Genomic DNA, 115,343 nt, shown 5'->3' with positions numbered 1-115,343 from the left:
GCGGCGGATCTTGCCGAGCTCGTCCATCAGCCCGCCCTTGGTGTGAAGCCGACCCGCGGTGTCGACCAGCACGATCTCGGTGCCGGTCTGCTTCGCGTACGCGATGGTCTGGAAGGCGACGGATGCCGGATCCTGACCCTCCTGCTGCGGCCGGACGATCGCAGCCCCGCCGCGCTCGGCCCACGTCGCGAGCTGGTCGACGGCGGCAGCGCGGAAGGTGTCGGCGGCGCCGACGACCACCGAGCGGCCGTAGCGCTGCAGGAACTTCGCGAACTTGCCGATCGTCGTCGTCTTGCCCACGCCGTTGACCCCGACCACCAGCACGACGGCCGGGCGCTCCGTGAGCCGGAGCGTCGTGTCGAACTTCGCGAAGTGCTCCTCGAGCGTCTCCTTCAGCATCCGCTGCAGGTCCCGCGGGTCGGTCGTGCGGTAGCGCTCGACCTTCTCGCGCAGCTCATCCACGATCCGCTCGGTGATGTCGGGGCCGAAGTCCGCGGTCAGCAGCGCCGTCTCGAGGTCTTCCCACGTGCTGTCGTCGATGGTGGGCTTGACGAACATGCCGCGCAGCGCGCGACCGAGCGACCAGGAGCTCTCTGCCATACCCCCAGCCTAGGGTCAGGACGCGACGCGCTCGGCGATGCGCTGCCCCACCACGGCGGACACGCCGTCCTGCCGCATCGACACCCCGTAGAGGGCGTCGGCGATCTCCATCGTGCGCTTCTGATGCGTGATCACGATGAGCTGGCTGGACTCCCGCAGCTGCTCGAAGACGCCCAGGAGGCGACCCAGATTCGCGTCGTCGAGCGCCGCCTCAACCTCGTCGAGGATGTAGAACGGACTCGGGCGCGCCTTGAAGATCGCCGTCAGCAGCGCGACGGCGGCGAGCGACCTCTCGCCGCCCGACAGCAGCGAGAGGCGTTCGATCTTCTTGCCCACTGGCCTCACCGCGACCTCGATGCCGGTGGTGAGCGGCGAGTCGGGGTCGGTGAGGCTGATCGATCCCGTGCCACCGGGGAACAGGATGGGGAACACCTCGCCGAACGCGGTCCTCGTGTCTTCGAACGCGGCGAGGAAGATGGCCTGCATCCGCTCGTCGAGCTCCTCGATGATCGTCAGCAGGTCCTTGCGCGTCTGCGTCAGGTCGGCCAGCTGCTCGGTCATGAACTTGTGGCGCTGCTCGAGCGCCTCGAACTCCTCCAGCGCCAGCGGGTTCACCCGGCCCAGCTGGCTGAGCTTCCGCTCCGCGTCCTGCAGGCGTCGTCGCTGCTGCGCACGGTCGAACGGGGTGGATGCCGCACCGTCGTCGTCGCGCAGCGTCTCGGTCGCATCCGCCACGGGATCCAGCGGAACCGGCTGATCCGGGCCATATTCCGAAATCAGAATGTCCTCGTCGAGGCCGAGCTCGGACTGCACCCGCTCGAGGATGCCGGTGACGTGCAGCCTCTTCTCGTGGATCTGCAGCTCCAGGCTGTGCACGCTCTCGGTGAGCCCCGCGAGGCGCTCGCGCACCGACGCCTCCTGGCCGCGCAGCGTCGCGAGCTCCGTCGTGACGGCGGCGCGTTCGGCTTCGGCCGCGGAGAGCTCCGCGCGCGCCTGCGCGAGCGACCGGTCGACCGAGTCGATGACGGCCGGAAGCTGCCCCGCCACGCCTGCGGCGATCTCGCGCTGCGCGCGGCGGACGACCGCGCGGCGTGCGGCCTCGGCCGCCGCCTCGCGCTCCCGCTCGCGCTGACGCTCGAGCGCGATCACGCGCGCCTCGCCGGCCCGGATGCGCTCCCGCAGCGTCTCGACGTCGAGCCGCGCGCGCATCTCGCCGTCCCGCGCCTCTTCGAGCGCCGCGAGCATGCCCTCGCGCGCCGAGGCGTCGAGGATCGGGCGCGGGGCCTCCAGTGCCGCGGTGAGCTGCTCCTCCGCCGAGCGCGCGGCGCCCTCGGCCTCGTCTACGGCTGCTGCAGCCTGCGCGAGTCCGGCGGCCAGGCGCTCGCATTCGGCGACGGCGGCTTCATGACGCACCGTGGCCCGGTTGACCTGCTCGGCGTGGGCGGCGAGGGCCGCATCGTGCTCGCGCAGCGTCGCCAGCGCCGTCTTGGTGCGCTGCCGCGCCGACTCCAGCTCGCGCGTCGCGTCCGCCAGCGCCTCCCGCAGCGAGTCGGCGACGACGGCGATCTCGTCGCGGCGGTCGGCTGCGGCATCCCGCTCAGCAGCAAGCTCCAGGCGCGATCGAGACGCGCCCGCGCCCGCGCGCAGCGAGTGCTCGGTGTACACCTCGCCACGACGGGTGACGAGCGTGATCGGCCCGCCGAGCTCTGCGGCGGCCAGCGCCGGACCGGCCGCACGCGCGGTCGGAAGGTCGTCGGCGACCACGACGTACGCGAGCAGCCCGAGCACGCCGTCGGGCGCCGTGACCACCTCGCGCGCCGGCACCACGCCGTCCTGCGGCGGGAACGCCGGACGCGTCGTCCCGGCCGAGGCGATCACGATGTCGACCATCCCGGCCTCGGAGTCGCGCGCGTCGTCCGCGACGGCGAACGCGCTGTCGCGGTCGTCGACGAGCACGCCCTCCGCGACGGGACCCAAGACGGCCGCGATGGCCGCCTCGAACCCCGGCTTGACCTGCACCGCGTCTCCGACGAGCCCACGGACGCCTTCGCGCCCCTGGGCGATCAGCGCGGACGCGCCGTTCTTGACGTCGAGGGCGCGGCTGAGCGCCATGGTCTGAGCCGTCAGGGCGTCTCGCTCGCGTTCGGCGGCGTGCAGACGGTCGCGGAGGGCCGCGACCGCCGCCTCCGCGTCGGCCGCCTCCCGCTGCGCGCGCTCGTAGGCGGCGGCCTGGTCGGCGGACGAGGATTCCGGCACGAGATCGGGGTCGACGCCGTCGAGGATCTCCTCGGCCTCCGCGCGGCGTGTCAGTGCCGCATCCAGCGCCCGCTGCTGACGCTCGACGGCGCCGCGGACGGCCGCGAGAGCGGATGCCGCGGCCTCGGCGGTGCCGCGGAGCGCCGTGATGCGCATGTCGTGCTCCGACACGAGGGCGCTCTGCTCCGCGATGTCGACGTCGAGCGCGTCCAGCTCGGCGCGGGCGCGCACGACCTCGCGTGCCGCCTCGGCGGCGGCATCCTGGGCCGCTCCCAGCCCGTCGGACACGTCGTCGATCTCGGCGCGCGCCTCGTCGATCATCGCCTGCGACACGGTCGTCAGCTCGATGCGCTCCTCGTCCTCGGCGTCACCCAGCAGGGCGAGCCGCTGGCCGGCCAGGGCGTACAGGCTCCGCAGCCGCTCCTGGACGCGCTCGAGGCCGTGCGCGACGTGGCGGGCGCGGTCGACGCTCTCCGAGCGCTGATCGTTCTCGAGCTGCTCGATGCGCACCCGGGCGTTGTCGAGGCGCTCCTGCAGCACCATGCGCTCCCCATGACGCTCCTGCTCGCTCCGGGCGTGCGAGGCCAGCTCGTCGCGCAGGCCCGCGATCTCGTCGGCGAACAGCCGCGCCTTGGCGTCCCGCACGACCGCAGCGATCGTCGCGGCCTCGCGGGCGATCTCCGCCTGGCGGCCCAGCGGCTTGAGCTGGCGCCGCAGCTCACCGGCCAGGTCGCTCAGTCTCGTGAGGTTGGCCTCCATCGCGTCGAGCTTGCGCAGGGTCTTCTCCTTGCGCCGGCGGTGCTTGAGGATGCCCGCCGCCTCCTCGATGAATCCGCGGCGGTCCTCGGGCGTGGCCTGCAGGACGCTGTCGAGCCGGCCCTGGCCGACGATCACGTGCATCTCGCGGCCGAGCCCGGAGTCGCTCAGCAGCTCCTGAACGTCCAGGAGCCGGCAGGACTCGCCGTTGATCGCGTACTCGCTCGTGCCGTTGCGGAACAGCGTGCGGCTGATCGTCACCTCGGAGTAGTCGATCGGCAGCGCCCCGTCGCTGTTGTCGATCGTGAGCTGCACCTCGGCGCGGCCCAGCGGCCCACGGGTCGCGGTGCCGGCGAAGATGACGTCCTCCATCTTGCCGCCGCGGAGGGTCTTCGCCCCCTGCTCGCCCATGACCCAGGCGAGGGCGTCGACGACGTTCGACTTGCCGGATCCGTTCGGTCCCACGATGCAGGTGACGCCCGGCTCGAGGGCGAAGGTCGTCGGCTGGGCGAACGACTTGAACCCTTTGAGCGTCACGCTCTTCAGGTGCATGGACCGCCCCCCACCCCGCCTCGATTACCCGCCTACGCTACCCGAGCCGGCCGCGTGAGCCCGGCAGGCGAGCGGAGCGCCGGGCGGATGCGCGACACGCCATGGGATCACCGAATCTGCGAAAACGCTTGACGCGGGTCTCCCGCACCCTGTAACGTCACTCACCGCGTCTGAAGTCGAGAAAGGAGGTCACCGATGATGCACATGAACACCACAGGAATCACCGCCGGATTCGGCGGTGCGATTCGTCTGCGCGCGTCGGGGACCCTCTCCTTCGGCGCGGTGCTGAGCGGCCGCTTCCCCGCCGCCATCTGATCCCCGCAGGGGACGAGTCTGCCCGCTTCCGGGCGACACCCGTCTGCTGCGCCGCATCCGCCCTGCGGTGGTGAGCGCGCTCCCCCTGCATCGTCCCGTCGTGCTGCGGCACGGCATCTCCGCCTCCGGCGCCCGCCGGAGGCATCCCTTCCAGATCGGAAAGAGAACCATCATGAACACCCTTATCGCGCCGCAGCGCCCCTCGGGCCGGCCCGATACGCTGCGGCTCCCGAGCCGCGACACCCGCATCTCGCTCCTGGACCGTCTCGCCCTGCACGCGGGCGTGCGTCTCCTGCTGTGGAGCACCCGCACACCGCGGCTCACCGACGATCGCCGCCGCCACGCCGAGGCGTACCGGCGGCAGGAGGACGCGGCGCTCCGAGAGCGCCTCTACTTCCGCGAGGCCTCCCTCGCGCCACGGCCGTGACGGCCACCGGGTCCGCCGCCCGCACCCGGGCGGCGGACCCCACTCCACAGACGACCGCACCCACCACGCAAGGACGCAACGAAATGGCCACCATCACCGGGCTGGAGCTCCGGCCGCTGCTCGTACCCGAGTCCGTCGACTCCCCCGACGCCGCCGACTTCGTCGAGATGGTCCGGGTCCGCAACGAGATCTACCGCGAGATCTCGGGCCACGACGACCACCGCATCTCCGCGGAGGAGCTCCTCCCCCACTACCGGCCCACGCCGTACGAGACCCGCCTGGCATGGATCGTCGTCGATGACGGCGCCGTGATCGGCCGCATCGGCATCGACCTTCCCCACGAGGACGGCTCGCATTCGGCGTTCTGGCTCATCGAGCTGCTCCACGCGACGTGGGGCCGCGGGATCGGCTCCGCCGCCTACGAGCTCGTCGAGCGCACGGCGCGGGAGCACGGACGCACCGTGCTGCAGTCGTGGGCCGAGCACCCTGCCGCACCGGGGCCGCAGCTCGCGCCGCCCACCGGGTTCGGCGCGATCCCCGAGGATCACATCGCGCGATTCTTCGTCCGCCACGGCTACGCGCTGGAGCAGGTGGAGCGCAACAGCGCGTTCGATCTCACCGGCTCGTTCGACGAGGTCGAGCGGCTGCTCGGCGAAGCGCAGGCCGCGTCACAGGACTATCGGGTGGTGCAGTGGTTCGCCCCGACGCCGCCGGAGTTCGCCGACGGCTACGCGTGGATGAAGTCGCGGATGTCCACCGACGCGCCCGCGGCGGCGCTCGAGTTCGACGAGGAGAAGTGGGATGCCGCCCGCATCGCCGAGCACGACGCCAAGTACACCGGGTCGGGGCGCACCATCCAGGTCACGGCAGCGCAGCACATCGCCACCGGCGAGCTGTGCGCCTTCAACGAGCTCGTCATCGGAAAGGACCGCACCGAGGCGTCTCACCAGGAGGACACCCTCGTCCTCAAGGAGCACCGCGGTCACCGGCTCGGCACGCTCGTCAAGTGCGCGGGGCTCCTGTCGTGGCGCGACGTCGCCCCGGAGTCCCGCCGCGTCATCACCTACAACGCAGAGGAGAACAGGCCCATGCTGGACATCAACGAGGCGATCGGCTTCGCGCCGATCGCGTACGTCGGAGCGTGGAAGAAGGTGCTCGATGACTGACCTGGCCGATACCGCCGTGCTGACCGTGCAGCCGATCCCCGTGCCGGAGTCGACGGAGTCCGCAGACGCACGGGTGTTCCTGGAGATGGTGCGCATCGCCAACGCGGTGTGCCTGAACGACGCCGGTCACGACTACCTGCGCGAGGAGCCCGGGGAGATGCTCGGGTTCTGGCAGGACCAGTCGGACTGGACGCAGCTGGGCTACGCCGCGCTGCGCGATGGCGACGTCATCGGCGCCGTGAAGCTGATGATCTCGAACGAGCCCGACGTGAGTGCGCTCGAGTTCGATCTCATGGTGGCCCCGCCGCACCGCGGAGCCGGTGCCGAGGAGCTGCTGCTGGCCGAGGTCGAGCGCGAGGCGCGCGAGCGCGGTCTGGCGACGATCCAGACGTGGACCCTCCACCGCCCCGGCGCAGTCGGGCCGCGGCTCGAGCCGTCGACCGGCTGGGGGTCGATCCCCGCCGACGACCCGCAGACCCGGTTCGCCGTCGACAGCGGCTTCACGCTGGAGCAGGTGGAGCGCAACAGCGTGTTCGACCTGACCGGCGACTTCACGCTCGTCGAGCGGATGCTCGGCGACGCGCTGGCCGCCGCCGGTGACGACTACCGCTCGATCCAGTGGACGTCGCCGACGCCCGCCGAGTACGTCGACGGCTTCGCCTACGCCCTCTCGCGCATGTCGACCGACGTGCCCGCGGGCGGTCTGGTGATGGACGAGCAGCACTGGGACGCCGCCCGTGTCGAGCGTCGCGACGCCCGGCTGAAGGCGCAGGGACTCACCGTCTCGGTCGCCGCCGTGCTGCATGTGCCGAGCGGGCGGATCGCCGCGTACAACGAGCTCGCCATCGGCGACGACCGCAGCGGTGCCACGCAGCAGTACGGCACGCTCGTCGTCAAAGAGCATCGCGGACACCGCCTCGGCACGATCGTGAAGTGCGCGAACCTGCTGCGCTGGCGCGAGCTCGTGCCGGAGTCACCGCGGGTCTCGACGTTCAACGCCGAGGAGAACCGCCACATGCTCGACATCAACGAGACCATCGGCTTCGTGCCGGCCTCGTATGCCGGCGCGTGGAAGAAGGTGCTCCCGCTGTGATCAGCCGGCCGCGCGACGAGGGGCCTTCTGGCAGTGCGCGCAGAAGTGGCTCGACCGGTTGGTGAACGAGACCCGGACGATCGGACGGCCGCATCGGGGGCACGGCTCCCCGGTGCGGCCGTACGCGTTGAGCGAGTGGGCGAAGTATCCGGCTTGACCGTTCACGTTGACGTACTGCGCATCGAAGCTGGTGCCGCCCTCGGCCAGCGCCTTGTCCAGCACGTGCCGCACCTCGCCGAGCAGGCGGTTCACCGCCCGCGTCGACAGGTCCCGAGCAGGGGTCTCGGGGTGGATGCGGGCCGCCCACAGGGACTCGTCCGCGTAGATGTTGCCCACGCCGCTCACGACCGTCTGATCGAGCAGCACGCGCTTGATGGCGGAGTCCTTGCGCGCGAGGACGCGGCGGAACCCGGCGTCCGAGAATGCGGGATCCAGCGGGTCGCGCGCGATGTGGGCGACCTGCGAAGGGACGGATGCCTCGGACCAGCCGTCTCCGCCCGGCGCACCGTCCGGCGTGGCGACGAGCTCGTCGATCGCCAGCGAACCGAAGGTCCGCTGGTCGGCGAACACCACCGCGAGCTCTCCGTGCGCCGGGTGCACGAGATCGAGGCGGACGCGCTCGTGACGCTCGATCGCACTGCCCGGCGGACGGAGCAGCATCTGCCCGCTCATGCCCAGATGCCCCACGACCGCCTCCGTCGCCGCGCGGCCGTCGGCCGCCGTGAGGGGCAGCCACAGGAACTTGCCGCGTCGGGCGGCGGCGGCCAGGACCCTTCCGGTCAGGCGCGCCTCGAAGTCGGCGCCGTCGCCCGGATGCCGCGTCAGGGCGCGCTCGTCGAGCACGGTGACCCCGAGAACCAGGGCGCCCGTGACGGCGGGTGCGAGGCCGGCGCGGACGACCTCGACCTCGGGCAGCTCAGGCACGGCCGCTGAGATCGCGCCACGCGCTGAGCGCCGCGGCCATCTCAGCGTGTTTCTTGCTGGTGCCGAGGCCCTCCGCCGTCAGGTCGCCGATGACGACGGTGGCGGTGAACCGGCGGTCGTGGTCGGGGCCGGTGGAGGTGACCGCGTATGCGGGGGGCTGCATCCCGCCGCGGGCGGCGAGCTCTTGGAGCGCCGTCTTCGGGTCCATGGCGGCGCCGTACCGCTCCGGATCGGCGAGCAACGGCTCGACCAGTCGCAGCACGAGGCCGGTGGCCGCATCCGAGCCGGCGGACAGGTAGGCGGCGCCGAAGATCGCCTCCATCGTGTCGGCGAGGATCGAATCCTTGTCGCGGCCGCCGGTGAGCACCTCGCCGCGTCCGAGGAGCAGATGCTCCCCCAAGCCGATCCCGCGCGCGATCTCGGCCAGCGCCACCGTCGACACGACGCTCGCGCGACGCTTGGCCAGCGCGCCTTCTTCGAGCTCGGGATGCCCCGTGAACAGTCGCACGGTCACGGCGAGCCCGAGCACGGAGTCGCCGAGGAACTCCAGCCGCTCGTTGTGCGGCACCTGTCCGTTCTCGTAGGCCCACGAACGGTGCGTCAGCGCCAGCGACAGAAGCTCGGGGTCGATGTCGACTCCGAGCTTCTGCGTGAGATCTGCGAGCGCGAGGCGCTCGGCAGTGACGTCGGTCACGTCAGTGCGCGACGATCAGACGTCGGCGACCTTGCGGCCCTTGTACTCGAGGAACAGCTCCGTGCCCTGCGAGTCGGTGACGACCTTCGCCTGGTGGGGACGGCTGTAGACGACCTTGCCGTTCTCGACCGTCTTGACGAGGGCGGGCGCCTCGGCCTTCCACTGCGCGCGACGCGAGCGCGTGTTCGATCGGGAGACCTTCCGCTTCGGGGGGTTGCCTGCCATGGCTTGCTCTCTTCTGTGTTCTCGATGTCGATCAGCCGCGGGCGCGCGGTGATTCGTCGTCGTTGGTCATGGTGAAGTCCTGGAGCGCGGCCCATCGTGGATCGACAGGCTCGCTCTGCTGCGATCCGGCGCTTTCGGCCAGCCGCTCGCCCGTGACCGGATCGAGGCCGGGGCAATCCGGCTGACACACCGGCTGAAACGGAAGCGACAGGACGACCGCTTCCCTGACCAGAGTTTCAAGATCCACGTGGTCGTCTTGAACCTCGAAGTCAGCTTCTTCCTCCCCAGGATACGCGAAAAGCTCCTGAAACTCGACTTCGAGGGCCTCGGCGATGTCGGTGAGGCACCGGCTGCACACTCCGGTGTACTCGGTGTCGATGTCTCCGGAGGCGAGGATGCCCTCGTGGACGGACTCGAGCCGCACATCGATGGCGACCTGCTCGCCCTGGGCGACGGACACCAGCCCCTCGCCCCATCTGTCGGGCGCGGGCACCTCGAAGGAGTGCTCGCGCATCTCGCCGGGGCGGTGGGTGATGTCGCGGACAGGGAGGACGAAGGGACCCGTCACATGCTTCTTGGCCACGTCTCCAGCCTAGCCGCGGTGCGCGCGCGTGGCCGTGTGACCGTGTCAGATGTCGCGCGCGCCGGTGTCGAGGAACCTGGCGACAGCGCCGGGCACGAAGGGCGAGACGTCGCCGCCGAGCGAGGCGACCTGGCGCACCAGTGAGCTGGACACGAGCGCGTGTGCGGGGTCGGGGAGCAGGAACACCGTCTCGATCTGCGCGAGGTGCCTGTTCACGATCGCCATCGGGGTCTCGTACGCCACGTCGACCTGCGATCGGATGCCCTTGACCAGGACGCCGGCACCGACATCCGTCGCATAGTCGACCAGAAGCCCCATGCTCCAGGAGGCCACCACGACGTCGCCGTCGATGTCGCTCTCGGCGATGGACTGCTCCAGGAGCGCCTGGCGCTGCGCGATGGGGAGCATCGCCTCCTTGCCGGGGTTGTGCACCACGAGCACGTGCAGCTGGTCGTACAGCATGGCCGCGCGCCGGATGACGTCGAGATGACCGAGGGTCGGCGGATCGAACGATCCCGGGACGACGGCGATCCGGCTGCTCATGCCGACCAGCCTACTGGGAGGCCGACCAGCCCCCGGACGCGCTAGTTCTTCGCCAGAGCCGCGCGCTCGGCCATGCCGACGTTGCGCTCGAGAGCGGCCGCGAGTCCCGCGTGTTCGAGCAGCGCCGGGTCTTCGGCGATCACGTGCTCGGCCGCGACGCGCGCCTCGGCGATGATGTCGGCGTCCTTGACCACGCGCAGCAGGCGCAGCGACGACCGCGCGCCGGACTGCGCATCGCCGAGGACGTCCCCCTCTCCGCGCAGCTCCAGGTCGACCTCCGCCAGGGCGAAGCCGTCCAGCGTCGACGCGACCGCATCGACGCGCTCCCGCGCCGGCGTGCCGAGCGGCGTCTCGGTCACCAGCAGGCACAGACCAGGAACTCCCCCACGGCCGACACGTCCGCGCAACTGGTGGAGCTGCGAGACGCCGAACCTGTCGGCCTCGAGGATCGCCATCGTCGAGGCGTTCGGCACGTCGACGCCGACCTCGACCACGGTGGTCGCCACGAGCACGTCGACGTCGCCGCGTGCGAACGCCTGCATGACGGCGTCCTTCTCGTCGGACGGCATCCGGCCGTGGAGGATCTCGACCCGGATGCTCTCGAACGACGGATGCCGCGACAGCAGGTCGCCCACCTGGACGACGCCCCATCGCGTGCGGCTCGCCTCGCCGGCGGTGTCGCCGGGGGGCTCGTCCGCGGTGTCGTCCTTGGTCAGGGCCTCCGCGTCGATCGCCGCGCAGACGACGAAGGCCTGGTGGCCCTTCCGCACCTCTTCGGCGATGCGCTCGAAGACGCGGGCGAACCAGCCGGGATGCTCGGCGAGCGGGGCCGTGAAGGTCTCGATGCGCGCTCGGCCCACGGGCATGGTGCGGATCGTGGAGACGTCCAGGTCGCCGAAGACCGTCATGGCGACGGTGCGGGGAATCGGCGTGGCGGTCAGGACCAGCGCGTGCGGGGACGAGCCCTTGGCGCGGAGCGACTCGCGCTGCTCGACGCCGAAGCGGTGCTGCTCGTCGACCACGACCAGGCCGAGGTCGGCGAACGTCGTGCTCTCGCTGAGCAGGGCATGCGTGCCGACGACGATGCGGGCCTGCCCGGACGCCGCGCGCAGCGCCGCCTTGCGGCGCTCCGCCGCGGCAAGCTGGCCGGTCAGCAGCGTGGGCATGAGCTCGGGGGCCAGCTGCGGGCCGAGCATGCGCGCGATCGACCGCACGTGCTGCGCCGCCAGCACCTCGGTCGGGGCGATCAGCGCGGACTGGCCGCCGCTCTGCGCGACCTGCAGCATCGCGCGCAGCGCGACGAGCGTCTTGCCCGAGCCGACCTCGCCCTGCACCAGGCGATTCATCGGCCAGTCGCCCTGGAGGTCGCGCGCGATGTCGTCGCCGACGCTCACCTGATCGGGGGTGCGCGGGAACGGCAGCGCGGCGTCGAAGCGCTCGAGCAGCTCGCCGGGCGGGCGCTTGGTCGCCGACAGCGCCCGCACGAACTGCCGCTGCTGCAGCAGGGCGACCTGCAGCACGAACGCCTCCTGCATGCGAAGCGTCGCGCGCGCGGGTTCGATCTCGCCGAACGACGTCGGGCGGTGGATGCGCTCGATGGCGGTGCGCGCGTCGAGCAGGCCGTGGCGGGCCCGCAGGGCGTCGGGCAGGGGCTCGGGCACATCGCCGAGGCCGTCCAGCACGAGGTCGACGATCTTCTGCAGCTGCCAGCTGGCCACCGTGCTCGTGGCCGGATAGATCGGGATCGGGAGATTCGCGTTCGCCTCGGCGGTGAGGCGGGCCTGCGCCTCGTCTTCGAACAGCTCGTAGTCGGGATGCGCGAGCTGCTTGGCACCCCGGTACTCGCCGACCTTGCCGGCGAAGATGCCGCGGCGCCCCGGCCGCAGGTCCTTCACCCGCCAGGCCTGGTTGAAGAACGTCAGGGACAGGTCGCCGTTGCCGTCGCTGATGAGCACCTCGAGCAGGGTGCCGTTGCGGTTCTTCATGCGACGCTCGTTGACCCGCTTGACCTCGGCGACGATGGTCACGGGCTCGCCGACGGGCAGCGACGAGATCTGCGTCAGCTCGCCGCGGCGTGCGTAGCGGCGCGGATAGTGAACGAGCAGGTCGCCGACGGTCGACATGCCGAACGCGCGCTCGAGCGCCGCCGCGGTCTTGCCGCCGATGGCCCCGCCCAGGCGCGAGTCGAGCGCGAAGGAGGTCACCTCACGAGTCTAGATTCGGCGGCGGCCCGGTGTCGGCTCGGCCACAGCCGGAAAACGTAAGGTTGCGGGATGCTCCGACGACTCCTCTCCCGCGTCTACTGGGCCTGCAGTCGGTGGACGCTCTCGACCGAGCCGGCACCGGGCCGCCCCACCGTCCTGCTGGGTGTTCCGCACACGTCCAACTGGGACTTCGTCCTCATGCTCGGCATCGCCTGGCGGCTGGGGATGCCGGTCCGCTGGCTCGGCAAGGCGAGCCTCTTCCGCGGGTGGAGGGGACCGCTGATGCGCCGCCTCGGCGGCATCCCCGTCGACCGATCGGACCCGTCGCGGGTCGTCGCCGATGTCGTGGCGCAGATGCAGGCGGGCGAGCCCTTCGGCCTCGTCGTCACTCCCGAGGGCACCCGTGGCCCGGGCTCCTACTGGAAGTCCGGCTTCTACCGGATCGCCCGGGAGGCCCGGCTCCCGGTCACCCTCGGATACGTCGACCGCACCACGATGACGACGGGTCTCGGCCCGACCATCGCGCTCACCGGCGACGTGCGGGCCGACATGGACGTCATCCGCGCGTTCTACGCCGACAAGGCCGGGCTGCGCCCCGAGCTGCGCACCGAGCCGCGCCTCCGGGAGGAGGATTCCACCGGAGATATCGTGAGGGGATGACGCGCATCATCGCCGGCCGTGCAGGCTCGCTCGTGATCGATGTACCCGACGCGGGCACCCGGCCGACGAGCGATCGCGTGCGCGAATCCCTCTTCGGCGCCCTGGAATCGGCCGACGCGCTCCGGGGTGCCGCCGTGCTCGACCTCTACGCCGGCTCCGGCGCGCTGGGACTCGAGGCGGTGAGCCGGGGCGCGGCATCCGCCGACCTGGTCGAGAAGTCCGCGCGCGCGGCGTCGGTCGCGCAGCGCAACGCCGGTCGCGTCGCGAAGGCGGTGGGGACCGATGCCGCGATCCGCGTGCACCGCAGCTCCGCCGACGCGTTCCTGAGATCCTCCCCGCGGGCGTTCGACCTGGTGTTCCTGGACCCGCCGTACGACGTCGGAGAGACAGAGCTGGCGTCGACGCTCTCGCTGCTGCTGCCCCGCGTGTCGCCGGGCGCGGAGATCGTCATCGAGCGCGCCGCGCGCTCACCCGAGCCGACGTTGCCCCCAGGGCTCATCGCGACCCGCTCGAAGCGGTACGGCGACACCGCCCTGTGGTGGGCGACCACGCCCGGCTGAGTCAGCCGGTGCGCTCGTCCCAGTCGCGGTAGGGATCCCAGCCCGATCGTCCCTCGTACGCGAGACCGTCCACGAGAACCCCCGCCTCACCCCTCGGCTGCACCGTGCCGACGCGCCGGAACCCATGCGGCAGGTGCCGTTCGCCGGGGAACGTCGCCAGCAGCGCGTGGTCCTCGCCGCCCGAGAGCGCGTCGGCGGCGTCGGGCCCGAGCAGCGTCGACTCGAGCGCGATCGTGACACCGGATGCCGTGGCCATGCGCGAGGCGTCGAGGACGAGTCCGTCCGACACGTCCATCATCGCCGTCGCGCCCGCATCGGCGGCTTCGGGGCCGAACGGGATCGGCGGCGACGGGCGCAGCTGCGCGGCGAGGTCGGCGCGCTCGGCGGGGCTGAGCACGCTCTCGTCGACCGGGACCGGCGCCCCCGCCGCATCCGTGAACCGCTGGAACAGGACGCGGAGGCCGCGTGCTGCGCGGCCGGGATCACCGGCCACCGCCACCACGTCGCCCGGACGGGCGCCCGAGCGGCGCACCGGCTCACGTCCGGCCAGGGCGCCGAGCGCAGTGACGGCGATGGTGAGCGTGTCCGAGACGGTCAGATCGCCGCCTTCGACGCGACACCCGGGGGCCAGCTCCCGGCACGCCGCGCGCAGGCCATCGGCCAGATCGGTCACGAACGACAGACGCGTGCCCTCCGGCATCGCGAGCGCCACGAGGAGAGCCGTGGGCGTGGCGCCCATGGCCGCGATGTCGGCGAGGTTGACGGCGGCGGCCTTGAAGCCGAGGTCGTATCCGCTCGACCACGCCAGCCGGAAGTCCGGACCGTGCACCAGCGTGTCGACCGATGCGACGACGCGGCCGTCGGCGGCGGCGAGCACCGCGGCGTCGTCGCCCGGACCGACGATCGCGTCGGACGCCCCGAGGCGCTCGAGGATCCGGGCGAGGATCTGCCCCTCGCTCAGCTCGCCCACCGTCGGATCACTGCGCTCGTCGCCCACACGACCACGCTACCGTCGCGACCGCCGATCGCCGGGTACCCGCCGGCGGGGCAGAGTCGTCCCGCCGGTTAGCCTGGAGGGGTGCGTCTGCTCTCCCCCGTCCTCGCCGCTGGATTCGCCGCGGCGGCCGTGATCGGCCTGACCGGCTGCTCGACGACGGTCGATCTGCAGCCCGCGGAGCAGGCGAACGATGCCGCATGCGCCGAGGTGAGCGTGCGCCTGCCCGGCACGGTCGACGGCCAGCCCCGGCGGTGGACCGACGCCCAGGCGACCGGCGCGTGGGGTGAGCCGTCGGCGGTGCTGCTGCGGTGCGGCGTCGAGGAGCCCGGGCCGACGGAGGCGCGGTGCATCACGCTCGGCGGCGTCGACTGGATCGTCGACGAGTCGCAGGCGCCTCGCTACCTGGTCACCACCTACGGCCGGACCCCGGCGGTCGAGGTGTTCATCGACAACGAGTCGGTGTCCCCGAACGAGGCGCTGACACAGCTCGCCGAGACGGCGGTGCTGGGCGGCACGACCGTTCAGCGCGAGTGCACCCTCACCGAGGAGCTGATTCCGGACGCCACGTCCGGCGGGTGAGCCGGCCGCCGGCTACGCCCCGGCGCGCTCGAGCGCGGTGTCGATGAGTTCGGCGATGAGCTCCGGATACGACATGCCCGATGCGATCCAGCACTTCGGGAACATCGAGATCGGTGTGAAGCCCGGCATCGTGTTGAGCTCGTTGACGTACAGGCCGTCCTCCGCCAGGAAGAAGTCGACGCGCGCGAGGCCCTTGCCGTCGACCGCTTCGAAGGCACGGACGCCGAGCTCCTGGATCCGCGCGATCTCATCGGCGGAGAGGTCCGCGGGACACACCACGTCTGCGCCGTCTCCGCCGAGGTACTTGCCCTCGAAGTCGTAGAACTCGCGGGTGGTGAGCACGATCTCTCCGGGAAGCGAGGCGCGCGCAGCCGCGCCGTCACGGCCCTCCAGGATCGCGACCTCGACCTCGCGCCCGACGATGGCGGCCTCGATGAGCACCTTGTCGTCCTCGGCGAACGCCAGGGCCAGCGCCGCGTCCAGCTCGGACGCGTCATGCACCTTCGAGACGCCGACGCTCGATCCCGCGCGCGCGGGCTTGACGAACGTGGGCTCGCCCAGAGCCGCGGCATCCGACCGCACTCCCTCCGGGTCGCGCTCCCACCGCGCGCGGCTGATCGTCACCGACGGCGAGACCGGCACCCCCGCCGCCGCGAGCACGATCTTCATGAAGTGCTTGTCCATGCACAGCGCGGAGTCCAAGACGCCGCCGCCGGCGTACGGGATGCCGAGGGTGTCGAAGAAGCCCTGCACCGTGCCGTCCTCGCCATGGAGGCCGTGGAGGATCGGGAGGACCACGTCGACGTCGCCGAGCTCGTCCACCGCTCCGTCCGCGCGGCGCACGCGCAGCACGCGGTCGCCGCCGCCTTCCGGCCACACCACGCGCGTGCCGTTGTCGGCGACCTCGGGAAGACGGTCGGCGTCCAGGGCGAACTTGTCGGGGTCGTCGTCCTCGAGGACGAACACCCCGTCACGGGTGATCCCGATCGGGATCACCCGGTAGCGGTCACGATCGATCGCCCGCAGCACCCCGCCCGCCGTTGCGGAACTGATCGAGTGCTCGCTGGATCGACCGCCAAAGAGCACCGCCACCGCCGGCTTGTCCATTCGTCGTCCTCTCGCCCTGGGGGGTGTCGTCGTCGGTCGTCAGGTGCGGCGCGATGTCGCGGGGGTTCATGGTGCCGTCCAGCACCATCTTGACCTGCTCGACGATGGGCATCTGCACACCCACCTCGCGCGCCAGCTGAAGGATGGGGGCGACGGATGCCAGCCCCTCCGCGGTCTGATTCATCTGCTTGACGACGTCGTCGAAGCGGTAGCCCTGTCCGAGCAGGCGCCCGGCGGTGTTGTTGCGGCTGAGCGGAGACTGGCACGTCGCGATGAGGTCGCCGAGGCCCGCGAGGCCCTGCAGCGTCTCCGCCTGGGCGCCGAAGGCGACCGCGAAGTCGGTCATCTCGACCAGCCCGCGCGTGATGATGGACGCCTTGGTGTTCTCGCCGTACCCCACGCCGTCGACGATGCCGATCGCCACGGCGATGAGGTTCTTCAGCACGCCGCCGAACTCGGTCCCGATGACGTCGGTGTTCACGAACGTCCGGAAGTACCGGTTGCGCGCGAGACGCGCCACCGCCTCGGCCGTCTCCTGGCTCGTCGAGGAGATGACGGCCGCCGTGGGCTGCTCGCGGGCGATCTCGAGCGCGAGGTTGGGCCCGGAGGCCACCGCGATGCGCGCGGGGTCGCAGTGCAGCTCCTGCTCGATCACCTGGCTCATCCGCAGGCCCGTGCGACGCTCGACGCCCTTCATGAGCGACACGATGGGCGCGTCGGACTGCGTGATCAGCGGTCGCACGGCCTTGAGGTTCTGGCGCACCGCCTGGCTGGGGATCGAGAGGTAGACCTGGTCGGCGCCCTCGAGCGCCTCCGACAGGTGGTGCGTGGCCTGCATCGACCGGGGCAGGTTGATCCCCGGGAGGTACTCGCTGTTGCGCTTGGCCTCCTGGATCTCGCTCGCCAGCTCCGGACGGCGGGCCCACATGGTGACGTGCGCGCCGCCGTCGGCCAGGATCTTGCCGAACGTCGTGCCCCAGCTTCCCGCGCCCACCACGGCGACGCGCGGGCGGGCGGCGTCGTGCCTACGACTCAAGGCGACCGGTCTCCTTCTGCCCGTGATCGGCCGGATTCCATCGCTCGGCCGGTGCGGGCTCGCCGCGCAGCTGCGAGAGCAGCCCCGCGATGTCGGCCATGACGACGTCGGTCGCCTCGACGAGCGCGCTCTGCGACGACGCTCGCCCGGCGTACGCCGACAGGTCGACGGGATCGCCCACGATCACGCGCACGCGCCGGCGGAGCGGCCAGAGCTTCAGCTTGCCGTACCGGGGCATCACCTGCTGGGCTCCCCATTGCGCCATCGGGATGACGGGGATGCCCCCGCCCAGTGCCAGGCGCACCGCACCCGTCTTCCCCCGCATGGGCCACAGATCGGGGTCGCGGGTGAGCGAGCCCTCGGGGTAGACGATGACGCCCCGCCCGTTGCGGGCCAGCGTCTCGGAGGCTGCGAGCGTCGCCCGTGCGGCGGTGGCGGACGTGGTGCGGGCGACGGGGATCATCCCGGTCGCACGCAGGATCCACCCCAGCACCGGCACGCGGAAGAGGCTCTCCTTCGCCATGAACCGCGGCGCGCGTCCCATCCGCCATACCGCGAGGGCGACGACGAGCGGGTCGATCTCACTCACGTGGTTCGGCGCGACCACGTACGCGCCGTCTCGCGGCAGCTTCTCGGAGCCCTCGACCTCGACCTTGAACACCAGGCTCACGAGCGGCACGACGATGGCGGCCAGGGGCCAGAAGATGCTGGGTCGCGTCTTCTCCGCGGACGCGCGCGGACGATGGGTCGCCACGGACTATCCGATGACGTCGAAGTCGGCGCCCAGCATGTCGAGCTTGGCGAAGAACTTCTCGTAGCCGCGGCGGATGATGCCGACGTTGCGGACGATCGACTCGCCCTCGGCCGCGAGGGCGGCGATGACGTAGCTGTAGCCGCCCCGCAGGTCGGGAACGACGACGTCGGCGCCGTGCAGCGGAGTCGGACCGTTGATGACGGCCGCCTGCTCGAGGGCGCGACGCGGGACGCGTCGGCCTTGCGAGTCCAGACCGCTCGCGTGCACGACGATGTCGGCGCCCATCTGGTTCAGCGCGTCGGTGAAGCCGAGCCGGTTCTCGTAGACGGTCTCGTGCACGATCGAGGTGCCCTCGGCCTGCGTCAGAGCCACGATGAGCGGCTGCTGCCAGTCGGTCATGAAGCCCGGGTGGACGTCCGTCTCGACCATGACGGCCTTGAGCGCACCGCCGCGGCGGAACTGGATGCCGTCCTCGCGCACGTCGAACCAGCCGCCGGCCTTGCGGAAGACGTTGAGGAACGTCAGCATCTCCTGCTGCCGCGCACCGCCGACGAAGATGTCGCCGTCCGTCGCCAGCGCCGCGCAGGCCCACGAGGCTGCCTCGTTGCGGTCGAAGATCGCGCGGTGGTCGTAGCCGCGCAGCGAGTCGACGCCCTCGATGAAGATGACGCGGTTCGGCTCGTACGAGATGATGGCGCCCATCTTCTGCAGCACGGCGATGAGATCCATGATCTCGGGCTCGATGGCGGCGTTCCGCAGCTCGGTGACGCCCTTCGCGCGGACGGCCGTGAGCAGCACCTGCTCGGTCGCCCCGACGCTGGGATACGGCAGCTCGATGTTCGCGCCGTGGAGCCCGTCGGGTGCCGTGATCCGGATGCCCTCGTAGCTCTTGTCGACGACGGCGCCGAACGCGCGCAGCGCGTCCATGTGGAAGTTGATCGGCCGGTCGCCGATGCGGCACCCGCCGAGGTCGGGGATGAGGGCCTCGCCGAGCAGGTGCAGCAGCGGGCCGCAGAACAGGATCGGGATGCGGGATGCCCCGGCGTGCGCGTCGATCTCCTCGAAGTGGGCAGCGACCGCACCGCTGGGGTCGAGGTGGATCGTCCCCTCCTCCTCGCCGTCCCACACGCGGACGCCGTGGACCTCCAGGAGCGATCGGACCACCTGGACGTCGCTGATGTCGGGCACGTCGCGCAGGATGCTCGTGGTGTCGCCCAGGAGGGCGGCGACCATCGCCTTGGTGACGAGGTTCTTGGCGCCCTTGACCTCGACGCGGCCCGTGAGCGGGCGTCCGCCCCGGATCGCGAGGACCTCACCCGTCACTTCCTGCTCCCCCGTCTTCGCGGCTGCGCTCTCGCCTGCGGCGACATTCAGAAGCGGCTTCATCCGATGATCCTCACTTGGTTGCTCGAGGGTGTCTGCGGCGGTCGGGCGCCCTGGTGGGGCATCCGACCCGGCTTACGGAACGGGAAGCGTCCGCGGCCGCCACGCCTCTCGGCGAGCCTCGAACTGCGAGATCGCGTCTTCGTTGCGCAGTGTGAGCCCGATGTCGTCGAGCCCTTCGAGAAGCCGCCACCTAGTGTAATCATCGATCTCGAAAGGGACCTCCAGCGTGCCGATCGACGCGGTGCGCGCTTCGAGGTCGACCGTCATGCTGACGCCCGGGTCCGCCTCGATGGCAGCCCACGCGGCCTCGAGGTCCGCCTCGGAGATCACGCCCGCGACCAGGCCCTGCTTGCCGGCGTTGCCGCGGAAGATGTCGGCGAACCGAGGGCTCAGCACGACCTTGAAGCCGAAGTCCCGCAGCGCCCACACCGCGTGCTCACGGCTGGAGCCGGTGCCGAAGTCGGGGCCGGCCACGAGGATGCTGGCGCCGGCGTACGCCGGCCGGTTGAGCACGAACTCGGGGTCCTGGCGCCAGCTGGCGAACAGGGCGTCCTCGAAGCCGGTCTTGGTGACCCGCTTGAGGTAGACGGCGGGGATGATCTGGTCCGTGTCGACCGCGGAGCGGCGCAGCGGCGCCGCGATCCCGGTGTGCGTCGTGAACTTCTCCATGTCAGGCCTCCGTGCTTTTGGCGCCGGCCGCGACGGGCGCGGGAAGATCGCTCGGGCTCGCGAGGCGCCCCAGGACCGCGGTCGCCGCGGCCACCAGCGGCGAGACGAGGTGCGTCCGCCCGCCCTTGCCCTGGCGGCCCTCGAAGTTGCGGTTGCTCGTGGACGCGCAGCGCTCCCCCGGCGCGAGCTGATCGGGATTCATGCCCAGGCACATCGAGCACCCGGCGAAGCGCCATTCCGCCCCGAAGTCCTCGAAGACCTTGTCGAGTCCTTCGGCCTCCGCCTCCAGGCGGACGCGCGCGGACCCCGGCACCACCATGACGCGGACCCCGTTGGCCTTCTTGCGGCCCTCGATGATCGACGCGAACGCGCGGAGGTCCTCGATGCGGCTGTTCGTGCAGGAGCCCATGAAGACGGCGTCGACCGGCACCTGCTTCAGCGGCGTGCCCGGCGTCAGATCCATGTACTCCAGCGCGCGCTCCGCGGCGGCGCGCTCGTTCGGGTCGGCGAAGTCGTCGGGCGAGGGCACCGCGTCGCTCAGCGACACGCCCTGCCCGGGGTTCGTGCCCCATGTGACGAACGGCTCGAGCTCGTTCGCGTCGAGGAAGACCTCGGCGTCGTAGACGGCGCCCTCATCGCTGGGGAGCGTGCGCCAGTAGGCGACGGCGTCGTCCCAGTCCTCGCCCTTCGGGGCGTGTGCACGGCCCTCCAGGTAGGCGAACGTCGTCTCGTCGGGGGCGACCATGCCGGCCCGCGCACCCGCCTCGATCGACATGTTGCAGATCGTCATGCGGCCTTCCATCGACAGCGACCGGATGGCGCTGCCGCGGAACTCCAGCACGTAGCCCTGCCCGCCGTTGGTGCCGATCTTGGCGATGACGGCGAGGATGATGTCCTTCGCCGTGACGCCGGGCTTCAGCTCGCCCTCGACCGTGATCGCCATCGTCTTGAACGGCTTCAGGGGCAGCGTCTGCGTTGCCAGCACGTGCTCGACCTCGCTCGTGCCGATGCCGAAGGCCATCGCACCGAAGGCGCCGTGCGTGGAGGTGTGCGAGTCGCCGCAGACCACGGTGATGCCCGGCATGGTGAGGCCGAGCTGGGGACCGACGACGTGGACGATGCCCTGCTCCTTGTCGCCCAGCGAGTGCAGGCGCACCCCGAACTCGGCGGCGTTGCGGCGGAGCGTCTCGATCTGGGTGCGGCTGGTCAGGTCGGCGATCGGCTTGTCGATGTCGAGCGTCGGGGTGTTGTGGTCCTCGGTCGCGATCGTGAGGTCGAGCCGGCGCACGGGCCGGCCCTCGGCTCGCAGTCCGTCGAAGGCCTGCGGGCTGGTCACCTCGTGGACGAGGTGCAGGTCGATGTAGATCAGATCCGGTTGACCGTCATCGCCTCGGACGACGACGTGGTCGTCCCAGACCTTCTCGGCCAGCGTGCGAGGACGCTCGGGGATGTCGGCGATACGGGACGCATCGGTCATGCTCATTGCTCTGTCGTTCTCCTCTGGGGACTGTGCCCGCATGGGGTGGGGCCCGCGACGAACTCCGCGACGAGGGAGGCCTGGGAACTAGGACTCGTCGCGGCCGCTAAGGAGAAGGCGAGCGATCCGCACGTGCCCAGGGTACCACCGCCGCGCCGCCGACCCGCTCGGCGGCGTCACGGGAGTCGTCATGGGGCGGGCGGCACGGCGGGGACCGCACCCTCGTGGATCCAGACGTCGACGGCGTCGCCGTGCTTCATGAAGCGCACCACCGTGCCGGTGGGGAAGCGGTCCACCCACTCCTCATTCCACTCCACGGGGACGTCGTAGATCTCGGCGATCGGCTCGGCGGGCGCGGGGGCGCACCCGATCGCGAGCAGCTCGTCGCTGGCGGGCTCGAAGATCAGCAGACAGGTGCTGCCGAACGTGCTCTGCGCCGACCAGACCTCCAGCCCCAGGACCGGCTGGAACGCGCGCAGCGTCGACTTCATGACCAGCTGGCGGCGCGCATAGTCCGCCAGGCGCAGCACCTGTTCGCTCGGTGCGGCATCCGTCCGCTGCAGCGTCGCGTCCGGACGCGGCGCCGTCCACCACATCCAGCCCAGGACCGCGAGGACGGCCGCGAGCGTCATCGCCGCGCCCGCCGCGAGGGCACCGCCGCGGGTCCGGCGCCACCAGGCGCGCGCACCGGGGCCGCGCAGGTCGCCGGATGGCGGGGACGGGGGCTCGGCGCCGCGGGTGAGCGGCTCCGGCTCGTGTCCGGCCGAGGTCGCCGCCGCGTGCAGCTGCTCGAGCTCGGCCAGACGCGCCAGAGCCGCGGGGTCGGAGTCGATGTCGGCGTCGACGCCGTAGGCGCGCGTCCTCAGGGCGGACAGCTCCGCCTCGAGTGCCCCCTCACGGGGGATCCCCCCGCTGCCCATGGACGCAGTATCGCACCGCGTCCACGGGCGGGCAACGGGGTCGGCGGGAGGTCAGCCGTGGTTGTCGCTCGCGCGGGGAGCCGGGGCATCTTCGACCGCACGCCGCCGCTCGCGCGCCGAGGCCACCAGGCTCGCCACGGTCGCGACGGCCATCGACAGCACGATCACGGCCAGCGACATCCAGGTCGAGATCTCGGGAGCCCACTCGATGTGCTCGCCGTTGTTGATGAACGGCAGCTCGTTGACGTGCATGGCGTGGAAGACGAGCTTGAGGCCGATGAAGGCGAGGATGAAGGCGATGCCGTAGTGGAGGTAGCGCAGCCGGTCCAGGAGGTCCCCGAGGAGGAAGTACAGCTGCCGCAGGCCCATGAGGGCGAAGATGTTCGCGGTGAAGACGATGAACGCGCTCTGCGTGATGCCGAAGATCGCCGGGATCGAGTCGATCGCGAACAGCAGGTCGGTCACGCCGATCGCCGCGAAGACGATGATCATCGGCGTCCACATCTTCTTGCCGTCGACGACGGTGCGGATCTTCGCCCCGTCGTAGTGGTCGCTGATGTCGATGGTGCGGCGCAGCATGCGGACGACGAACGCCTCCTGCTTGACCTCGTCGTCGTGGGCGCCGCCGGGGAACGCCTGACGCCAGGCGGTCCAGACGAGGAACGCGCCGAAGATGTAGAACACCCAGCTGAACTGCTCGATGACGGCGGCCCCCACGAGGATGAAGATCCCGCGGAGGACGAGGGCGATGATGATGCCGACCATCAGGACTTCCTGCTGGTAGCGGCGCGGCACCGCGAACTGGCTCATGATGAGCACGAAGACGAAGAGGTTGTCGATCGAGAGGCTGTACTCGGTCAGCCATCCGGCGACGAACTGCCCGGCGTACTCGGGCCCGGCGATGACCCACATGACGCCCGCGAAGAGGAGGGCGAGGGTCACGTAGAAGATCACCCACAGCGTCGACTCCCGGGTCGACGGGATGTGCGGCCGCTTCAGGATGAGCAGGAGGTCCGCCAGGAGGATGAGCGAGAGGATCACGAGGGATCCGATCTCGAACCACAGGGGGAGAACGAGGTCCATTCAGGGCCTTTCCGAACGGGAGGGGAAGAAGACGAGGGGTCGGTCGACGCCGAAAGTCTCTCCCCCGCCGGCCGCCTGGCCCGCGGTGCACACCCGGGGTCGCACTGTCGGGACCCGTGATGACGGATGCGCGATGACGGGATACTCCCTCTCGCTCGCCCAAGGATACAGCCTGACGAGGGGCTCTCCCCCGCGGGCGAGACGATCCGACCGGTGCGGACACTGACACGGTGAGAGACAATGCGGAGGATGGGGATGGAAGGCGAGATTCCGGCCGGCGACGCCGAGCTCGTGGCGCTGGCCGCGGGTGGGAGCGAGCGCGCATTCCGCGCGCTGTACCGCGCCTATGTGCGTCCGGTGTACTGGCTCGCACACGGTCTGGTCGGCAACCCCGCCGATGCCGAGGAGGTCACGCAGGAGACGTTCCTCGTCGCCTGGCGGAAACTGCCGGGCTTCGACCTCGCGGGCGAGTCGCTGCTGCCGTGGCTCGCGACCATCTGCCGATTCCAATCCGCCAACCGCGTCCGACGGCAGCGGCGCGACCGCGAGCACACCGCGGCGCCCGCTGACGAGAGCCTGCCGGCGACGGTGGACGTCGAGCAGCAGGTGATCGACGAGCGGCTCGCCGAGGCGATCCTGAAGGAGGTCGCCGGCCTCGGCGAGCTCGACCGCGCGATCTTCCGGCTCTGCGCCACGGAGGGTTACGCGTATCAGGCTGCCGCCGACGAGCTCGGGGTCGCGCACGGTGTGGTCCGCAATCGTCTCTCCCGCATCCGCACCCGACTGCGGACTGTCGTGAAGGAGAGCACATGAGCACCCAGCACCCGGCCGCCGGCACCCCGGCGCCCCTCCCCGAACTGAGCGACGAGCGCATCGACGAGATCGAGGACGCGCTCTTCTCCGACATCGCCCGCGAGCGATCCCAGCGCTCGGCGCGCGGTCGCCGCCGGAGCCGGCTGTGGGTGGCGGGCGGCGCCGCGGCCGCGGTCATCGTCGTCGCGGCGGTGATCGCGCCGTCGGTGGGTCAGCTCGTGGGCGGAGTCGGCGGCGCCTCGGACCAGTCCGCCGTCGCTCCGCTCGCCCCCGCCGACTCCGACGGCGGCGGCGCGGGATTCGACGACCCCGCGGAGGAGTCGCGCGGGCCGGAAGGGCTCACCACTGCGCCGGGCGCCTCCGACGATGCCTCCGGCGTCGCGCAGTCCGAGCGCGACATCATCACCACGGCGACGGCCACCGTCGAGGTCGACGATGCCGATGCCGCCGCGCGGTCCATCGGCAATTCGGCGGTCGCCCACGGCGGCTACGTCGAGTCGATGAGCGTGGGCCGTGACGGCAGCGTCCAGCCCCTCGAACCCATGGAAGGCGGGGTCGTCTACGACAGCTCGTATCCGTACCCTTATCCGGTGCCGACCGACGGGGCGTGGATCACCGTCCGGGTGCCCGCCGACGAGCTGGCGAGCGTCATCGGCGAGCTGGACGATGTCGGCGAGGTGACCGCGTCGAGCGTCGATCGCCAGGACGTCACGGAGCAGACGGTCGACCTGCAGGCGCGAATCGACGCGGCGCAGGCCTCCGTCGATCGCCTCACCGACCTCATGGCGCAGGCGGAGACGGTCGCCGACCTCCTCACCGCGGAGTCCGCCCTTTCGGAGCGCCAGGCGCAGCTGGAGTCGTACCAGCAGCAGCTCGAGATGCTGGACGACCAGGTCGCCATGTCCACGCTGTCGGTGACGGTGGTGCCCGAGGTCGACATCGTCGCCGCAGACCCCGCCGGCTTCGGCGACGGGCTCGCGGCCGGGTGGAACGGGCTCGTCGCGACGCTGAACGGCATCGTCGTGGCCATCGGGTTCCTGATCCCGTGGCTGGCCGTCGCCGCGTTCGCGGCGCTCCTCGTCTGGGGCATCGTGCACCTGGTCCGCGGCCGGCGGAGGCAGTCGCGCACCGCCGACGGGTCGACCCCGACGCCGGCATCCGCGGCGGAGGCGCACGAGGATCGCCCGCAGTGACACGCCCGCGTCAGCCCGGCTGAGGCGATGATGAGAAGAGCCCCCGGTCCGCATGGACCGGGGGCTCTTCGCCGTGGTGACCCCAGCGGGATTCGAACCCGCGTTACCGCCGTGAGAGGGCGGCGTACTAGGCCGCTATACGATGGGGCCGTACAGCGTGCCGCAGCTGAACTGCGACGGTGTTGCCCGACTGGTGACCCCAGCGGGATTCGAACCCGCGTTACCGCCGTGAGAGGGCGGCGTACTAGGCCGCTATACGATGGGGCCGTTCAGGCAACCGTTCGATTATGCCACGGCGCGCATTCCCTCTCCAAATCGGTGCCGCCGGCGGCCCCGCCCTCGGGTCGCGCTTGCTCCGGTGGGCGGGTGGCGGTTGACTCGACGCATGCGAGTCACCAAGTTCGAGCACGCGACCGTCACCCTCGTGGACGCCGGACGGACGCTCATCATCGACCCCGGATCCTTCACCGCGCCCCTGGGCGAGCTCGAACCCGTCGTGGCGGTCGTCCTCACCCACGAGCACCCCGACCACTGGACGCCGGACCACCTGGACCGGATCCTGGCGACCTCGCCCGGCGTCCCGATCTACGGCCCCGAGGGGGTGGCGAGGGCCGCCGCGGGGTACGACATCACGATCGTGCACCCCGGTGACGTCGTGGAGGCCGACCCGTTCCGCCTCGAGTTCTTCGGCGGCAGGCACGCGGTGATCCACGAGACGATCCCCGTGGTCGACAACGTCGGCGTGCTCGTGAACGACCAGTTCTACTACCCCGGCGACTCCTACGCCGTCCCCGATGGCCGCGACGTGAAGCTTCTCGCCTCCCCCGTGGGCGCGCCGTGGCTCAAGATCGGCGAGGCCATGGACTTCGTGCTCGCGGTGGCCCCGCGGCGGGTGTTCGGCACGCACGACATGACGCTGTCCGTGGCCGGACGCGACATGGGAAGGTCCCGGCTGCGGTGGGCGGCCGAGCAGGGCGGCGGCGAGCTCGTCGTGCTCGACCCCGGTCAGAGCACCGACATCTGACGCTCCCCGGACGCGGACGACGGATGCCGCAGCGGCTTCGACCCGCGGCATCCGTCGTCACGTCTTCCCGGCCTCGGGCCGGAGCGGTTCTCTACTGGGCGTCGAGGTCGGTCTCCAGGAGTGCGACGAGCGCGTCGAGAGCCTCGTCGGCGCCGTCCCCCTCGGCCTTGAGCGTCACGACCGTCCCCTGCGATGCACCCAGGCCCATGAGCGACAGGATGCTGCCCGCGTTCAGGTCGGGGCCGCCGTCGACGGCGATCGTGACGGGGACGGACTGCGCCTGCACCGCCTGCACGAAGAGCTTCGCGGGGCGCGCGTGCAGCCCCGAGCTGCTGGCGATGGTGGCCTGACGTTCTGCCATGGTTCTCTCCTGTCTGCGTCGGACCTCGACCGGCCGACTTTCCGATTCTGTCTGAGGAGGCCTCAGGCCGCCACGGGTACGGCCGTGTCGGGCGCCTCGGCCTCTTCGAGCTCCTTGCGGCCCACCCACCTCTTGAGGGCGACGACGATGAGGGCGGTCACCACGGTTCCGGCGGCGATCGCCACCAGGAAGCCCCAGATGGGATTGATCGCGAACAGCACGAACACGCCGCCGTGCGGGGCGAGCGACTGCACCGCGAACGCCATGCTCAGCGCGCCGGTCACCGCGCCGCCCACCATGGAGGCGGGGATGACGCGCAGCGGATCCGCGGCGGCGAAGGGGATGGCGCCCTCGCTGATGAACGCCGCGCCGAGGAGCCACGCCGCCTTGCCGTTCTCCCGCTCGACGGGCGGGAACAGGTTGCGTGCGAGGACGGTCGAGGCGAGCGCCATCGCGAGCGGCGGCACCATCCCCGCGGCCATCACGGCGGCCATGATGTAGTACGGCGTCGGGTTCTCGGGCGACCCGGCGGCGAGCCCCGCCACAGCGAAGGCGTACGCGACCTTGTTGATCGGACCGCCGAGGTCGAAGCACATCATGAGTCCGAGGATGACGCCCACGACCACGATGCCCGCCGTGCCGGCGAGATCGGTCAGCCAGACGTTCAGCCACTCCATCAGCGTCGCGATGGGGCGTCCCAGGAACAGGATCATCAGCCCGGATGCCACGATCGAGGCGAGGAGCGGGATGATGACGACCGGCATGAGCCCGCGGAGCCAGCGGGGCACGCGCCACGATCCGATCCACCATGCCGTGACTCCGGCGAGCAGTCCGCCCACGATGCCGCCGATGAAGCCGGCGTTCATGAGCACGGCGACCGCGCCGGCGACGAAGCCGGGCGCGATGCCCGGGCGGTCGGCGATCGCGAAGGCGATGTAGCCCGCGAGCGCCGACACGAGGAAGCCCATCGAGGTGCTTCCGATCATGAAGAACACCGAGCCGAGGTACTGGCCGAGCGGTCCGTAGTTCGAGGTGATCTCCTCGGTCGGCAGATCCCACAGCGAGTTCTGCACGATGACGTTCGCGGCGTTGTCGGTGACGTTGTAGCCGCCCAGGAGGAAGCCCAGCGCGATGAGCAGGCCGCCGCCGGCGACGAAGGGGATCATGTAGCTGACGCCGGTGAGGAGGATGCGCTGGATGCGGGCGCCCCACGACATCGTCTCGGCAGGAGCGGCCGTCGCCGCGGCCGCCTCGCCGCCCACGCGCGTCGCCGTGGGGTCCTTGGCCGCGGCCACCGCCTCGGCGATGAGCCGGCCGGGCTGCTCGATGCCCCGCTTGACGCCCGCGCGGACGACGGGCTTGCCCGCGAAGCGCTGCGGCTCGCGCACGTCCACGTCCGTGGCGAAGATCACCGCGTCGGCGTCGCGGATGACATCGCCGGGCAGCGCCTGGTAGCCGCTGGAGCCCTGCGGCTCGACGACGAGATCGACGCCCGCCTTCTTGCCCGCCGCGGTCAGCGCGTCGGCGGCCATGAAGGTGTGCGCGATGCCGGTGGCGCACGCCGTCACGGCGACGATCCGTGCGGGACGGCCGTCGATGTCGGACCCCGCGGCGGGCGCCGGGGCCGGGGCGGCTGCCGCCGGGGCGGTCGCCGCGACGGGCGCGGCCGCCGGTGCGGCGCCGCCCTCGCCGATCGCCGCCTGCACGATCGCGACGACCTCCTCGTCGGTCTTCGCGGCCCGCAGACCCGAGGTGAAGTCCTCCTGCATGAGGCTGCGCGCGAGCTTGGAGAGCACCGCGAGGTGCGCCTCCGCGGCGTCCGCGGGCGCGGCGATCAGGAAGACGAGGTCTGCGGCGCCGTCCGGGGCGCCGAAGTCCACGCCCGGCTTCAGCCGCGCGAAGGCGAGCGACGGCGTCGTGACGGCGGCGCTCTTCGCGTGCGGGATGGCGATGCCGCCCGGAAGGCCGGTCTCGTCCTTCTGCTCGCGCGCCCAGGCGTCGTCGAACAGCGCCTCGGCGTCGGTCGCGCGACCCTGCGCGACCACGCGCGCGGCGAGCGAGCGGATGACGGCGGACTTGTCGGCCCCCAGAGGGGCGTCCAGGCTCACCAGGCCTGTCGTGATGGTGTCGGACACGGTGACCTCCTGCGGTCGGGTGTGGTGGTGGTTCAGGTGAGGCGGGTGACGGGCACGTCGCCGGGGGGAAGGTCTGCGGGGCTGGGCGCCTGGGTGCCGGGGAGGGATGCCGCGGCGGCGCCGTAGCGGACAGCCAGGCGCAGGCACTCGTCGGGATGGGCGCCGCGGCTGTGGGCGAGGACGAAGCCTGCCAGCGAGCTGTCGCCGGCGCCGACCGTGCTCACCACCCGGATGGGCGGCGGGGTCGCCGCCCACGCGCCGTCGGAGCGGACGAGTACGGCGCCGCGCGAGCCGAGCGTGACCAGTGCGGCTCCGACACGGGACGGGACGAGCGATCGTGCGACCTCGACGACGGCACGGACGTCGGCGGCTGCCGGCGCGATGCCCGCGAGCTCGGCCAGTTCGTCGTCGTTGGGCTTGATGAGGTCGGGCGCTCCGGCGGCGACCACGGCGGCGAGGGCCGCGCCGGAGGTGTCGACCGCGATGAGCGGCGCTGCGTCGCCGTGCGCATTGCGGACGGCGCGGATCAGCCGGACGTAGAAGTCGTCCGGCGCCCCCGGCGGGAGCGAGCCCGCCAGGACCAGCCAGCGCGCGCCGGCGGACACGGCGACGACCTCGTCCACGACGGCGGCCGCATCGGCGGCCGACAGCTCGGCGCCGGGCAGGTTGAGCTTGGTGGTGACCCCGGCCGGGTCGGTGATGGCGATGTTGGCCCGCACGCGTCCGGTGATCGGCACCCGGCGCGCGTCCACGCCCGCTCCGGCCAGCGCGGCCTCGAACGGGTCGCCGGGCGCCAGCGGCAGCACAGCGCGGCATTCCTCCCCCGCAGCGGTGACGACGCGGGCCACGTTGATCCCCTTGCCGCCGGCGTCCTCCCGCGCCGAGAGGGCGCTCTGCACGTCGCCGATCTGCAGGGGCGCCGGGAGGGTGACCGTGCGATCGAGCGAAGGGTTGGCGGTGAGCGTGACGATCATGTGAGCCAGACCTCCACTTCGGCCTCCGCGAGCGCGGCGGCGAGTTCGGCGTCGGGTGCGGCATCCGTCACCAGCACGTCGACGTCCGACAGCGGCGCGAATCCGACGAGGAGCTCCGCGCCCAGCTTGTCGGCGTCGGCGACGACCACGACGCGCTGCGCCGCCCGCACGATCGCCCGCTTCACGGCGGCCTCGTCCGGGTCCGGCGTGCTCAGGCCGAAGCCGGCGGACACGCCGTTGGTGCCGATGAAGGCGACGTCCGGGCGGAGGAACCCGATCGCACCCACCGTGTCGGCGCCGACGGCGGCGGCGGTGAGCCCGCGGACGCGACCGCCGATGAGCGACAGCGATGACCCCGGAACAGCCGCGAGGGCGTGCCCGAGGGCGAGGGAGTGCGTGACCACCTCGATGCGGGCGCCGGACAGGCGCGGTGCCAGCGCCGCCGCGACGGCGCCCGTCGTCGTGCCGGCGTCGAGGAAGACCGAGCCGCTGAAGTCGGGGCCGAGGGCGTCCAGTGCGCGACGGGCGATGGCGGCCTTGGCGCTGCCATGGCGCTGCTCGCGCTCGGCGAGGGAGGGCTCACGGGTGCTGGCGCGCTCGCGACCGACTGCTCCCCCGTGCACGCGGCGGAGGGCCCCCGTGGACTCGAGGTGATCGAGGTCGCGGCGGATCGTCTCGGTCGTGACGTCGAAGCGCTCGGCGAGGTCGACGACACTGACACGCCCCTGCGCGGCCAGCAGCAGTTCGATCTGCTCGTGGCGCTCCGTCGCGTACATGTCGTGCAACCCTCCAGTGGGAATTCCCACACGATACAACACATTCCCACATGAACACAACCGGATATTCTCGACGGGTGCCCGACAAGCCCGCCGCAGAGGTCCGCATCGATGAGCACCTGATCCGGCAGCTGCTGGCCGCCCAGGCCACCGGCGCCGTCCCCGATGCCCCTGACCTGCCGCTGGTCAAGGTCGCCGAGGGCTGGGACAGCGAGGTCTGGCGCCTGGGCGAGCGCTACGCGGTGCGGCTCCCCCGGCGGGCGCTCGCCGCCCCGCTCGTGCTCCACGAGCAGCTCGTGCTGCCGGACATGGCGGAGCGCCTCACCCTCGTCGGGGTGCGCGTGCCCGCGCCGGTCGTCGCCGGCACCCCGGCGGCGGGGTTCCCGTGGGCGTGGTCGGTCGTGCCGTGGATCGACGGCGATCGCGGCATCGACGTGCCCCGCCGTGCCCGTCACGGCTGGGCGGAGCCGCTCGCGGCGGCGCTCCGCGCGCTCCACATCGAGGCTCCCGAGGGTCACCCAGTGAACCCCGTCCGCGGTCAGGCGCTCGCGACCCGGGCCCCGGCGTTCCGCGATCGGCTCGGGGCACTGCGCGACGCCGAGGCGATCGATCCCGCCACCGCGGAGCTGCTGGAGGACGCGTGGCACGCGGGGCTCTCGGCGGCCGCGTGGAGCCGTGCACCGGTGTGGATCCACGGCGACCTGCACCCGGGCAACCTCGTGTCGCACGACGGCGGACTGGCGGGGATCATCGACTTCGGCGATGTGACGGCGGGCGATCCGGCCTACGACCTCGCCGTGGCGTGGCTCGCCTTCGACGCCGGCGGTCGCGCACGCTTCCGCGCGGCCACCGGCGGCCGCTACGACGCCGCCACCTGGCGCCGCGCGAGGGCGTGGGCCGCCGCGGTCGTGCTCATGCTCCTGCTGCACAGCGACGACGATCCCGACTACCGCGCACTGGGGACGGATGCCGCGGCCGAGGTCATCGCCGACGACGGCGCCTGATCAGCCGGCGGGAGTGCTGCCGCGGGCGAGCCGCTTCAGAGGTCCCGGCTGCTGATCACGTCGCTGGCCGCGATCTTGAGGACACCTCCCTCGTCCTGGAAGCGGTAGGCGGTCACCTCCTCCACGACCCGGCCGTCGCGGAAGGTGTAGGTGAGGGTCGCCTGTCCGCTGTCGGGCCCCGAGGCGCTGACATCCGTGACCGTGAGATCGGCGACCTGGGACCAGAAGGCCTCGTATCCGTCGCGTCCGCCTGCGTGGTTCTCCTGATAGTCGGCGGTCATCAGCGGCCAGGCGCTCTCGCGGTCCTCCGGCATCAGGGCGTAGTACCCCGCGATGGTGTCGACGACCCGCTGCTCGGGGGTCACCGGGGCCGGCGTGGGCTCGGGCTGTTCCTCCGGCGGCGGCGCGGTCGACTGCGGCGTCGATGCCGCGGGCGACTCGGTCTCCGGCTCGGAGGTCGGAGCAGGATCGGCGTCGGCCGTCTCCGACGTGGCCGGATCCGCGACGCCCGGGTCGCCCTGCACCGACGCGAAGAGGAAAGCGGCGCCGAGGCCCACGGCGACCAGCAGCGCCAGGACGCCTGCGATGACACCCGCGCGGCGCCGGGTGGTCCCAGGTGCCGTCGCCCGGTCGCCCTCCGCGGGCACCGTCGGATGCTCGGAGACCGCGGCGGATGCGCCGGCGGCCGCGGGTGCGAGACGCTCCGTCTCGGCGGCGTGCACGTCGCGCGCAGTGGCCTCATCGATGGGAACGGTCGCGCCTGTGGGCAGTCGCTCCGTCGGCGGCGTGGCCGGGCCCGGATCCGCCGGCGCCACGGTCTCCGCCTCCGGCGCCACGGTCTCCACCACCGGCAGCTCGGTCTCCGCCTCCGGCACGGGCTGGCCGACGGTGGGGGCGTCGAAGCCCAGGGCGACGAGTCCTGCCGCGGCACCGCGCTCGCCGGCGCCCTCCTCGCCCCCGATGTCAGCGAGCGCGTCGGCGACGGACTCCATCGACGGCCGGCGCTTGGGCTGCGCCGCGAGCATCTTGCGCAACAGCGGCGCCAACGGCCCCGCGCGCCGCGGCGCCGGATAGCCGCCGCGGGCGACCCGGTGCAGGAGCGCGATGGAGTTCCGGTCGGTGCCGAAGGGCGGCTCACCCTCTACGACGGCGTAGAGCGTCGACCCGAGCGAGAACACATCGGAGGCGAAATTGGTGGGCAGCCCGCGCGCGACCTCCGGCGCGAGGTAGGCGGGGGTGCCGTGGATCATGCCCGTCGCGGTGATGGTCGCATCGCCCAGGGCATGCGAGATCCCGAAATCGCTGATCATCGCGGACCCGTCCGCCGTGATGAGGATGTTGCCGGGCTTCACATCACGGTGGACGATCTTGAGCCGGTGGGCTGCCGCCAGTGCAGACGCGACCTGCGCGCCGATCCGTGCCGTCTCATCGGGCGGGAACGCGCCCCGTTCACGAAGCAGCTCGGAGAGCGGAGTCGATTCGAGGAGCTGCATGACGATGCAGGGCTGGTCGTCGTGCTCCACGACGTCGTACACCGTCACGGCGTGCGGGTGGTGCAGCCCGGCCGTGATCTGCGCCTCGCGCATGGCGCGGTCGGTGGCGATCTGACGCTCCTCATCGGTCAGCTCGGGCTGCGTGCGCAGCATCTTCAGCGCGACCGGCCGCCGCAGGCGGGTGTCCCAGGCCTGCCACACGATGCCCATGCCGCCCGCGCCCAGCATCTTGACCAGCCGGTAGCGCTCGGCGACGAGGGCGGAAGGTGTGCTCATGCGTCTGCCGTCCGTCGAACCACGTCAGAAGGCTACGCGCGCTCCCGCCGTGCCCGAGGGGGTTGCGCCGGCCCCCGCGGTGTGGAAGCGGCCCCCCCTCAGCGCCCCGCTGCGGTGAACAGCTCGCCTCCGGTCTGGTCGAGCAGCGCGCGCGCTGCGGCGCGCCCGGACTCGACCAGCCGATCGAACTGGTGGAACTCCAGGAAGCCGACTCCCATGGAGTGGGGTGTGATGACCCACGCGCCCTGGCGCTGGGCCTGTGCCGCGTCTCCCCCGCTGATCATGAAGGTGCGCATCATCGTCTCGCCCAGGGGCGGGATGCGCACCGGCCGGGGCGGCTCTCCCGGCTCCGACGGCGGCCTGCGACTGCTCGCCGAGATGTTGACCGCGACGACGGGCCCCTCGGCCCGCTCGACCATGGTGTCCACGGGCAGGTTGTCCAGCACGCTGCCGTCCACCAGGAGCCGGCCGTCACTGACGATCGGCGTGAACACGACCGGCAGTCGCGACGTCGCCCTGACCGCTTCGACGAGGGGACCGCTGCGGTGCACCACGGCGGTGCGGGCGAGGAGGTCCGTGCTGACGCAGCGGAATCCGCGCGGGAGCTCCTCGATCCGCCAGTCGCCGTACGATCGCACGAGCGATCGCTGCACGCGCCCGCCTCGTACCAGTGAGGTCCGTGGCAAACCGTAGTCGCTGAACAGGTCGTTGCGGACCAGTTCCCGGTACGCCACGTCGGCGACCTCGCCGGCGTCGACGCCGGTCGCGTACGACGCCGCGATCACCGCTCCCATGCTGGTGCCGGCGATGCGGTCGATCCGGATGCCCGCCGCCTCGAGCTCGAGCAGGACGCCGATGTGGCTGAGCGCCCGCGCTCCCCCGCCGCCGCACACGATCGCCAGCGACCTGCCCGCGAGGCGGTCGACGAGCCCGCGGAGCCCGGTGGGCAGGCCGGTCGCGGTGAGGTCGTCGCGCGTCAGCTCGCTGAATCGCCACGGGTCAACGGCATCGAGCCACGCACGCCGGGCGTCCCGCGCGAGCCCTGAGCGCGACGCAGCGACCAGCACGAGCTCCGGCCGGTTCGCCGCGCTGCGCGGCACGTCCTCCGGCGCGTCCTCCGCCACCGCCACCAGCACGGCCGCGTCCGCCTCGCGCAGACACCTGTCGACCCATTCACCGTCCGCGGCCGCCGCGACGAGGAGCACCAGCTCGTTGGTCCGCTCCGCGCGGTCGATCTCCTCCGGCACGTGCGGGCCGCGCAGCGTCTCGACGCGCAGGTGGGCGGACAGGCCGTGGCGGAGGAGCTCGGCGATGTCTTCCACCGGGGCACCTCGGCCTGCGCCGACCACGGCGACGAGACCGGGGCGGGAGGCGCGGCGACCGGTGGGCGGGCTGGCGTCCGTCAGCTGCCGGGCGAGCGCCGCGACGAGGGCCGACAGCGCGGCCGGATCGTTGCCGATCGCCTCGTCGAGCACCGCACGCGGCACCTCCAGCACGCGGCACTCGCGCCGGGCCCGGATCGACGCGGAGCGGACGCCTCCCGTCAGCAGCGCCAGCTCCCCGACGACGGCGCCCGGTCCCAGCTCGCGGACCACCTGGTCGCCGATGACGACCTCGGCGCGGCCGGCGAGCAGGACGAACATCGACGATGCCGGGTCGCCCTGCTGAAGCATCCATTCGCCCGCCGGAATCGTTCGCTGCGGAGCGGTCCGCTCGATCCGGTCGCGCACCGCGGCCGGCAGCCGCGCGAAGAGGGATTCCTCGACCGGCGGCACTGCGCGCCGCATGAGCACTCCGGTGTCGGCGGCCGGCTCATGAAGCCGTGAGCCCTCGATCGCCTCGGTCGAGGGGTCCTCCGCCGCGGCGCGCACGCGCCCCAGGAACAGGGTGATCACCGCGCCGAGCGCGAACGAGGCGATGCACAGCCGCCATCCGTCTCGCAGGTCGTCCACGATGGTCAGCGCGGTGGGCGCGCCGATGATCACGACGAGGAGGGCGACGCCGATCGTGCCGCCGATCTGGCGCGCGCTGGAGATGACCGCGGACGCCGTCGCATAGCGCCCGCCGGGCTGCGTCACCAGGGTGGCCGCCGCGAGCAGCGGCAGCGTAGCGCCGACGCCGATCCCGCTGATGACCTGACCGGGCAGCCACTGCGCCCAGAAATCCGGTGTGACGTCGACGACGGTGAGATACCAGACGTACCCGAGGGCCCAGACGACGAACCCCGCGGCGATGACCCACCGATAGCCGAGCCGCGCGGCCACCGGCTCGAGGGCCGCGGCGGTGACCGCGGCGACGACGGCGCCGGGCACGAGCGCGAGGCCTGCTTCCAGGATCGAGTACTGCCACACGTACTGCAGCCAGAGCACGTTGTTGAGCAGATACGCGAAGAAGCCCACACCGGCGACGAGCGTGACGATGTTCGCCACGAGGAACGGCCGGTTGCGCATCATCGCGAGATCCAGCACGGGCACCGGATGCCTCATCGAACTGAGCACGAACGCGCCGAGCAGCACGACCGCGCCGACGACGGTCGCCCACAGCGCGATGCTGGACGCGCCCCACTCCGATCCCTTGATGATCGCGAGGGTGATGAGCCCCAGAGAACCCGCCAGAAGCACGGCGCCGAGCAGATCGGGCGTGCGCCGGCGGCCCGGTGCCCGGCTGTTGACGAGGAGGCCCCGCCCGAGCCACCACGCCAGCACGCCGAGCGGCAGGTTGATCCAGAACGCCCAGCGCCAGCCGCCGGCTTCGACGAGGATGCCGCCGATGGGAGGGCCGAGACCCGCGGCGACGGCGGCGGCGGCCGCCCACAGCCCCACCGCCCGCGCGCGCCTCCCCGCCGGCGCGCCCTCGATCACCACGGCCAGCGACGCGGGCACGAGCATCGCGGCGCCGAGCGCCTGCAGCACGCGCGCGGCGACCAGCAGGCCTACGTTCGGCGCGACGGCGCACACCAGCGACGCCAGCGTGAAGAGACCGACCCCCACGAGGTACAGGCGCCGGCGGCCGACCACATCGCTGAGGCGGCCGAAGACGATCATGAAGGAGGCGAAGACGATGTTGTACGCGTTGAGCACCCACGAGATCGTGCCGATCGATGCGTCGGGGAAGTCCTCGCGCATGCTCGGGAATGCGATGTTCACGATCGTCGCATCGAGGAACGCCAGGAGCGCCCCGAAGGATGCCACGAGCAGCACCGTGCGACCCGGGATACGGCTCGGTCGCGTCGCCGCGCGCGGCGTCGCGCGCGGCAGATCGGGGCCGGTCCCCACGCGAGACTCGGTCGCCATGCCGCAAGGATGCGGGAGCTGCCGTGACGAAACCTCAGTGATCTCACGGATCTTTTCCGCCGCGGCGCAGGCGAGGCTGAGAGGACCCGATGTGTGAGGAGCCGCGCCATGCCGTCTCACCCGATCCGGGCCGCGCGCCGGCTCGTCGCCGTCGTCGCCGCGCTCCTGCTCGCGACACTGCTCGTCCCCGCCGCGCCGGCGTCCGGTGCGTCGCTGCCCAAGCCCACGTCGATGACCGCGGTGGCACGCACCGATCCGGCGATCGCGGCGCAGCTGACGGGCGTGCCGGGCGCCTCGCTCCCCGCGGTGCTGGCCGCTGCCGGGACGCCGTTCGTGGTCGAGGTCTCACTGTGGGACGGGACCGAACCGGCGGCGTATCCGACCGCGACGACGGTGTCGCTCACCGCCCCCGGTCCCGGTCAGCTCAGCGTCGCGCAGGCCACCATCCCGGCGGGCGCCTCGCACGTGTCCATCACCACGTCGTACTCCGCCGCCACCGCCGCGATCCAGATCACGGCCAGCGCCCCCTACAAGAGGGCGGTCCTCGAGGCGACCACCGCCTCGTTCCCCGTGGACCTCACGCTCACCCTGCTCGACGGTCAGTCCCCCGCGCTGAAGAGCGGTGACGCCGGGGCGGACGGGAGCGGATGCACGACGGTGGACGCGTCGCGACCGATGTGCGGCATCCTGTCGCTGCCCAACGGCGCGGCCGGCAGCGTCGCGCTCTCGCTCGGTCTCTGCCCGGCCGACGCGGCATGCCGGCCCGGCGGCCTGGTGACGCAGTTCCTCGCCGACATGGAGGGGCTCTACACCCGCACGAGCCCGGCCCAGATGACCATCGTGTGCGACAAGACGCTGTGCGGGCAGGGCGGCGTGCCCCAGTACCGCGCGCAGTGGTCGCAGACGGCCACGGGCGCACTCGAGACGACCGCGACATGCCCCGCCAAGGGCGTCATCGGCGACGAGCAGGAGTACTGCACCGACACCGCGGCGAGCGCCCGCGACAACGCCGGCGATCTCCGCCTCGTGGTGCTGTTCCTGCGGGATGTGCGCGGCACCATCAAGTAGGCGCCGCCCTCAGCCCACCACCCCGAGCGAGTCCAGCACCCGCCGGGCATCCGCGCGGAGCCTCTCGTCCGCCGTGGCCTCGGCGAGGGCGAGGCGCAGCAGCGCCGGCTCGTATCCGCCGTACGTCCCGGTGTTGAGCAGCAGACCCTCCCGGGCCGCCGCCGCGGCCGGTCCTACGAGCCCCAGACCCACGAGGATCTGCGCCCGTACCCGATGCAGGCGGGCGAGCGTGTCCGGCGCCTTCCCCGCCGCGGTGGCGATGGTCCGGTCCACGAGGTCGAGAGCCTCGGCGGGTCGTCCATCGGCTGCCAGCGCCTCCGCGTACGCGGCATCCAGCAGCGCCACCTCCGTGGCCAGGTCCAGACCCGAGAGCACGGCCCGCGCGCGGTCGAACGACCCCCACGCCCGTGCGCGATCTCCGGAGCCGGCCTGCGCGCGCGCCTGCTCGCGCAGCGCGAGACCGACCAGCTCCTCGTCGTCGACACGACGCGCGAGGTAAAGTGCATCGGCGAGCGCGGCGAGCGCCTGCCGGTGACGCCCCTGCGCGACCAGCACGTCCGCCCGGTTGTACAGCGCGGTCGCCTCGTCGGCGTCGTCGCCGAGCCGGTGGAAGCCGGCTGCCGCGCGGGCGAAGGCGTCGATCGCTTCGTTCCAGTCGCCGGCGTTGTACGCGTCGATCGCGAGGTTGTTGAGAGTGAGCGTCTGTCCGCTGAGGTCGCCGAGGCGCATGTAGAGGTCCAGAGCGAGCTGCCCGTACGGGCGGTCCTCGTGAAGCGCCGAGGCTCCATACGACAGGTGGAGGGCGTTGCACGCGTTGGCGAGCACCTCCTCGTCGTGCGAGGCCTCCGCCCACTCGACCGCGCGCCGGCCCCAGCGCACCGCCTGCGCGTCTCGATGCTGCAGGTGGAGGCAGAAGCCGTACCACGTGGCGATGCGGGAGCGGACGGCGTCCGCCGCCCGTCCGTCGACCCCGTCCAGCACGCGCATAGCGCGGGTGAGCTGCGCCAGCGCGGCGCGGTATCTCCCGAGGCGCAGCGTGATGCGCGCCTCCTTGTGCAGCAGGTCGGCCGTGGCGACGGGGTCATCGCGCAGATCGCGCCGCGCGCGTCGCAGCGCGGTGAGGGCACCGGCGGAGTCGCCCGACATGTCGAGGCACTCGCCCAGGGCGACCGCGGCCGCGGAGCGCTCCGCGGGCGGCTCGGGCAGCTGCGCCGCCGCCTCCAGCGCGCGGGCGTAGAACGCCGCGGCCTGGGCGAAGGCGTACTTCGCGCGGGCCTCCTCGCCGGCGCGCAGCGAGTACGACCAGGCTCGGTCGAAGAGTCCGGCCTCATGGAAGTGGAGGCTGAGCAGGTCGGCGCCGGCCGCGGTCCCCGCGGAGGCCTCGAGCGTCACCGCGACGCGCTCGTGCATCCGCCTGCGCAGGCGGAAGGGCAGCCCGGCGTAGGCGACGTCGCGAACCATCGCGTGCCGGAACTCGAGCTCGCCGCCCTCCGACACCCGCACGAACTCGCGAAGGCGGTCGGCGAGGGCATCCGCGGTCACCGGCTCGGCGTGCACCTGCGCCAGCGTGGCCGCATCGAACCGCGCGCCGAGCACCGCCGCGAGCCGCAGCAGCGTGCGGTCGCCGGGCGGGAGCCGGTCGATGTCGACCAGCAGCAGCGCCTCGACGGTTACGGGCAGGTCGCCGGTCACATCGCCGACGTGGACGCTGGCGGCGAGCGAGGTGAGGAACAGCGGGTTGCCCGCGGCACGGTCGGTCATGGCCGCGAGGGTGTGGCGGCTGGGGAGGGCGCCGTCCACCGCCGACTCGAGCAGCTCGAGGGCCGCCTCCGGTGCCACTCCGCCCAGCTCGATCCGGCGATCGTCGTCTTCGCCGATCAGCGGGACGTGCCCGGAGGGGATCTCGCGTCGCGTCACGATGACGCACCAGGGGTGTCGCGGCGCCTCTTCCTCCAGGCGGAGGAAGAGCGCAGCGGATGCTTCGTCCATCAGGTGCGCGTCCTCCACGACGAGCACGGCCGGCTGGTCGAGGATCGCGGTGAGGAACTCGGTGGTGACCTGCTCGATGCGGCCACGACGGAACCGTTCCTCCAGCTCGTGGACCTCGCGTGTGACAGGCAGATCCAGATCGAGCGTCGCGCCGAGCAGGGGAAGCCATGGCACCAAGTGAGGCGCCTCGCGGCCCACGGTGCGTGTCAGCATCGCCGCCAGGTCGTCGGGGAGGATGTGCGCCCCGGCGCCGAGCACCTGGCGCAGCAGCATCCCGGCCGCCGCGTACGCGGTCTCGGTGTCGTACGTGCTCGGGGCCACGGCCAGCACGCGGGCGGAGCTCGTCGCGACGGCCTCGGCGACCAGACGCGACTTGCCGATCCCGGGCTCGCCCACGACGTCGACGACCGATCCCCGGCCGTCGGACGCCGACGACACCGCGGCGGTCAAGGCCGCGAGCTCGGCGTCGCGACCGACGAACGGCGTCAGCGCCTGCGGCTGCGCGCTGCGGACTTCGCCGACCACCGCGGCGTGCACCGGTGCGCGCCTCCCCTTCACCGTGAAGGGCGCCAGCGGCTCGGCCTCGAACTCCCGGCTCGATTCGCCGATGACCCGTGCGGTCGCGACCACCTGGCCGGGACCGCCGCGGCCGAGCAGGCGCGCGGCCAGGTTCACGGCGTCGCCCTTGACCGAGTAGGTGCGACGCCACGACGGACCCAGATCTCCGGCGAACACGTGGCCCGAGCTGACTCCGACCCGGATGCTCAGCGTGCCCCGGAAGTCGGCGATCGCGCGGGCGGTGCGCAGCATCCGGTCGCCGTCGCGGCCGGCGCTGCGGGGCGCCCCCGCGGTGAGCATGACCTTGCCGCCGTCCACGGCGATGTCCGACTCGAAGAACGTGGCCCCGTGGTCGAGGCACGCCCGCTGGACGGCGACGATCGCCTCGTGGATCGCGTCGGTCGCGTCCACGGCGCCGCGGGCGCGCAGCAGCGCGTCGGTGCCCGAGAACTGCACGAACCCGACGGTGACGGGCCGGTGCTCGGGTTCTGCCGCTCCGGCGCGCAGGTGCGCACGGATGCCCGGGGGCAGCGTGCCGGCGACGTCCGGCGTGCCGGCGATCTCGGCGTCGAGGCCGGCGGACGCGGCCGGCGCCGCCTCCGGTCGTGGCGGCGAGCGCAGCAGCCGCCCGATCCCCTCGGACCCGTCGACCGCCACCCCCGCACCGAGCAGGCCTTCCGGCACCGCGGCGGCCGCGGCGGCGCTGAGCAGGATCCTCCCCGCCCCGCAGGCCTGTTCCACCTTCGCCAGGTGGCTCACCTCCGGGCCGGCGGCGATCAGCTCGCGGTGACTGGCCGGGTCGCCCACGAGGAAGAAGTCGAAGCCGCCGGCGCCGGGGGCGCCGGAGTCGGAGTCGGAGCGGTGGATGCCGATCGACATGCGAAGCGGCGCCGATCCCGACCGCTGCGCCTCGTCGGCGCGCGCGAGGTCGCGCAGGGCCGTCCGCATCCGGTGCGCGGCGCGTGCGGCGCGGACGGTGTGCGCCTCGCCGCGGAGCAGCAGCAGCACGGCGTCACCGCCCCACTTGATGAGGTCGGCGCCCTCTTCCGACGCCGGTGCCAGCAGCGCGGCGAAGGTGCGATCAAGGGTGTCGCTGATGAGCTCGGCGCCGATGCGGCCCCGCCGTGCGAGCCGCTCGGTCAGCCGGGTGAAGCCCGAGATGTCCGCGAACAGCATCGTGCCCGGCAGCCTGCGGTGACGCTGGTCGGGGCGAGATCAGCCACTCGGCGACAAGGCGCGATGCATATGGCAACGCGGGATCACGCGACACGGCGCCCTCCGCCTCCTAGACTCACCGCAAGCGTGTCAGAGATTCGCTGTGGGGGCGATGGGGGGCGGTGCATGCGCTCGGCGACCGGCAGGACCGCGACGGGGCGGGAGACCGCCGCCGTGTTCCTCGGTCGCGAGCCCGAGATCACCCGTCTGATCGCCGCCCGCCGCGGAGCGACCGGACGCGTCGTCCTGGTGTTCGGCGAGGGCGGCATCGGCAAGACGTCGCTGATCCGCGCGGCGATGGCGCGGATGCCTGGCACCCACACCGTGCTGTGGGCCTCCGCCGATGCGATGGACCGGCGTCGCGTCCTCGGGCTGCTGCTCGATGCCTTCACGCCGATGCTGACCGACGGCGACCGGCGCCTCGCCGCGCGCCACAACGAGCACGCGATCGGAGAGAGGCTGCTGTCGCTCATCGACATCGCCGCGGCGAATCCGGCCGTGATCGTGCTCGAGGACCTGCAGTGGGCGGATGCCGCCTCGCTCCGTCTCCTCGCGCGGCTGGCGCGGACGCTGGGGCAGCTGCCGCTGCTGATCATCGGCTCGATGCGCACGCAGGCCCGCCACGAGACCTCGCCCGAGCTCGACCACCTCTTGCACATCCTCAGCGAACGGGACCTGCTCGTGCCGGTCGAGCTCGGCCCCCTCACCCCCGAGACGTGCACGGCGATCACCGAGCGGCTGACCGGCGGGCGGATCGGCAGCCTCCTCGAGCGCCATGTCGAGACGGCCGGCGGCAACCCGCTGTTCCTGACCGAGATGATCAGGGCGCTCCTGCGCGACGGCGCGGTGACCGTCGACGACCGGGGCGAGGCGGGAACCGACGCGCCGGTGGGCCCATCACCGTCGCTCGCGACGGTGATGATGCGCCACCTCGGCCATCTGAGCACGCCGACGCGTGAGCTGCTGACCTCCGCCGCGCTGCTGGGCACCCGGTTCTCCGTCACGCAGCTGCGCGTGGTCGTCGGCCGCCCGATGAGCGCGCTGGTGCCGTTGCTGCGAGAGGCGTTCGCCGCCGGTTTCCTGGAGGAGGTGGGCGCAGACCTGCTCGGCTTCCGGCACCAGCTCATCCAGGAGGTGCTGCTGCACGACCTGCCCGCCCCGGTGCGTGCGGAGCTCCGCCGCGAGTTCGCGATCCGACTGGATTCCGCGCACGTCGCGCCGGCCACCGTCGCCGCCCATCTCCTGCAGGCGACGACATCGCCGGAGGATCTGTCGTGGATGCTGCGCCTCGCCGAGGGCGCGGCGGTGAGCGCGCCCGGCACCGCCGCCGAGCTGTGGGGCAGGGTCGTCGAGGAGACCGCGCCGGGTGACCCGCTGAGCGTGCGCGCCATCGCCGGCCTCGCCCGGGCGGAGCTGAGCGCCGGCCACGCCGCGCAGGCGAGCGCACTCGCCGAGAGCGCCCTGCGGCACGACGTCCCCTCCGGCGTGCTGGCGGGCCTGTCGGCGACGTACACGCACGCCCTGATGCAGGAGCACCGCAACGCCGAAGCGCGGGATGAGGCGGAGAGGTACGCCGCGTCGGAGGTGCTGGAGCCGGCCGACCGCGCGGCGCACCTCGCCTTCGCCGGATGGCCGCGCTTCATGCTGGGCGACCTCGACGGGGCGACGCGCCTGGCCCGGGAGGGCGCCGCGATGGCGGCCGCGGTCGGCAACGCGGGCGCCGAGGCCCTCGCTCTCGCGCTGGGCGGGCAGATCGCCGACGTGCGCGGAGACCTCGACGAGGCCACCGCCCTGCTCACGCGGGCCACGGCGGTCGCCGACAGGCATCTGACCTTCGCATCCATCGAGGCGTTCCCGCACGCCCTGCTGGCGCTCGCGCTGACCGACGCCGGGCGCACCTCCGACGTGCTCGAGCTGCTGCAGCGGAGCGTCCGGGCGGCCGAGGAGTTCGGGTATCGCACCGGTGTCCTCGCCGCGCACGCGTTCGGGGCACAGGTGCTCGCGCAGGTCGGGAGTCTGTCGGACACCTGGGCCGAGCTCGAGGCGCACGGCTCGATGGTGGGGTCGATGGATGTGCGCATGAGCGGCCCCATCCTGGGACTGCGGGCGTGCGTGGCGGCCCGCCGGAGCGGACCCGACGCGGCCGGGGAATGGGCGGGGCTTCTCGATCCGGTACCCGATCGGGCCCGGTGGGCGGGACGCGGTCGGAGCTGGATCTGGTCCGGCCTGAGCCAGCGTGCGCACGCCGGCCGCGACGCCGGCCGAGCCTTCGGCGTGCTGCGGGAGGGCTGGCGCGAGCTGCGCGACGGCGACATGCAGATGGACTGCGCGGAGCTGGGTCTGGAACTCGTCCACGTCGCGCGCGTGGTCGCGGACGCCGACGGCCCGCAGCGCACGCCTGCGCTCGCACAGGCTCAGGAGGTGCTCGACGTGCTGACCGCGCTCGCCGACCGCAATCCCGGGGTCGACCACCTTCGCGCGACCGCTCTGGCCGTGCGCGGGCGGGCGACGGGATCGCCGGATCTGCTCGTCGAGGCGTCGCGGATGCTGGCGGGCACGCCCCGGCGAATGCAGCATGCGCGCACGAGCGAGCTGGCGGCGCGCGTGCTCCCCCACCGGGCCGACGAGCGCCGCGTGCTGGCGGAGGCGGCGTTGCAGTCGTACGGCGAAGCCGGAGCCGATCATGAGATCACGCGGGCCAGGACGGCATTCCGTCGTGCGGGGATTCCCGTGCGCACGCCGCGCCGGCCGCGACCGACGTCCGGGTGGGAGGCTCTCACACGCACGGAGGAGCGCGTCTCGGGACTCGTGGCCACCGGCGCCACCAACCCCGAGATCGCCGAGTCGCTCAGCGTGTCGCGGCGCACGGTCGAGACCCACGTGTCGAACGTCCTGAGCAAGCTCGGTCTCCGATCGCGCACCGAGCTGGCCCTCCTCGTCGCACGGCGCTCCGACGATGCCCGGTAGGTGCCGTCCGCGGTGGTCGCGAACCGGATGTCTTGCCCCGCCGTCGCGGCGGGCGTACCGTGAGCGCGGAGTGACGTCCGCCTGCTCACTGGGGAGGGAGACGGGCATGGGCGCGGTATCGCGGCGCGATTTCCTGCGGATCACGGGTGGGGCAGGCCTGGGCCTGTTCTTCGTCGGGACGGTCGGCGAGGTGCCGTTCCGCATACCCGTCGCGGCGGCCGCCATCCCGGGCGGCACTCTAAATCCCCACGCGGTGACGAAGTACGCCACCGCACTGCTGATCCCGCCGGTGATGCCGCGCACGGGGACGATCAGCCGGCGCGGCGGGAAGCCCATCGACGTGTACGAGATCTCGGTGCGGCAGTTCGAGCAGCAGATCCTTCCGGCCGGCATGCCGGCGACGACGGTGTGGGGTTACGGACCGGTCGACGGCCGGGGGCGCGACCCGCTCCTCATCCACAACGCCCCGTCGCTGACGATCGAGGCACGCGTCGACAGGCCGGCGCGCATCACCTGGATCAACGATCTCGTCCGCGCGGACGGGACGTACCTTCCGCATCTCCTGCCCGTCGACCCGACGCTGCACTGGGCGAATCCGCCGGGCGGCGTCGACGGCCGCGATTCCCGGCCGATGCACCAGGCCACCCCCGGCCCATACACCGGCCCCGTGCCCATCGTCACCCACGTCCACGGCGCGATCGACGTCGGCGACGAGAGCGACGGGTACGCCGAGGCCTGGTATCTGCCCGACGCTGGGGACATCCCCGAGGGCTACGCGACGACGGGCACCTGGTACGACTTCTTCGCGAGCAAGGCCGCCGCGCGGTTCGACACGCACTGGGAACCGGGATCGGCGACGTCCCAGTATCCGAACACGGGCAGAGCGGCCACGACGTGGTACCACGACCATGCGCTCGGGATGACCCGGCTGAACGTCTACGCGGGGCCGGCGGGATTCTTCCTCCTCCGCGGCGGGCCGGGTGGCGACGACGCCGTGACCGATGCCCGAACGGGCGCCCGAGCCGAGCTTCCGGGACCCGCGCCCCGCGAGGGCGACAAGTTCCCGCCGAACAAGCCGTACCGCGAGATCCCGCTTGCGATCCAGGACAGGGCCTTCGACTCCGACGGCTCGCTGTTCTACCCCGACACCCGGGCGTTCTTCGACGGGGTGGCCGGGCCGTACCTGCCGGACTCCGACATCTCGCCCATCTGGAACCCGGAGTTCTTCGGCAACGCGATCATCGTCAACGGGAACACGTGGCCGTTCCTGGAGGTCGAACAGTGCCGCTACCGCTTCCGGGTGCTCAACGGGTGCCAGTCGCGATTCCTCGTGCTCGACTTCAGCGGGATCCCAGGCGTCGAGGTGTGGGCGATCGGCAACGACGGCGGACTTCTCGCCGCCCCCGTCGACCTGACGTCGACGAACGGCGGTCGCCTGCTGATGAGTCCCGCGGAGCGCGCCGACCTGATCGTCGACTTCTCGAACACTCCCGAGGGCGCGCACGTGCTGGCCAACGTGGGGCCGGACGAGCCCTTCTCCGGCGGGGAGGCGCCGGACGCGTTCGACGTGGCCGATCCCGAGACGACGGGTCAGATCATGCAGTTCCGCGTCGGGCCGGTCCGCTCGCCGGATCACTCCACTGCGCCCCGGTGGCTCCAGCTGCCGTCGCTGCCCCCGCCGCCCACAGCGACGGTCACCCGGCGGCTGGCGCTCATCGAGCGCATGTCGGAGTTCTTCCCCGACGCGCCGGCGGAGGCCCTGCTCGGCACGGTGGCGGGTGACCCGGCTACGGGTCCTGCCGGGTACACCTCGCACGCCTGGGCGGATGAGATCACCGAGAACCCCGACGTCGGAGACGTGGAGATCTGGGAGCTGTACAACGCCACGGGCGACGCGCATCCGGTGCACGTGCACGAAGTCGCCTTCGAGGTCGTGGACCGCCAGGCGATCATCGTGGACGAGGAAGCCGGGACCGTCCAGCTGGTGCCCGGGACCACCAGGGCCGCCGAGCCCTGGGAGAGCGGCGTCAAGGACACCGTCATCTCGTATCCCGGTGAGGTCACCCGGTTGCGGATCACGTTCGACACGCCCGGGCAGTACGTGTGGCATTGCCACATCGTCGAGCACGAGGACAACGAGATGATGCGGCCCTACCGGATCGGGCCTGTGCAGCCGGGGCAACCGATGCCGCACCACTAGGCGGCGAAACACGAAACCCCCGGTCATCCGGGGGTTTCTTCACTGCTGGGGTACCTGGACTCGAACCAAGAACAACTGAAAGTCGTCTGGGGCTCGACTCCCCCATCCTGCTGTCGCAGAATACCGCGGATTTCCGCGGTTCTCATGCATCCAGTGTACCGGCCGGCACGGGAGCAGGCGGGCTCAATCTGAGTCTCGCGCGGAGTTTCTGGTCCCGTTTCTGGCCCCCGAGAAGGCGTCGCGCCCCGGACGCCGATGGGAGTGGGCTCCGGATGCCAGTTGGGGGCCAGACCCGATTAGCGGGGCTTCCGTAAGGAGATCAGTGCGGGACCTCGCCTCCACTCCTCCACGACTCGCGACACTCTTGGCCGCAGAGGCGGCCACCTACCCACTGAGCGTCACCCCCCCAATGAGGCGCGGGCTCCACAGGGCCGCTCGCTCCCAGGCGCGATTGAGGCCAACTGGCCGGTGCCTGGCCGTCGAACGCAAGACGCCTGCCACAATTTGGCTCCACGAGCAGCCACCGGCCCGGGCGTAGTTTGTGGCTGCGGCCGCGCAAACGCGCCCCACCGCTCCGAGGATCGGGGAAAGCCGGCCCGCGTGCGCCCAGCCCCCGGTCGTGAATGCCCGGCTCCCTGAGGAGCTAGTCGGCCGCGCTCACGTGGCCCTCGAAAGCTTCAGGCACGGTCGACTGGAAGAACAGCCGCATCGGCTTCTCCATGTCGGCCGACGGGTCGATGAGCCACTGCAGCTGCACGCCATCCCACGCGGCGATGAGCAGCCGAGCCAGCGTGTGCGGGTCGCGAGAACGGTCGATTCGACCGGCGCCCTGGTCGTACGCGAAGGCGGCCCCAAGCTCAGCAGCCTTGCGCTGGTAACGCAGTGTGAACCAGTCGTGCGCCGGGTGATCGGGCGCCGAGGACTCTGCAGCCAGGATTGCGAACAGTCGAAGCAACTCCGGCCGCTCGACGCTGCTGCGCACACGTTCGAGGGTTGCGGACACGATGCCGCGATCGGCGCACGCGGCATCGAAGTCGAACTCCTCATCCCCAGACGTCGTCCTGTCCGAACGTTCCAACACCGCTTCAAGGAGCTCGTACTTGCTGCCGAAGTGATGCACGATGCTCGTCAGGCTGACGTCGAGTTGCCGCGCGATGTCGCGAAGCGAGCCGCCGTGGTAGCCGTTCGTGGCGAACACCGTCGTCGCCGCGTCCAGGATGTCGCTCGAGCGCTGGGCTGATTTCGCATACGGCCCACGGACCCCGCTGTTCTTGGTTGCGCTCATCTTCGTGACACTACCCATCTCCGGCCCCTCTCGTCATCTGCAAGCGGGGAACCTGCCAACTGGTTTGAAAATGTAGCATCTGTTCCGGATTCGGTGTATGGTTTCGAATCACCAAGGGCGGCTTGCATACGAGCTTCGCCATGTTCACAAGGAGGTAAACATGACCACGCGCGCGTCCCGCGTTCGACGGATCGCCATCGCGACTGGCACATTCGTCGCAGCATCCGCGCTTCTCGCCGGCTGCACCGGCGGCGGTTCCACTGGCGGTTCCGAGGACATCAGGCTAGACGTCATGATGGGCGCTCAGGATTTGAGCGACGAACAGAAGGCCGCCTTCGAAGCAGACAACCCCGGCATCAAGGTAAACATCATCGCCTGGGACCCGACACGCCTGAACACCATGCTCGCCTCCGGCAACCCGCCGGACGTGGCGTTCAACAACGCGGTCGGCAGCGCGAACTTCAACGCGCGCGGCCTCGCGACCGACCTGACCCCGTACCTCGAGAAGAGCGACGTGATCACGGAGGACGACCTGCAGCCGGTCAACGACGCCTTCCGCTGGGATGGAAAGCGCAGCGGCGCCGGACCGATCTACGGCATCGTGAAGGACTGGAGCCAGGACAACGCGCTGTGGTACAACACGGCACTGTTCGACAAGGCCGGAGTCCCCTACCTCAGCGACACCGAGGCCATCAGCTATGACGAGCTGCTGGAAATCTCCAAGAAGCTGTCCGTCATCAACGGCGGCACCACCGAGGTCTACGGTCTCGGCATGGAATGGGCATGGACCCTCTACGGGCCGCTCGCGGCGATGGTGGAGCAGCAGGGCGGGAGCCTGTTCAACGACGACCTGACGGAAATCGATTTCACGACCCCCGAAGCGCAGAAGGCGCTGCAGTGGTTCGTCGACTACGGCCAGTCAGGCGTCGGCCCCACCTCGCTGAACCCGCTTCCCGACGGTTCGGACTACTCCACCTTCGCCGCGGGGCGGATGGCGATCAGCCAGGACGGCTACTGGTTCGGCGGCAACTTCGCCGCCGATGACGCGATGAAGACAGTCCGTTTTGCACCGGCTCCCACGATGGGTGACACTCCCATCGCGATGAGCTTCGGTGGTGCGGGGCTCTGGATCCCGGAGCAGTCGGATGCGAAGGACGCTGCCTGGAAGTTCATGGAGTACTTCCTGGGCGGGGAGCCCGCTGAGCAGCGCGCGTCCAGCGGATGGGGCATTCCCTCACTGAAGTCGCTCGCCGACAAGCTGCCGCAGGAGCAGGAGTACCAGAAGCAGGCGTACGAGGTCGTTCAGAACCAGCTGCAGTACACCGCGCCGCTGCCCGACTCGCCGTACATCTCGGCCCAGCTCCTGCAGGACACGATCGACAAGTACCTGCAGCAGGCCATCAAGGGAGACCTGACCGTCGAGGAAGCAGGAGCTCAGTTGACCGATGAGCTGAACGAGTCCCTGGCGCAGGGCGTGGACCAGCTCGGCTGACCGAGCCCGCAAAGGAGAAGTACTGATGGCTCGCAAGTGGACTCGGTATCCCAAACGGACGTTCTACGCGTTTGTGGCACCGTGGGCGTTGGGATTCTTGCTGCTCACAGCAGCGCCCATGGTGTATGGGTTCGTCGTGAGCCTGACCAACTTCGATGGTGTCTCACCTCGCTACAAGTGGGTGGGGTTGGACAACTACATCGAACTGTTCCAAGACCCCGACGTGTGGGCGGCACTCGTGAGGACGCTGGTATTCACTGCCATCGTCGTGCCGCTCACCGTCGGCGGGTCGCTCGGGCTCGCCGTCATCATCAACCGGCGGCTCAGGGCTGTGGGGCTGTGGCGGACCATCTTCTTCCTGCCCTCCGTGGTCCCGGTCGTCGCCATGGCGATCATGTGGAAGTTGGTGTTCAATAAGGACGCCGGGATCCTCAACGCGATGCTCGGTCTGGTCGGCATCCCGCCGGTCGGCTGGCTCGTTGACCCGATGGTCTTCTACTCCCTCATCATCCTGATGCTGTGGGGCCTCGGCGGAGGCATGATTATCATGCTCGCCGCACTCCAAGGTGTGCCGCAGGAGCTCGAAGAGGCGGCCATCGTCGACGGCGCCGGACGTTGGACCGTCTTCCGGCACGTCACGATTCCGATGATCTCGCCGATCCTCTTCTTCCAGCTCGTCACCGGGGTCATCGTGGCCCTGCAGGTCTTCGTGCAGCCGCTGCTGCTGACCAACTCGGCCGGCATCTCGCAGGCCGGCGGCGTGCCGGACAGCACCACCCTCTACATGGTGCAGGTCTACCAGGAGTTCTTCCTCAGCGGCCGGTTCGGCTACGGCTCCGCGATGCTGTGGGTCTTCTTCCTCATCATCCTCGGCCTCACCCTCGTCCTGCTGCGCTCCAGCAGGTCCTGGGTCTACTACGAAGTCGACGCCGACGCCGAACGTGAAGGAGCCGTCCGATGACGCTCACCGAAAACTCGGTCACCGAGTTCCCCACGCTGACACCCCCGTCCCCTCGCGAGCGGAGGAAGGCCAACAGGTCCTCATCGGGCAAGCGCCCCGGGGCGTGGACCTACATCATCATCCTCGCGCTCACCGCGTTCTTCATCGGCCCGTTCCTGTGGCTCGTGCTCGCCGCGCTGAAGACGCCGGCGGAGTGGGCGTCGCTGCCGATCCAGATCCTCCCGGAACAGCCGCAGTGGAACAACTTCGTCGACGCGCTGACCGATATGAACTTCATCGGATACGCCGGAAACTCGCTGTTCCTCGCGACGACGTACTCGGTCCTCATCACCCTGTCCAGCGCCGCCGTGGGCTTCGGGTTCGCCCGGCTCCGCGCCCCCGGAAAGAACTTCCTCTTCCTCATCGTGCTGGCCACGATGATGATTCCGCAGATCCTCACGCTGCTTCCGACGTACATCATGTTCGCCCGCATCGGGCTGCTGAACACGTACTGGCCCTGGGTGCTGTGGGGGCTGGCCGCGTCCCCCTACATGGTGTTCCTGTTCCGTCAGTACTTCTCCTCGCTGCCCAAAGAGTTGGAGGACGCCGCGATCATCGACGGCGCGGGTTGGTTCCGGATCTTCGCGACGATCTTCCTGCCCTTGTCGCGACCGATCCTAATCACGTCTTTCCTGCTGTCCTTCACCTGGACCTGGGGTGACTACATCGCTCCGGCGCTGCTCCTGGATCTGGACCGCACGACGTTGGCCGTGGCGATCACCGCCTTCTACCTGGACCCCAACGGCAACGCCATCCCCACTGTTCAAGCGGCCGCGGCAGTGATGTACATCATCCCGGTGCTGCTCATCTTCTTCTTCGCCCAGCGGTACTTCGTGCAATCGAACGTCTCATCCGGAATCAAGGGGTGACGCTGCGCCCGCAGCCCGAGCCCTGTGCGGTGGTCAAGCACACAAGCATGGCTCCGGGCGAACCCGGTGGCACCACGTTCGCTCCTGTGCGGAGCACTGCACTCCTTCATGCGCGGATCGTGCCGCGCCAACACAACTACAGCCGGGCTCACTACTTCTCCCAGGAGAAGCAGTGAGCCCGGCGGCCACGTACAACTCACCGAACGTCAGACGTCAAAGAGAGGACGCATCAATGTACGAGGGCTTCGTCCAGTCCGGGTACCTCACCTTCCCACCCGGCTTCATCCTGGGAGCGGCGACGGCGGCCTACCAGATCGAGGGCGGAGCGCGCGAGGGCGGCCGCGGCCCGTCCATCTGGGACACATTCAGCCACACGCCCGGAAAGACCGAGGGCGGTGCCACCGGTGACGTCGCTGCCGACCACTTCCACCGCACCGACACCGACCTCGAATTGATGTCCGAGCTGAACCTCGGCGCCTACCGGTTCTCCATCTCGTGGCCGCGAGTCATGCCCTCCGGAGAGAGCCACATCAATCACGACGGTCTCTCGTTCTACTCACAGCTCGTCGACGGCCTCCTCGCACGCGGCATCGAGCCCATCGTCACCCTCAACCATTGGGACCTTCCGCAGGCTCTCGAGGACAAGTACGGGGGTTGGCGGGGACGCGAGACGGCGTACGCCTTTGAAAGGTACGCAGAGATCGTCGGCGCCGCTCTCGGGGACCGCGTCGCCATCTGGTCGACCCACAATGAGCCCTGGAACAACTCGTTCTCGGGATACGGCAGTGGAGCGTTCGCCCCCGGCGGGACGAGCCACGCCGACGCGCTGATCGCTGCTCATCACCTCAACCTCTCCCACGGGCTGGCGGTGCAAGCCCTGCGTCGCACGGTTACCCGGCCCGATGCACGAATTTCCGTCGCGCTGAACATCTTCCGAGTCGAGGCCGACTCCCCCGCCGACGCCGACGCCGAGGCCGCGCGACGTTTCGACGCCGTCGCGAACCGGGTGTTCACCGGCCCGATGCTGCGCGGCGCGTACCCCGCAGACCTCCTCGAGGACACCCGGGCCTTCACTGACTGGAGCTTCGTCCAGCCCGGAGACTTGGAAATCTGTCACCAACCGCTGGATCTGCTCGGGGTGAACTACTACGAAGTGATGCACGTGCGGCACGATTCGAGGTTCACACCCGAGGACGAGAAGGCCGGGGGCACCGCCTTCCCCGGGTCGGAGCGCATCGAGTTCGTTCGCCGCGACGACCTCGAGCGGACCGGCATGGACTGGGGCATCGAACCGCGTGGACTCGAAGACCATCTCGTCGCACTCTCCGCGGAGTTCCCTGACCTGCCCATCATGGTCATGGAGAACGGTGCGGCGTTCCCCGACGAGGTGCTCACCTCGGAGGCGGGCTCCTTCGTCATCGATCGAGCGCGTGCGCAGTACATCGCCACTCACGTCGAGGCCACGCACCGCGCGCACACCCGCGGGGCAAACATCGCCGGCTACCTCGTGTGGTCGCTGCTGGACAACTTCGAATGGGCAGCCGGATACGGGCCGCGATTCGGGATCATCCACGTGGACTACGACACGCTCGCACGCACGCCCAAGCTCAGCTCACGGTGGTTCGCTGAACTGTGCGCGTCGAAGGTGATCCCCCGGCTCGTGCTACCCGGAGTCGGCACGACCTCCGATGACGCTCCCTATGTCGCCGCCACGTCATCGACAGGCGTGTCGTGACCTCCGCTGCAGATGCGTACGGAGCGCGTGCGGTGAGCTCCGACGGCGTGCCTTACCGTGACCTGAACGGAAACGGCGTCATGGACCCGTACGAGGACCCGCGCCGCACTCCCCACGAACGTGTCGAAGACCTGCTGGGTCGCCTCTCGGTCGAGGAGAAGGTCGGCCTGCTCTTCCAGACCGTCATCGAAGCGGGACCCGACGGAACGCTCCTGGAGACACCGGGCAGAATCAGCAAATCGCCGACGAGCGTGGTGGTCGGTCAGAAGTTCATCAATCACTTCAACGTGCACAAGCTGGAATCCGCGCGCGATGCGGCAGCCTGGAACAACGCGTTGCAGGCTCTCGCCGAGCAGACGCCGCACGGGATCCCGGTGACCATCTCCACCGACCCGCGTCATTCGTTCACCGAGAACAGCGGTGTCGCGTTCTCCGCGGGCCCGTTCTCCCAGTGGCCTGACGCGCTCGGGCTCGCCGCGATCGACGACCCCCGCGTCATCGAGGACTTCGCCCGACGCGCCGGCGAGGAGTATCGCGCCGTGGGGATCCGTGCCGCTCTTCACCCACAGATCGACCTGGCAACCGAGCCGCGATGGGCCAGGCAGCTGCAGACGTTCGGCGCCGACTCTGAACGCGTCGCCGACTACACCCGGGCATACCTGGCCGGCTTCCAGGGAGACCAGCTCGGCGCCGACAGCGTGGCATGCGTCACGAAGCACTTCCCGGGCGGCGGGCCGCAGAAGGACGGGGAAGACGCGCACTTTCCGTACGGGCGCGAACAGGTGTACGCCGAGGGCGCGTTCGACAACCATCTGCGGCCCTTCCTGGCAGCCATCGAAGCAGGCACGGCCGGCATCATGCCCTACTACGGCATGCCGGTCGGACTCGAACTCGACGGAAAGCCGGTCGAAGAAGTCGGCTTCGGATACAACCGTCAGATCCTCACCGACCTGCTCCGCCACAAGCTCGGTTACGACGGCGTCATCCTCACAGACTGGGAGCTCGTCAACGACAACATCGTCGGCGACCAGGTGCTGCCGGCTCGCGCCTGGGGAGTCGAGCACCTCGACGCCAGCGGACGGATGCTCAAAATCCTCGACGCCGGTGCCGACCAGTTCGGCGGAGAGGAATGCACCGACGTGCTGCTCACCCTGATTCGCGACGGCCTCGTGGACCTCTCCCGGATCGATGATTCGGTGCGTCGCGTGCTCCTCGTGAAATACCAGCTCGGCCTGTTCGACAACCCCTACGTGGACCCCGATCACGCGGAGGCCGTTGTCGGCTCAGCAGCGAACCGACAAGCCGGCCTGGAGGCACAATCCCGTTCGGTGACGATTCTCGAGAACCGCGACTCGCTGCTGCCGCTGCGCGGCACCCCGCGCATCTACGTCGAAAGCATCGCGCCAGAAGTTGTCGCCGCTCATGCGACGGTCGTCGACGACCCGGCACAGTCCGACCTCGCGATCATCCGCATCCAAGCCCCCTACCAGCCACGAGACGACCTGTTCCTGGAAGACTACTTCCACCAAGGAAGCCTGGAATTCCCACCAGGTCTCGTATACCGCCTTCGGAATATTGCGGCCCTCACGCGCCTTCATGTGGACGTCGTACTGGATAGGGCCGCCATCCTGACCCCGCTCGTCGAGTGTGTCACCGGCCTATCCGTGACCTTCGGTGTCAGCGACGAAGCCCTGATGCGCGCCCTCACCGGCGGGACACCGCCACAGGGTCTGCTTCCGGTCGAGATCCCCCGATCGACCGCGGCGATCGAGAACGCACACGAAAGCCTGCCGGGAACTGCGGACCCGCTCTACCGCCTCGGCTACGGACTGTCCATCGAGCCCGCGCCGTGATCGCTGGCACCCATCGAACTGTTCGACTGAGCGCCAAGGGACGTTGCAGCTCGGGAATTGACACGCGTCAAAATGAGTGCTTCCCTTGGTGAAGACACACCGACCCGGGCCTCGTCGCCGGGTCGGGACCCGAATGCCCGACGACGGGCCTACGACAAAAGGCAGTCCCATGAGACGCAAAGACGCGGCCAACATTCCCCCGAACAGCACGCCGCTCGAGGAAGTCTCCCAGCTGACGCTGCGCGCCGAGGAGACCGAAGACCCCACCACTTCGGAGCTGCGCATCCCGAAGGTGAAGTTCGGCTTCACGTTCGCGTACGGGCTGGCCTACTTCGGCTTCTTCCTCTGCCTGTTCATGCCGGCGCTGTTCAGCCTGCCGTACAAGATCCAGCTGATCGACCCGGCCAGCAAGGAGACTGCGCTGGGACTGGTGGTCGGCATCAGCGCCATCGTGCTGCTCCCGGTCGGCCCCATCTTCGGCGTTCTCAGCGACCGCAGCAAACTCCCCTGGGGCCGCCGGCGCCCGTTCCTGCTGCTCGGACTCGGCGTGTTCGCGTTGAGCGCTCTGATCATCGCTCTCGCTCCCACCGTGCCGGTGGTCCTGCTCGGGTACATCGTTGCGCAGCTGGCTGGTGGCCTGGTGGGCGCCTCCATGAACCCCGCGCTGGCCGAGCACGTCCCGCCGGCTCAGCGCGGCAAGCTGGGCGCGCTCAGCGGAGTGATGGCCTCCTTCGCGGGGGTGTGCGCCAGCCTCATCGGCAGCTTCCTGACCGGCAACCTCCTGCTCCTCTTCTTCCTCCCCGTCGGCGTGTTCGCCATCGGCGTGCTGGTATGGCTCTTCGTCATCCCCGATGGCCCCGCCCCCGACCGATTCCAGGCGGTGACCGTCGGCGCCGCACTGCGCTCCCTGCTGTTCAACCCGCGCAAGCACCCCGACTTCACCTGGGTGTGGCTCGGCAAGCTGTGCATCGGCGTCGGAACCGCGTTTTTCAGCACCTACCAGCTCTACTTCCTTCTGGACCGTCTGGGGTTCACCGCTGAGGAAGCCGGTCAGAAGCTCGCAGCCGTCGGCGGATTCGCGCTGCTGGCGACCATCGGATTCACCGTCCTCGGCGGCTTCCTCTCCGACAAGCTCCGCCGCCGCAAGCTCTTCATCTACATCGCCGCGTCGATGATCGGCGGTGGCATGGTCGTCGCCGCGTTCGCGCCAGACCTCACGGTATACATCATCGGCGCGGTCCTGCTGTCGGCCGGATCGGGCGCGTTCAACTCGGTGGACCTCGCTCTGGCGTCCGATGTGCTCCCCGATAAGGAAGCGGGCGGCAAGTGGATGTCGATCTACCAGATCTCCGGCACCATCGCCACCGCCATTGGCCCGGTCATCGCGCCGCTCCTGCTGGCGATCGGCGGCGGAGGCAACTACACCGCCATGTTCCTCGCCGGCGGACTGTTCGCCGCCGGTGCCGCCTTCACCGCCTCCCGCGTGCGAGGCGTTCGCTGACCCGGACGCGGCGGGCGACCCCCCGAACGTCCGCCGCGTCCGAACCACCTGACTCCCACCCCGGAATCCCGCACCCTCCCGAATGGACATCACGTTGAGCGCACCGACCACCGCTTGGAACGGCCCCTATCTGACCGTTGACGGACGCCCGTTCGTGGTGGTCGGCGCCGAGGTGCACAACTCCAGCTCCAGCACCACCCGCGCAATCGCGACGTCGTTCGATGCAGTCCAGCAGCTGGGTGCCAACACGGTGCTGGCTCCGGTCGCATGGGACCTGTTCGAACCCGCAGAGGGCAGTTTCGACACGCATCTCCTCGACGCCATGATCGAGGGCGCACGCTCCCGAGGGTTGAAGCTCATTCCGCTGTGGTTCGGTTCGTGGAAGAACGCCGCGTCCACCTACGTGCCCGGCTGGGTGAAGCAGAACCCGGAGCGCTTCACCCGCTCCCTCCTCGCCGACGGCCGCCGCATCGAACATCTGACGCCGTTCGGCGAGGAGGCTCGTGCGGCGGACGCACTCGCGTTTGCGGCGATGATGCGACGCATCGCGGAGGTCGACACGACCGGCACTGTCATCGCTGTGCAGGTCGAGAACGAGATCGGGCTCCTGGGCGACTCCCGCGACCGCAGCGTTATTGCCGAAGAGCTGTTCGAAGCGCAGGTACCCGCGGACGTCATCGACGCGATCGCGCGCGATCCCCAGTCGCCACTTCATCAGGAGTGGGCCGAGGCGGGCAACCGCACCGAAGGCACGTGGGCTGAACTGTTCCCCGTGGGCGACCGGCTCGATGAGGCGTTCATGGCGGCCGGGTTCGCTCGCTACACGCAGGCCGTGGCGGCCGCCGGCCGCGCGGAGCTGGACCTGCCTCTGTTCGTCAACGCGTGGCTCGACCGTGACAGCGTGCTCGATGGCCCCGTCGCCCTCGCCGGCGGGAAGCGCCCCGGACAGTACCCCAGCGGTGGACCTGTTCTGCCGGTCGCCGCAATCTGGGAAGCCCTCGCCCCGGACATCGACTTCCTCGCTCCGGACATGTATGTCGACGACGCGGCACCGGTGTTTGCCGGCTACAAAGCGCGCCGGGGTCGCCTGTTCGTCCCCGAACTGCGTGCCGACCTTCCCGGAATCCCGCAAATGTTCGAAGCCATTGGCACCCACGGCGCGCTGGGCGTCTCACCGTTCGGTGTCGACGCGTACACGGTGGACGATGCGGAGACGGCGCCGCTCGCGGACGCCTTCCGGCTCCTGCGTGCTGCCGCTGCCGTGATTGCGGACAACCCGTCCGCCCGCATGCACGCAATCACCCTCAACGAACAGAACCCGCGCGCGCAGATCCTGGTCGGCGATGTGACGGTCAACATTCACACGACCGACGAGTGGGGGTACGTCACCCCGACCTACCCCGGATACGCCATCGTCATCGAAGACGGTGCGGACGCGGCCTACCTGATCGGCCGCGGATTCTGGATCACCTTGGCGGGCGACGAGGGAAAGACCGCCGCGTTCCTGTCCGCCACGGCAATCGAGCTCGACGGAGACGAGCTGGTGCCCGCCCTTCGCCTCAACGGCGACGAGACCGCGTCGGGCACCCTCATCCCCTTCCCCTTCCCGAACACGGGGCTGATCCCGGGTCGGGCTGTCCCCACCCGCATTCCTGAGACCGGCATCGTCCGAATCTCCGTGTACGCAGTCTGACCCACTGGCGCTGCGCACCCCAGACCTCTCCCACCCGAACGGACCGCGAATGAACGACGACTATCGGCCCTATCTCGACGCCACCCAGCCCGTGGGTGTGCGAGTGCGGGATCTGCTTGACCGCATGACCCTCGAGGAGAAGGCAGCGCAAACAGCATCGCCCTTCGGAACCGCGGTCGACGCACACGACCCGCCGGCGCTCGGCTGGGGCACGGCAACGGCCGCCATCGCCGCGCTCAACCTCCCGCCGCGTGAAGCGGCGGAACGTGTCAACGAGCTGCAGCGCAAGCACATCGAGGACACGCGCCTCGGCATTCCGGTGCTCCTCGCTGAGGAGGCGCTGCTGGGATTCAAGGTGCAGGGTGCCACGACCTTCCCGGACGCCATCGCCCAGGCCGCGACATGGGACCCCGAGCTGGTAACCGAGATGGCAGCGGAGATCGGCGCCCAGATGACCGCGCTAGGAGCGCGCATGGCGCTCTCGCCGCTCGCAGATGTGGCACGCGATCCTCGCTGGGGACGGGTCGGCGAGACATACGGCGAGGACCCCTATCTTGTCGGTGCGACGGCGTCGGCCTTCGTCCGCGGCCTGCAGAACGCCGTGCCGGACAGCCCGGTCATCGCGGCGCTGAAACACTTCGTGGCCTACGGCGCGAGCGACGGCGGACGCAACACCGAACCCGCGCAGGTCGGGGACCGTCTGCTCAGGGAGTTCTACGGACTGCCGTTTGAGATGACCATCCGCGACGGCGGCGCCGACGGCATCATGCCGTCCTACAACGACTTGGACGGCATCCCCGTCACGGGCTCCCCCGAGCTCCTCGACGACCTGCTCCGCCAGGAATACGGGTTCGACGGGCTTGTCATCTCCGACCTCGACGCCATCGGTCAACTCCACACCAAGCACGGCGTGAGCGCCTCATTCGTGGCGGCGTTCGCAGATGCGATCCGTGCAGGCGTCGACATCGACCTGGACAACCGGGTCTCCACCGACCGTGTCGTCGAAGCTGTGCAGACCGGACTGCTCAGCGAGGCGGAGCTCGACCGCGCGGTGGCCGCCATCCTCCGGGCGAAGTTCGGTCTGGGTCTGTTCGAGCGGCCGTACGTCGACGTCGAGGCCGTGCCCGAGACGCTCGACTCCCCCGCGGCCCGATCCCTGGCCCGGCGCGTCGCCGAAGAGTCCATCGTTCTGCTCAAGAACGATCCTGTCGATGGTGCACCGCTGCTGCCGCTGTCGTCCGCGCCGGGCACCGTCGCCGTCATCGGCCCGAACGCGCACCGCCCTCTCGGTCAGCTGGGGCACTACGCCTACCAGGTGCTCGACAGCATGACCAAGCGGTTCGCACTGGCTGCGAACCCGCAAGCCCGGTTGGAGGATGTCGAGGAGCTCCGCGGCAAGACGGGTGCAGACGATGCGACCCTCCTCGTGGAAACGGTGCCGCTGGTGACGTTCCTCGACGGCATCCGCGACCGCCTCGGAAGCGATGCCAGCGTGCTCTACGAAGCCGGCTGCCCAGTCGAACGGATCGACCGGGCCGGCATCCCCGCCGCGGTCGAAGCCGCGCGCCAGTCTGACATCGCCGTCCTCGTGGTCGGCGACCAGGCCGGCATCAACGGCTTCGGCACCGTCGGAGAGGGCCTTGACAGCGCCACCTGCGAACTGCCCGGAGTACAGCGCGAGCTCATCGAAGCGGTCCTCGACACCGGCACGCCCACGATCGTCGTGCTCAGCCATGCACGCCCCTACGTGCTGGGATGGCTCGCCGACCGCGCACCGGCGATCGTCACCGCATGGTTGGGCGGCGAGGAGGCAGGGGCGGCAACAGCTGCGGTGCTGTTCGGCGATGTCAACCCTGCCGGGCGACTGCCCATCGCGATGCTCGAGAACGTCGGTGCCGCGCCCGTTCCGTACTGGCGGACTCTGCAGACCTCTGACAACTACGTCGACGGCTCCACGCGGGCTGTGTTCCCGTTCGGGCACGGCCTCAGCTACACCCAGTTCGAGTACAGCGACCTGCAGCTGCAGGCATCGGAGGTGGACACCGACGGCATCATCCGCTGCACTTTCACGGTCACGAACACCGGGGAACGGAGCGGCGACGAGGTCATGCAGATCTATGGTCGAGACCTTATCGGGCGTACCGTGCGTCGCGCCCGTGTGCTCCTCGGCTTCAAGCGGCTCACCCTTGAGGCCGGCGAGCAGCGACAGGTACTTGTGGAGATTCCCGCGGAGATGTTCGCGCTCTGGGATCGCCGCGATGGCTGGGTCGTCGAGCCTGGCGCGGTCCGCGTGTTCATCGGCGGATCGTCGGCCGTGACCCCGCTGCGCGGTCGGGTCGAGCTCGTCGGCGGGCTGCACCGCTGCGCGCGATCCCGTGCCCTGTGGAGCTCCGTCACACCCGGGGGTCTGATGCCCGCGCTCGCAGGCGACAGCCGGAGCAGCGACGCAGCGGTCGCAGTCGCACCACTCACGGCAGAAAGCACGATCGGCGACTGGCTGGAGCATCCGCGTGGCCGCACGGTTCTGTCGCAGGCGCTCGGCGGCGCTGACGAGGATGTTCTCGCCCAGGCGGTCGGGCTGACGCTGGAGCAGTTGGTGATGTACAGCCAGGGCGCCCTGCCGCCGGAGCTGCCTGCCACGCTCCTAGCCCAGGTGAGCGAGGTCTGACCGAAGAGGCCGGATGGGGGTCGAGCAACCGCGGTTGCTCGACCCCCATCCATTCGCTTCCCGCGGCGGTTCTCACCGCTCGGTGCTGCCGCCTTCGACGATCGACACGAGCGATCGTAGGGACTCGAAGGCATCGGCCGGCATCGCCTCAGGCCCGTGCAGCAGCGCGCGCACGATCTCGTGCGCGCTGAAGCGCACGTCGATGTCGACGGTGGTCAGTGATGGTTCGCTCACGCCCGAGGCGATGGTGTTGTCCACACCGATGACGCCGATCTCAGCAGGCACGTTGCGTCCTGCTCGTCGCGCGGCCGCGATGACCGCCAGTGCGGCGTCGTCGTTGTAGGCCGCGATGCCGCAGTCGGTGTCAGGCAGGAGCTGCGCAGCGGAGGCGATGCTCCCCCGCTCGAGCGTGAGGCGCAGTGTCGGCATCGTCGGGATGCCGGCTTCGCGGGCGGCATCCAAGGCGCCTTGTTCGCGGGCAAGAGCGAAAGGCTGTTCGCGCGTTTCCTCGGGTACGGCCGCAGCGATCGCGGGATAGCCGCGCTGTATGAGGTGCCGGGCCTGGATGGCGCCGATCTCGTGGTCGATCGCGCGTTGCAGTTCTCGCGACTGATCGACAACCATGACCCCGAGTTCCCCCAGCCGGGTGTGCTGTTCGGGCGTCAACGGGGCAACGCTCCACAGACCGGCCGGGCGCAACGCGAGCACCGCTTCATCGATCTGCGCGTCACCAGAAGACAGTCGAATGAGGTTCGTCTTGCCGACCGTGGCGAGTTCCTCCGTGACACGGTCGATGAGTTCACGCAGCCGTGGCCCGAGCGAGATGTTGGGCAGAAGCGTGATCACCACGTCGCTGGTCCCTCGTGCGAGAGCACGCCCCGCAAGCGATGGCCGGTACCCCAGCTCTCGGGCGACCCTCTGCACGTGGTCGACCATGTCGGGCTTGAATCGGTGGCCGTGGCCATTGAGGATCTGACTCACCGTGGAGCGCGAAACCCCTGCTCGTGCGGCGACGTCGGCGCTGTTTGTCATCGTCGGGTTCCTCCTGTCGCCGACCCCAGTCTAGGGCGGCCAGCCGACATATTGTTGCGCGTCAATGGTCGCTGGTCTACCTGCGCCGCACCTGAACGCTACGCCGCGGCCATGCCGACGGCTCGCGCCAACAGCTGTGCAGCCCGGTCCCGTGTCGCATCATCACCGTCCGTCAACCATGCCTCGGTGATTCCGTCCAGACCGGCCAAGATGGTCACCGCCCAACCGTCGGCATCAAACGCCGGGCTTCCCGCCCACGGCTCCAGCAGTGCACGGATCAGAGCGAGGTCCTGCGTCCGTTGCGCGCGGATGAGTTCGAGGAGATCCGGGTCGGTGCGGGCGTGGACGATCAGCTCGCTCAGGACCGCGAAGTGTTCACGGTTCGCGCCGACGCGGATGAGTTGCGCCTCAAAGCCGCGGCGCAGCGAATCTGTCAGCGTCTCGGCATCCGCGCTCAGCCCTTGCGTCATAGCCAGTGCGCTCGCACTCTCGCGCTGAAGCAGCGCACGCAGGAGGGCGGCCCGTGAATCGAAGCAGTAGTGGAACAGTCCTTGCGGGACACCGGCGTCCTCGGTGATTGCTCGCGTGGTACCGGCAGTGATACCGCGCTTGCTCATCACCCGCACCGCCGCGTCCAGCAGCTGCTCTCGTCGCTCCGCGAGTGACATTCGGGTTCCAGACGCCTGCTTTTGGTCATCCGACTTGGTCATACGCCCAAGTATGGCCTACCGTGGTCCTGGTCATGCCGAGCAGGGAGATGGGAGTCCAGAAGACCAGGTGGATGATCTTGGCGGGAGCGATCGTTTTGGAGGTGGCCGCCACGCTTTCACTACGCGCTGCGATCGACAACCCGTGGTGGGCCTTGCTCACCGTCGCGGGCTACGCCGGCGCCTTCGTCTGTCTCGCGTCCCTGTTGCGCATGGGGGCGTCCATCGGTGCCGTGTATGGCATCTGGGCCTCCGCCGGCGTCGCTCTCACCGCGGTTCTCGGGGCACTGGTTTTCAACGAGCCCTTCACCTTCCTCATCGCCGTCGGAATCGCCATCGTCATCGCCGGCGTGGTGCTGGTGGAGACAGGACACCGTCCGGGCGAGAGCTCGACGAGCGCGGAGGTGGGCACGCGATGACCTGGCTTCTTCTGGCGGCCGCCATCCTCCTCGAGGTTGCGGCAACGCTCTCGCTGCGAACATCCGAGGGACTTAAGCGGAAGCGCTGGATCGCCCCCGTCGCGATCTTCTATATCGCGGCGTTTGCTCTCTTGACCGTTGCGCTTGCGCAGGGCATGCCGGTGGGCATCGCGTACGGCATCTGGGCAGCGTGCGGCGTCGCGCTCACCGCGATCGGGGCTCGCGCGTTCTTCAAGGAGCCGCTCACGCGCCGGATGGCGTCGGGTATCGGACTGATCGCTGTGGGCGTGCTGGTTATCGAACTGGGAGTGTCCAGTCACTGATCTCTGCAACTTTTGACACGCGTTAATTCCTGTGTTTCCATGGAATTACGGCGGTCTTGGTCCGCCGGCTGGAAACCGACGAGGACGATGATGACCCTGATGCGCCCCGCGCTGCCCGTGACAACTGACGAGACGTTGTCTGAATGGCGGGTTCGCTCAGAGGACGGCACTGAGGTCAGCGTTCGGCTGCCGGATGACGCCATGCTGCGCGCCGGACGGAACCGAAATGCCCCGGGCGGCGCGGAGACCGGATGGTTCGTCGGCGGTAACTACGAGTACCGAACGACGTGGGTGGCTCCCGAACTGGACGGCGAGGTAGTGCTCGTCTTCGAGGGCGTGCAAGGTGACGCCACCGTGACCGTGAACGGCCACGACGTGGGATCGGTGCGCAGCGGCTACGTCGAAGCTGAGCTGACGGTCACCGACGCGGTCGTTCCGGGTGAGGCGAACGACATCCACGTTCTCATCCAGCACCGGGATCAGCCCTCCGACAGGTGGTACCCCGGATCCGGACTGTATCGCCGCGTTCGAGCCGTCGTCCGTCCGCGAGCGCACTTTGGCCACGACGCCGTACGGGTGCGTACGACCCGCCTGGACGGGGCGCGCGCGCAGGTGAGCGTGGATGTGCGACTCAGCGGCGACGTGCCGACGACCGCGATCATCGAGGCGCAGTTGAGCTCAGCGGGCGCCGTGGTCGCTCGGAGCACGTTGGACCGAGCCAGCGGAACGATCGAGCTCGACGTGGAGGATCCTCGACCATGGAGCGCCGAGGACCCGTTCCGGTACGAGCTCACGGTGACCGCTACCGCAGCCGGCGAAGTGCTTGATCATTGGGGCGCGCCTGTAGGGCTTCGCTCGGTGACCGTGGACGCCCGACAGGGACTGCGCGTCAATGGACGACGCGTCCTTCTAGCGGGGGCGTGCATTCATCACGACAACGGCCTGCTCGGCGCGGCCACGCATCGTGCGGCAGAGTTCCGGCGCATCCGACTTCTCAAGGACGCCGGCTTCAACGCGATCCGCAGCGCGCACAACCCGCTCTCGCGGGATCTGCTGGACGCGTGCGACGAACTCGGGATGTATGTTCTGGATGAACTGGCCGACTACTGGTTCGTCCGCAAGACGCAGTTCGACCACTCCGACCGGTTCCGCGACACCTGGCGGGCAGACGCCCACGCTCTCATCGCCAAAGACCGCAACTATGCGTGCGTGATCATGTACGCCTCCGGCAACGAGATTCCCGAGACCGCCACTGCGGCTGGCGTGGAGCTCTCGCGCGAGATCACCGAGTACTTCCACGCGGCCGACCCCACCCGGCCGGTGACCCTCGCCATCAACCTGTTTCTCAACGCGATGGTCGCGATGAATGCGTCACCCTACGCGGTAGACGGCGACGGGTCGGAGCCCGCCATGGCCGGCAGCACCGAAGCGAACGTCATGATCAACCACATCGGCCGCATGATGAGCATCGTCTCCCGTCTCCCCCGAGCCGACCGCGCCTCCCGCGACGCCTTCGCAACAGTCGACGTCGCCGGGTACAACTACGGCCTCGCCCGATACAAGGGCGACGTGCGTCGCTACCCCCACCGCGTGATCCTGGGCTCTGAGACTCTTCCCGGGGACGTGGCGAAGGCGTGGCGCCTGGTTCAGGACATTCCCGCCGTCATCGGAGACTTCGTGTGGGCGGGATGGGAGTACCTCGGCGAAGCCGGCGTTGCCGTCTGGGTGCCGGGCAAGAAGGCCGGCCTCGCCAAGCCCTACCCGTACGTCGTCGCCGGCCCCGGAATGTTCGATCTCACCGGCCGGCCCGACGCCTCGCTGCGGCTGGCTCAGGCGGCGTGGGGTGTCCTGGATGAGCCCGCCATCACCGTCCGCCCCCTCGACCGAGCAGGGCGACCGTACGTTCGATCCGCCTGGCGCACCACGGATGCCGTGGAGAGTTGGGCGTGGCGAGGCAGCGACGGAAAACGCGCCGAGGTCACGGTGTACAGCGCGGCCGACGAGATCGAGCTCGTGCTGAACGGGCGCTCCGTCGGTCGCCGCCGGTGCGGGGAGGAGGCGGGATACCAGGCGACGTTCACCGTCCCATGGACGCCGGGAGTCGTCCGGGCGATCGCCTACCGCGCAGGCCAGGAGATCGCCCGCAGCGAACTGCACTCCGCGGCCGATGAGCTGCAGGTGCAATTGAAGCCGGAGTCCGACGTCCTGCTCGCCGACGGTGACGATCTTGCGTTCGTACACCTCGAGCTCGCCGATATGGACGGCGTCGTGGAGATGCTTGACGACGACTTCGTTGAGGTCGAGGTCACTGGGCCCGCGGAGCTGATCGGCTTCGGCACCGCCTCCCCTGCCCCGGAGGAGTCCTTCCTCTCCTCGCGCACGCGCACGTATCGCGGACGCGCCCTGGCCATCCTGCGTTCGACGTGTGAGGCAGGGATTGTGCGTGTCATCGCGCGCTCCCGCCGCCACGGTGACGCCATCGCCGACATCCTTGCCGTTCCGGCCGACGAACCTGCCGTCGAAGCCTCCGCGCCGGAGGCTTCACAGTGACGACCCACTCGGGAGACACCATGACCGAACCGACCATCGACCTCGCTCTGGACGACAAGCTCGCCCTGCTGTCCGGGGAGACCTTCTGGGACACGCACCCGGTGCCGGATGCTGGCATCCGCTCGCTCTCGCTGGCAGACGGACCATACGGCTTGCGCCATCAGTCCGGACACCACGACAACCTGGCCATCTTCGCCAGCGATCCGGCCACCTGTTTCCCCCCCGGGGTCGCCATCGGGGCCAGCTGGGATTCCCGGCTCGCCGCGCGACTGGGGACCGCTATCGGACGTGAGGCGGTCGCACAGGGTGTCGATATCGTGCTGGGGCCCGGCGTGAACATCAAGCGCAGCCCGCTGTGCGGGCGAAACTTCGAGTACTACTCCGAGGACCCGCTCATCTCGGGTGTTCTCGGCGCGGCGTTCGCCGCGGCGTTGCAGTCCGAGGGCCCGTCGGTGTCGGTGAAGCACTTCGCCGCCAACAACCAGGAGACGAACCGGCAGACGATCAGCTCTGAGGTCGACGAGCGCACGCTGCGGGAGATCTACCTGCCTGCGTTCGAGCGAGTGGTTCGCCAGGCACGGCCCGGCACTGTCATGGCGTCTTACAACAAGATCAACGGGGTGCACGCGTGGGCGAACCGGTGGCTGCTGACGCAGGTGCTCCGTGAAGAGTGGGGCTTCGAGGGCGTTGTGATGTCGGATTGGAGCTCGGTTACCGACCCGGTGGCTGCTGTACGAGCCGGCCTCGACCTGGAGATGCCGGCCGAGCCCGGCCGCGTTGCCCAGCTGCGTGCGGCGGTGGAGGAAGATGTGCTGGAGAACAGCGTCGTCGACGCCGCCGCCTCGCGCCTGGTCGCCCTGGCCACCGCTGCCCAGCCGGGCGCTGTCCAGGTCGACCCGGACGAGCACCACGCGCTCGCGCAACAGGTTGCCGAAGCATGCCCGGTTCTGCTGCGCAACGAGCATCAGGTGCTGCCGCTGCCGAAGGGTGTGGATGTCGCAGTCATCGGGCTGCTCGCGACCGAACCGCGCTACCAGGGCGGGGGAAGCGCCCATGTCAACGCGACTCGGGTGGATGAACCGCTGGCGGAGCTTCGGGCTCTCGTCGAGGCGGGCGGGGCAACTGTCACGTACTCCGCCGGTTATCGCCTCGACGGCGGCGACGCCGCGGCTCTCGCCGATGAGGCCGTGGAGGTCGCGCGCCGCGCCGACGTCGCGGTGGTGTTCGCGGGCCTCGGTGAGGAGCAGGAATCCGAGGGCTTCGACCGGGAGACCCTCGACCTGCCCGCAGATCAGATCGAGCTGATCCGACGCGTCGCCGCGGCAGCCCAGCGCACTGTCGTCGTCCTCTCGCACGGCGGAGTCGTGAGCCTCGAAGACTGGCACGACGATGTCGACGCGATCCTCGACGCCTTCGTGCTCGGGCAGGGTGGCGGCCGCGCCATCGCTCGACTGCTCACTGGAGGAGCGACCCCTTCGGGCCGGCTGGCGGAGACGATTCCGCTGCGGCTGGAGGATCACCCGTCATGGCTGAACTTCCCCGGTGAGCAGGGCCACGTCCGCTACGGCGAGGGTGTCCTCGTCGGCTACCGGTACTTCTCAACCGCCGGCACCCCCGTGCGTTACCCCTTCGGGTACGGACTGTCTTACACGTCCTTCGACACCCAGCTGACGGGCGTGGAAGTCTCCGGAGATGATTCCGCCGTCGCGACGGTCACGGTCCGCAACACCGGGCAGCGCACCGGCTCTCACGTGGTCCAGCTGTACGTCTCGACGAACCTCGGCGACGTGCGGCGACCTGTGCGCGAGCTTCGAGCCTTCGACAAGGTCTCGCTTGCTCCCGGGGAGTCTGCGGAGGTGCAGTTCGAGCTCGACCGCCGTGCCTTCGCGTACTGGGACGTCGAGCAGACTGGTTGGACCGTCAAGCCCGGCCGGTACCTCGTGCAGCTCGCGGAGGACGCGGCGACCGTCGTCGCAGAGGCTGCCATCGAGTTGGTCGGCGACCGCATCGCTGCGGCCGTCACCCTCGACAGCCCCATCGCGCTGTGGCTGGATCACCCCGACATCGGCGAGACCACGAACCAGACCCTCGGGTTCGCATCGGCGGAGGTCAGCGCTGAGCAAATGGCTCAGGTGCGATCCATGACGATGCGCCAGTTCGTGCGCATCTCGGGACTGCCGATCCCCCTCGACGCGCTTGAAGCCGTCGCCGCCCAGACCCACTAACCCCTACAGACGGGAGCAGTTGTGCACCTTGAAGGAAAAGTCTTCGCCGTCACCGGCGCCGGCAACGGCATGGGGCGCGAAGTCGCTCTCGAACTCGTTCGCAGAGGCGCCAAGGTCGCCGCGATCGACCTGAGCGAAGAAACGCTCGCCCGCACTGTCGCCCTGGCGATCGACCCGCAGAGGGTCAGCGCGCACCGCGCCGATGTCACGGATGCCGAAGGCGTGGCGGCGCTTCCCGCCACCATCGTCGAAACCCATGGGCAGGTCGACGGGCTGATCAACATCGCCGGCATCATCCATCGGTTCGTCCCCTCCGCTGAGCTCACGAGGCAAGAGCAAGAGCGGGTGTTCGCGGTCAATTACTGGGGAACGGTGAACATGTGCCAGGCATTCGCGCCAGTGCTGCTCGCACGTCCCGAAGCGTCCATCACGAACATGTCCAGCCTGTCAGCGCTCGTGGCCTTCGCAGGGCAGACCGTCTACGGGGCCAGCAAGGGCGCCGTGAAGCAGTACACCGAGGGCCTGTATCAGGAGCTGCAGGGATCCGCCGTCCAGGTAAGCGCCATCTACCCCGGCAACATCTCCACCGAGATCAGTAAGAACTCCGGTGTCGCCATGATCGACAGCGGCGGCCGCAAGGTGCGCTCCACGACACCCCGCGACGCCGGCATCGCGATCGTCTCGGGCATCGAGAGCGGACGCTTCCGTATCCTCGTCGGCAGCGACGCGAAGCTCCTCGACCGCCTCGTGCGGACAGCGCCGCGCTGGACCACCAAGCTCATCGCCCGCCAGATGGCCTCAGTCCTGCAGCCCGCCGTAGTAGAAGGAGCCTCGAAATGACCTCGTTCCCGGAAGGGTTCCTCTGGGGCGCGGCGACCGCCGCACACCAGGTAGAAGGCAACAATCTCAACAACGACTGGTGGCGGCTCGAGCAACTCGCCTCCGACTACGGGGTGCAGCCCAGCGGCGACGCTCTCGACAGCTACCACCGCTACCGCGAAGACATGCAGCTGCTTGCTGACCGCGGCTTCACCGCATACCGCTTCAGCCTCGAGTGGTCCCGCATCGAACCGGTCCCCGGAAAGTTCTCCCGGGCCGAACTCGCGCACTACCGGCGCATGATCGACACCGCACATGAGCTCGGCCTCGAACCGGTGGTCACCCTGCACCACTTCACTCACCCGCTGTGGTTCGACGACCGGGGCGCGTGGCTCGGCGAAGGTGCAGTCGACGCCTTCGTCCGGTACGTCGAGCAGGCATGCACGATCCTGGGCGACGTGCGGTGGATCATCACCATCAACGAGCCGAATGTGCTCGCCATCACCCATGGCGGCCAGCGGCAGGTAGCGATGGGCAACACGTATCCCCAGAACGCGTTGCCGGACCAGGAGATCGGCGACGCCCTGATCGCCGCGCACCGAGCCGCCGCACCCGTCGTGCGTCAGCTCACGGGTGCCCGCGTCGGGTGGACGATCGCCAACCAGGCGCTGACGGCAACGGCCGGCAACGAGGCGAAGTACGCCGAGGTGCAGTACCTCATCGAAGACATATACCTCGAGGTGTCACGCGACGATGACTTCGTGGGGGTGCAGTCCTACACCAGCCAGCCTGTCGATGCGGACGGCATCGTCCCGCACCCGCCCGCCGAGGACAACACCCTCATGGGTTGGGCCTACCGACCTGACGCGCTCGGGATCGCCATCCGCCACACTCATGATGTGCTCGGTTCCGATGTTCCGATCCTCGTCACCGAGAACGGCATCGCCACCGATGACGACGAACGGCGGATCGCCTACACGACCGTTGCGCTCAGCGACCTGGCTGCTGCCATCGCGGATGGTGCGGATGTCCGCGGTTACCTGCACTGGAGCCTGCTCGACAACTTCGAGTGGGGCCACTGGGGCCCAACCTTCGGGTTGGTCGCCGTCGACCGCGACACGTTCGAACGCCGCCCCAAGCCGAGTCTGGACTGGCTGGGCGGCGTAGCACGTCAAAACGCGATCTGACCGCATCGCTGACCAAGACACCACCGCCGCCCTCACAGAGACGAAATCCTCCATGTCCCTAATGACACGCTTCATGCGGTCATGCTCGCGCCGGCCAAGTCGATGCGAAGGTCTCAACTGGACCTGCTGCCCGTGCCGCGCGGTGCGATCCTCTTTCTCGGGGACAGCATCACAGAGGCCGGAGAATGGCAGGAATGGTTCCCGGGCCGTCGCGTCATCAACCGGCGTCGGCGGCGAGACCGTCGGCGAGGTCCGCGCCCGGCTGGACCTTGTGCTAAACCACCCAGCCGCGATATTCCTGCTCGTCGGGACTAACGACTTCAGCGGGTACGGGCCATCCCGGAGAGTCGCCGATGTGGCCGCCCAGCTCGCCGACCTCGTCACCGACATCCGGCGCCGCTGCCCCGACGCACCCCTGTTCGTAAACAGTGTGATGCCCCGCGACCGATGGTTCTCGGGACGGGTAATCCAACTCAACGCTGCGCTCTCCGCGATCGTCGAGCAGGCAGGCGGGGACTATGTAGATGTCTGGCCGAAGCTAGCCAACAGCCGCGGCCGCCTCGCCGACCGATACACGAAAGACCACATCCACCTCACCGGAGAGGGATACGAGGCTTGGGTGGACACCCTTCGGCCGCACGTGAACTCCGTGAGACTCGACCCGCAGACATGATCGCCGGTAGCGAGAGACCTTCGAACGCTACCGCAAGCCCGGCCGCGACTGGCCTCGGTCAAACTTGCTCGCCAGAACGGGATCTGACCGTGGGGCAGCACACAACGAAAGGAGTCTGCATGAAATCTGTTGTCGTGACCGGCCCGGACACGGTAGAGGTGCGAGAGGTCGATGTCCCCGAGACGGGGCCCAGCGACGTGCTCGTTCGTGTCAAGGCGTGCGGCGTCTGCGGAACGGACCTGTTCTATCGCAACATCGGGGGGGCTGCCCCACGTTGCCGGACAGATGCGGCTCGGACACGAGCCCGCTGGCGAAGTTGCAAGAATCGGTGCGGAGGTTACGGCGTCGCCGTCGGCGACCATGTCGTCATCAACCCGATGGCCGCGGCGGATGGCATCATCGGCAACGGAGGCGCTCAGGGGGCGCTGAGCGAGTTCCTGCTGCTGCGAGACGCGACCGCCGGGGTCCAGTTCCGGCCCATTCCCACCGCTATTCCGTGGGAGGTCGCTGCGCTCAACGAGCCGAGGCGGTCGCCCTCCATGGCGTGAATCGTTCGGGGCCGGTCGAGGGTTCGAAGGTCGTCGTGTTCGGTGCGGGGCCCATTGGGCTGGGAGCCGTCATCGGCTTCAAGGCACGAGGCGCCGCGCACGTGGTTGCCGTGGATGTCGTCGCCAACCGACTGGAGAAGGCGAAGAAGGTCGGCGCCGACGCCGTGATCGACTCCTCATCGACGGATGTCGTGTCTCAGCTGAAGGAGCTCCACGGTGTCGTACCCGGCCAGTTCGGGTTGGACGACCGACCCGACAGCGACGTCTACCTGGACGCGACCGGCGCCAAGCCGGTGATCGAGACGATCATGCGTGCTCTGAAGAACCGTGCCATCGTGACGGTGGTAGGCGTCCACAGGCAGCCGGTGCAGCTCGACTTCCAGACCCTTCTGGCCGCTGAGCCGGACATCCGGCTGGCGATGGGATACCCGACGGAGATCTTCGAGTCACGGACGCGATCATCGCGCACTGGCAGAAGTACCAGCACATCATCAGCGATGTCGTCCCGTTCGACCAAGTGCTGCACGGTCTCGACCTCGCGGGAACCCCCGGCACCACGGACAAGGTCGTCGTGACCTTCACTCGGTGAAACCGTGACTTTCTCTCGATGAAACTGGGCGTCCGCGTCGCCGTTATCCGACGCGGACGCGGACGCCCGGTTTCGGGAACCTGGTCAATCTCACATCGACGCGATCCTGGCCGGTTCGCCGGGGGTCACACCTCCGGGGCCGAAGCTGTCCACGGCGACCCAGTACGCGTGTCCCGCATTCAGCGTGGAGAGCGTCAGCTGCGTTGCTCCGAGCACCTGCCACGAGTGGTAAAGACGGTCCGGTGAGAGCCCGTAGCGCACGTTGTAACCGTCTGCACCAGCGCTGGCCGTCCATGACACGGAGGCGTCGAGCGGGCCGGTGCGTACGGCAGTCGGCGCCGCCGGTTCTGGCGCGGGCACGTCGTGGTGGCCGAAGACGCGCACGCCGCTCAGCGCGAACGGTGCGCCCCACGGCATGGATAGCCCTGAGACGCGGATGTAGCGCAGCGTCGCCGGGTTGGGGAGCACCACGAGCCGGTGCGGACGGTCGGACCCATCGATCCGGCCGTCGTGAAGCACCTCCCACCGGGAACCGTCGAGCGAGCCCTCCAGTGTGTAGAGGGCGGGGTGATCCTGAGGGTGGACAGCCCGGAAAGCCACGGGCTGCTCGTCGGGCCCACGACGGCGTCGCTTGGGCTTGTGCCGCGCGAGCTGGTGATCTGCGACGTTGACCTGAACGGCGTGCACCTCACGAGGGTGGTCGAGGTCGAGAGTGACTGTCTGGCCCGCGCCGGCGTCAGCGGCCACCCAGCACGTGCGGATGTCCTCGTCAACGGTTAGCTCCGGGCCATGCCCCGCAGCCGACGAGGACGCGGAGGTGCGCGCCCGATAGGACTGCAGCATCCAGCCGGTGCTTGTTCCCGTCCAAGGGTCTATCGGGCCGTCCGGCACTCGGGTGGGGTAATCACCGAACGTCTGGTTGCAGAACAGGACACCGTCGTCATCGAAGCCTGCCGGGAAGATTCCGAGCCGGCGTTCGAAGCGGTGGTTGATGGAGATGCGCATGGTGGCCGCGTGCCACCAATTGCCGTGCTTGTCTTGGAAACTGCTGCCATGCCCAGCGCCTGTGATGAATCCGCCGGGCTTTGACGAGAACGGGCTGTGCGGCGAGGCGGTGAACGGGCCAAGCGGGGATGGCGCGGTGTAGTAGCCATCGGCGTAGACGTTGTACTCCGTTCCCGGACCGGCGTACTGCAGGTAATACGTGTCGTCGTGCCGGGTCATCCACGCGCCCTCGAGGTAGGGCGAGGCGCTGTGGGTACCGAAGACTCGGGCGCTGAAGCGCTCGCCCAGGGTGCGCGGGGGCGCCATGACGTTGTCCTCGCCGTTACGCTCCCAGCCGTGGGCCTCGGGCTGCCCGGAGAGCACGTCAGTGGGGTGGCCGAGCGGGCTCAGCGAGTGCGGATCCACTTCGACGGCGCGTAGCGGCTCGGTGTTGGAGCAGCCCCAGTACAGATAGGTGCGGGAGTCGTCGTCCTGGAAGACATTCGGGTCCCACCAGGCGAACGCACTCTTTCCGATCTCCTCGAATCCCTCAGTCAACGGATCGCGGGAGCGGAAGATGGGGCTGCCAGGCTTCCGACGTGATGCCGTCACGAGCAGGGCTCCGTCGACCTCCCGCACGTCCGGTGCGTAGTCACCGGCGGGCAGGTCAGGAGCAGCCTCGAAGATCCAGTCCTTCAGGTCGCTGGAGTGCCAGAAGCCGCCACTCATCGACGCGAACATGTAGAACCGGTCGCGGAAGCGCACCACCGACGGGTCGGCCGCCTCTCGGAAGACGGCGCGCATGGGGCCACCGGCGAAGTCCTGGTAGCGATACGCGAGGTCGAGGGGATTGCAGAAGACTCCACCTGTTGTGTTGTCAGTCACAGGTTTGCCAGTGCCTCTTGGAGGTCGCTCTCGAGTTCAGGCGTGCTGTGCGGGATAGCCGGCAGCATCATCGCGAGTGTGAAGTGCGCTGCCTCGGGGCCGGAGGCGTCGATGGGGAACGGAAGATGCTTCTTGAAAACTCGGGTGAGCACCCGCCATGCGGCGCGGTCCTCTGCGAGCATCTGCAGCGGGGTGTCGAACGAGTACTCGCCTTTGCGCTGAACGGCAACCGGGTAGGTCCAGGTGTGAGTGCCGGCCTCCACCTCCGCCCGCGCCGCCTCGGGGTGGGCCGGGAGCAGAACTTCCGCGGTCGAGCCGACCGGGATGTCGACCGTCACCGCGGCTTCGCCGTCGGCGATGCTCCACTCGATGTCGACTCGCCCCAGCGCGGTGTCGTGCACCAGGTGCGCGGACGACAACCCGCCGCCGGGACGCGGCGCGATCCGCATCCGTCGGTATCCCGGCTCGAGGGCCTCCAAGCCGCCGATGACGCGATGCATCCACTCGGCGATTGAGCCGAGAGCGTAGTGATTGAGCGAGGTCATCCCGGTGGAATTGAGTGATCCGTCCGGGCGGACCGCGTCCCAACGTTCCCAGATCGTGGTGGCCCCCTGGGTCACGGGGTACAGGAAAGACGGGCATTCCTGCTCGGTGAGCAGAAGGTAGGCGGTGTCGAGATGACCGGTCTGCGACAGGGCGTGGGCCACAAGCGGGGTCCCGACGAACCCGGTCGAGACCGTGTAACCGCTCTTCGCGACCAGGTGAGCCAGTCGGGCGCCCGCATGGTCGCGCTGATCCGGGTCGAGCAGGTCGAAGCAGATGGCCAGACTGTGGGCCGTGACGGAATCGCTGACCACGCGGCCCGATGGCGCCACGTATTCGGCGCGGAACGCGTCCCGCACTCGCTGAGCGAGCTCGGCGTATCGCGCAGACTCGTCTCTGAGGCCAAGCGCTTGGGCAGCATCAGACATCTGCCGAACGGTCCTGACGAAGCAGGCCGTGGCGACGAGGTGCCGGTCGGTCTTGCCGCCGCTGGCGTCGTCTGCGGGAGCGTCGGGGTCGAGCCAGTCGCCGAACTGGAATCCCGATCCCCACAGCCCGGTCGAATCGAGGAGGCCCTCGACTTGGTCGACGAACGCGGTCATCGCCGGCCAGCTCTGGCGAAGGATCTCGATGTCGCCGTACTCCCAGTACAAGGTCCACGGCAGGCCGACGATCACGTCACTCCACAGCGCGGTGGGCGCGGAGGGGGTGCCGGAGATGTCTGGGACGTACCACGGCACGTACCCCTTCTCCCGCTGTTCGGCGGCGACATCCTTCAGCCAGGAGCCGAGCATTGCGCGCACGTCGTAGAGGAACGCTGCGGTGGGGGCGAACGCGTGCAGGTCGCCGGTCCAGCCCAGACGCTCATCACGCTGGGGGCAGTCAGTGGGAACGCCGACGAAGTTTCCGCGCATCGACCAAACGACGTTCTCGTGAAGCCGTGACAGAAGTGGGTCGGATGTCTCGAGCCAGCCGGTGCGCACCATGTCACTGTGGACAACGATGGCGGTGAGGTCGGCGGCATCGAGTTCGCCCGGCCAACCTTCGACGTCGACGTAGCGGAAGCCGTGGAAGGTGAAGGACGGCTCCCACGTTTCGGTCTCGCCGCCGCGAAGCGTGTAGCTGTCGGTGGCACGCGCCGTCCGCAGGGTTTCGTACTCGGGTTCGCCATCAGCGGTGAGCAGCTCTGCATGCCGCAAGGTGATGATCTGCCCGGAGGGACCGGTGACTCGCAGTCGTACCCAGCCGGTGATCACTTGGCCGAAGTCGACCACTGTCCGGCCCGCGGGAGATGTAGTGATCGCCGCGACGGGCAGTTCCTGGGTGCGGCGGATCGACGGTGGTCCGTCTGTTGTGAGGACGGATAGGTCGATGTCGTGGGTGATGGCGGGGCGCCATGCGGAGGCGTCGAAGCTGGGTGTGAGCCAGCCTGCCGGCTCTTGACGTGCGTCGTAGTTTTCGCCGTCGTAGATGCTGGCGGCGCGGACGGCGCCCTCCCCTACCCGGAACGTTTCGTCGGTGCCGATGGTCTCGGTCCGATCGTCGTACTCGAGGGTGAGTTGGAGGTAGAGAGCAGGCCGATCGCTGTAGTGGTGTCGTTTGTGCTCGAAGCCGATGCGGCCAGCGGCCCAGCCTTCCGCGACCACCGAGCCCAAGACGTTCTCCCCGACCACGAGGTCCTTCGTCACGTCGTAACCGGTCACGCCGATGCGGTGGCGGTACGAGGTCCAGCCCGGCGCGAGTACGTCGTCGCCGACGCGCCGCTCGTTCACGTAGGCCTCGACGATTCCGAGAGCCGTGACATGAAGCGTCGCCGATCGCAGCCCCGGCTCCACGATGAAGGACCGTCGGAAGTAGGCTGCCGGATCCCCTTCGGATGAGGAATTCTCGGCAGCGATGAATCGCGCTGAGAATGAGGCTGGGGATGCGGTCATGTCGGAGGCCCTTCCATCGCGCCTCGGCGAAGAATCGCCGTACCGTCGGTCATTGACCATTCCAGGCAATCACAGTCATTGACGCGCGTCAACTCGTTGTGTTCGTTCGAGTCTGCAGCCTTTGTGAGGACCGCTCGTGGTCGGGTTTCACGAAGGGTAGGCCCGCGCTGCACGCGTGCAGCGCCGGCCTACCCGAAGTGGAGTCTCAGTTGACCTTTACGGCCAGGGGCTTCGATTCGGTCGATCCGTTCGCGTTCGTGAACGTCACAGTGAGGGTGTGCGTCCCTCGTGCGACACCGCTCAGCGTGACCGAGGCCGTCTGCGCGTTGGGCGTGTTCGCGGTAAGCGGCCCTTCACCCACCTTGGTCCCGTCGAGGAAGAACGCGTAGGACGTCGCGTTGGTCCCCCACCACATGTTTGCGGTAGCGGTGAAGTTCCCGTCGTTGTCCCAGTTGTCGGTGCTCACGACCGGCTTGCCGGGCGCCGCATCCTTCACCTTCACCGTGGTCGTGGTCGACTGGGTGACGCCCTTCGAGTTGATGAGCTCCGCGCGGTACGTGTACGTCCCGTTCGGCTTGCCGGCAAAGTTCGTCTCGGCCGACTGCGAAGTTACGTCTACTGCGTCCAGCTGCTGCGCGGCGATCAGGACGTCATTCTCGTAGAGGCGGTAATAGCTCCCCGGCGTGCCGTGCCACAGGTTCATCTTGACCGCGTAGTTGCCGTCCTGAAGGCCGTGGCTCCACCCGCTCGTGTTCGACAGCTCGGCCCTGCCCGGTGCCGTGCTGTTGTGGACGAACGACTGCAGCGCGTCACGGACGGCGAAGTAGGCGGGCTTCGGGTTGAACTCCTCGTCAAACATGGTCGGCTTCGCGCCGGGCAGCCAGGTGTAGAGGTGCTTGTCGGTGAAGCCCCACACGCTGATGTCGGTGATTCCTGACGCCAGGCCCTCGGCGACGACATCCCCGTAGATCTGGGCCTGTTGGATCGGATCGTAGGTGTGGACGTCCAGTTCTGCGATGGTCACTTCGAGGCCGAGCGCCTTGTACTCGTTGACGATGCTGGTGAGCACTCCCGGCACCGGGCCGTGGAACGTCTCGTGCATCTGCAGGGCCACACCGTCGATGGGGACGCCGTCGGCGACCATCCCGGAGACGAGGTCGTAGAGCTCTTGCCGCTTCACGGGGTCGAACTCGACCATGTTCTCGTTGATGAACAGCTTCGCCGTCGGGTCCGCTTCGTGTGCGATGCGGAACGCTTCGGCGACGTAGCCGGGGCCGAGACGGTCGTAGAAGAGGTTGTGCTCGAGGCCCGTGCCGCCGAAGGTCGGGAACGCTTCGGTCACCACGTCCCAGCGGTCCATCCGGCCGGTGTACCGCTGCATAATGGTCGTGAAGTGGTCGACCATCGCCTGCCGGAACTCGGCCGGGTCGTTCTTTGCAACGAGGTAGTCGGGATTGAACGAGCGCGAGATGCCACTGTGGGCCTTCGCCTCCATGCCGTGTTCCTCAGCGAACGCGACCAGTCGGTCGAGGCCTTCGAAGTCGAAGACGCCCTCCTCAGGCTGGACCATATTCCACTTGAACTCGTTCTCGGGCGACAGGCTGTTGAACTGTTCGGACAGGACCTGCCCGTACCTCGGGTCGGAGAAGTAGTTGGCGGGACGGTCATCGGCGGTGGATTCGGACGCCTTGACAGAGCCGGACCCGAACAGGATCCCGGCCTGTTCAGCGAGCTCTCTAATGGTTGCTCCCGTGTCGGTGTCGGGCTCGACTGCTGACGCAGCGGCGGTGGACAAGGTCAGTCCGAGGACGACTGTAGATGCAAGTGTGATCTTGCCGAACGCTTTCATGGGTCTCCCTGGTATGCGCCGCGACCGCGGCCCCTGTGAGCCGGGCGGCGCTGGGTGTCTGTTTCCTTGCGCTGTCTCGACGGTGAATGGTGCCGCTGGGAGTGCCCTCCTTGACTCTTCTTCGAGTGCGAACGCGCAACTTCGCGCTGGGCAAGAAATGTAGCAGGTGTACTGCTTTCGCGCATTATGATCCAGCAACGCTGGCCGTTCCGCTCTCTAGGGAGCTCGTTTCTAGCCACTACGCGTGCCATCTTTCCGACGAAATCGGCACACTCAGCATCCGCAACCGACTGCTTACCGAGGCTTGGCTAATCTGGTACACCCGGAACATTTACGAATCCGATTCGCACTGCCTCGATGAGTCGAGAGGGGGCGCCCACCTTTCGCTGACTCGGTGGAACCCCACGACGGAGCGGAAGTCCGTGCAACACCTGCATCGAGTGCCGATTGCGCGGGGACGTACGGCGAATGCAGTACATCGAAGCCTGCGTTGAGCGGATGCCCTGATGAATGAGAACCCGGAGGCTCGAAGGGACGATTCCGCTTGTGGATCGCGGCGGTCGCTGAAGGGACTTCATATGGCACGGCTTCTCGCCCGACTTGGGCGCTTCTCGGCACGGCATCGCTGGCTGGTGATCATCGGGTGGCTGGCGCTGCTGATGACCTTCGGTGTGGTGGCACTCTCCGGCATGCGCTTCAGCGCCGGCGGGTTCGACGTACCCGGCACTTCGTCGAGCAAGGCGATGTCGGTGCTTGAGGAGGAGTTCCCCTCCTCCGACGACGACGATCTGGCGGAGCGCGGACTGCAGTTCGTCGTCAAGACTGAGGACGGCGCTATCACCGACCCGATCAACTTGGACCATCTCACTGAGGCACTCGAGCAGATTCGCGAGCTCGACGGCGTCAGTACGGTGAGCGATCCCCTCGACCCTGCGCGGCCATTCATCTCCGAGGACCTCACCGTCGCTGTGGCGTCGATCGCCGTGGAAGCAGACGCGGACAAGGAGGCGGTTCCGCATGAGTTGGAGGCAATCGCCGACGACCTTCGCAACGCTGGGCTGACCGCGGAGATCGGCGGCACGCTGGAATCAGACGTCCCGGATATCCTCGGGCCGAGCGAGATCGTCGGCGCGATTCTCGCGTTCCTCGTCCTGCTGCTCACCTACGGGTCGCTGGTCGCGGCAGGGGCGAACATGCTCGGCGCGATGGTCGGGGTGAGCGTCGGGATCCTTGGAGCGCTCGCCTTCTCGGCTATCACTCCCATCGGCTCGCTGACACCGATCTTGGCGGTGATGCTCGGACTAGCCGTCGGAATCGACTACTGCCTCTTCATCATCGCTCGCTTCCGTTCCGAGCTGCGGGAGGAGGCGCACGTGACCGACGCGATCGGGCGCGCCGTCGGGACGGCTGGATCAGCAGTTGTCTTCGCCGCAGCGACCGTAATCATCGCCTTGACCGGACTGACAGTCGTCGGCATCACGTTTCTCGGCGAGATGGGCCTCGCGGCTGCGTTCGCGGTCGCCGTCGCGATGGTGATGTCCCTCACACTCGTCCCCGCCATGCTCAGCGTGATTGGAACGAGAGCGCTGTCGCGTCGCGACCGGCGGATCCGCGCCCAGCGCCTCTTCGGATCGCTCACCCTCGGCACCGCCACACGTACAGAGAAAGGCTTCATCGCGGGCTGGGCGCGGGTGGTCACACGCCACCGGGCGTTGAGTCTCCTTGGCGGCACCGCATTGCTCGCCCTCATCGCGCTGCCGATGCTCTCTATGCAGACCACCCTGAGCACCCCGGGCGGTGAAGACCCGAAATCTACCCAGCGAGCTGCGTACGACTTGGTCGCTGAGAAGTTCGGCGCCGGCGCACAGGACCCACTGATCGTGCTCGTTCGGCACGACGATGTGGAGGCGACGCTGCCGACCGTCCTCGACCGGCTGGGCAGCGTGGAGGACGTCGCAATGGTCATCCCCGCCGGCGTCTCTCAGGACGGGGACACGGCCATGCTCACGGTGATGTCCGAGCACGGCCCCTTGGATGAGCGCACGACGCAGCTGGTGAAGGAGATCCGAGCCGAAAGCGGCGAGGTCGCCGGTGCGCAACTGCTGGTCACGGGGGCGACGGCGCTCGGACTGGATTCAGACGAGCAACTGCAGTCAGCGCTCGCGCTGTACATCACGCTCATCGTCGGGCTCTCGCTCATCCTGATGGTCGTGCTGTTCCGCTCGCTCCTCATCCCTTTCATCGCCACGCTGGGCTTCCTCCTCTCGCTCGGCGCGGGGTTGGGTGCGACGGTCGCACTCTTCCAGTGGGGATGGTTGGATCCCATCGTCTCGGCGCCGCAAGGAAATCCCCTCCTGAGCCTGCTGCCCATCGTGGTGACCGGCATCCTGTTCGGGCTTGCGATGGACTATCAGGTCTTCCTCGTCTCCCGAATGCACGAGGCACACGCCCGCGGGCTGTCACCACTGGAAGCGATTCGCGCCGGTTTCCGCCATTCGGCTGGGATCGTCGTAGCGGCAGCGGCGATCATGGCGGCCGTCTTCGGCGGTTTCGCGATGAGCCCGTCCTCGCTGGTCGGGTCCATTGCCTTGGCTCTCACGGTCGGAGTCCTCGCAGATGCGTTCATCGTGCGGATGGTGCTCGTCCCGGCGGCTCTCGCGATGCTGGGACGTGCCGCATGGTGGATCCCCGCATGGCTTGACCGCATCCTTCCCACCATCGACGTGGAGGGCTCAACGCTGGACAGCCGGACCGGCGACCCCGAACGGACCCCTGTCCGTGAGATGGCGGACCTCACCCGATAGGAATGTGCCCTGCGACCGCCGCCGGTTCGCGGTCGCAGGGCGCGCCCCGCCCACGGGATACTCGGGGGGCACAACAGGAAGCGATGGGAGAATCTGCGCATGAGCGTCCCAACCGATCTGCCCGGGCGGACCGCAGGCCTGGGCAGGTGGGAGTTGTTGCTCGACGTCGCCGCGGCGGCAGCGACCATCTTCGAGACAGCCCGCATCATCAGTACCGGGTCGTGGATCGCGCTGCCCATACTCGCCCTCGCGGTGGCCGCCGTTGTGATCCGCAGGCACCTTCCGATCGCGGCAGCTGTAGTGGCGATACTGGCCAGCGGTCTCGTCCTGTTCGAGCCGGATGCGGCGCTGCCTATCTGGGTGCTCGCAGAAGTCGTGCTCTTCACGCTCGCTCTGCGGGCTCCTCGAGCAGTCACGGGCGTCCTGGCCGCCGTACACGCCGCTCTGCTCTACGTCGGCGCCGTTCTGGTGTTCAAGGAGGCCCCCTACGAACCCGTCGCGCTCATCCTTCCGGTATGGACAGCGGCGGTCGTCGCCGCTGGCCTCGCGCTCCGCTCCAACCACGACTACGTCCGCGCGCTGGAGGAGCAGACTCGTTCGGCAGTCGCCTTCCGCGACAGCGAGGTGCTACGTCACGTCGGTGAAGAGCGGCTGCGGATCGCACGGGACCTTCACGATTCGGTGGCACATACCGTCTCCATCATCGCCGTGCACGCCGGCGCCGCCGAGCGGTACCTCGACCGCGACGCTGAACGAACGCGCGAGGCACTTCACCACGTCCGAGCAACATCGCGGGCAGTCATCGGCGAACTGCAGGACATCCTGTCTGTGATTCGAGACCGCGACACCACGAACGGTGAGACCGAAGAAGTTCCAGGTATCGAAGCCCTCGATGCCCTCGTCGAGTCGACGCGCCAGACCGGCGTCCTCGTGACCGCCCCCCTGTCCCCCACGCTCGATATTGACCGGGCCGTGAGCGTCACCGCCTATCGGATCGCTCAAGAGTCACTGACGAACGCTCTCAAGCACGGAGCCGGTGACGTGGCCATCGACCTCATGGCCGATGAGACACAGGTGCGCCTCACCGTCAGCAACCAACTCGCACCGCATGCGACAACGGGACAAGGCTTCGGGCTGCTGGGGATGCGAGAGCGTGCCGCCAGCATCCACGGTTCGGTGAGTGCTGGGGCCGAGGGCGATCGGTTCGTCGTACGGGCGGAACTTCCCACCCACCCCCATCACAGCAAAGGCGGCAACGCGTGACCACAGTGCTGCTCGTCGATGATCAGGCGATGATCCGAGCCGGCCTACGCAGCGTGCTGGAGTCTGCGGACATCGAGATCGTCGGTGAGGCCAGCGACGGAGCGGCCGCATTGACGCTCTTGCGCACGACGCGCCCCGATATCGTCCTGATGGACCTGCGCATGCCCGGTGTCGACGGCGTAGAGACCACCCGCCGCATCCGGACAGACGCGGACCTTGCGAAGCTGCCGGTGCTCGTACTGACAACGTTCGATGCAGATGCGAACGTGCTGGCCGCGCTCCGTGCTGGCGCCGACGGCTTCCTCAGCAAGTCGGCGGAGCCGGAGGAGTTGATCGCCGCGGTGCTGAGTACCGCGGCCGGGCACGCCAGCCTCTCCCCAGCAGCGTCGAGGGCCGTCGTGTCGCACCTGGGCAGCACCGAGGCTCCATCGCCTGCGGACCCGGACCTCGCGGCCCGCGTTCAGACGCTGACTGCCCGGGAGCGAGACCTGGTTCTGGCGGCCGCCGCGGGTGAGGACAATGCGACGATCGCCAAGCGACTGTTCATCTCGCCACTTACTGTGAAAACACACCTCAACCGAGCCATGGTGAAGCTGGACGCGCGCGACCGCGGCCAGCTGGTATCTATCGCGTACCGGAGCGGGATGGTGAAGTGACGCATGACAGGCGATTTTCTGCATGACGTCCAGTACGTCATCGAGCAGGCACTCAGCACCGGCCTCATCTGGACCGGTGCGATCGTCCTGGTGGTCATCCTGGCGGTGATCGGCCTGGCATTTTCGCCCACTGCGCGGCCGCGTATTGCCAACGCGAACCGAGAGAACAACCGCGCCACGAACATCACCCCCAAGGCGCCGCGGCGACGGCGTCCGAGTCAGCAGACGCAGACCGCGTCGCGGACCGATCTGTGGGCGCGCATGGGCAGCATTCGCCGCTCGCGTACCCTGGGTATCGAACCCCTGACCCCCTGACGCCGGTTCAAATCTCCTCTTCGACCGCGGGTCGCCGCTGCCCCGGGTCCGCTTCGCGCAGACGCTCTTCGCGGCGAAGTTCAGGCCGTCCACGAACAAGCTTCCTGTGGGCACCCAGATCACCAAGAAGTGAGGGCGCGTCACCCCGCGCCGCGACGCCGATCGGGTTGGAGATGATCACGCCCTCACCGACCGCAAAGTCCAGGAGCAATTCGATCGCCTCGCGTGACAACGCGGCAACCCCGGAGGATGCGGCTCTCTGAATCGCCAGGCGCTGTTCGATTCGCTCCGCGGTGAGCTCGCCGATCGTCAAGTCGCCGAAGGCCGGCCCGAGCTGCGTTCGACTGATGTGCGCACACCGCGCGTACGTCGCCTCACCGACATCCGATAGCCACCCGAGGTCACTGAGCCACACGTACACGAGTTCGTCGAAGGGATCGCCCGACGTGAGATACCGCCAGCCATCGAGCTCCGAGAATCGCAGTCGCGTAGCCATCCGCTCTCTAAGCAGTGAGCAGGCCGCGGAGGCGGTGTCGGCGGTCGCCGTCACGCGGTGGAGCTCTCCATCCCACAGCCGCAGTCGTGCGATTGCGCACGTCTTACCGCTCCTAATGACGCGGGTGGTGATGGTGCCGTATGTGCCCATTTCGAGGGGCGGGCGTCCGTTTCTCATGTTGTGCCTTCCTTGCCTGTCAGGATCCGAGGACGTCGTCGAGGATGTCGATCGTGATGGGGTCGACTTCGACGGCGGAGACGACGTAGCTTGCGCGCGTGATCTGCTCGTTCGCGTGCCCGAGCAGACGTGAGGCGAGCGTGATGCCCGCGGCGCGCTCGACGAAGGTCGCCGTCGTCCGTCGATACAGGTGCGTCGTGAACTCGTCGACGTCGACATCCAACGCTGTCAGCGCCTTGGTGTTTTCTTCTACGAAGGTGCGCAGCAGCCGCTCGTAGTTGCTCACGCTCATCGGCCGGCCCGTCTTCGTCGGGAAGAGGTACGCGTCCTCCCCTGGCCCGGCGAGCACCAACCGATTGCGGACGGCGGCCGCGGCCACGGCGGGCAGCGCGATGCGTCGACGCTGGCGAGCACGCTTAGGCGCGTCCTTTCGGTGCAGCCCTTGCTTCTTGGTGCTTACGATCGTCCCGTCGACGAGCACCGTGGGTGGCGAAGTCGTCATGTCGACGTCCTTGCGGCGAAGGCCGATGCACTCCCCCACGCGGGCCGAGGTGCCGAGCATGATGTCCATGCCGTCGATGAGCGCCCGAAAGTTCGGCCGCGGCCCGGACCCGCCCGTTGCGCGCCACCCGTGCATCAGCTCGCGTACGGCCGTGACCTGCCCGGAGGTGAGCGCCGACGTCTTCTTGTCGGGCATCGGCAGCCGCTGCACGTCACGAACGGGATTGCGCGGGATTGCGTCGTCCCGCACTGCGTAGCCGCAGATCAGCCCGAGCACGGCCCGGGCCTTCCGCGCCCTGGAGAGCGAGCCGTCGCGCATGATGCCCTGGGTGATCCGGTCGCACCGACCGACCGTCAGCTGATTGAGTGTAATGGCGCCGCACACGGGCTTCAGGAGGAGCCGCACGGCCGACTCGTAGGACTCGAGAGTCGAGTGCGCAAGGCTTCCCGCGTCGGCACGGGTGTTCGCCTGCACGAGCCACGCGTCGGCGGCTTCGGCGATCGTGCTCGATCCGGCGAGCGCCCCGGAACCGCCGGACGTGAGCTGGCCCGCCAGCCGCTGGAGCTCGGCACGGGTGGCATCCTCGGTTTCGGCGGTGACCTTCAGCTGCCGGAGCTCGCCGGCGTCGTCGCGCATGCGTGCGCGGGCACGGAAGCGGCCTCCCGCAAGCTTCGTGATCTGCACGGCGCCGATCTCGCCGGCCTGGATCCGCGGTCTAGGCATGGCGCTGCTCCCTCGCCCAGGCCACGACTTCGAGGAGGTCATAGCGGACGTGCCGGCCGAGCTTCATGTAGGGCGGGCCGACATGGTTGAGGCGCCAGTCCTCGAGCGTGCGCTCCGGCACCTTGATGATGTCGGCGATCTCCGCCTGCGTCTTGAAATCCGGCGGTGCGACGCCAGAGGTGCCGATGTCCATGCACATGAGGTGCGCCGGCGTCGTCCGTGGGCACCCGTACGGGATGCCTCCAGAGCGTGGAGATCGGGACACCCACCCGGCGCACAGGGATGCGTACGAGTATTTGGTCCCGTTTCTGGTCCCGACCCCAATCAGACGGGTGGGATGACCTCGAAACGAGGAGGGATTCTGCTGCGGAACCCTGCGAAAACTACTGCTGGGGTACCTGGACTCGAACCAAGAACAACTGAACCAGAATCAGCCGTGTTGCCAATTACACCATACCCCAAGGCTGTGGGCCGAAGCCGTGCCGAGGATAGAGTCTACGCGACCCCGGCACGTGCTCCAAACCGAGGCGTCACCCGCGCGCGTCGGCGAGCGCGCCGAGCCGGCGGACCGACTCGGCCTTGCCGAGCAGCTCCATCGACTCGAAGAGCGGCGGCGACACGCGACGCCCGCTCACCGCGACGCGCAGCGGCCCGTATGCGACGCGGGGCTTGAGTCCGAGGCCGCCGTCCGCCACCGGCGCGACGAGCGCGGCGGCGAGGGCGTCCTGCACCGCCGCCGCGGTGAAGGCGGTGTCGGGCACACCCTCCAGAGCCGCCACCGAGGCGCGGAGCACCTCGGTCGCGTTCGCGGGCAGCGAGGCGAGGGCGTCGTCCTGGTACGTCACGCGGTCGGTGAACAGGAAGCCGAGCAGGCCCGGCGCGTCGCCCAGCAGCTGCATCCGCTCCTGCACGAGCGGAGCCGCCGCGACGAGCATCGCCTGCTCCGCGGGAGTCGGCGACTTCTCCACCACACCCGCGGCTGCGAGGTACGGCACCAGGCGCGCAGTGAAGTCCTCGGGCCGCAGCATCCGGATGTGGTCGCCGTTGATCGACTCGGCCTTCTTCTGGTCGAAGCGCGCCGGGTTGGGGTTCACGTCGACGATGTCGAAGGCCGCGACGAGCTCCTCGAGCGAGAACACGTCGCGGTCGTGGCTGATCGACCAGCCGAGGAGCGCCAGGTAGTTCAGCAGCCCCTCGTGGATGAAGCCGCGCTCCCGCTGGAGGAAGAGGTCGGCCTTGGGATCGCGCTTGGAGAGCTTCTTGTTGCCCTCCTCTCCGAGCACGAGCGGCATGTGGGCGAAGCGCGGGATGAACGTCGTGACGCCCGCGTCCACGAGCGCGGAGTACAGCGCGAGCTGGCGCGCGGTGGACGGCATGAGGTCTTCGCCCCGGATCACGTGCGTGATGCCCATGAGCGCGTCGTCGACCGGGTTCACGAACGGGTACAGCGGCACGCCGCCGGCACGCACGAGCACGAAGTCGGGGAACGAGCCGGCGGGGAACGTCACCTCGCCGCGGATGAGGTCGACGTAGGTGAGGTCCTCGTCGGGGACGCGCAGCCGCCACGCCGGCTCGCGCCCATCAGCGCGGTACGCCGCCTTCTGCTCGTCGGTCAGGTCCCGGTCGAAGTTGTCGTAGCCGAGCTGCTTGGCGCGGCCGTTCGCCTCGTTGCGCGCGTCGATCTCCTCCGGCGTGGAGTAGCTCTCGTAGACGGCACCCGAGGCGATGAGCTTGTCGAGCACCTCGCGGTAGATGTGGTGACGCTGCGACTGACGGTAAGGGGCGTGGGGTCCACCGACCTCGACTCCCTCGTCCCAGTCGATCTCGAGCCAGCGCAGCGCGTCGAGCAGCTGCTGGTAGCTCTCCTCGCTGTCGCGCGCCGCGTCGGTGTCTTCGATGCGGAACACGAGCTTCCCGCCGTTGTGGCGCGCGTAGGCCCAGTTGAACAGCACGGTGCGGATGAGTCCCACGTGCGGGAGACCGGTCGGCGACGGGCAGAAGCGGACGCGGACGTCCGCTCCGGTGGCGGTGGTGGTGCGGGGATCAGGCGAAGAGGACATCGCCACCGAGTTTAGTTGCCCCGATCAGGCGGCCGAGCGCCGCCAGCGTCGCGCGCACGGCCGGCACGCGGTCCGCGCCGCGCGCGGTCACCGTGTGGATGGTCCGCTGCTCACCCGCCGGCAGCGGCACGATCGCGACGCCGGGCAGGCGAGGAAAGGAGTCCACGGCCATGCGGGGCAGCGTGGCGACCCCGATCCCCTGTGCGACGAGCCCCTCGACGGCGACGACGTTGTCGGTCTCGAAGGCGATGCGCGGCGCGAAGCCCGCACGACCGCAGAGCTCCAGCAGATGGCCCCGGCAGCGGGGACACCCCGCGATCCAGTCCGCATCGGCGAGGGCGGCGATGTCGAGCTCCCCGGAGCCGGCGGCCGGGTGGCCGGCCGGAAGGACCCCGACCAGCGGATCGGTGCCGGCCGTGCGCACAGCGAGTCCTCGTGCGCTGGAGCCGTGCGGGTCGTCGCGGTCGCCGGGGTAGCTGAACGTGAGTGCGATGTCGGTGCGGTCCCCGCGCACGGCGTCCACCGCCTCCGGAGGCTCCGCCTCGACATACGTCAGCGAGATCCCCGGATGCCGCTGTGCGAGGTCGGCGAGGAGCCGCGGCACGATCGTGGGAGACGCCGACGGGAACCCCATCAGCCGCACGCGCGCGGAGCGCAGGCCTCGCAGCTCGGCGAGCTCGCCGGCCGCGGCATCCAGCGCCGTCGTCACCGCCGTCGCATGCCGGGCCAGGACTCGGCCGGCGTCGGTCAGGCGGACGCTTCGTCCCACCCGCTCGACGACCGCGACACCCAGCCGCTGCTCGAGGCGCTTGATCTGCTGGCTCACGGCAGGCTGGCTGTAGCCGAGCGACGTGGCGGCGCCGGTGATCGAGCCCGCGTCGGCGATCGCTCTCACGACGCGCAGCTCGCGGGCGTCGAAGCCGGGTTCGCCATCGGTGGTGCCGCTCATCCGTCAAGCATAAGTCGACGTTATGAGTCGCATGAATCACCTGCTCTAGACGCACGGGATCGACCAGCGCACCCTGGTGGCATGCCTGCCACCACCGCCCCCTCGCCGCTGGATGCCGCACGTCGGGCTTTCGACGGCGGTCGCGGCTACCTCGCCGCGTGCACGGTCGGCCTGCCGACCCGCGCTGCGCGCGAAGCGATCCTCGCGGATCTCGCGACCTGGGCCGAGGGCCGACCCGACATCGCGGCATACTCCGCGGCCGTCGAGCGCTCGCGTGCGCTGTTCGGGGGGCTGGTCGGGGTGGGTGCCGAGCGGGTGGCCATCGGCTCGCAGGCGTCCGTCGCCGCCGCGCTCGTGGCCTCGGCCCTCCCCGACGGCGCGGAGGTCCTGGTGCCCGCCGGCGAGTTCTCGTCGATCGTGCTGCCGTTCGTCCACGCAGGCCGGGGCATCCGCGTCCGCACCGCCCCGCTGGCGGACCTGGCCGCGCACGTGCGTCCCACCACGACGCTCGTCTCGTTCGCCCTGGTGCAGTCGGCGACCGGTGAGGTGGCGGATGCCGCCGCGATCGCCGCGGCAGCTGCGGAGCACGGGGTGCTCACTCTGTGCGATGCGACCCAGGCGGTCGGCTGGCTCGGAGTGGAGGCATCCGCCTTCGACGCCGTCGTCTGCCACGCCTACAAGTGGCTGTGCGCGCCGCGCGGCGTGTCGTTCCTGACCGTGTCGGATCGGCTGCGGGACCGGATGCGCCCCGCCCAGGCCGGGTGGTACGCCGGCGACGACCCCTGGTCGTCGTGCTACGGCGCCGAGGTCGACCTGGCGCCGGATGCACGCCGGTTCGACGTCTCCCCCGCCTGGCAGGCGTTCGTGGGCGCCGCGCCCGCGCTCGAGCTGTTCGCCGCGCTCGACCCACTGCCGCTGCACGCGCACGCCACCGGGCTCGCCGCGGCGTTCCGCGACGGGCTGGGCATCGCGCAGCCCGAGCGGGCGTCGGCCATCGTCACCTGGGATGACCCCGGCGGCGGCGAGCTGGCCCGGCTGACGACCGCCGGGATCACCGCGTCGGGACGCGCGGGCAGAGCCCGCGTCGCCTTCCACGTGTTCAACGACGCCGACGACGTCGACGACGCGCTGGCGGCGCTGGGCCGCTGAGTGCTCAGCCGGCGGCAGCCGGACGTGTGGACGCGCGCCATCCGAGCGGGGCGAGCAGCACCGACGCGGCGACGAGGGCCAAGACCACCAGCGCGAGTCCGCCGTACCCGATCCCGCCGAGCACCGCGCCCGCGATGATCGCGCCGACGCCGCCCACGATGCTCATGGTGAAGTCGCTGAAACCCTGACGGCGCGTCCGCAGCTCCTCTGACGACGACTCGGTGAGGAGGGTGGACCCCGCGACCGTGGACGCGCTCCAGCCGAGGCCGAGCAGCACGAGGGCGACGGTCACGGCCGTGGTCGAGCTCTGGCCGAACGACGCCGTGAGCAGGGCCGCCGCGAGGAGCGCCTGGCCCACGAGGATGGTCGCGACGCGCCCGACGCGGTCGGCGAGGATGCCGAAGACGGGCGAGAGCACGTACATGCCGGCGATGTGGAGGCTGATCGTCAGTCCGATGATCGACAGCGTGGCCGCCTCGGTGGCACCGTGCGTGAGGTGCGTGAGGTGGACCGGCGTCATGGCCATGATCGACACCATCGTGCCGTGGGCGGCGGCCACGGCGAAGATCGCGTAGCGTGCGGCCACCGGCCGGTCGGCCCGCGCGATCGGGCGGCTGCCGGCGGGAGCGGATGCCACCACCCGCTGGGCCAGCAGCAGCGGGTCCGGCCGCATCGCGACGAGGTACACGACGATCGCGAGGCCCTGCGCGACGAGCGTGAACAGGTACGCCCCCGTCAGCGGCGGCATCCCGATCGCGGCGCCGACGATCTCGCCCGGCCCGGTGAGGTTCGGGCCGAGCACGGCTCCGATCGTGGTCGCCCACACCACGATCGAGAGGTCGCGCCCGCGCGACGCGTCGGTCGCGAGGTCGGCGGCGGCGAAGCGCGACTGCAGGTTCGCCGCCTGCCCCGCGCCGATGACGAGGAAGCCGGCGAGCAGCAGCGGGAAGGCATCGACGGCGACGGCGGCGATCACGAGCCCGACGCCGACGAGCGCGACGGCCATGCCCGTGGTGAGCGACAGGCGTCGTCCGCGCCGCCTCGCGATCGCGGCGAGGGGCACGGCCGTGAGCGCCGTGCCGAACGTCACCGCGGCCGCCGCCAGCCCCGAGAACGCCTCGTCGCCCGAGAGCTCGGCGGCGAGGACGGCGCCCAGCGACAGCGTCGCACCGAACGCGAGTCCCCCGAGCACCTGCCCGAGCGAGAGCACCGCGACGGTGCGCCGCTGCACGCGCGCCACGTCGTCGGCGCCGGGCAGGAGCAGGGTCTCAGGCATCGCGCGCGGGATTGCGGAGCGTTCCGAGCCCTGTGATCTCGACCTCGACGGTGTCGCCCGCGGTGATCTGGCCCACGCCGGCGGGCGTGCCGGTGAGGATGACGTCGCCGGGGAGGAGCGTGAACGCCGCGGAGGCGTACGCGATGATGTCGGCGAGCGAGAAGATCATGTCGCTGATCGGACCCTGCTGACGCACCTCGCCGTTGAGCCGCGTCGTGATGACGGCGGGCCCGTTCACATCGAACTCGGTCTCGATGGCGGGACCGAGCGGGCACGACGAGTCGAACCCCTTCGCGCGCGCCCACTGCCCGTCGGACTTCTGCCAGTCGCGCGCGGTCAGGTCGTTGGCGATGGTGTAGCCGAAGACGTAGTCCAGCGCGTTCTCGGCCGGCACGTTCTTGGCGATCCGGCCGATGACCGCCGCGAGCTCGCCCTCGAAGCTGATGAAGTCCGACCCCTTCGGAAGCATCACGCTGTCGCCGGGACCGATCACCGACGTGTTCGGCTTGAAGAACAGCATCGGCGCCTGCGGCACGTCGTTGCCGAGCTCGGCCGCGTGCTCGCGGTAGTTGCGGCCCACGCAGACCACCTTCGAGCGCGGGATCACGGGCGCCAGCAGCGCGACGTCGGCGAGCGGGACGCGCTCCCCCGTCGTCTCGTAGCCCGCGAACATCGGGTCGCCCGCGAGGACGACCATCTCGTTCTCGTCGACGATTCCGAACCTGATGGCGTCGTTGTGGCTGAAGCGCGCGATCCTCACCCGCTCAGCCTAGCGATGCCCCGGACGCGCGAAGCCCCCGGCCGCGCGTGCGGCGGGGGCTTCGCGATCGGGTCTCAGCTGTCCAGGCGCAGGAGCCAGCCGTGCTTGTCCTCGCGACGCCCGTACTGGATGTCGGTCAGCTCCTCGCGCAGCGACAGCGCGAGCTCGCCCGTCGGCTGCTCGTCGACGAAGTCCTTGCCCTTGAGCAGGCCGATCGGCGTGACGACCGCGGCGGTGCCGCACGCGAACACCTCGACGATGTCGCCGGATGCCACCCCCTGGCGCCATTCGTCGAACGAGACGGCGCGCCCCTCGACGCGGTGGCCGCGGTCGCGGGCCAGCTGCAGGATCGAGTCGCGGGTGATGCCCTCGAGGATCGAGTCGGACTGCGGCGTCACGAGCGTGCCGTCCTTGAAGACGAACACGACGTTCATGCCGCCGAGTTCCTCGACATTGCGGTCCTGATCGAGGAACACCACCTGATCGCACTCGTTCTCGTAGGCCTCGGACTGCGGCAGGAGGCTGGCGGCGTAGTTGCCGCCGGTCTTGGCCGCACCCGTGCCGCCCTTGCCGGCGCGGGCGTAGTCCTCGCTGAGCCAGATCGAGACCGGCTGCACGCCGCCCTTGAAGTAGGCGCCGGCGGGCGAGGCGATGACGTAGTAGCCGACCTTGTGCGCCGGCCGCACACCGAGGAACGCCTCTTTGGCGAACATGAACGGACGCAGGTAGAGGCTCTGGTCGTCGCCGGAGGGAACCCAGTCGCCGTCCACGGCGATGAGCTCGCGCAGGGACTGGATGAAGTACGGCACTGGGAGCTCGGGCAGCGCGAGCCGGCGCGCCGACCGCTGGAGGCGGCGGCCGTTCTGATCGGGGCGGAACGTGTGGATCGAGCCGTCCGCGTGGCGGTACGCCTTGATGCCCTCGAAGATCTCCTGCCCGTAGTGGAGCACCGCCGCGGCCGGGTCGAGCGACAGCGGGCCGTACGGCTGGACGCGCGGGCGGTGCCAGCCGCCGCCGGTGGACCAGCAGATGTCGACCATGTGATCGGTGAAATTCGTGCCGAAGCCGGGGTTGGCGAGGATCTCCTCGCGCTGCTGCGGGGTCTTGGCCTGCAGGTTGCGGTGGACGCTGAACTCGAGCGGGGCGAGTCCGGTGTCGGGATCGGAATCGATGAGGGTCATGACGGCCTGTGCTTTCGTGCGGATCGCTCCGCGAGGAGGGACGGCGCTTGCCGGTTCCAGGTTACGCCTGGAGTCGCCCGGCGATCGCGTCGCCGATGTGCGCGGTGGGGCGGAAGGCGGCGCCCCGGGTCGCGATGTCCTCTTCGACAGCCGTGGTGACGCGCTGTGCCTCGTCGGGCAGCCCGAGGTGGTCGAGCAGCAGAGAGACGGAAAGGATCGCGGCCGTGGGATCGGCCTTCTGCTGTCCTGCGATGTCGGGCGCCGATCCGTGCACGGGCTCGAACATCGAGGGGAACGCGCCGTCGGGGTTGATGTTGCCCGAAGCGGCGAGGCCGATGCCACCGGTGACGGCTCCGGCCAGGTCTGTGAGGATGTCGCCGAAGAGGTTGTCGGTGACGATCACGTCGAAGCGGCCCGGGTTCGTGACCAGATAGATGGTGGCCGCGTCGACGTGGACATAGTCTACGGTCACGTCCGGGTGCTCCTGCGCCACCTCGTCCACCAGCCGCTTCCAGATGCCGCCGGCGTGGACCAGCACGTTCGTCTTGTGCACCAGCGTGAGCTTCCGGCGGCGACGCTCGGCGAGCTCGAACGCGTAGCGGACGACGCGCTCCACGCCGAAGGCGGTGTTCACCGACGTCTCGTTCGCGACCTCGTTCGGGGTGCCGGTGCGGATCGATCCCCCGTTGCCGACGTACGGGCCCTCGGTCCCCTCGCGGACGACGACGAAGTCGATGTCGCCGGGCTCGGCGAGCGGCCCGGGCACGCCGGGGTAGAGCTTCGACGGACGGAGGTTCACATAGTGGTCGAGCTCGAAGCGCAGCGTGAGCAGCAGCCCGCGCTCGATGTTGGCGTCCTTCAGGCGGGGGTCGCCCGGCACTCCCCCGACGGCGCCGAGCAGAATCGCGTCGTGCGCCTTGATCGAGGCGAGGTCGTCGGCGGTGAGCGTGTCGCCGGTGTCGAGGAACCGCGTCGCCCCCAGCGAGAAGCGCGTCTTCTCGAAGCGGATGGCGCTCCCCGCGGTCACCGCGTCCAGCACCTTCTCCGCCTCGGCGATGACCTCGGGACCGATGCCGTCACCCGGGATGACGGCCAGCTTCACGACACGCGACATGGTGCTCCTACGACTTGTGGCGGGACCCTCCCAGGGTAGTGGCCGCGATGACCCCGGCGATGACGACCAGGGCCGCCCCGATGAGCGCGGTGACGGTCACCCCGGCGTCGAAGGCCGCGGCGGCCGCCTCGAACAGTGCCGCACCGGTGCTTCCGCCGAGCTCGCCGGCCGCGTGCACCGCACCGGCCAGGGTCTCGGACGCGGCCGCGGCCGCGGCATCCGGAATCCCCTCGGGGATGATGAGATTCGTACGATAGAGCGCCGTGAGGATGCCGCCCAGCACGGTGGTGCCGAGCACCGCGCCCAGCTCGTACGCCGTCTCGGAGACCGCGCTCGCAGCTCCCGCCTTCGCCGGCGGCGCGCTCGAGAGGACCAGCTCGTTCGAGACGGTCTCGGCGGCGCCGATGCCGATGCCGAGCGAGATGAAGGCCGCCACGAGCGCTCCGATGCTCTCGGGTCCGGTGGCGAAGGCCACCGCGATGTACCCCGCGACGGAGAACACCAGCGCCACCGGCACGACGATGCGTGCAGGCCACCTCTTCGCGATCGGCACGACCACGAGTCCGGCCACGATCATCATCGCAAGACCGGGAACGAGCGCGAGACCCGCCTGCATCGGCGAGAGACCGACGATCAGCTGCAGGTGCTGCGCCACGAAGAACAGGAAGCCGACGAGCGCGATGACGCTGAGAAGGTTGACCATGAGCGCGCCGCTGAAGCTCCCCCGGCGGAACAGGCGCATGTCGAGCATCGGCGTGCGCGTGCGCAGCTGTCGCCGCACGAAGAGCACGCCGAAGGCCAGCCCGGCGAGCATCGGCAGCCACGCCGCGACCGCGAAGCCGTGCACCGCGAGCTCCTTGATGCCGAAGACGATGGGGATCATCGTCGCCATCGAGAGCGCGATGCTGAGCGGGTCGATGCGGCCCGGCTTCGGGTCGCGGCTCTCGGGCACGAGCAGGGGCGCCAGCACCAGGAGCGGGATGAGCACGGGCACCGAGAGCAGGAACACGGATCCCCACGAGAAGTGCTCCAGCAGCAGACCGCCCACGATCGGGCCGAGCGCCGCGCCCGCCGAGAACATCGCGGCCCACACCGCGATCGCCAGCCGCCGCTGGTCGCGGTCGGTGAAGATGCTGCGCAGCAGCGACAGCGTGGACGGCATCAGCATCGCGCCGAACACGCCCATCCCCGCCCGCGCGGCGATGAGCCATGCCGCACTCGGTGCGAAGGCGGCGAGCACGGACACCGCGGCGAACCCGGTCGCGCCGAGGAGCAGCATCCGGCGTCGTCCGAACCGGTCGCCGAGCGTGCCCATGGTCACCAGCAGGCCGGCGAGCACCAGCGGATAGGCGTCGATGATCCACAGCTGCTGCGCGCTGGTCGGTCCCATCTCCAGCGCGATCGACGGCAGCGCGAAGCTGAGCACCGTGTTGTCGACCGAGACGAGGAGCACCGGCAGCATGAGCACGACGAGCGCGGCCCAGCCGCGCCGGCCGACCCTGCGACCCTGGGCGTCGGCGAGCGAGAGTTCTTGAGTGAGTGTCATCATTTCTATACCGTCCAGCCGGTATAGTAACAGGATGCTGCCTGCGCTGTCGATACGATCGACGCCATGAGTCGCCCTCCCCTCGCCCGCGAGAAGGTGCTCGACGCCTTCGAGCAGATCCTCATCGAAGAGGGCGAGCGCGCCGCGACGATGGATGCCACCGCGCGCGCTGCGGGCGTGTCCAAGGGCGGGCTGCTCTACCACTTCGGCACCAAAGAGGCCCTCGAGTCGGCGATCATCGACCGCCTGCAGACCCTGGTGGCGGAGGATGTCGCCGTGATGATCGCGGCCCCGGAGGGGCCGATCGCGTACTTCCTGCGCACATCGGTGATGGCCAACGACCCCATCGACCGCGCGATCCTCGCGACGTCTCGCCTCGCGCAGGGCGGAGACGCCGCGGCCAGCGACGCGCTGCGCGACGTGCGCGAGCAGTGGGCCGCGGCTCTTCGGCCCCACACGAAGGACGCGGTGGCGCTCGACCTGGTGATGCTGGTGAGCGACGGGCTCTACTTCAACAACGCGCTCTCGGGCGGCTCGATCCCGGGGCCCGTCCCCCGCGGCCCTGCGCTCGACGCGCTCATCGCCCTCGTCGAGGACGCCACACGGAGGTAGCGGCGCTCCGCGCGCCGCTCAGTCCTCGGTGACCTCGATGCGGCGGAACAGGTCGGCGCCCACCGCTTCACGCATCTCGTCGAGAAGGCCCTCGGGAACCGGCGAATCGACGGTGAGCACCGAGAGGGCGCGACCGCTGGCGTCGGCCTGCGCGACCTGGAGTCCCGCGATGTTGATGCCGGCGCTGCCGAGCTTCTGGCCGTAGATCGCGACGATGCCGGGGCGGTCGGCGTAGCGCATGACGAGGTGGTGACGCTCGATGGGCACCTCGATCTCGTAGCCGTTGATGCCGACCACCTTGGGCACCATGCGCGTGCCGGCGAGCGTGCCCGCGACCGTGAGGACCGAGCCGTCGGCGAGCGTGCCGCGGAGGATCGTGATGTTGCGGTACAGCGGGCTCTCGGACTCGACGATCAGCCGGGTCTCGATGCCGCGCTGCTCGGCGAACAGCGGCGCGTTGACGTACGAGACGTTCTCGCTGACGACGTTCGCGAGGATGCCCTTGAGCGCGGCGAGGCGGTACACGCTCACGTCGTAGGCCGCCAGCTCGCCGCGCACCTCGATGTCGAGGCTGGTCAGCGCGCTGTGGGCGAGGCCGGTGAAGAACTGCCCGAGCTGCTCGACCAGCGAGATGCCGGGACGCACGAAGGGGTCGATGACGCCGCCGGCGACGTTCACGGCGTCGGGCACCAGGTCGCCCTCGAGGGCGAGCTTGACCGACTTGGCGACCGAGACGCCCGCCTTCTCCTGTGCCTCGTCGGTCGAGGCGCCCAGGTGCGGTGTCACGACGACGTTGGGGAGGCTCAGGAGCGGGAAGGCGGTGCCGTCCTCGGCGGGGGGCTCGCTGGTGAACACGTCGAGACCCGCGCCGGCGATCTCGCCGTCGGTGAGGGCGGTGTGCAGGGCCTCCTCGTCGATGAGGCCGCCGCGGGCGACGTTGACGACGAACGCGGTCTTCTTCATGAGGCGGAACTGCTCGGCGCCGATCATGCCCGTCGTCTCGGGGGTCTTGGGCATGTGGATCGTGACGAAGTCGCTCTGGGCGAGCAGGTCGTCGAGCTCGAGCAGCTGCACGCCGAGCTGCTGGGCGCGCGTCGGGGTGACGTAGGGGTCGTACGCGACGACGCTGACCCCGAAGGCCTGCAGGCGCGCGGCGATGAGCGCGCCGATGCGGCCGAGGCCGATGATGCCGACCGTCTTCTCGAAGAGCTCGGTGCCGGTGTACGCGCTGCGCTTCCACTGCCCGGCGGCCAGCGACGCATGCGCGGCGGGGATGCGCCGGGCGAGGCTGAGGATGTGCCCCACCGTCAGCTCCGCGGCCGAGATGATGTTCGACGTCGGCGCGTTGACCACCATGACGCCGGCGGTGGTCGCCGTCTTGATGTCGACGTTGTCGAGTCCCACGCCCGCGCGGGCGACGACCTTCAGCACGGGCGCCGCCGCGATCGCCTCGGCGTCGATCTTCGTCGCCGAGCGGATCAGCACGGCGTTCGCGTCGGCGAGGGCCGACAGCAGGGCCGGCCGGTCGGTGCCGTCGACGTAGCGCACGTCGAAGTCGGGACCCAGGGCGTCGATCGTGGCGGGAGAGAGCTCTTCGGCGATGAGGACGACAGGCTTCGGCACGGGTGTTCCTTCGGGGCGGTGCGCGAGCGCGCGGAGCAGGGCGGAGCGGATGCCGCGCCGCACGCCGTCGGGGGGCGAGGCCTGTGCCAGCCTACCGCCCGCGCAGGCGGACGCCGGACCGTGTGACGGCGCCGGACGCCGTCAGCCGAGGAAGGACGCGGAGTTGAGCGTCGTGTACGCCACGACGTTCAGCCAGAACACCGCCACCAGCGCCAGGCCCGTGATCATCACGAGCAGCAGCTCATGCGGCGCCCGCCGATAGCCGATCGCGAACGCGGCGCCCCACACGAGCAGCGGGAACACCGCGGCGAAGATCCAGATGAACCAGCCCAGGGCGTTCAGTGTGAGACCCGCGTCGCCGAAGACCTGGATCGTGGTCACGAGGTTGCCGACCGCGTTCCACACCGCGTACGCGTAGAACAGTCCCACCGCGCCGCAGATGACGGCGACGAGCCAGGTCGGCGTCCGCCCCTTGCCCGCACGCGGGGCTGTGGCATCCGTCACGTTCCCGCTCATCGCCCGACCGCCCCGATCATCACGAACGGCCACGGCAGGAGGAGCACGACCCCCGCCGCGAGCCACGCGAACCTCACCCATGCGCGGCGGCCGCGCGTGAGCAGGAAGGTCGTCGCGAACCACAGCGGCGGCGCGAGCACCGCCAGCCAGAGGCTGCCCTGGTACATGACGTCGAACACGAGGTACTGCGCCCGGCCCTGGAGCCGCAGCCCGCCGATGAGCCAGCCGATCGCGTAGAGCGCGTAGACGCCGCCGAGCACTCCGAGGCCCACGAGCGCGCCGTTGCCCATCGGCGTGCGACCCGCGGTGGTCCCGTCCGTGCCGAGCGAGCCCTCGGAGGCGTTCGCCGGGGCGGCGGCCACCGTGTCGCTGCCCCTGCCCACGGCGGTGTAGCCCTCGGGGAGCGCGGCCGTGACCTCACCCTCCGGTTCCCGGTCGGCGCCGAGGTCGAGCGTGGGATCGTCGTCGCCGTCCCAGCTCAGGGCATCGTCGTCGCGTCCTGTCGTCACGCTCCCAGCGTAGCGCCGGGCCACGCCCAGGCCGGGCTCGGCCGCTCCGGGCGGATCGGCCGAGTGCGACCGGTCATTCGAAGAGGCGCAGCATGAGGGCGTGCCATGTCTGCGGACCGACGACGCCGTCCGCGGGCGGCGCGAACAGCTGCTGGAACTCGCGCACGGCGGCGTCGGTCAGCGGACCGAAGTCGCCGTCGACGGCGAGACCGGCGAGGAGTGACTGGAGGGCGCGCACCGCCTCTCCCTTCGGCCCGGCGGGACCGTCGCCGAGCTTCACCGTCATGATGAGACTCGGCCAGTCCAGCTGCCCGAGCGTCGTCGAGATCTCGACGGCCCGGAGTGTCTGCTGGAAGTCGCGCACGGCGTCACCGCTCAGCGGCCCGAACTCGCCGTCGGCGACGATGGCGGCTCCGCGGGCCCGCAGCAGGTGCTGCGCGGCCAGCACGCGCCAGTTGGTCGCCTGCGACGAGCCCTGCTTCACCAGAGCCCACGGACGGGGTCCCGGCATGAACGTGCTGAAGAACGACCACGTCTCACGGCCGGCGATGCCGTCGAGGGAGAGGCCCCACGACTCCTGGAAGAACTCGACGCGCTCGCTCGTGACCGGCCCGAAGTCCCCGTCGACGACGAGGGGGTCCTCGCCCGGCGATCGGGCGAGGCCGAACTGCTGCACGGCGCGGACGGCGTCACCCGTCGACCCCTGCTGCACCGGGATGACCAGGCGCGGCCACGTGATCGGGCCCACGATGCCGTCCGCCGGGACGCCCTCGGCCGTCTGCACGGAGGTGACGGCTGCCGCCGTCGCCGGGCCGTACACGCCGTCCACGGCCACGGCGTGTCCGTGCGCGCGCAGGAGGAACTGGATGCCCGGGACGATCGCTGCCGACGATCCCGGTCCGACGGTGCTCCACGGTTCGACGTTCATGACGGTTCCTCTTCTCTGTCTCGGCTGCGGGGACGCCCCTGGGAGGCGAGGCTCGCCCCGGTCGCGGTGATACACGCGGGGGCATGACGGTCCCTCAGCGAGTCGCGGCCGCGACGGCCTCCCGGACGACGGCGACATCGGTCACGTCATGTCCCGACGAGCCCCCGCCGGGACCGGACGGCGCCTCGTGGCCGGCGCGGGCTCGCGCGGAGAGGTGCACGGCGTGGACCCCGACGGAGAAGAGCGCGGGGATGTCCGCCGGCGTGACGCCGCCGCCGGCCATGACCTCGACGTCGCCCGACCGCGCCGCGAAGGCGCCGAGCGTCGTCACGCCGTCGATCGCCCTGCTCGCACCGCCCGAGGTGAGCACGCGGTCCACGCCTTCGGCCACGAGCATGTCGAACACGGCGTTCGGGTCGGCGGCCGCGTCGATGGCGCGGTGGAAGACGAGCGTGGCCGCGCCCGCGGCATCCCGCCATCGTCGCAGCGTCTCGATGTCGAGCCCGCCCGTGGCCGTGAGCGCCCCGACGACGACACCGCCCGCACCGCGCTCGACGCAGGCGCGGATGTCGGCGCCTGCGAGCGCGACCTCCTCGGCGTCGTAGACGAAGCCGCCCGCGCGCGGTCGCACGAGCACGTTGACGGCCGACGGCTCGGTGGCGGCGAGCGCTGCCTCGAGGAGCCCGAGGGACGGCGTGAGTCCGCCCACCTCCAGCGCCTGGCACAGCTCGAGGCGGGTGGCGCCGGCTCCCATGGCGACGCGTGCGCCGGCGGGGTCCTGGACCGCGATCTCGACGGGTCGTGTTGCGGACATGCCGCGAGCCTAGCCGTGGGCGCCGCTCGGGGACACGGGTCGGGCCCGCCGCTCCCCGTGCGGCGGGCCCCCCGGATTCACGCGAACCGCAGCGAGCGCGGCCTCGTCAGGAGGCTGCGGAACCACACGCCGATTCCCGCGACGGCGTGCGCCGTCGGGCTCTCGGGTGCGATCACCACGCCGCGATCGGCGATGCTGCGGAGAATCCCGTTCTCGCGATTCAGGGCGGCCGCCCGCTCGCGCTCGAGCCGGTCGGCCGTGAAGGTCAGGGCGTACCCGTCCATGGCCGTTCCTTTCATGAAGATCGCCGCGGGTTCGGCGATGTGTGAAGAGAGCGGCGTGAAGTGGTGCCTGATACGCCACTGACCTCGTCGTCCGCGGGGAGTCAGGCGCGGCGCGCCGCGGCGACCGCAGCGGCCACGATGACGGGGTCGGTCACGTCGTGCCCGTCCGCGCCCCCCTCCCGGGCCCGACAGACGTCGGATGTCTGAGGGCTACCGGACGCGAAGAGCCCGCCCCCAGAAGGGGCGGGCTCTGGATCGCACCTCGGTGCGGATGCCTCAGGGCTCGGTCAGCGCGCCGCGCTTCCCTCCACGTAGTCGGCGTCCTGCTGCTTCCACGCGAAGAGCGAGCGCAGGTCGCGACCGACCGACTCGATCGGGTGCGCGGCGGCCTTCTCGCGCAGCTCGAAGAACTCCCTGGCGCCGTTGTCCTGGTCGTCGATGAAGCGCTTGGCGAACGCGCCGGACTGGATGTCGGCGAGCACCGCCTGCATGTTCTCCTTGACGTGCGGGTCGATGACCCGGGGGCCCGAGACGTAGTCGCCGTACTCGGCCGTGTCGGAGACCGACCAGCGCTGCTTGGCGATGCCGCCCTCCCACATGAGGTCGACGATGAGCTTCAGCTCGTGCAGCACCTCGAAGTACGCGATCTGCGGCTGGTAGCCGGCCTCGGTCAGCGTCTCGAAGCCGTACTGGACGAGCTGCGAGACCCCGCCGCAGAGCACGGCCTGCTCGCCGAACAGGTCGGTCTCGGTCTCTTCGGTGAAGGTCGTCTTGATGACGCCCGCGCGCGTGCCGCCGATGGCCTTCGCGTACGAGAGCGCGGTGGCCCACGCACTGCCCGAGGCATCCCGCTCCACGGCGATGATGTCCGGGATGCCGCGGCCCGCGACGTACTCGCGGCGCACCGTGTGGCCCGGGGCCTTCGGGGCCACGAGGATCACGTCGACGCCCTCGGGGGCCTCGATGTAGCCGAAGCGGATGTTGAAGCCGTGCGCGAACGCGAGCGTCTTGCCCGGGGTCAGCTTGTCCTTGATGCTCTCGTTGTAGATCGAGCGCTGGTGCTGGTCGGGCGCGAGGATCATGATGAGGTCGGCCCACTCGGCCGCATCGGCGACCGACTTGACCTCGAAGCCCTCGTCCTGCGCCTTCTCGGTGGACTTGGAGCCCTCCTTGAGCGCGATGACGACCTCGACGCCCGAGTCGCGGAGGTTCTGGGCGTGGGCGTGGCCCTGCGAGCCGTAGCCCACGATCGCCACCTTCTTGCCCTGGACGATGCTCAGGTCGGCATCGGCGTCGTAGAAGATCTCAGCCATCTTCGTGTTTCTCCTTGATGTTGTGGTCTGTTGGTCGGGGATCAGCCGCGCAGGACGCGCTCGGTGATGCTCTTGCCGCCGCGGCCGATGGCGACGAGGCCGGACTGGGCCAGCTCCTTGATGCCGAAGGGCTCCAGCGCCCGCAGGAAGGCCTCGACCTTGCCCTTGTCGCCGGTGACCTCGACCACCAGCGCGTCCGGCGCGTAGTCGACGATCTGGGCCCGGAAGAGGTTCACGACCTCGAGCACGTTCGAGCGGGTCTGGTTGTCGGCGCGCACCTTGATGAGCATGTGCTCGCGCTGGACGGATGCCACGGGGTCGAGCTCGACGATCTTGATGACGTTGATCAGCTTGTTCAGCTGCTTCGTGACCTGCTCGAGCGGCAGCTCGTCGACGTCGACCACCACGGTGATCCGCGAGAGGCCGGGGACCTCGGTCACGCCCACCGCCAGCGACTCGATGTTGAAGCCGCGACGGGCGAAGAGGCCGGCGACGCGCGTGAGCAGGCCCGGCTTGTCCTCGACGAGGAGGCTCAGCACGTGACTCGACATGGATCAGTCCTCCTGCTCTGCGAAGGCGGGCGAGTGGTCGCGCGCATACTGCACGTAGCTGTTGCTGACGCCCTGCGGCACCATCGGCCACACCATCGCGTCGGCGCTCACCACGAAGTCGATGACCACGGGACGGTCGTTCGTCTCGAGCGCCGTCTTGATCGCGGCATCCACGTCCTCCTCCTTCTCGACGCGGATGGCGAGGCAGCCGTAGGCCTCGGCGAGCGTGACGAAGTCGGGGATGCGCACGGTGCCGTGCCCGGTGTTGAGGTCGGTGTTGGAGTGCCGGCCGTCGTAGAACAGCGTCTGCCACTGGCGCACCATGCCCAGCGACGAGTTGTTGATGATCGCGACCTTGATCGGGATGTCGTTGATCGCGCAGGTCGCGAGCTCCTGATTGGTCATCTGGAAGCAGCCGTCGCCGTCGATCGCCCACACCACGCGGTCGGGCTCGGCGACCTTGGCGCCCATCGCCGCCGGGACGGAGTACCCCATGGTTCCCGCGCCGCCGGAGTTCAGCCACGCGTTCGGGCGCTCGTACTTGATGAACTGCGCCGCCCACATCTGGTGCTGCCCGACGCCGGCGGCGTAGATGCCTTCAGGGCCCGTGAGCTCGCCGATGCGCTGGATCACGTACTGCGGCGACATCAGGCCGTCGGTCGGCTGCGAGTAGCCGAGCGGGAACTCGTCGCGCAGGCCGTCGAGGAAGGACCACCACTCGGCGATGTCCGGATTGCCGCCCTTGACGGCTGCCTGGAACGCCGCGTGCAGGTCGACGAGCACGTCCTTGAGGTCGCCGACGATCGGGACGTCGGCGGTGCGGATCTTCGAGATCTCGGCCGGGTCGATGTCGACGTGCACGACCTTCGCGTTCGGCGCGAACAGCGCCGCTTTGCCGGTGACGCGGTCGTCGAACCGCGCGCCGAGCGCGACGATGAGGTCGGCCTCCTGCAGCGCGAGCACCGCGGGGACTGTGCCGTGCATGCCCGGCATGCCGAGGTGCTGCTCGTGCGAGTCCGGGAAGGCGCCGCGCGCCATGAGCGTGGTGACGACCGGGGCGCCGGTCGCCTGCGCGAACGTGCGCAGCTCTTCCGAGGCGCGTGCCCGGACCACGCCGCCGCCGACGTAGAGCACCGGCTTGCGGGCCTCCACGATCATCTGCGCGGCGGCCTGGATCTGCTTGCCGTGCGCCTTGGTCACCGGCCGGTAGCCCGGCAGGTCGATCTTCGGCGGCCACACGAACGGCGCCTCGGCCTGCTGCGCGTCCTTCGTGATGTCCACGAGCACCGGCCCGGGGCGCCCGGTCGAGGCGATCTCGAAGGCCGCCGCGAGGGCGCCGGGGATGTCCTCTGCACGCTTGACGAGGAACGAATGCTTGGTGATGGGCATGGTGATGCCCACGATGTCGGCCTCCTGGAAGGCATCCGTCCCCATGAGCGTGGAGAACACCTGGCCGGTGATGCAAACGATCGGCACCGAGTCCATGTACGCGTCGGCGATCGCCGTCACGAGGTTGGTGGCGCCGGGGCCGGAGGTCGCGATCGCCACGCCCACACGACCGGATGCCGCGGCGTAGCCTTCCGCGGCGTGACCTGCGCCCTGCTCGTGCCGGACGAGGATGTGGCGGACCGACTCGTCGTCCATGAGCGGGTCGTAGACGGGCATGATCGCGCCGCCGGGTAGGCCGAAGACGTCGGTCACCCCCAGCAGGTCGAGGGAGCGGACGACCGCTTCCGCGCCCGTGAGCACGGGCGTCGAGGCGGTGCGGGCCGGCGGCCGGGGAACGGCAGCGGTGTCGAGTGACATGGTGAGGATCCTCTGAGTCGGTTCGGAGGGCTTGTCGGAAGCCGGACTCAACCGGTGGTCGCGCCCTCCGCAGCGGAGCGCACGAGTCGGGAGTACTTGGCAAGGACGCCACGGGTATAGCGCGGGGGAAGCGGCTCCCAGCCCAAGCGGCGGGAGTCGAGCTCAGCCTCGTCGACGAGTAGATCGAGAGTGCGAGCCGCGATATCGACCCGTATCAGATCACCATCGCGCACGAAGGCGATGGGACCAGCGTCCACCGCTTCGGGTGCTATGTGGCCGATGCACAGGCCGGTTGTGCCGCCTGAGAATCGTCCGTCCGTCAAGAGTAGTACATCTTTTCCGAGGCCTGCGCCCTTGATGGCTGCGGTGATGGCGAGCATCTCGCGCATGCCGGGGCCGCCCTTGGGGCCCTCGTAGCGGATGACGACGACGTCGCCCGCGACGATCTCGCCGGCCTCGAGGGCGTCCATCGCGGCGCGCTCCCGCTCGAACACGCGCGCGGGACCCTCGAACACGTTGCCGTCGAAGCCGGCCGACTTCACCACCGCTCCCTCGGGCGCGATCGTGCCGTGCAGGATCGTGATGCCGCCCGTCTCGTGGATGGGGTCGTCGAAGCGGTGGATGACGGTGCCGTCCACGGGGTCCGGGTCGAGTTCTGCGAGGTTCTCGGCGAGCGTCTTGCCGGTGACCGTGAGGGCGTCGCCGTGCAGCAGGCCCTCGTCGAGCATGGCCTTCATGATGACCGGGATGCCGCCGTGACGGTCGACGTCGTTCATGACGTACTGGCCGAACGGCTTCATGTCGGCCACGTGGGGCACCTTGTCGCCGATGCGGTTGAAGTCGTGAAGGCTCAGGTCGACGTCGGCTTCGCGCGCGATCGCCAGCAGATGCAGGACGACGTTCGTCGACCCGCCGAGCGCCATGGCGAGGGCGATGGCGTTCTCGAACGCCTCCTTGGTGAGGATGTCGCGGGTCGTGATGCCCTGGCGGAGCAGGTTCACGACCGCCTCCCCCGACCGGTGGGCGAAGTAGTCGCGGCGGCGGTCGGCGGACGGCGGTGCGGCCGACCCCGGCAGGCTGAGCCCGAGGGCCTCGGCGACCGAGGCCATGGTGTTGGCGGTGTACATGCCGCCGCAGGCGCCTTCGCCGGGCGCGATCGCGCACTCGATGCGCTTGAGGTCGGCCTCGCTCATCTTGCCGGCCAGGCACGCGCCCACGGCTTCGAACGAGTCGATGATGGTGACGTCCTTCTCGGTGCCGTCCGAGAGCTTGACCCAGCCGGGCGCGATCGAGCCGGCGTAGAGGAAGACGCTCGAGAGGTCGAGCCGCGCGGAGGCCATCAGCATGCCCGGGATCGACTTGTCGCAGCCCGCGAGGAGCACCGAGCCGTCGAGGCGCTCGGCCATGATGACCGTCTCGACCGAGTCGGCGATGACCTCCCGCGAGACGAGCGAGAAGTGCATGCCCTCGTGGCCCATCGAGATGCCGTCCGAGACGGAGATGGTGCCGAACTGGAGCGGGTAGCCGCCGCCCGCGTGCACCCCCTCCTTGGCGCCCTGTGCGAGCCTGTCGAGGCTCAGGTTGCACGGGGTGATCTCGTTCCAGCTGGAGGCGATGCCGATCTGCGGCTTGTCCCAGTCCGCGTCACCCATGCCGACCGCGCGGAGCATGCCGCGGGAGGTCGTGGCTTCGATGCCGTCGGTGACGACGCGACTGCGGGGCTTGATGTCGATGGAGTTGTCAGCGGGCGAATCGGGCAGGGCCATTGACTCAGTGTATTCCCGCGGCAGCGCGCGCTCGGCCGCTGTGACGCGTCAGCCGCGCGCCTCGGTGCGCGCCTGTGCGAGACGCTCCAGGAGGGCGGCCAGAGCGGCGATGTCGGGCACCGTCACGGTAGCCGCAGTGGGCCCGCCGCCGACGTGGACGCCGAGGTCGGCCGCCCCGAGACTCGCCAGCGCGTCCTCGTCGGTCACGTCGTCGCCCGCGAAGAGCACCGCCGAGGCGGCCGTCCGCGCGCGGAGCTCGGCGATCGCGGAGTCCTTCCCCTCGTGACGGAAGGCGTACTCGACGATGTTGTGCCCCGTGCGCCGGCGCCACTGCGGCGCCTCCGCCGAGACGATCTCGTCGACCATCCGGTTCGCCGACGCGGCGGCCTGCGGGTCGGCCCGCCGGGTGTGCACACCGAACCCGAACGTCTTCGGCTCGATCCACACCCCCTCGAGGTGGGCGGTCTCCTGCTCGGCGCGCGCCCGAAGCGCGTCGCGCAGTGCGGCGTCGGCGTCGTCCTCGGCGTGGCGGGAGAGGCCCTCACCGGGGATCCAGTACTCCGCACCGTGCGAGCCGGCCAGGAGCACCCGCGAGGCGTCGTCGTGCTCGGCGATCACGCGCAGATCGCTCAGGCTGCGGCCCGATACGAACGCGACCACGGTGTCGGGCACGGCGACGAGGGCGTCGACCGCCGCACGAGCCGCCGGCAGCATCCGCGCATCCATCGGCTCGTCCTCGAGGGGCGAGAGCGTGCCGTCGAAGTCGAGGGCGACCAGGAGCCGATCGGATGCCGCGACTCGCGCGATCTGCGCTCGCGCGTCGTCGTCGAGGGCGGCGCTCATGCGTGGGCCCCGGCGTCGGGGCGGCCGCGGCGCGCCGCGTCCAGGGCGTCGAGGAACGACCGGGACCAGCGCGCGACGTCGCTCTCGATCACCTTCTTGCGCAGCGCCCGCATGCGCCGGCCCTGCTCTGCGGACGGCATCTCGATGGCGCGCATGATCGAGTCCTTCATGCCGTCGATGTCGTGGGGATTGATGCGGATCGCGCTCGGCAGCTCGTCCGCGGCGCCGGCGAACTCGCTCAGCACGAGCACCCCCCGGTTGTCGATGCGCGACGCGACGTACTCCTTGGCCACGAGGTTCATGCCGTCCCGCAGCGCCGTGACGAGCATGACGTCGGCGGCCAGGAACAGCGCGACCATCTCTTCGCGCGGGTAGGCCTGGTGCAGGTAGCGGATCGCGGTGTGCCCCATCGTGTCGTGGTCTCCGTTGATGCGGCCCACGGTGAGCTCGATCTCGTCCCGCAGCTGCATGTACGCCTCGACGCGCTCGCGGCTGGGGCTCGCGACCTGCACCAGCGTGACGTCCTCGACCGAGATGCGGCCGTCCTCGAGCAGCTCGCCGAACGCCTTCATGCGGTGGCGGATGCCCTTGGTGTAGTCCAGGCGGTCGACCCCGAGCAGGATCTTCTTCGGGTTCCCGAGGCTCTCCCGGATCTCCCGCGCACGCGCCCGCACGTCCTCGCGACGCGCGAGTTCGATGTAGGACGAGGCGTCGATCGAGATGGGGAAGGCCTTGGCCAGCGCCCGCCGGGTCGTGCCGTCGGGGTTCGGGACGCTGATGCCGGTGGCCTTGGTGTCGTAGCGCAGCTGACGGCGGACGGCCCGGGCGAAGTTGCCCGCGTCGGCCACCCGCTGGAAGCCGATGACGTCGGCGCCGAGGAGGCCCTCGAGCACCTGCCGCCGCCACGGGAGCTGCGAGTAGAGGCCGTATGCCGGGAAGGGAATGTGGTGGAAGTACCCGATCGTGAGGTCGGGGCGCATGTCGCGGAGCATCTGGGGCACGAGCTGCAGCTGATAGTCCTGCACCCATACGGTCGCACCCTCGGCCGCGACCGCCGCCGTGGCCTCGGCGAAGCGGCGGTTGACCCGCACGTAGGCGTCCCACCACACGCGCCGGTAGCGCGGCTCCGCGATGACGTCGTGGTAGAGCGGCCAGAAGGTGTCGTTCGACATGCCCTCGTAGTACTTCTCGACCTCGTCGGAGCTGAGGGCGACGGGGACGAGATAGGTGCCCTCGAACTCGAACGGCTCGACGTCGATGTCGGGCTGGCCCGGCCAGCCCACCCACGCGCCGTCCGACCGCCGCATCACCGGCTCGAGTGCCGTCACCAGCCCGCCGGGTGAGCGACGCCACCCCTGCTCGCCCGCGGCGTCGACGACCCGGTCGACGGGGAGGCGGTTGGCGACGACGACGAGGTCGGCGCTGTGTGCGGGCTCTGTCACGCGGGCTCCTGACGGTTTCGTGGACTCGGCACGCCCAGGCTAACAGCGCCGTTCCGCCCGGCCTGCGCCCCTTGACGCACCGAGCGCGCACATGTCAAGGGGCGCAGGGTGCGCGCACCCCGCGCTAACGTGGCCCCATGCGCAAGTACCTCTTCGGCACCGGGCTCCTCACCGCCCTCACGGGCGGTTTGACGCTGCTGAGGGGACTCCGCGAGAAGGAGCCCTTCACGTGGCGCCAGGTGCTCGCCTGGATCAGCTGGGGCATCTCGCTCGCCCTCGCGATCGGCGCCATCGTCGACCTGCGCCGTGCCGCACACGGCGAGGCGGTCGCCAAGGACTCCCCCATCCACGGGAACGAGCGCAAGATCCGCAAGGACCGCCTCAAGCGCCTCGCGGACTGACCGGCTCAGCGTGTGAGGATCAGCGCGTCGCCCTGACCGCCCCCGCCGCACAGCGCGACCGCGGCCGTCCCGCCGCCGCGGCGGACGAGCTCGTGCACCGCGTGGACGACCAGCCGGTTGCCGGAGGCCCCGATGGGATGCCCGATCGCGATGCCGCCGCCGTGCGGGTTGACGACGTCGTCCGACAGTCCGAGCTCCGCCTGCGATCGCGCCACGACGGCCCCGAACGCCTCGTTGATCTCCACGATGTCGAGGTCGGATGCCGCGATCCCCTGCTTCTCGAGCGCCTTCTCGATCGCGCGTGCGGGCTGCGAGTGCAGCGAATTGTCGGGACCGGCGACCTGCCCGGAGGCGCCGACGACCGCGAGGACGGGCCAGCCGTTCTCGTCGGCGTGCGAGCGCCGGGTGAGCACCACCGCCGAGGCGCCGTCGGAGATCTGCGACGAGTTGCCGGCCGTGATCGAGCCACCCTCGGCGAAGGCGGCACGCAGGCGCGAGAGGGTCTCGACCGTCGTCTCGGGTCGCACGCCCTCGTCCTTCGTCACGACCACCGGGTCGCCCTTGCGCTGCGGGATCTCCACCGGCACGATCTCGGCGTCGAACACTCCGTCGGCCTGGGCGGCCGCGGCGCGCTGGTGCGAGCGTGCGGCGACGGCATCCTGCGCTTCCCGCGTGACCTCGAGCCGGCCGTTGTGCCGCTCCGTCGACGCGCCCATGCTCTCGCGGTCGTATGCGTCGGTCAGCCCGTCGTGCGCCATGTGGTCGAGCACCTCGATCGAACCGTACGCCCATCCGTCGCGCGAGCCCATCAGGAGGTGCGGCGCACGGGTCATGGACTCCATGCCGGCAGCGACCACGACCGTCGCGTCCCCCACGGCGATCATTCGGGCGCCGTCGATGACGGCGGTGAGCCCGGAGAGGCACACCTTGTTGACCGAGCCCGAGTGCACGTCCCACCCGATGCCGGCCCCCACGGCCGCCTGCCGCGCAGGGTTCTGGCCGCTGCCGGCGGCGAGCACCTGCCCGACGAGCACCGCGTCGACGGCGTCGGCGGGGATGCCGCCCTTGTCGAGGGCGCCCTTGATCGCTGCGCTGCCGAGCTGCACCGCGGTCAGCGGCGCGAGCTGGCCCTTCAGCCGCCCCTGCGGCGTGCGCGCGGCGGCGACGATGACGATGTCTTCACGGGTCATGAGATCACTTCCAGCTGTTCGGAGACGGTGAGTCGGGGCTCTGTCGCGGCGATGACCTCCTCGACGGTGACACCCGGCGCGGTCTCGACGAGCACGAGGCCGGCATCGGTCACATCGATGACGGCGAGGTCGGTGATGATGCGGTCCACGACGCCGCGGCCGGTGAGGGGCAGCGTGCACTCGTCCACGATCTTGGCCGAGCCGTCCTTGGCGACGTGCTCCATGAGCACGATGACCTTCGCGGCTCCGTGCACGAGGTCCATCGCGCCGCCCGGACCCTTGACCATCTTGCCGGGGATCATCCAGTTCGCGAGGTCACCCGTCGCCGAGACCTGCATGGCGCCGAGGATGGCGGCGTCGATCTTGCCGCCGCGGATCATGCCGAAGCTCGTCGCGGAGTCGAAGAACGCGGCGCCCGGAAGGGTCGTGACGGTCTCCTTGCCGGCGTTGATGAGGTCGGGATCGACGTTCTCCTCCGTCGGGTACGGGCCGACGCCGAGGATGCCGTTCTCGGACTGCAGCACGACCGTCACGCCGTCGGGCACGAAGTTGGGCACGAGCGTCGGCAGGCCGATGCCGAGGTTGACGTAAGCCCCGTCGGCGAGCTCCGCAGCCGCGCGCGCGGCCATCTCATTGCGGCTGAGCGCCATGTCAGGCTCCTTCCGGCATCTCGCGCGCGGCGGCCCGGGCGACCGAGACCGTTCGTCGTTCGATGCGCTTCTCGATGTCGGCTCCGACCTCCACGATGCGGTGCACGTAGATGCCGGGCAGGTGGATGGCGTCGGGATCCAGCTCGCCCGGTTCGACGAGCTCTTCGACCTGGGCGATGCACACGCGCCCGGCCATCGCGGCGAGCGGGTTGAAGTTGCGCGCCGCCTTGTTGAAGACGAGGTTGCCGTGGCGGTCGCCCTTGAGCGCGTGGACGAGTGCGAAGTCGGTGACGATCGCCTCTTCCAGCACATAGTCGCGCGCGGCGCCCGAGACGTCGAAGCTGCGCACGTCCTTGACCGGGGATGCGACGGCGATCGAGCCGTCGACGGCGTAGCGGCGCGGCAGCCCGCCCTCGGCGACCTGCGTGCCCACGCCGGTCTGCGTGTAGAACGCCGCGATCCCTGAGCCTCCCGCCCGGAGCTTCTCGGCGAGGGTGCCCTGGGGCGTGAGCTCGAGCTCGAGCTCACCGGAGAGGAACTGCCGCTCGAACTCCTTGTTCTCGCCGACGTACGACGAGGTCATCTTGCGGATGCGCTTGGCGTTCAGCAGGATGCCGAGCCCCCAGTCGTCGACGCCGCAGTTGTTGCTGACGATGCTGAGGTCGCTCGTCCCCTGCGCCAGCAGCGCCTCGATGAGGGCGATCGGGTTGCCGGAGAGCCCGAAGCCTCCGACCGCGAGAGAGGCGCCGTCGGGGATGTCGGCGACGGCCTCGGCCGCCGAGCCCCAGGTCTTGTCGATCATGCTGCTCCTTCGCATCGCTCGTGCCCTCGATCCTGCCGCGCCCGACGCCGGCGCGCGAGGCGTCGCTTGCCATGTGGCCGATACGGCGCGTAGCGTCCATATCGTGGACAGCATGCCCAAGCGCTCCGTCCCGGGGGCGCAGTCGATCGCGCGCGCGGCGCAACTCCTGCGCCTGGTGACCGCAGGGGGCGCCGAGGGCATGGCCGTCGCCGAGCTCGCACGACGCGCGGAGCTGACCCGGCCCACCGCGCATCGCCTGCTGACCGCGCTGCGGCACGAAGGGCTCGTCGACCAGGACGAGCGCACCGGACGCTGGATGCCGGGGCCCGAGCTGTTCCTGATGGGCACCGTGGCGGCATCCCGCTACGACATCACCGCCATCGCGCGCGACATCGTACGATCCCTTGCCGTTCGCACCGAGGAGAGCGCGTTCCTCTCGGTGCGACGCGGCGATGAGACCGTGTGCCTCCTCCGGGAGGAGGGCAGCTTCCCGATCCGCTCGTTCGTGCTGTCGGAGGGCGTGCGCTTCCCGCTCGGGGTGGCCTCTGCCGGGCTGGCGATCCTGTCCTTCCTGCCGCCCCACGATGTGGACGCCTACTTCGAGCGACACCCCGAGCTGCCGGAGCAGTGGGGCGCGGCGCACGGCGAGCGACGGCTTCGGACCAGGCTGCGCGAGACGCAGGAGCGCGGCTACGCGGTCAACCCCGGCCTCATCGTCGAGGGCTCGTACGGCATCGGCGCGGCTGTCTTCACGCGCGAGGGCCACCCGCAGTGGGCGTTGAGCCTGACGGGCGTGCAGTTCCGCTTCGGGGCCGACCGGCTTCCGGAGCTGGGCCGCACGCTCTTGGCTCACGCCCATCAGCTGACGACCCGCATCGCCGCCTCCCGCTGACGGCGTCACACCAGCGCGGCGAGCTCCTCCCGCACGGCGGCGGCCACGACGTCGGCCCCGGCCGGCGACATCACGATCGTGTAGTGGTTGAACCCCGCCACCCGCTCGTGCGCGACGCCCGGGTACGACGCGAGCAGGCGCTCCAGGTGCTCGGGGGCGTAGAGGCCCGGCGGCTCGTTCTGCAGGCCGAGCGGCACCGTGATCAAGCGCGTCGGATGCCGCAGCCCGGCCAGCGCCGCGGGCAGCGCGGCGCCGGTGTTCATGTCGACGGTGTCATCCGCGGTGGTCGCGTAGCTCGTCGCCGGCCGGTACGCGCCGGCTCCGTCCTCGACGAGGTCGTAGGCCAGGTAGCGCTCGAGCTCGGGCGTCCAGTCCTCGCCGAACGCCGGATGCCGCCGCCAGAACTCCAGGTACTCCCCCGGCCCGGCGAACCTCATCGACAGCCGCGCCGCCGTCGGGCCGAGGATGCCGGCGACCAGCTGGTCGGCGCTGAGGCCCTGCGGCACGTCCAGCGGCAGTCCGCCGTCGACGAGCACGACGCGCGAGACGCGCTCGGGGTGCCGGTGGGCGAAGACCACCGAGACGAACCCGCCCATCGAGTGTCCGACGACCACTGTCCGCGAGATCCCGAGGGCGTCGAGCAGCGACGCGAGGTCCGCCGCGTGCGCGGCCATCCCGGCAGAGCCCGCGAGCCCGTTGCTGCGACCGCGGCCGCGGAGGTCGGGGGCGACGACGCGCACGCCCGGCAGCCGCTCCACGACGAACGGCCAGGCCAGGTGCGACGCGGTGACGCCGTGCACGAGAAGCACCGTCTGCACCCCGGCCGCGTCGTGCGCCGGCGTGTCGATCGGCTCCCACACGCCGGCGTGCAGCAGTCCGCCGTCCACGGGGACGTCGACCTCACGGTATTCGTGTGCGGCCACGGGCGCCGCCGCCGGGACGGCGCCGCCGCCGGGGATCCTGTCGTGGTTCATCGAGCCGTCCATCCGCCGTCCATCGTGTACGAGGCGCCGGTGACCATCCCCGCCCGGTCGGACGCGAGCCATCCGGCCAGTGAGGCGACCTCGTCCGCCTCGACGAGGCGCTTGATGGCGCTCTCGGTGAGCATGATCTTCTCGACCACCTCTTCGGCCGGGATCCCGTGCACCTTCGCCTGATCCGCGATCTGCTTCTCCACCAGCGGGGTGCGCACGTATGCCGGGTTGATGCAGTTGCTCGTCACACCGTGCGGGGCGCCCTCGAGGGCGGTGACCTTCGACAGTCCCTCCAGGCCGTGCTTGGCTGCGACATAGGCCGACTTGAACGGGCTCGCGCGCAGGCCGTGGGCGCTGGAGATGTTGATGACCCGTCCCCATCCGCGCTCGTACATCCCGGGAAGCGCGGCGCGGATCAGCAGGAACGGCGACTCGAGCATGAGCCGCAGCAGCAGGCGGAACGTGTCGGGATCGAACTCGGTGATCGGCGACACCCGCTGGATCCCGGCGTTGTTGACGAGGATGTCGACGTCCAGCGCGAGATCCTCGAGCGCCGCGGTGTCGGAGAGGTCCGCCACCCAGGATTCGCCGCCCACCGCGGTGGCGGCATCCGTCGCGGCCTGGGCATCGCGATCGGCGACGATGACATGAGCGCCTCGCGAAGCGAGCTCGTGCGCGCACGCCAGACCGATGCCGCTCGCACCGCCGGTCACCAGCGCCCGCCTGCCGGCGAGATCCTTGTCTGCCATCAGCCTTCCTTCTTCTCGTCGGCGCCGCGAGGAGCCAGCGCGTTGTCGATGATGCGGGTCATGCCGGCGAAGACCGCGGGGTCGAGCTCGGCAGGCGGCCTGCCCTCGGCGTCGCGCTCCCACAGCAGGAACCGCATGCCGATCAGCTCGCCCATGCCCATCAGGGCCCAGGCCGTGGTCTCGGGGTCGAGCTGCCGGTCGACGTCGCCGGCCTCCTGGGCCGCACGGAGTCCGGCTTCGTAGCCCTCGACGATGCGCGTGTAGTGGGTGCGCAGCACCGCGGGCGACACGAACTCCGCCTCGCGCACCACCCGGTACAGCGCGGGGTGCTCCGCGGTGAACCGGAAGAAGCCGGCGAAGCCCGCGCGCTCCGCCTCCAGCCGCGACGCTGCTCCCGTCATGGCCTCGGACATCGAATGGCGCACGCGACGGTTCAGGTCGAGCACGAGAGCCTCGAAGATCGACTGCTTGCTGTCGAAGTAGAGGTAGAAGGTGCCCAGACCGATGCCCGCCCGCTCGGTGATCTTGACGATGGATGCCTCGTGGTAGCCCTGGTCCGCGAACACCAGCTCCGCCGCCTCGAGGAGGCGACGGCGGGTCGCCTCTCCGCGCTTGGTGAGGGGGCGCCCGGTCGCGGACGAGACCAGCTCCCCCCCGTCGACCATCTCGTCGGACATGCTCATGCGGACTCCCCCGTCCCTCGCGCCCCGAACGCCGCGGGCCCTGCCGCCTGTCGATTCCCCGGGCCCGGCGCCGATCCGAGAGCCCACTCGCGCAGCCGGGAGCGGGCGAGCTTGTCGATCGTCGAACGCGGCAGCGCGTCCACCAGCACGACACGCACCGGCACCTTGAACGCGGCGAGGTTGCGCCGCGCGTGCGTGAGGAGCTCGTCCTCCGCCAGCGCCGCACCGGCGGCCGGCACGACGAACGCGATCCCGCGTTCGCCCCACACCGGGTCCGGAACGCCGACGACGGCGGCCGCCGCGACGAGCGGATGCAGGCACAGCGCGTACTCCACCTCGGCCGGCGCGACGTTCTCGCCGCCCGAGATGAAGATGTCCTTCAGCCGGTCGACGATCCGGAACACACCGTCCCCGTCGCGCGAGACGAGGTCGCCCGTGCGCAGCCACTCGCCGTCCCGCGCGCGCGAGGTGGCGGCGGCGTCGCCGAGGTAGCCCGGGAAGACGCTGGGTCCGCGCACCCACAGCTCGCCGGTGGCCTCGCCCTCCAGGGTCAGGCCGGTGGCGGGATCGACGATCCTCACCGACACGTACGGGTACGGCCGCCCGACGGCGCCGGGTGCGGCCGCGGCCTCTGCGGCCGGGAGGTGCAGGACGTTCGGACCCGCCTCTGTCAGCCCGTACCCCTGCGTGAGCGGGACGCCGCGGGACGCCCAGGCCTCCTGCAGCGGCACCGGCATGGTGGCACCCCCCACGAGG

General features: G+C 70.0%; 97 protein-coding genes and 3 tRNA genes (2 of these 100 cut by a window edge). 38 read left to right on the top strand and 62 right to left on the bottom strand.

From position 1 onward, the window contains the following. Together ftsY and smc are read right to left on the bottom strand one after the other, a co-directional pair. A protein-coding gene (gene ftsY, locus ACZBH1_RS14545) for a signal recognition particle-docking protein FtsY (RefSeq protein WP_336396923.1) crosses the window boundary here: on the bottom strand, positions 1–600 show its 5' portion. 273 nt of this gene lie to the left of the window's left edge; the window shows 600 of its 873 coding nt (coding positions 1–600); the start codon lies at positions 598–600; its stop codon lies beyond the left edge, outside the window. A gap of 15 nt (positions 601–615) precedes the next feature. Then, positions 616–4,164, bottom strand: coding sequence for a chromosome segregation protein SMC (gene smc, locus ACZBH1_RS14540; RefSeq protein ID WP_463646793.1), 3,549 nt, complete (start codon positions 4,162–4,164; stop codon positions 616–618). A 487-nt stretch (positions 4,165–4,651) separates the two neighbouring features. Between smc and ACZBH1_RS14535 the strand changes: the two genes are divergently transcribed. The 3 genes from ACZBH1_RS14535 (at position 4,652) to ACZBH1_RS14525 (ending at position 7,165) form a co-directional block, all read left to right on the top strand. Further along, complete coding sequence (locus tag ACZBH1_RS14535) at positions 4,652–4,906, top strand: hypothetical protein (protein WP_463646792.1); 255 nt, start codon at positions 4,652–4,654, stop codon at positions 4,904–4,906. A gap of 83 nt (positions 4,907–4,989) precedes the next feature. Then, positions 4,990–6,072: a GNAT family N-acetyltransferase gene (locus ACZBH1_RS14530; RefSeq protein WP_463646790.1), complete on the top strand. Its 1,083-nt coding sequence runs from the start codon at positions 4,990–4,992 to the stop codon at positions 6,070–6,072. Further along, the gene (locus ACZBH1_RS14525) at positions 6,065–7,165 is read left to right on the top strand and encodes a GNAT family N-acetyltransferase (protein ID WP_452324496.1); all 1,101 of its coding nucleotides are present in this window, start codon (positions 6,065–6,067) and stop codon (positions 7,163–7,165) included. The genes ACZBH1_RS14530 and ACZBH1_RS14525 overlap by 8 nt, the downstream gene beginning before the upstream one ends. On the opposite strand, the gene mutM is transcribed toward ACZBH1_RS14525, so the two are convergent. Genes mutM through ACZBH1_RS14495 form a run of 6 tightly spaced genes read right to left on the bottom strand, consistent with a single transcriptional unit; the run spans position 7,166 to position 12,338 of the window. After that, complete coding sequence (gene mutM / locus ACZBH1_RS14520; RefSeq protein WP_336396918.1) at positions 7,166–8,089, bottom strand: bifunctional DNA-formamidopyrimidine glycosylase/DNA-(apurinic or apyrimidinic site) lyase; 924 nt, start codon at positions 8,087–8,089, stop codon at positions 7,166–7,168. It lies immediately after the preceding gene. Next, positions 8,082–8,783: a ribonuclease III gene (gene rnc / locus ACZBH1_RS14515; protein WP_336396917.1), complete on the bottom strand. Its 702-nt coding sequence runs from the start codon at positions 8,781–8,783 to the stop codon at positions 8,082–8,084. Before rnc ends, mutM begins: the two co-directional genes overlap by 8 nt. A gap of 15 nt (positions 8,784–8,798) precedes the next feature. Next, positions 8,799–9,008, bottom strand: coding sequence for a 50S ribosomal protein L32 (rpmF, locus tag ACZBH1_RS14510; protein ID WP_050721097.1), 210 nt, complete (start codon positions 9,006–9,008; stop codon positions 8,799–8,801). 31 nt (positions 9,009–9,039) lie between these two features. Further along, a complete protein-coding gene (locus ACZBH1_RS14505) occupies positions 9,040–9,576 on the bottom strand; it encodes a YceD family protein (RefSeq protein ID WP_452324536.1) in 537 nt (178 codons plus the stop codon). 60 nt (positions 9,577–9,636) lie between these two features. After that, entirely contained in the window at positions 9,637–10,134 is a 498-nt protein-coding gene (gene coaD / locus ACZBH1_RS14500; RefSeq protein ID WP_336396916.1) for a pantetheine-phosphate adenylyltransferase, read from the bottom strand. 41 nt (positions 10,135–10,175) lie between these two features. Then, complete coding sequence (locus ACZBH1_RS14495) at positions 10,176–12,338, bottom strand: ATP-dependent DNA helicase RecG (protein WP_463646789.1); 2,163 nt, start codon at positions 12,336–12,338, stop codon at positions 10,176–10,178. Positions 12,339–12,407: 69 nt separating this feature from the next. On the opposite strand from ACZBH1_RS14495, the gene ACZBH1_RS14490 reads away from it, so the two are divergent. Then, a complete protein-coding gene (locus ACZBH1_RS14490; protein WP_378882989.1) occupies positions 12,408–12,998 on the top strand; it encodes a 1-acyl-sn-glycerol-3-phosphate acyltransferase in 591 nt (196 codons plus the stop codon). After that, positions 12,995–13,558, top strand: a complete 564-nt coding sequence (rsmD, locus tag ACZBH1_RS14485) for a 16S rRNA (guanine(966)-N(2))-methyltransferase RsmD (protein WP_336396913.1) — start codon at positions 12,995–12,997, stop codon at positions 13,556–13,558. Before ACZBH1_RS14490 ends, rsmD begins: the two co-directional genes overlap by 4 nt. 1 nt (position 13,559) lies before the next feature. On the opposite strand, the gene thiL is transcribed toward rsmD, so the two are convergent. Then, positions 13,560–14,555: a thiamine-phosphate kinase gene (gene thiL, locus ACZBH1_RS14480; protein ID WP_378882993.1), complete on the bottom strand. Its 996-nt coding sequence runs from the start codon at positions 14,553–14,555 to the stop codon at positions 13,560–13,562. Between the two features lie 81 nt (positions 14,556–14,636). On the opposite strand from thiL, the gene ACZBH1_RS14475 reads away from it, so the two are divergent. Further along, entirely contained in the window at positions 14,637–15,134 is a 498-nt protein-coding gene (locus ACZBH1_RS14475) for a DUF3515 family protein (RefSeq protein WP_336396911.1), read from the top strand. A 12-nt stretch (positions 15,135–15,146) separates the two neighbouring features. On the opposite strand, the gene ACZBH1_RS14470 is transcribed toward ACZBH1_RS14475, so the two are convergent. From ACZBH1_RS14470 to ACZBH1_RS14435, 8 genes are all read right to left on the bottom strand, one after another. Next, the gene (locus tag ACZBH1_RS14470) at positions 15,147–16,241 is read right to left on the bottom strand and encodes a D-alanine--D-alanine ligase family protein (protein WP_336396910.1); all 1,095 of its coding nucleotides are present in this window, start codon (positions 16,239–16,241) and stop codon (positions 15,147–15,149) included. Next, positions 16,141–17,277 carry an NAD(P)H-dependent glycerol-3-phosphate dehydrogenase gene (locus tag ACZBH1_RS14465; protein ID WP_336396909.1) on the bottom strand — a complete coding sequence of 379 codons (1,137 nt, stop codon included), beginning with the start codon at positions 17,275–17,277 and terminating at the stop codon, positions 16,141–16,143. Before ACZBH1_RS14465 ends, ACZBH1_RS14470 begins: the two co-directional genes overlap by 101 nt. Beyond that, entirely contained in the window at positions 17,267–18,031 is a 765-nt protein-coding gene (locus ACZBH1_RS14460; protein ID WP_336396908.1) for a lysophospholipid acyltransferase family protein, read from the bottom strand. The genes ACZBH1_RS14465 and ACZBH1_RS14460 overlap by 11 nt, the downstream gene beginning before the upstream one ends. Positions 18,032–18,034: 3 nt before the next feature. Beyond that, entirely contained in the window at positions 18,035–19,417 is a 1,383-nt protein-coding gene (gene murA, locus ACZBH1_RS14455; protein ID WP_336396907.1) for a UDP-N-acetylglucosamine 1-carboxyvinyltransferase, read from the bottom strand. Between the two features lie 72 nt (positions 19,418–19,489). Further along, complete coding sequence (leuD, locus tag ACZBH1_RS14450) at positions 19,490–20,086, bottom strand: 3-isopropylmalate dehydratase small subunit (protein WP_336396906.1); 597 nt, start codon at positions 20,084–20,086, stop codon at positions 19,490–19,492. Position 20,087: 1 nt separating this feature from the next. Continuing rightward, entirely contained in the window at positions 20,088–21,569 is a 1,482-nt protein-coding gene (leuC, locus tag ACZBH1_RS14445) for a 3-isopropylmalate dehydratase large subunit (RefSeq protein WP_463646788.1), read from the bottom strand. 182 nt (positions 21,570–21,751) lie between these two features. Beyond that, positions 21,752–22,483: a hypothetical protein gene (locus ACZBH1_RS14440; protein ID WP_463646787.1), complete on the bottom strand. Its 732-nt coding sequence runs from the start codon at positions 22,481–22,483 to the stop codon at positions 21,752–21,754. Positions 22,484–22,534: 51 nt separating this feature from the next. Then, the gene (locus ACZBH1_RS14435) at positions 22,535–23,566 is read right to left on the bottom strand and encodes a TerC family protein (protein ID WP_336396904.1); all 1,032 of its coding nucleotides are present in this window, start codon (positions 23,564–23,566) and stop codon (positions 22,535–22,537) included. A gap of 255 nt (positions 23,567–23,821) precedes the next feature. Between ACZBH1_RS14435 and ACZBH1_RS14430 the strand changes: the two genes are divergently transcribed. Together ACZBH1_RS14430 and ACZBH1_RS14425 are read left to right on the top strand one after the other, a co-directional pair. Continuing rightward, complete coding sequence (locus ACZBH1_RS14430; RefSeq protein ID WP_442928161.1) at positions 23,822–24,379, top strand: RNA polymerase sigma factor; 558 nt, start codon at positions 23,822–23,824, stop codon at positions 24,377–24,379. Then, complete coding sequence (locus ACZBH1_RS14425) at positions 24,376–25,572, top strand: DUF4349 domain-containing protein (protein WP_463646786.1); 1,197 nt, start codon at positions 24,376–24,378, stop codon at positions 25,570–25,572. The genes ACZBH1_RS14430 and ACZBH1_RS14425 overlap by 4 nt, the downstream gene beginning before the upstream one ends. Before the next feature lie 74 nt (positions 25,573–25,646). Here the strand turns inward: ACZBH1_RS14425 and ACZBH1_RS14420 are convergent. Together ACZBH1_RS14420 and ACZBH1_RS14415 are read right to left on the bottom strand one after the other, a co-directional pair. Continuing rightward, positions 25,647–25,722 (bottom strand) — tRNA-Glu (locus ACZBH1_RS14420). Between the two features lie 41 nt (positions 25,723–25,763). Continuing rightward, positions 25,764–25,839 (bottom strand) — tRNA-Glu (locus ACZBH1_RS14415). 118 nt (positions 25,840–25,957) lie between these two features. Here ACZBH1_RS14415 and ACZBH1_RS14410 point away from each other — a divergent pair. Continuing rightward, entirely contained in the window at positions 25,958–26,596 is a 639-nt protein-coding gene (locus ACZBH1_RS14410) for an MBL fold metallo-hydrolase (RefSeq protein ID WP_378883015.1), read from the top strand. 91 nt (positions 26,597–26,687) lie between these two features. Here the strand turns inward: ACZBH1_RS14410 and ACZBH1_RS14405 are convergent, their stop codons facing one another. The 4 genes from ACZBH1_RS14405 to ACZBH1_RS14390 form a co-directional block, all read right to left on the bottom strand. Further along, positions 26,688–26,957, bottom strand: coding sequence for an HPr family phosphocarrier protein (locus tag ACZBH1_RS14405; protein ID WP_336396900.1), 270 nt, complete (start codon positions 26,955–26,957; stop codon positions 26,688–26,690). 62 nt (positions 26,958–27,019) lie between these two features. Next, positions 27,020–29,092, bottom strand: a complete 2,073-nt coding sequence (locus ACZBH1_RS14400) for a PTS fructose transporter subunit IIABC (RefSeq protein WP_452324499.1) — start codon at positions 29,090–29,092, stop codon at positions 27,020–27,022. Positions 29,093–29,124: 32 nt separating this feature from the next. Beyond that, positions 29,125–30,066 (bottom strand): 1-phosphofructokinase, encoded by a 942-nt coding sequence (pfkB, locus tag ACZBH1_RS14395; protein WP_463646785.1) that lies wholly within the window; start codon positions 30,064–30,066, stop codon positions 29,125–29,127. Then, positions 30,063–30,842 carry a DeoR/GlpR family DNA-binding transcription regulator gene (locus ACZBH1_RS14390; protein WP_336396897.1) on the bottom strand — a complete coding sequence of 260 codons (780 nt, stop codon included), beginning with the start codon at positions 30,840–30,842 and terminating at the stop codon, positions 30,063–30,065. The genes pfkB and ACZBH1_RS14390 overlap by 4 nt, the downstream gene beginning before the upstream one ends. A gap of 77 nt (positions 30,843–30,919) precedes the next feature. Here ACZBH1_RS14390 and ACZBH1_RS14385 point away from each other — a divergent pair, with 77 nt between their 5' ends. Beyond that, positions 30,920–31,846, top strand: a complete 927-nt coding sequence (locus ACZBH1_RS14385) for a phosphotransferase (protein ID WP_463646783.1) — start codon at positions 30,920–30,922, stop codon at positions 31,844–31,846. A gap of 35 nt (positions 31,847–31,881) precedes the next feature. On the opposite strand, the gene ACZBH1_RS14380 is transcribed toward ACZBH1_RS14385, so the two are convergent. After that, positions 31,882–33,615, bottom strand: coding sequence for a serine/threonine-protein kinase (locus tag ACZBH1_RS14380; RefSeq protein WP_463646782.1), 1,734 nt, complete (start codon positions 33,613–33,615; stop codon positions 31,882–31,884). A 98-nt stretch (positions 33,616–33,713) separates the two neighbouring features. After that, positions 33,714–36,908 carry an MFS transporter gene (locus tag ACZBH1_RS14375; RefSeq protein ID WP_463646781.1) on the bottom strand — a complete coding sequence of 1,065 codons (3,195 nt, stop codon included), beginning with the start codon at positions 36,906–36,908 and terminating at the stop codon, positions 33,714–33,716. A 108-nt stretch (positions 36,909–37,016) separates the two neighbouring features. Between ACZBH1_RS14375 and ACZBH1_RS14370 the strand changes: the two genes are divergently transcribed. Next, the gene (locus tag ACZBH1_RS14370; RefSeq protein WP_463646780.1) at positions 37,017–37,976 is read left to right on the top strand and encodes a hypothetical protein; all 960 of its coding nucleotides are present in this window, start codon (positions 37,017–37,019) and stop codon (positions 37,974–37,976) included. A 9-nt stretch (positions 37,977–37,985) separates the two neighbouring features. On the opposite strand, the gene ACZBH1_RS14365 is transcribed toward ACZBH1_RS14370, so the two are convergent. After that, complete coding sequence (locus tag ACZBH1_RS14365; protein WP_463646779.1) at positions 37,986–41,699, bottom strand: AAA family ATPase; 3,714 nt, start codon at positions 41,697–41,699, stop codon at positions 37,986–37,988. A 165-nt stretch (positions 41,700–41,864) separates the two neighbouring features. Here ACZBH1_RS14365 and ACZBH1_RS14360 point away from each other — a divergent pair, with 165 nt between their 5' ends. Continuing rightward, positions 41,865–44,705, top strand: coding sequence for a helix-turn-helix transcriptional regulator (locus tag ACZBH1_RS14360; RefSeq protein ID WP_463646778.1), 2,841 nt, complete (start codon positions 41,865–41,867; stop codon positions 44,703–44,705). Between the two features lie 106 nt (positions 44,706–44,811). Then, the gene (locus tag ACZBH1_RS14355; RefSeq protein WP_463646777.1) at positions 44,812–46,905 is read left to right on the top strand and encodes a multicopper oxidase family protein; all 2,094 of its coding nucleotides are present in this window, start codon (positions 44,812–44,814) and stop codon (positions 46,903–46,905) included. A gap of 643 nt (positions 46,906–47,548) precedes the next feature. On the opposite strand, the gene ACZBH1_RS14350 is transcribed toward ACZBH1_RS14355, so the two are convergent. After that, positions 47,549–48,190: a TetR/AcrR family transcriptional regulator gene (locus tag ACZBH1_RS14350; RefSeq protein ID WP_463646776.1), complete on the bottom strand. Its 642-nt coding sequence runs from the start codon at positions 48,188–48,190 to the stop codon at positions 47,549–47,551. A 160-nt stretch (positions 48,191–48,350) separates the two neighbouring features. On the opposite strand from ACZBH1_RS14350, the gene ACZBH1_RS14345 reads away from it, so the two are divergent. From ACZBH1_RS14345 to ACZBH1_RS14310, 8 genes are all read left to right on the top strand, one after another. Beyond that, positions 48,351–49,682: an ABC transporter substrate-binding protein gene (locus ACZBH1_RS14345; protein ID WP_463646775.1), complete on the top strand. Its 1,332-nt coding sequence runs from the start codon at positions 48,351–48,353 to the stop codon at positions 49,680–49,682. A gap of 118 nt (positions 49,683–49,800) precedes the next feature. Beyond that, positions 49,801–50,643, top strand: a complete 843-nt coding sequence (locus ACZBH1_RS14340; RefSeq protein ID WP_463646774.1) for a carbohydrate ABC transporter permease — start codon at positions 49,801–49,803, stop codon at positions 50,641–50,643. Then, on the top strand, positions 50,640–51,551 hold the full coding sequence (locus tag ACZBH1_RS14335) for a carbohydrate ABC transporter permease (protein ID WP_463646773.1): 912 nt from the start codon (positions 50,640–50,642) through the stop codon (positions 51,549–51,551). Before ACZBH1_RS14340 ends, ACZBH1_RS14335 begins: the two co-directional genes overlap by 4 nt. Positions 51,552–51,783: 232 nt before the next feature. Then, the gene (locus ACZBH1_RS14330) at positions 51,784–53,286 is read left to right on the top strand and encodes a GH1 family beta-glucosidase (protein ID WP_463646772.1); all 1,503 of its coding nucleotides are present in this window, start codon (positions 51,784–51,786) and stop codon (positions 53,284–53,286) included. An 80-nt stretch (positions 53,287–53,366) separates the two neighbouring features. Continuing rightward, positions 53,367–55,139: a glycoside hydrolase family 3 protein gene (locus ACZBH1_RS14325; RefSeq protein WP_463647059.1), complete on the top strand. Its 1,773-nt coding sequence runs from the start codon at positions 53,367–53,369 to the stop codon at positions 55,137–55,139. A gap of 169 nt (positions 55,140–55,308) precedes the next feature. Continuing rightward, complete coding sequence (locus ACZBH1_RS14320) at positions 55,309–56,640, top strand: MFS transporter (RefSeq protein WP_463646771.1); 1,332 nt, start codon at positions 55,309–55,311, stop codon at positions 56,638–56,640. An 82-nt stretch (positions 56,641–56,722) separates the two neighbouring features. Continuing rightward, positions 56,723–58,333: a DUF5597 domain-containing protein gene (locus ACZBH1_RS14315; protein ID WP_463646770.1), complete on the top strand. Its 1,611-nt coding sequence runs from the start codon at positions 56,723–56,725 to the stop codon at positions 58,331–58,333. A 49-nt stretch (positions 58,334–58,382) separates the two neighbouring features. Next, a complete protein-coding gene (locus ACZBH1_RS14310; RefSeq protein ID WP_463646769.1) occupies positions 58,383–61,001 on the top strand; it encodes a glycoside hydrolase family 3 N-terminal domain-containing protein in 2,619 nt (872 codons plus the stop codon). Between the two features lie 72 nt (positions 61,002–61,073). Here the strand turns inward: ACZBH1_RS14310 and ACZBH1_RS14305 are convergent, their stop codons facing one another. Together ACZBH1_RS14305 and ACZBH1_RS14300 are read right to left on the bottom strand one after the other, a co-directional pair. Further along, entirely contained in the window at positions 61,074–62,033 is a 960-nt protein-coding gene (locus tag ACZBH1_RS14305; protein WP_463646768.1) for a LacI family DNA-binding transcriptional regulator, read from the bottom strand. Positions 62,034–62,131: 98 nt separating this feature from the next. Beyond that, on the bottom strand, positions 62,132–62,743 hold the full coding sequence (locus ACZBH1_RS14300; protein WP_463646767.1) for a TetR/AcrR family transcriptional regulator: 612 nt from the start codon (positions 62,741–62,743) through the stop codon (positions 62,132–62,134). A 20-nt stretch (positions 62,744–62,763) separates the two neighbouring features. On the opposite strand from ACZBH1_RS14300, the gene ACZBH1_RS14295 reads away from it, so the two are divergent. From ACZBH1_RS14295 to ACZBH1_RS14255, 9 genes are all read left to right on the top strand, one after another. Then, positions 62,764–63,159, top strand: coding sequence for a DMT family transporter (locus ACZBH1_RS14295; RefSeq protein ID WP_463646765.1), 396 nt, complete (start codon positions 62,764–62,766; stop codon positions 63,157–63,159). Further along, positions 63,156–63,482 carry a DMT family transporter gene (locus tag ACZBH1_RS14290; protein WP_463646764.1) on the top strand — a complete coding sequence of 109 codons (327 nt, stop codon included), beginning with the start codon at positions 63,156–63,158 and terminating at the stop codon, positions 63,480–63,482. The genes ACZBH1_RS14295 and ACZBH1_RS14290 overlap by 4 nt, the downstream gene beginning before the upstream one ends. A gap of 87 nt (positions 63,483–63,569) precedes the next feature. Beyond that, a complete protein-coding gene (locus tag ACZBH1_RS14285; protein ID WP_463646763.1) occupies positions 63,570–66,032 on the top strand; it encodes a glycoside hydrolase family 2 TIM barrel-domain containing protein in 2,463 nt (820 codons plus the stop codon). A gap of 20 nt (positions 66,033–66,052) precedes the next feature. Next, positions 66,053–68,257, top strand: coding sequence for a beta-glucosidase family protein (locus ACZBH1_RS14280; protein ID WP_463646762.1), 2,205 nt, complete (start codon positions 66,053–66,055; stop codon positions 68,255–68,257). Positions 68,258–68,278: 21 nt separating this feature from the next. Beyond that, positions 68,279–69,097, top strand: coding sequence for an SDR family NAD(P)-dependent oxidoreductase (locus ACZBH1_RS14275; RefSeq protein WP_463646761.1), 819 nt, complete (start codon positions 68,279–68,281; stop codon positions 69,095–69,097). Next, the gene (locus ACZBH1_RS14270) at positions 69,094–70,263 is read left to right on the top strand and encodes a glycoside hydrolase family 1 protein (RefSeq protein ID WP_463646760.1); all 1,170 of its coding nucleotides are present in this window, start codon (positions 69,094–69,096) and stop codon (positions 70,261–70,263) included. The genes ACZBH1_RS14275 and ACZBH1_RS14270 overlap by 4 nt, the downstream gene beginning before the upstream one ends. Before the next feature lie 142 nt (positions 70,264–70,405). Then, positions 70,406–70,936 (top strand): GDSL-type esterase/lipase family protein, encoded by a 531-nt coding sequence (locus ACZBH1_RS14265; protein ID WP_463646759.1) that lies wholly within the window; start codon positions 70,406–70,408, stop codon positions 70,934–70,936. 119 nt (positions 70,937–71,055) lie between these two features. Continuing rightward, positions 71,056–71,484, top strand: coding sequence for a hypothetical protein (locus ACZBH1_RS14260; protein WP_463646758.1), 429 nt, complete (start codon positions 71,056–71,058; stop codon positions 71,482–71,484). A 101-nt stretch (positions 71,485–71,585) separates the two neighbouring features. Further along, complete coding sequence (locus ACZBH1_RS14255; protein ID WP_463646757.1) at positions 71,586–72,059, top strand: zinc-binding dehydrogenase; 474 nt, start codon at positions 71,586–71,588, stop codon at positions 72,057–72,059. Between the two features lie 104 nt (positions 72,060–72,163). On the opposite strand, the gene ACZBH1_RS14250 is transcribed toward ACZBH1_RS14255, so the two are convergent. The 3 genes from ACZBH1_RS14250 to ACZBH1_RS14240 all read right to left on the bottom strand — a co-directional run bounded on the left by ACZBH1_RS14250 (position 72,164) and on the right by ACZBH1_RS14240 (position 78,268). Beyond that, positions 72,164–73,942, bottom strand: coding sequence for a family 43 glycosylhydrolase (locus ACZBH1_RS14250; RefSeq protein ID WP_463646756.1), 1,779 nt, complete (start codon positions 73,940–73,942; stop codon positions 72,164–72,166). Further along, positions 73,939–76,419, bottom strand: coding sequence for an alpha-L-rhamnosidase (locus tag ACZBH1_RS14245; RefSeq protein WP_463646755.1), 2,481 nt, complete (start codon positions 76,417–76,419; stop codon positions 73,939–73,941). Before ACZBH1_RS14245 ends, ACZBH1_RS14250 begins: the two co-directional genes overlap by 4 nt. 205 nt (positions 76,420–76,624) lie before the next feature. Continuing rightward, positions 76,625–78,268: an endo-1,4-beta-xylanase gene (locus tag ACZBH1_RS14240; protein WP_463646754.1), complete on the bottom strand. Its 1,644-nt coding sequence runs from the start codon at positions 78,266–78,268 to the stop codon at positions 76,625–76,627. Between the two features lie 578 nt (positions 78,269–78,846). Here ACZBH1_RS14240 and ACZBH1_RS14235 point away from each other — a divergent pair. The 4 genes from ACZBH1_RS14235 to ACZBH1_RS14220 all read left to right on the top strand — a co-directional run bounded on the left by ACZBH1_RS14235 (position 78,847) and on the right by ACZBH1_RS14220 (position 83,306). Next, positions 78,847–81,072 (top strand): MMPL family transporter, encoded by a 2,226-nt coding sequence (locus ACZBH1_RS14235; protein WP_463646753.1) that lies wholly within the window; start codon positions 78,847–78,849, stop codon positions 81,070–81,072. 99 nt (positions 81,073–81,171) lie between these two features. Further along, positions 81,172–82,335, top strand: a complete 1,164-nt coding sequence (locus tag ACZBH1_RS14230; RefSeq protein ID WP_463646752.1) for a sensor histidine kinase — start codon at positions 81,172–81,174, stop codon at positions 82,333–82,335. Then, complete coding sequence (locus ACZBH1_RS14225) at positions 82,332–82,991, top strand: response regulator transcription factor (RefSeq protein ID WP_463646751.1); 660 nt, start codon at positions 82,332–82,334, stop codon at positions 82,989–82,991. Before ACZBH1_RS14230 ends, ACZBH1_RS14225 begins: the two co-directional genes overlap by 4 nt. Positions 82,992–82,994: 3 nt before the next feature. Beyond that, entirely contained in the window at positions 82,995–83,306 is a 312-nt protein-coding gene (locus tag ACZBH1_RS14220; RefSeq protein WP_463646750.1) for a hypothetical protein, read from the top strand. Positions 83,307–83,313: 7 nt separating this feature from the next. Here the strand turns inward: ACZBH1_RS14220 and ACZBH1_RS14215 are convergent, their stop codons facing one another. From ACZBH1_RS14215 to ACZBH1_RS14190, 6 genes are all read right to left on the bottom strand, one after another. Then, positions 83,314–83,979, bottom strand: coding sequence for a hypothetical protein (locus ACZBH1_RS14215; RefSeq protein WP_463646749.1), 666 nt, complete (start codon positions 83,977–83,979; stop codon positions 83,314–83,316). 19 nt (positions 83,980–83,998) lie between these two features. After that, positions 83,999–85,204, bottom strand: a complete 1,206-nt coding sequence (locus ACZBH1_RS14210) for a tyrosine-type recombinase/integrase (RefSeq protein WP_463646748.1) — start codon at positions 85,202–85,204, stop codon at positions 83,999–84,001. Next, the gene (locus ACZBH1_RS14205; RefSeq protein ID WP_463646747.1) at positions 85,197–85,397 is read right to left on the bottom strand and encodes a helix-turn-helix domain-containing protein; all 201 of its coding nucleotides are present in this window, start codon (positions 85,395–85,397) and stop codon (positions 85,197–85,199) included. Before ACZBH1_RS14205 ends, ACZBH1_RS14210 begins: the two co-directional genes overlap by 8 nt. A 196-nt stretch (positions 85,398–85,593) precedes the next feature. After that, positions 85,594–85,665 (bottom strand) — tRNA-Gln (locus tag ACZBH1_RS14200). Positions 85,666–85,734: 69 nt separating this feature from the next. Continuing rightward, on the bottom strand, positions 85,735–87,264 hold the full coding sequence (gene gltX / locus ACZBH1_RS14195) for a glutamate--tRNA ligase (RefSeq protein ID WP_463646746.1): 1,530 nt from the start codon (positions 87,262–87,264) through the stop codon (positions 85,735–85,737). After that, a complete protein-coding gene (locus tag ACZBH1_RS14190; RefSeq protein ID WP_336396888.1) occupies positions 87,248–88,213 on the bottom strand; it encodes a LysR family transcriptional regulator in 966 nt (321 codons plus the stop codon). The genes gltX and ACZBH1_RS14190 overlap by 17 nt, the downstream gene beginning before the upstream one ends. 81 nt (positions 88,214–88,294) lie before the next feature. On the opposite strand from ACZBH1_RS14190, the gene ACZBH1_RS14185 reads away from it, so the two are divergent. Further along, on the top strand, positions 88,295–89,362 hold the full coding sequence (locus tag ACZBH1_RS14185; RefSeq protein WP_336396887.1) for an aminotransferase class V-fold PLP-dependent enzyme: 1,068 nt from the start codon (positions 88,295–88,297) through the stop codon (positions 89,360–89,362). A 4-nt stretch (positions 89,363–89,366) separates the two neighbouring features. Here the strand turns inward: ACZBH1_RS14185 and ACZBH1_RS14180 are convergent, their stop codons facing one another. The 5 genes from ACZBH1_RS14180 to ACZBH1_RS14160 form a co-directional block, all read right to left on the bottom strand. Then, the gene (locus ACZBH1_RS14180) at positions 89,367–90,638 is read right to left on the bottom strand and encodes an MFS transporter (protein WP_378883051.1); all 1,272 of its coding nucleotides are present in this window, start codon (positions 90,636–90,638) and stop codon (positions 89,367–89,369) included. Continuing rightward, a complete protein-coding gene (locus ACZBH1_RS14175) occupies positions 90,631–91,398 on the bottom strand; it encodes a fumarylacetoacetate hydrolase family protein (protein WP_463646744.1) in 768 nt (255 codons plus the stop codon). Before ACZBH1_RS14175 ends, ACZBH1_RS14180 begins: the two co-directional genes overlap by 8 nt. Positions 91,399–91,472: 74 nt before the next feature. After that, the gene (locus ACZBH1_RS14170; protein ID WP_336396884.1) at positions 91,473–92,579 is read right to left on the bottom strand and encodes a branched-chain amino acid aminotransferase; all 1,107 of its coding nucleotides are present in this window, start codon (positions 92,577–92,579) and stop codon (positions 91,473–91,475) included. Between the two features lie 61 nt (positions 92,580–92,640). Continuing rightward, on the bottom strand, positions 92,641–93,693 hold the full coding sequence (locus ACZBH1_RS14165) for a 3-isopropylmalate dehydrogenase (protein ID WP_463646743.1): 1,053 nt from the start codon (positions 93,691–93,693) through the stop codon (positions 92,641–92,643). A gap of 7 nt (positions 93,694–93,700) precedes the next feature. Further along, the gene (locus tag ACZBH1_RS14160; RefSeq protein WP_463646742.1) at positions 93,701–95,242 is read right to left on the bottom strand and encodes an MFS transporter; all 1,542 of its coding nucleotides are present in this window, start codon (positions 95,240–95,242) and stop codon (positions 93,701–93,703) included. Between the two features lie 63 nt (positions 95,243–95,305). Between ACZBH1_RS14160 and ACZBH1_RS14155 the strand changes: the two genes are divergently transcribed. After that, complete coding sequence (locus ACZBH1_RS14155; RefSeq protein ID WP_463646741.1) at positions 95,306–95,851, top strand: TetR/AcrR family transcriptional regulator; 546 nt, start codon at positions 95,306–95,308, stop codon at positions 95,849–95,851. Between the two features lie 18 nt (positions 95,852–95,869). On the opposite strand, the gene serA is transcribed toward ACZBH1_RS14155, so the two are convergent. The 12 genes from serA to ACZBH1_RS14095 all read right to left on the bottom strand — a co-directional run bounded on the left by serA (position 95,870) and on the right by ACZBH1_RS14095 (position 108,246). Further along, positions 95,870–97,474, bottom strand: a complete 1,605-nt coding sequence (gene serA, locus ACZBH1_RS14150; RefSeq protein WP_336396880.1) for a phosphoglycerate dehydrogenase — start codon at positions 97,472–97,474, stop codon at positions 95,870–95,872. A 141-nt stretch (positions 97,475–97,615) separates the two neighbouring features. Then, a complete protein-coding gene (locus tag ACZBH1_RS14145; RefSeq protein ID WP_336396879.1) occupies positions 97,616–97,978 on the bottom strand; it encodes a bacitracin resistance protein in 363 nt (120 codons plus the stop codon). Positions 97,979–97,986: 8 nt separating this feature from the next. Then, positions 97,987–98,499: a DNA polymerase III subunit gamma/tau gene (locus tag ACZBH1_RS14140; protein ID WP_463646740.1), complete on the bottom strand. Its 513-nt coding sequence runs from the start codon at positions 98,497–98,499 to the stop codon at positions 97,987–97,989. Between the two features lie 73 nt (positions 98,500–98,572). Then, positions 98,573–99,427, bottom strand: a complete 855-nt coding sequence (locus ACZBH1_RS14135; protein WP_463646739.1) for a peptidoglycan-binding domain-containing protein — start codon at positions 99,425–99,427, stop codon at positions 98,573–98,575. Positions 99,428–99,521: 94 nt separating this feature from the next. Further along, positions 99,522–100,241: a copper homeostasis protein CutC gene (locus tag ACZBH1_RS14130; RefSeq protein ID WP_463646738.1), complete on the bottom strand. Its 720-nt coding sequence runs from the start codon at positions 100,239–100,241 to the stop codon at positions 99,522–99,524. A gap of 77 nt (positions 100,242–100,318) precedes the next feature. Then, on the bottom strand, positions 100,319–100,525 hold the full coding sequence (locus ACZBH1_RS14125; RefSeq protein ID WP_336396875.1) for a hypothetical protein: 207 nt from the start codon (positions 100,523–100,525) through the stop codon (positions 100,319–100,321). A 287-nt stretch (positions 100,526–100,812) separates the two neighbouring features. After that, entirely contained in the window at positions 100,813–101,838 is a 1,026-nt protein-coding gene (gene ilvC, locus ACZBH1_RS14120; RefSeq protein WP_463646737.1) for a ketol-acid reductoisomerase, read from the bottom strand. 41 nt (positions 101,839–101,879) lie between these two features. Further along, positions 101,880–102,389, bottom strand: coding sequence for an acetolactate synthase small subunit (gene ilvN, locus ACZBH1_RS14115; protein ID WP_336396873.1), 510 nt, complete (start codon positions 102,387–102,389; stop codon positions 101,880–101,882). Positions 102,390–102,392: 3 nt separating this feature from the next. Next, positions 102,393–104,195, bottom strand: a complete 1,803-nt coding sequence (locus tag ACZBH1_RS14110) for an acetolactate synthase large subunit (RefSeq protein ID WP_378883106.1) — start codon at positions 104,193–104,195, stop codon at positions 102,393–102,395. 47 nt (positions 104,196–104,242) lie between these two features. After that, a complete protein-coding gene (gene ilvD, locus ACZBH1_RS14105; protein WP_378883108.1) occupies positions 104,243–105,961 on the bottom strand; it encodes a dihydroxy-acid dehydratase in 1,719 nt (572 codons plus the stop codon). Between the two features lie 48 nt (positions 105,962–106,009). Continuing rightward, complete coding sequence (gene otsB / locus ACZBH1_RS14100; RefSeq protein WP_463646736.1) at positions 106,010–106,804, bottom strand: trehalose-phosphatase; 795 nt, start codon at positions 106,802–106,804, stop codon at positions 106,010–106,012. Further along, a complete protein-coding gene (locus tag ACZBH1_RS14095; protein WP_336396869.1) occupies positions 106,801–108,246 on the bottom strand; it encodes an alpha,alpha-trehalose-phosphate synthase (UDP-forming) in 1,446 nt (481 codons plus the stop codon). Before ACZBH1_RS14095 ends, otsB begins: the two co-directional genes overlap by 4 nt. Positions 108,247–108,383: 137 nt before the next feature. On the opposite strand from ACZBH1_RS14095, the gene ACZBH1_RS14090 reads away from it, so the two are divergent. Next, positions 108,384–108,647, top strand: a complete 264-nt coding sequence (locus tag ACZBH1_RS14090; protein WP_463646735.1) for a hypothetical protein — start codon at positions 108,384–108,386, stop codon at positions 108,645–108,647. Positions 108,648–108,652: 5 nt separating this feature from the next. Here ACZBH1_RS14090 and ACZBH1_RS14085 read toward each other — a convergent pair whose 3' ends face one another. From ACZBH1_RS14085 to ACZBH1_RS14075, 3 genes are read right to left on the bottom strand one after another with little or no spacing between them, the layout of a single operon-like run. Next, complete coding sequence (locus tag ACZBH1_RS14085) at positions 108,653–109,837, bottom strand: acetyl-CoA C-acetyltransferase (RefSeq protein ID WP_463646734.1); 1,185 nt, start codon at positions 109,835–109,837, stop codon at positions 108,653–108,655. Further along, a complete protein-coding gene (locus tag ACZBH1_RS14080; protein WP_378883121.1) occupies positions 109,834–110,487 on the bottom strand; it encodes a 3-oxoacid CoA-transferase subunit B in 654 nt (217 codons plus the stop codon). Before ACZBH1_RS14080 ends, ACZBH1_RS14085 begins: the two co-directional genes overlap by 4 nt. Position 110,488: 1 nt before the next feature. Then, positions 110,489–111,289, bottom strand: a complete 801-nt coding sequence (locus ACZBH1_RS14075) for a CoA transferase subunit A (protein ID WP_336396865.1) — start codon at positions 111,287–111,289, stop codon at positions 110,489–110,491. Positions 111,290–111,401: 112 nt separating this feature from the next. On the opposite strand from ACZBH1_RS14075, the gene ACZBH1_RS14070 reads away from it, so the two are divergent. After that, positions 111,402–112,181, top strand: coding sequence for an IclR family transcriptional regulator (locus tag ACZBH1_RS14070; protein WP_336396864.1), 780 nt, complete (start codon positions 111,402–111,404; stop codon positions 112,179–112,181). 5 nt (positions 112,182–112,186) lie between these two features. Here ACZBH1_RS14070 and ACZBH1_RS14065 read toward each other — a convergent pair whose 3' ends face one another. The 4 genes in view from ACZBH1_RS14065 to ACZBH1_RS14050 are tightly spaced (each overlapping or abutting the next) and all read right to left on the bottom strand, a layout consistent with a single transcriptional unit that may run on beyond the window. Continuing rightward, positions 112,187–113,155 carry an alpha/beta fold hydrolase gene (locus tag ACZBH1_RS14065; RefSeq protein WP_336396863.1) on the bottom strand — a complete coding sequence of 323 codons (969 nt, stop codon included), beginning with the start codon at positions 113,153–113,155 and terminating at the stop codon, positions 112,187–112,189. After that, on the bottom strand, positions 113,152–113,904 hold the full coding sequence (locus tag ACZBH1_RS14060; protein ID WP_336396862.1) for a 3-hydroxybutyrate dehydrogenase: 753 nt from the start codon (positions 113,902–113,904) through the stop codon (positions 113,152–113,154). The genes ACZBH1_RS14065 and ACZBH1_RS14060 overlap by 4 nt, the downstream gene beginning before the upstream one ends. After that, the gene (locus ACZBH1_RS14055) at positions 113,904–114,587 is read right to left on the bottom strand and encodes a TetR/AcrR family transcriptional regulator (RefSeq protein ID WP_452325396.1); all 684 of its coding nucleotides are present in this window, start codon (positions 114,585–114,587) and stop codon (positions 113,904–113,906) included. The genes ACZBH1_RS14060 and ACZBH1_RS14055 overlap by 1 nt, the downstream gene beginning before the upstream one ends. Further along, a protein-coding gene (locus ACZBH1_RS14050; protein WP_463646732.1) for a class I adenylate-forming enzyme family protein crosses the window boundary here: on the bottom strand, positions 114,584–115,343 show its end. It continues 854 nt past the right edge of the window; 760 of the gene's 1,614 nt are visible here — the last part of the coding sequence; the start codon falls outside the window, past its right edge; its stop codon occupies positions 114,584–114,586. The genes ACZBH1_RS14055 and ACZBH1_RS14050 overlap by 4 nt, the downstream gene beginning before the upstream one ends.

It is taken from the genome of Microbacterium sp. ZXT2-5, assembly GCF_055329545.1.
Note: the sequence above shows the minus strand (reverse complement) of the source record. Positions and strands in the feature narration are given on the sequence as shown.

Bases quoted from the DNA above. Each gene is read 5' to 3' on its own strand.
- smc (WP_463646793.1), bottom strand. From the start codon at position 4,164: ATGCACCTGAAGAGCGTGACGCTCAAAGGGTTCAAGTCGTTCGCCCAG.
- ACZBH1_RS14535 (WP_463646792.1), top strand. From the start codon at position 4,652: ATGAACACCCTTATCGCGCCGCAGCGCCCCTCGGGCCGGCCCGATACG.
- ACZBH1_RS14530 (WP_463646790.1), top strand. From the start codon at position 4,990: ATGGCCACCATCACCGGGCTGGAGCTCCGGCCGCTGCTCGTACCCGAG.
- ACZBH1_RS14525 (WP_452324496.1), top strand. From the start codon at position 6,065: ATGACTGACCTGGCCGATACCGCCGTGCTGACCGTGCAGCCGATCCCC.
- rpmF (WP_050721097.1), bottom strand. From the start codon at position 9,008: ATGGCAGGCAACCCCCCGAAGCGGAAGGTCTCCCGATCGAACACGCGC.
- coaD (WP_336396916.1), bottom strand. From the start codon at position 10,134: ATGAGCAGCCGGATCGCCGTCGTCCCGGGATCGTTCGATCCGCCGACC.
- ACZBH1_RS14490 (WP_378882989.1), top strand. From the start codon at position 12,408: ATGCTCCGACGACTCCTCTCCCGCGTCTACTGGGCCTGCAGTCGGTGG.
- rsmD (WP_336396913.1), top strand. From the start codon at position 12,995: ATGACGCGCATCATCGCCGGCCGTGCAGGCTCGCTCGTGATCGATGTA.
- ACZBH1_RS14470 (WP_336396910.1), bottom strand. From the start codon at position 16,241: ATGGACAAGCCGGCGGTGGCGGTGCTCTTTGGCGGTCGATCCAGCGAG.
- murA (WP_336396907.1), bottom strand. From the start codon at position 19,417: ATGAAGCCGCTTCTGAATGTCGCCGCAGGCGAGAGCGCAGCCGCGAAG.
- leuD (WP_336396906.1), bottom strand. From the start codon at position 20,086: ATGGAGAAGTTCACGACGCACACCGGGATCGCGGCGCCGCTGCGCCGC.
- leuC (WP_463646788.1), bottom strand. From the start codon at position 21,569: ATGAGCATGACCGATGCGTCCCGTATCGCCGACATCCCCGAGCGTCCT.
- ACZBH1_RS14440 (WP_463646787.1), bottom strand. From the start codon at position 22,483: ATGGGCAGCGGGGGGATCCCCCGTGAGGGGGCACTCGAGGCGGAGCTG.
- ACZBH1_RS14435 (WP_336396904.1), bottom strand. From the start codon at position 23,566: ATGGACCTCGTTCTCCCCCTGTGGTTCGAGATCGGATCCCTCGTGATC.
- ACZBH1_RS14430 (WP_442928161.1), top strand. From the start codon at position 23,822: ATGGAAGGCGAGATTCCGGCCGGCGACGCCGAGCTCGTGGCGCTGGCC.
- ACZBH1_RS14425 (WP_463646786.1), top strand. From the start codon at position 24,376: ATGAGCACCCAGCACCCGGCCGCCGGCACCCCGGCGCCCCTCCCCGAA.
- ACZBH1_RS14410 (WP_378883015.1), top strand. From the start codon at position 25,958: ATGCGAGTCACCAAGTTCGAGCACGCGACCGTCACCCTCGTGGACGCC.
- ACZBH1_RS14405 (WP_336396900.1), bottom strand. From the start codon at position 26,957: ATGGCAGAACGTCAGGCCACCATCGCCAGCAGCTCGGGGCTGCACGCG.
- pfkB (WP_463646785.1), bottom strand. From the start codon at position 30,066: ATGATCGTCACGCTCACCGCCAACCCTTCGCTCGATCGCACGGTCACC.
- ACZBH1_RS14390 (WP_336396897.1), bottom strand. From the start codon at position 30,842: ATGTACGCGACGGAGCGCCACGAGCAGATCGAACTGCTGCTGGCCGCG.
- ACZBH1_RS14380 (WP_463646782.1), bottom strand. From the start codon at position 33,615: ATGAGCACACCTTCCGCCCTCGTCGCCGAGCGCTACCGGCTGGTCAAG.
- ACZBH1_RS14375 (WP_463646781.1), bottom strand. From the start codon at position 36,908: ATGGCGACCGAGTCTCGCGTGGGGACCGGCCCCGATCTGCCGCGCGCG.
- ACZBH1_RS14370 (WP_463646780.1), top strand. From the start codon at position 37,017: ATGCCGTCTCACCCGATCCGGGCCGCGCGCCGGCTCGTCGCCGTCGTC.
- ACZBH1_RS14365 (WP_463646779.1), bottom strand. From the start codon at position 41,699: ATGCTGTTCGCGGACATCTCGGGCTTCACCCGGCTGACCGAGCGGCTC.
- ACZBH1_RS14360 (WP_463646778.1), top strand. From the start codon at position 41,865: ATGCGCTCGGCGACCGGCAGGACCGCGACGGGGCGGGAGACCGCCGCC.
- ACZBH1_RS14355 (WP_463646777.1), top strand. From the start codon at position 44,812: ATGGGCGCGGTATCGCGGCGCGATTTCCTGCGGATCACGGGTGGGGCA.
- ACZBH1_RS14350 (WP_463646776.1), bottom strand. From the start codon at position 48,190: ATGAGCGCAACCAAGAACAGCGGGGTCCGTGGGCCGTATGCGAAATCA.
- ACZBH1_RS14345 (WP_463646775.1), top strand. From the start codon at position 48,351: ATGACCACGCGCGCGTCCCGCGTTCGACGGATCGCCATCGCGACTGGC.
- ACZBH1_RS14340 (WP_463646774.1), top strand. From the start codon at position 49,801: ATGGTGTATGGGTTCGTCGTGAGCCTGACCAACTTCGATGGTGTCTCA.
- ACZBH1_RS14335 (WP_463646773.1), top strand. From the start codon at position 50,640: ATGACGCTCACCGAAAACTCGGTCACCGAGTTCCCCACGCTGACACCC.
- ACZBH1_RS14330 (WP_463646772.1), top strand. From the start codon at position 51,784: ATGTACGAGGGCTTCGTCCAGTCCGGGTACCTCACCTTCCCACCCGGC.
- ACZBH1_RS14325 (WP_463647059.1), top strand. From the start codon at position 53,367: ATGGACCCGTACGAGGACCCGCGCCGCACTCCCCACGAACGTGTCGAA.
- ACZBH1_RS14320 (WP_463646771.1), top strand. From the start codon at position 55,309: ATGAGACGCAAAGACGCGGCCAACATTCCCCCGAACAGCACGCCGCTC.
- ACZBH1_RS14315 (WP_463646770.1), top strand. From the start codon at position 56,723: ATGGACATCACGTTGAGCGCACCGACCACCGCTTGGAACGGCCCCTAT.
- ACZBH1_RS14310 (WP_463646769.1), top strand. From the start codon at position 58,383: ATGAACGACGACTATCGGCCCTATCTCGACGCCACCCAGCCCGTGGGT.
- ACZBH1_RS14305 (WP_463646768.1), bottom strand. From the start codon at position 62,033: ATGACAAACAGCGCCGACGTCGCCGCACGAGCAGGGGTTTCGCGCTCC.
- ACZBH1_RS14300 (WP_463646767.1), bottom strand. From the start codon at position 62,743: ATGACCAAGTCGGATGACCAAAAGCAGGCGTCTGGAACCCGAATGTCA.
- ACZBH1_RS14290 (WP_463646764.1), top strand. From the start codon at position 63,156: ATGACCTGGCTTCTTCTGGCGGCCGCCATCCTCCTCGAGGTTGCGGCA.
- ACZBH1_RS14285 (WP_463646763.1), top strand. From the start codon at position 63,570: ATGATGACCCTGATGCGCCCCGCGCTGCCCGTGACAACTGACGAGACG.
- ACZBH1_RS14280 (WP_463646762.1), top strand. From the start codon at position 66,053: ATGACCGAACCGACCATCGACCTCGCTCTGGACGACAAGCTCGCCCTG.
- ACZBH1_RS14270 (WP_463646760.1), top strand. From the start codon at position 69,094: ATGACCTCGTTCCCGGAAGGGTTCCTCTGGGGCGCGGCGACCGCCGCA.
- ACZBH1_RS14260 (WP_463646758.1), top strand. From the start codon at position 71,056: ATGAAATCTGTTGTCGTGACCGGCCCGGACACGGTAGAGGTGCGAGAG.
- ACZBH1_RS14245 (WP_463646755.1), bottom strand. From the start codon at position 76,419: ATGACCGCATCCCCAGCCTCATTCTCAGCGCGATTCATCGCTGCCGAG.
- ACZBH1_RS14240 (WP_463646754.1), bottom strand. From the start codon at position 78,268: ATGAAAGCGTTCGGCAAGATCACACTTGCATCTACAGTCGTCCTCGGA.
- ACZBH1_RS14235 (WP_463646753.1), top strand. From the start codon at position 78,847: ATGGCACGGCTTCTCGCCCGACTTGGGCGCTTCTCGGCACGGCATCGC.
- ACZBH1_RS14230 (WP_463646752.1), top strand. From the start codon at position 81,172: ATGAGCGTCCCAACCGATCTGCCCGGGCGGACCGCAGGCCTGGGCAGG.
- ACZBH1_RS14220 (WP_463646750.1), top strand. From the start codon at position 82,995: ATGACAGGCGATTTTCTGCATGACGTCCAGTACGTCATCGAGCAGGCA.
- ACZBH1_RS14215 (WP_463646749.1), bottom strand. From the start codon at position 83,979: ATGAGAAACGGACGCCCGCCCCTCGAAATGGGCACATACGGCACCATC.
- ACZBH1_RS14210 (WP_463646748.1), bottom strand. From the start codon at position 85,204: ATGCCTAGACCGCGGATCCAGGCCGGCGAGATCGGCGCCGTGCAGATC.
- ACZBH1_RS14205 (WP_463646747.1), bottom strand. From the start codon at position 85,397: ATGGACATCGGCACCTCTGGCGTCGCACCGCCGGATTTCAAGACGCAG.
- gltX (WP_463646746.1), bottom strand. From the start codon at position 87,264: ATGTCCTCTTCGCCTGATCCCCGCACCACCACCGCCACCGGAGCGGAC.
- ACZBH1_RS14190 (WP_336396888.1), bottom strand. From the start codon at position 88,213: ATGAGCGGCACCACCGATGGCGAACCCGGCTTCGACGCCCGCGAGCTG.
- ACZBH1_RS14185 (WP_336396887.1), top strand. From the start codon at position 88,295: ATGCCTGCCACCACCGCCCCCTCGCCGCTGGATGCCGCACGTCGGGCT.
- ACZBH1_RS14180 (WP_378883051.1), bottom strand. From the start codon at position 90,638: ATGCCTGAGACCCTGCTCCTGCCCGGCGCCGACGACGTGGCGCGCGTG.
- ACZBH1_RS14170 (WP_336396884.1), bottom strand. From the start codon at position 92,579: ATGACCCTCATCGATTCCGATCCCGACACCGGACTCGCCCCGCTCGAG.
- ACZBH1_RS14165 (WP_463646743.1), bottom strand. From the start codon at position 93,693: ATGTCGCGTGTCGTGAAGCTGGCCGTCATCCCGGGTGACGGCATCGGT.
- ACZBH1_RS14160 (WP_463646742.1), bottom strand. From the start codon at position 95,242: ATGATGACACTCACTCAAGAACTCTCGCTCGCCGACGCCCAGGGTCGC.
- ACZBH1_RS14155 (WP_463646741.1), top strand. From the start codon at position 95,306: ATGAGTCGCCCTCCCCTCGCCCGCGAGAAGGTGCTCGACGCCTTCGAG.
- ACZBH1_RS14135 (WP_463646739.1), bottom strand. From the start codon at position 99,427: ATGAACGTCGAACCGTGGAGCACCGTCGGACCGGGATCGTCGGCAGCG.
- ACZBH1_RS14130 (WP_463646738.1), bottom strand. From the start codon at position 100,241: ATGTCCGCAACACGACCCGTCGAGATCGCGGTCCAGGACCCCGCCGGC.
- ACZBH1_RS14125 (WP_336396875.1), bottom strand. From the start codon at position 100,525: ATGGACGGGTACGCCCTGACCTTCACGGCCGACCGGCTCGAGCGCGAG.
- ilvC (WP_463646737.1), bottom strand. From the start codon at position 101,838: ATGGCTGAGATCTTCTACGACGCCGATGCCGACCTGAGCATCGTCCAG.
- ilvN (WP_336396873.1), bottom strand. From the start codon at position 102,389: ATGTCGAGTCACGTGCTGAGCCTCCTCGTCGAGGACAAGCCGGGCCTG.
- ACZBH1_RS14110 (WP_378883106.1), bottom strand. From the start codon at position 104,195: ATGTCACTCGACACCGCTGCCGTTCCCCGGCCGCCGGCCCGCACCGCC.
- ilvD (WP_378883108.1), bottom strand. From the start codon at position 105,961: ATGGCCCTGCCCGATTCGCCCGCTGACAACTCCATCGACATCAAGCCC.
- otsB (WP_463646736.1), bottom strand. From the start codon at position 106,804: ATGAGCGCCGCCCTCGACGACGACGCGCGAGCGCAGATCGCGCGAGTC.
- ACZBH1_RS14090 (WP_463646735.1), top strand. From the start codon at position 108,384: ATGCGCAAGTACCTCTTCGGCACCGGGCTCCTCACCGCCCTCACGGGC.
- ACZBH1_RS14085 (WP_463646734.1), bottom strand. From the start codon at position 109,837: ATGACCCGTGAAGACATCGTCATCGTCGCCGCCGCGCGCACGCCGCAG.
- ACZBH1_RS14080 (WP_378883121.1), bottom strand. From the start codon at position 110,487: ATGGCGCTCAGCCGCAATGAGATGGCCGCGCGCGCGGCTGCGGAGCTC.
- ACZBH1_RS14075 (WP_336396865.1), bottom strand. From the start codon at position 111,289: ATGATCGACAAGACCTGGGGCTCGGCGGCCGAGGCCGTCGCCGACATC.
- ACZBH1_RS14070 (WP_336396864.1), top strand. From the start codon at position 111,402: ATGCCCAAGCGCTCCGTCCCGGGGGCGCAGTCGATCGCGCGCGCGGCG.
- ACZBH1_RS14065 (WP_336396863.1), bottom strand. From the start codon at position 113,155: ATGAACCACGACAGGATCCCCGGCGGCGGCGCCGTCCCGGCGGCGGCG.
- ACZBH1_RS14060 (WP_336396862.1), bottom strand. From the start codon at position 113,904: ATGGCAGACAAGGATCTCGCCGGCAGGCGGGCGCTGGTGACCGGCGGT.
- ACZBH1_RS14055 (WP_452325396.1), bottom strand. From the start codon at position 114,587: ATGAGCATGTCCGACGAGATGGTCGACGGGGGGGAGCTGGTCTCGTCC.